General features: G+C 35.3%; 109 protein-coding genes, 4 tRNA genes and 5 pseudogenes (1 of these 118 cut by a window edge). 56 read left to right on the top strand and 62 right to left on the bottom strand.

The features are described 5' to 3' along the window. Positions 1 to 8: 8 nt before the first annotated feature. A complete protein-coding gene (locus ABL518_RS02430) occupies positions 9 to 383 on the bottom strand; it encodes a ferredoxin family protein (RefSeq protein WP_010082601.1) in 375 nt (124 codons plus the stop codon). Between the two features lie 61 nt (positions 384 to 444). Between ABL518_RS02430 and dprA the strand changes: the two are divergent. Continuing rightward, positions 445 to 1532 (top strand): annotated as a pseudogene (gene dprA / locus ABL518_RS02425) (DNA-processing protein DprA). Positions 1533 to 1606: 74 nt separating this feature from the next. Here the strand turns inward: dprA and ABL518_RS02420 are convergent. Continuing rightward, the gene (locus ABL518_RS02420; protein ID WP_015588848.1) at positions 1607 to 2335 is read right to left on the bottom strand and encodes a triosephosphate isomerase; all 729 of its coding nucleotides are present in this window, start codon (positions 2333 to 2335) and stop codon (positions 1607 to 1609) included. Positions 2336 to 2359: 24 nt separating this feature from the next. After that, positions 2360 to 2432, bottom strand: a tRNA-Thr gene (locus tag ABL518_RS02415). 78 nt (positions 2433 to 2510) lie between these two features. On the opposite strand from ABL518_RS02415, the gene rsmA reads away from it, so the two are divergent. The 6 genes from rsmA to ABL518_RS06535 all read left to right on the top strand — a co-directional run bounded on the left by rsmA (position 2511) and on the right by ABL518_RS06535 (position 5894). Further along, the gene (rsmA, locus tag ABL518_RS02410; protein WP_038228092.1) at positions 2511 to 3323 is read left to right on the top strand and encodes a 16S rRNA (adenine(1518)-N(6)/adenine(1519)-N(6))-dimethyltransferase RsmA; all 813 of its coding nucleotides are present in this window, start codon (positions 2511 to 2513) and stop codon (positions 3321 to 3323) included. A 116-nt stretch (positions 3324 to 3439) separates the two neighbouring features. Further along, entirely contained in the window at positions 3440 to 4933 is a 1494-nt protein-coding gene (guaB, locus tag ABL518_RS02405; RefSeq protein ID WP_095742629.1) for an IMP dehydrogenase, read from the top strand. A 63-nt stretch (positions 4934 to 4996) separates the two neighbouring features. Then, the gene (locus tag ABL518_RS02400; RefSeq protein WP_007548354.1) at positions 4997 to 5131 is read left to right on the top strand and encodes an IS3 family transposase; all 135 of its coding nucleotides are present in this window, start codon (positions 4997 to 4999) and stop codon (positions 5129 to 5131) included. Then, positions 5131 to 5262 (top strand): hypothetical protein, encoded by a 132-nt coding sequence (locus ABL518_RS02395; RefSeq protein ID WP_255322265.1) that lies wholly within the window; start codon positions 5131 to 5133, stop codon positions 5260 to 5262. Before ABL518_RS02400 ends, ABL518_RS02395 begins: the two co-directional genes overlap by 1 nt. Positions 5263 to 5321: 59 nt before the next feature. Further along, positions 5322 to 5468: an IS3 family transposase gene (locus ABL518_RS02390; RefSeq protein WP_080717648.1), complete on the top strand. Its 147-nt coding sequence runs from the start codon at positions 5322 to 5324 to the stop codon at positions 5466 to 5468. Positions 5469 to 5708: 240 nt separating this feature from the next. Beyond that, a complete protein-coding gene (locus ABL518_RS06535; RefSeq protein ID WP_338062968.1) occupies positions 5709 to 5894 on the top strand; it encodes a DDE-type integrase/transposase/recombinase in 186 nt (61 codons plus the stop codon). A 129-nt stretch (positions 5895 to 6023) separates the two neighbouring features. Here ABL518_RS06535 and ABL518_RS02385 read toward each other — a convergent pair whose 3' ends face one another. Next, a complete protein-coding gene (locus tag ABL518_RS02385) occupies positions 6024 to 6305 on the bottom strand; it encodes a hypothetical protein (protein ID WP_039964338.1) in 282 nt (93 codons plus the stop codon). Between ABL518_RS02385 and secD the strand changes: the two genes are divergently transcribed. Next, positions 6292 to 7647, top strand: a complete 1356-nt coding sequence (secD, locus tag ABL518_RS02380) for a protein translocase subunit SecD (protein WP_251371779.1) — start codon at positions 6292 to 6294, stop codon at positions 7645 to 7647. The genes ABL518_RS02385 and secD overlap by 14 nt on opposite strands. 16 nt (positions 7648 to 7663) lie before the next feature. Here secD and ABL518_RS02375 read toward each other — a convergent pair whose 3' ends face one another. Further along, positions 7664 to 8449, bottom strand: coding sequence for an enoyl-ACP reductase (locus ABL518_RS02375; protein ID WP_006280349.1), 786 nt, complete (start codon positions 8447 to 8449; stop codon positions 7664 to 7666). Positions 8450 to 8682: 233 nt separating this feature from the next. Between ABL518_RS02375 and ABL518_RS02370 the strand changes: the two genes are divergently transcribed. From ABL518_RS02370 to ABL518_RS02345, 6 genes are all read left to right on the top strand, one after another. Continuing rightward, positions 8683 to 9498, top strand: coding sequence for a PAS domain-containing protein (locus ABL518_RS02370; protein WP_010962355.1), 816 nt, complete (start codon positions 8683 to 8685; stop codon positions 9496 to 9498). A 62-nt stretch (positions 9499 to 9560) separates the two neighbouring features. Continuing rightward, positions 9561 to 10733, top strand: coding sequence for a porin (locus tag ABL518_RS02365; protein WP_010082576.1), 1173 nt, complete (start codon positions 9561 to 9563; stop codon positions 10731 to 10733). Positions 10734 to 10895: 162 nt separating this feature from the next. Further along, positions 10896 to 11189 (top strand): transposase, encoded by a 294-nt coding sequence (locus ABL518_RS02360; RefSeq protein WP_010082069.1) that lies wholly within the window; start codon positions 10896 to 10898, stop codon positions 11187 to 11189. Beyond that, the gene (locus ABL518_RS02355) at positions 11174 to 11608 is read left to right on the top strand and encodes an IS3 family transposase (protein WP_099606206.1); all 435 of its coding nucleotides are present in this window, start codon (positions 11174 to 11176) and stop codon (positions 11606 to 11608) included. Before ABL518_RS02360 ends, ABL518_RS02355 begins: the two co-directional genes overlap by 16 nt. 3 nt (positions 11609 to 11611) lie before the next feature. Beyond that, positions 11612 to 11773 (top strand): DDE-type integrase/transposase/recombinase, encoded by a 162-nt coding sequence (locus ABL518_RS02350; protein ID WP_010082071.1) that lies wholly within the window; start codon positions 11612 to 11614, stop codon positions 11771 to 11773. Continuing rightward, complete coding sequence (locus tag ABL518_RS02345) at positions 11766 to 11930, top strand: IS3 family transposase (RefSeq protein ID WP_010082072.1); 165 nt, start codon at positions 11766 to 11768, stop codon at positions 11928 to 11930. The genes ABL518_RS02350 and ABL518_RS02345 overlap by 8 nt, the downstream gene beginning before the upstream one ends. Before the next feature lie 506 nt (positions 11931 to 12436). On the opposite strand, the gene ABL518_RS02340 is transcribed toward ABL518_RS02345, so the two are convergent. The 9 genes from ABL518_RS02340 to ABL518_RS02300 form a co-directional block, all read right to left on the bottom strand. Then, positions 12437 to 13222, bottom strand: a complete 786-nt coding sequence (locus ABL518_RS02340) for a hypothetical protein (RefSeq protein ID WP_070356729.1) — start codon at positions 13220 to 13222, stop codon at positions 12437 to 12439. Between the two features lie 65 nt (positions 13223 to 13287). Then, complete coding sequence (locus ABL518_RS02335; protein WP_010962351.1) at positions 13288 to 13677, bottom strand: phage tail tube protein; 390 nt, start codon at positions 13675 to 13677, stop codon at positions 13288 to 13290. Then, positions 13652 to 14062 (bottom strand): hypothetical protein, encoded by a 411-nt coding sequence (locus tag ABL518_RS02330; protein ID WP_010962350.1) that lies wholly within the window; start codon positions 14060 to 14062, stop codon positions 13652 to 13654. The genes ABL518_RS02335 and ABL518_RS02330 overlap by 26 nt, the downstream gene beginning before the upstream one ends. A 306-nt stretch (positions 14063 to 14368) precedes the next feature. After that, positions 14369 to 14917, bottom strand: a complete 549-nt coding sequence (locus ABL518_RS02325; protein ID WP_095742630.1) for a head-tail connector protein — start codon at positions 14915 to 14917, stop codon at positions 14369 to 14371. Between the two features lie 136 nt (positions 14918 to 15053). After that, entirely contained in the window at positions 15054 to 15365 is a 312-nt protein-coding gene (locus tag ABL518_RS02320; RefSeq protein ID WP_015588824.1) for a hypothetical protein, read from the bottom strand. Between the two features lie 148 nt (positions 15366 to 15513). Then, on the bottom strand, positions 15514 to 17916 hold the full coding sequence (locus ABL518_RS02315; protein ID WP_095742631.1) for an ankyrin repeat domain-containing protein: 2403 nt from the start codon (positions 17914 to 17916) through the stop codon (positions 15514 to 15516). Between the two features lie 1084 nt (positions 17917 to 19000). Beyond that, positions 19001 to 19579, bottom strand: a complete 579-nt coding sequence (locus ABL518_RS02310) for an RlmE family RNA methyltransferase (protein WP_010082599.1) — start codon at positions 19577 to 19579, stop codon at positions 19001 to 19003. 76 nt (positions 19580 to 19655) lie between these two features. Then, on the bottom strand, positions 19656 to 20231 hold the full coding sequence (locus ABL518_RS02305; RefSeq protein WP_010082598.1) for a PopZ family protein: 576 nt from the start codon (positions 20229 to 20231) through the stop codon (positions 19656 to 19658). Between the two features lie 19 nt (positions 20232 to 20250). Continuing rightward, a complete protein-coding gene (locus ABL518_RS02300) occupies positions 20251 to 21474 on the bottom strand; it encodes a TolC family protein (protein ID WP_010082597.1) in 1224 nt (407 codons plus the stop codon). A gap of 129 nt (positions 21475 to 21603) precedes the next feature. Here ABL518_RS02300 and rplM point away from each other — a divergent pair, with 129 nt between their 5' ends. The 3 genes from rplM to ABL518_RS02285 all read left to right on the top strand — a co-directional run bounded on the left by rplM (position 21604) and on the right by ABL518_RS02285 (position 22986). Continuing rightward, positions 21604 to 22062, top strand: coding sequence for a 50S ribosomal protein L13 (rplM, locus tag ABL518_RS02295; RefSeq protein ID WP_010082596.1), 459 nt, complete (start codon positions 21604 to 21606; stop codon positions 22060 to 22062). A gap of 10 nt (positions 22063 to 22072) precedes the next feature. Further along, positions 22073 to 22528: a 30S ribosomal protein S9 gene (gene rpsI, locus ABL518_RS02290; RefSeq protein ID WP_010082595.1), complete on the top strand. Its 456-nt coding sequence runs from the start codon at positions 22073 to 22075 to the stop codon at positions 22526 to 22528. Positions 22529 to 22674: 146 nt separating this feature from the next. Further along, complete coding sequence (locus ABL518_RS02285) at positions 22675 to 22986, top strand: HU family DNA-binding protein (RefSeq protein ID WP_010082594.1); 312 nt, start codon at positions 22675 to 22677, stop codon at positions 22984 to 22986. Here ABL518_RS02285 and ABL518_RS02280 read toward each other — a convergent pair. Beyond that, positions 22979 to 23686 (bottom strand): pyridoxine 5'-phosphate synthase, encoded by a 708-nt coding sequence (locus ABL518_RS02280; protein ID WP_006279877.1) that lies wholly within the window; start codon positions 23684 to 23686, stop codon positions 22979 to 22981. The two genes, ABL518_RS02285 and ABL518_RS02280, sit on opposite strands and share 8 nt — an antisense overlap. Before the next feature lie 136 nt (positions 23687 to 23822). On the opposite strand from ABL518_RS02280, the gene ABL518_RS02275 reads away from it, so the two are divergent. The 4 genes from ABL518_RS02275 to ABL518_RS02260 are packed head-to-tail and all read left to right on the top strand — an operon-like array spanning position 23823 to position 24857. Then, positions 23823 to 24116 carry a transposase gene (locus ABL518_RS02275; protein WP_010082069.1) on the top strand — a complete coding sequence of 98 codons (294 nt, stop codon included), beginning with the start codon at positions 23823 to 23825 and terminating at the stop codon, positions 24114 to 24116. Beyond that, positions 24101 to 24535 (top strand): IS3 family transposase, encoded by a 435-nt coding sequence (locus ABL518_RS02270; protein ID WP_099606206.1) that lies wholly within the window; start codon positions 24101 to 24103, stop codon positions 24533 to 24535. The genes ABL518_RS02275 and ABL518_RS02270 overlap by 16 nt, the downstream gene beginning before the upstream one ends. A gap of 3 nt (positions 24536 to 24538) precedes the next feature. Next, positions 24539 to 24700, top strand: a complete 162-nt coding sequence (locus tag ABL518_RS02265; protein WP_010082071.1) for a DDE-type integrase/transposase/recombinase — start codon at positions 24539 to 24541, stop codon at positions 24698 to 24700. Continuing rightward, positions 24693 to 24857, top strand: a complete 165-nt coding sequence (locus ABL518_RS02260) for an IS3 family transposase (protein ID WP_010082072.1) — start codon at positions 24693 to 24695, stop codon at positions 24855 to 24857. The genes ABL518_RS02265 and ABL518_RS02260 overlap by 8 nt, the downstream gene beginning before the upstream one ends. Positions 24858 to 25329: 472 nt before the next feature. On the opposite strand, the gene ABL518_RS02255 is transcribed toward ABL518_RS02260, so the two are convergent. From ABL518_RS02255 to ABL518_RS02220, 8 genes are all read right to left on the bottom strand, one after another. After that, on the bottom strand, positions 25330 to 25965 hold the full coding sequence (locus ABL518_RS02255; protein ID WP_010962341.1) for a membrane protein: 636 nt from the start codon (positions 25963 to 25965) through the stop codon (positions 25330 to 25332). A 128-nt stretch (positions 25966 to 26093) separates the two neighbouring features. Then, positions 26094 to 28610 carry a leucine--tRNA ligase gene (leuS, locus tag ABL518_RS02250; RefSeq protein WP_010962340.1) on the bottom strand — a complete coding sequence of 839 codons (2517 nt, stop codon included), beginning with the start codon at positions 28608 to 28610 and terminating at the stop codon, positions 26094 to 26096. 12 nt (positions 28611 to 28622) lie between these two features. Next, complete coding sequence (locus ABL518_RS02245; RefSeq protein ID WP_006279879.1) at positions 28623 to 29219, bottom strand: murein hydrolase activator EnvC family protein; 597 nt, start codon at positions 29217 to 29219, stop codon at positions 28623 to 28625. 45 nt (positions 29220 to 29264) lie between these two features. Beyond that, entirely contained in the window at positions 29265 to 29591 is a 327-nt protein-coding gene (locus tag ABL518_RS02240; protein WP_006279880.1) for a MerR family transcriptional regulator, read from the bottom strand. Further along, entirely contained in the window at positions 29591 to 29896 is a 306-nt protein-coding gene (locus tag ABL518_RS02235) for an integration host factor subunit alpha (RefSeq protein WP_010082582.1), read from the bottom strand. The genes ABL518_RS02240 and ABL518_RS02235 overlap by 1 nt, the downstream gene beginning before the upstream one ends. A 60-nt stretch (positions 29897 to 29956) precedes the next feature. Beyond that, complete coding sequence (locus tag ABL518_RS02230; RefSeq protein WP_138264764.1) at positions 29957 to 31144, bottom strand: MFS transporter; 1188 nt, start codon at positions 31142 to 31144, stop codon at positions 29957 to 29959. 694 nt (positions 31145 to 31838) lie between these two features. Further along, positions 31839 to 33341, bottom strand: coding sequence for a leucyl aminopeptidase (locus ABL518_RS02225; RefSeq protein ID WP_010962337.1), 1503 nt, complete (start codon positions 33339 to 33341; stop codon positions 31839 to 31841). 96 nt (positions 33342 to 33437) lie between these two features. Then, positions 33438 to 34070: a protocatechuate 3,4-dioxygenase gene (locus ABL518_RS02220; RefSeq protein WP_010082570.1), complete on the bottom strand. Its 633-nt coding sequence runs from the start codon at positions 34068 to 34070 to the stop codon at positions 33438 to 33440. A gap of 466 nt (positions 34071 to 34536) precedes the next feature. Between ABL518_RS02220 and ABL518_RS02215 the strand changes: the two are divergent. The 11 genes and pseudogenes from ABL518_RS02215 to ABL518_RS02165 all read left to right on the top strand — a co-directional run. Beyond that, positions 34537 to 35107, top strand: a pseudogene (locus ABL518_RS02215) (DUF6444 domain-containing protein); the annotation flags it as partial. A 54-nt stretch (positions 35108 to 35161) separates the two neighbouring features. After that, positions 35162 to 36541, top strand: a pseudogene (locus ABL518_RS02210) (IS4 family transposase). Positions 36542 to 36548: 7 nt separating this feature from the next. Then, positions 36549 to 36926, top strand: a pseudogene (locus ABL518_RS02205) (PD-(D/E)XK nuclease family transposase); the annotation flags it as partial. A 420-nt stretch (positions 36927 to 37346) separates the two neighbouring features. Then, a complete protein-coding gene (locus tag ABL518_RS02200) occupies positions 37347 to 38123 on the top strand; it encodes a reverse transcriptase N-terminal domain-containing protein (protein ID WP_213863355.1) in 777 nt (258 codons plus the stop codon). Continuing rightward, the gene (locus ABL518_RS02195; RefSeq protein WP_197907114.1) at positions 38069 to 39094 is read left to right on the top strand and encodes a group II intron maturase-specific domain-containing protein; all 1026 of its coding nucleotides are present in this window, start codon (positions 38069 to 38071) and stop codon (positions 39092 to 39094) included. The genes ABL518_RS02200 and ABL518_RS02195 overlap by 55 nt, the downstream gene beginning before the upstream one ends. Continuing rightward, positions 39091 to 39501 carry an Rpn family recombination-promoting nuclease/putative transposase gene (locus ABL518_RS02190; protein ID WP_095742612.1) on the top strand — a complete coding sequence of 137 codons (411 nt, stop codon included), beginning with the start codon at positions 39091 to 39093 and terminating at the stop codon, positions 39499 to 39501. The genes ABL518_RS02195 and ABL518_RS02190 overlap by 4 nt, the downstream gene beginning before the upstream one ends. 214 nt (positions 39502 to 39715) lie before the next feature. Continuing rightward, positions 39716 to 40663, top strand: coding sequence for a hypothetical protein (locus ABL518_RS02185; protein ID WP_070356716.1), 948 nt, complete (start codon positions 39716 to 39718; stop codon positions 40661 to 40663). 63 nt (positions 40664 to 40726) lie between these two features. After that, positions 40727 to 40804 (top strand) — tRNA-Arg (locus ABL518_RS02180). A gap of 82 nt (positions 40805 to 40886) precedes the next feature. Next, complete coding sequence (gene dnaJ / locus ABL518_RS02175; protein WP_012673045.1) at positions 40887 to 42005, top strand: molecular chaperone DnaJ; 1119 nt, start codon at positions 40887 to 40889, stop codon at positions 42003 to 42005. A 209-nt stretch (positions 42006 to 42214) separates the two neighbouring features. Further along, a complete protein-coding gene (locus ABL518_RS02170; RefSeq protein WP_038198529.1) occupies positions 42215 to 43849 on the top strand; it encodes a ribonuclease J in 1635 nt (544 codons plus the stop codon). A 5-nt stretch (positions 43850 to 43854) separates the two neighbouring features. Beyond that, positions 43855 to 45117 (top strand): Tol-Pal system protein TolB, encoded by a 1263-nt coding sequence (locus ABL518_RS02165; RefSeq protein WP_006279726.1) that lies wholly within the window; start codon positions 43855 to 43857, stop codon positions 45115 to 45117. A gap of 41 nt (positions 45118 to 45158) precedes the next feature. On the opposite strand, the gene gatC is transcribed toward ABL518_RS02165, so the two are convergent. The 3 genes from gatC to ABL518_RS02150 form a co-directional block, all read right to left on the bottom strand. Next, entirely contained in the window at positions 45159 to 45512 is a 354-nt protein-coding gene (gatC, locus tag ABL518_RS02160) for an Asp-tRNA(Asn)/Glu-tRNA(Gln) amidotransferase subunit GatC (RefSeq protein ID WP_010962323.1), read from the bottom strand. Continuing rightward, positions 45502 to 46428 (bottom strand): ribose-phosphate diphosphokinase, encoded by a 927-nt coding sequence (locus tag ABL518_RS02155; protein WP_010962322.1) that lies wholly within the window; start codon positions 46426 to 46428, stop codon positions 45502 to 45504. Before ABL518_RS02155 ends, gatC begins: the two co-directional genes overlap by 11 nt. A 303-nt stretch (positions 46429 to 46731) precedes the next feature. After that, on the bottom strand, positions 46732 to 47598 hold the full coding sequence (locus ABL518_RS02150) for an ankyrin repeat domain-containing protein (RefSeq protein WP_006280296.1): 867 nt from the start codon (positions 47596 to 47598) through the stop codon (positions 46732 to 46734). Between the two features lie 413 nt (positions 47599 to 48011). On the opposite strand from ABL518_RS02150, the gene ABL518_RS02145 reads away from it, so the two are divergent. Next, positions 48012 to 48797, top strand: coding sequence for a hypothetical protein (locus ABL518_RS02145; protein WP_251371778.1), 786 nt, complete (start codon positions 48012 to 48014; stop codon positions 48795 to 48797). 368 nt (positions 48798 to 49165) lie between these two features. Continuing rightward, a complete protein-coding gene (locus ABL518_RS02140) occupies positions 49166 to 49414 on the top strand; it encodes a hypothetical protein (protein ID WP_010082664.1) in 249 nt (82 codons plus the stop codon). A gap of 628 nt (positions 49415 to 50042) precedes the next feature. Here ABL518_RS02140 and purD read toward each other — a convergent pair. Continuing rightward, positions 50043 to 51314 carry a phosphoribosylamine--glycine ligase gene (gene purD, locus ABL518_RS02135; protein WP_095742610.1) on the bottom strand — a complete coding sequence of 424 codons (1272 nt, stop codon included), beginning with the start codon at positions 51312 to 51314 and terminating at the stop codon, positions 50043 to 50045. Positions 51315 to 51348: 34 nt separating this feature from the next. Further along, complete coding sequence (gene serS / locus ABL518_RS02130) at positions 51349 to 52626, bottom strand: serine--tRNA ligase (RefSeq protein WP_038198549.1); 1278 nt, start codon at positions 52624 to 52626, stop codon at positions 51349 to 51351. An 80-nt stretch (positions 52627 to 52706) separates the two neighbouring features. Between serS and ABL518_RS02125 the strand changes: the two genes are divergently transcribed. Further along, a complete protein-coding gene (locus ABL518_RS02125; protein WP_348994388.1) occupies positions 52707 to 53894 on the top strand; it encodes a Ulp1 family isopeptidase in 1188 nt (395 codons plus the stop codon). A 25-nt stretch (positions 53895 to 53919) separates the two neighbouring features. Further along, positions 53920 to 54882 (top strand): tRNA dihydrouridine synthase DusB, encoded by a 963-nt coding sequence (gene dusB, locus ABL518_RS02120; RefSeq protein ID WP_348994387.1) that lies wholly within the window; start codon positions 53920 to 53922, stop codon positions 54880 to 54882. Positions 54883 to 54888: 6 nt separating this feature from the next. Here dusB and ABL518_RS02115 read toward each other — a convergent pair whose 3' ends face one another. From ABL518_RS02115 to ABL518_RS02055, 13 genes are all read right to left on the bottom strand, one after another. Continuing rightward, a complete protein-coding gene (locus ABL518_RS02115) occupies positions 54889 to 63402 on the bottom strand; it encodes a DNA-directed RNA polymerase subunit beta/beta' (RefSeq protein WP_348994386.1) in 8514 nt (2837 codons plus the stop codon). Between the two features lie 58 nt (positions 63403 to 63460). After that, complete coding sequence (gene rplL, locus ABL518_RS02110) at positions 63461 to 63862, bottom strand: 50S ribosomal protein L7/L12 (RefSeq protein WP_007551887.1); 402 nt, start codon at positions 63860 to 63862, stop codon at positions 63461 to 63463. A gap of 26 nt (positions 63863 to 63888) precedes the next feature. Further along, positions 63889 to 64407, bottom strand: coding sequence for a 50S ribosomal protein L10 (rplJ, locus tag ABL518_RS02105; RefSeq protein ID WP_006279539.1), 519 nt, complete (start codon positions 64405 to 64407; stop codon positions 63889 to 63891). 12 nt (positions 64408 to 64419) lie between these two features. After that, positions 64420 to 65073, bottom strand: a complete 654-nt coding sequence (gene rplA, locus ABL518_RS02100; RefSeq protein WP_095742605.1) for a 50S ribosomal protein L1 — start codon at positions 65071 to 65073, stop codon at positions 64420 to 64422. A gap of 4 nt (positions 65074 to 65077) precedes the next feature. Next, positions 65078 to 65518, bottom strand: coding sequence for a 50S ribosomal protein L11 (locus ABL518_RS02095; RefSeq protein ID WP_006279541.1), 441 nt, complete (start codon positions 65516 to 65518; stop codon positions 65078 to 65080). Between the two features lie 2 nt (positions 65519 to 65520). After that, positions 65521 to 66357 carry a transcription termination/antitermination protein NusG gene (nusG, locus tag ABL518_RS02090; protein ID WP_070356705.1) on the bottom strand — a complete coding sequence of 279 codons (837 nt, stop codon included), beginning with the start codon at positions 66355 to 66357 and terminating at the stop codon, positions 65521 to 65523. After that, complete coding sequence (gene secE / locus ABL518_RS02085; RefSeq protein ID WP_022626186.1) at positions 66347 to 66547, bottom strand: preprotein translocase subunit SecE; 201 nt, start codon at positions 66545 to 66547, stop codon at positions 66347 to 66349. The genes nusG and secE overlap by 11 nt, the downstream gene beginning before the upstream one ends. A 19-nt stretch (positions 66548 to 66566) precedes the next feature. Further along, positions 66567 to 66639: transfer RNA gene (locus tag ABL518_RS02080), tRNA-Trp, on the bottom strand. Between the two features lie 13 nt (positions 66640 to 66652). After that, a complete protein-coding gene (gene tuf / locus ABL518_RS02075) occupies positions 66653 to 67825 on the bottom strand; it encodes an elongation factor Tu (RefSeq protein WP_095742604.1) in 1173 nt (390 codons plus the stop codon). 11 nt (positions 67826 to 67836) lie between these two features. Next, entirely contained in the window at positions 67837 to 69912 is a 2076-nt protein-coding gene (gene fusA, locus ABL518_RS02070) for an elongation factor G (RefSeq protein ID WP_010962308.1), read from the bottom strand. Positions 69913 to 69933: 21 nt separating this feature from the next. Then, positions 69934 to 70413 (bottom strand): 30S ribosomal protein S7, encoded by a 480-nt coding sequence (gene rpsG, locus ABL518_RS02065; RefSeq protein ID WP_007549313.1) that lies wholly within the window; start codon positions 70411 to 70413, stop codon positions 69934 to 69936. A 5-nt stretch (positions 70414 to 70418) separates the two neighbouring features. Beyond that, positions 70419 to 70793: a 30S ribosomal protein S12 gene (gene rpsL / locus ABL518_RS02060; protein WP_006279787.1), complete on the bottom strand. Its 375-nt coding sequence runs from the start codon at positions 70791 to 70793 to the stop codon at positions 70419 to 70421. 524 nt (positions 70794 to 71317) lie between these two features. Then, positions 71318 to 71470 (bottom strand): hypothetical protein, encoded by a 153-nt coding sequence (locus tag ABL518_RS02055; protein ID WP_007549315.1) that lies wholly within the window; start codon positions 71468 to 71470, stop codon positions 71318 to 71320. A 434-nt stretch (positions 71471 to 71904) separates the two neighbouring features. Between ABL518_RS02055 and prmC the strand changes: the two genes are divergently transcribed. Beyond that, complete coding sequence (gene prmC / locus ABL518_RS02050) at positions 71905 to 72744, top strand: peptide chain release factor N(5)-glutamine methyltransferase (protein ID WP_010962305.1); 840 nt, start codon at positions 71905 to 71907, stop codon at positions 72742 to 72744. Positions 72745 to 72908: 164 nt separating this feature from the next. Here prmC and ABL518_RS02045 read toward each other — a convergent pair whose 3' ends face one another. The 8 genes from ABL518_RS02045 to ABL518_RS02010 all read right to left on the bottom strand — a co-directional run bounded on the left by ABL518_RS02045 (position 72909) and on the right by ABL518_RS02010 (position 81123). Then, a complete protein-coding gene (locus ABL518_RS02045) occupies positions 72909 to 73757 on the bottom strand; it encodes a P44/Msp2 family outer membrane protein (RefSeq protein ID WP_010962304.1) in 849 nt (282 codons plus the stop codon). Positions 73758 to 73878: 121 nt separating this feature from the next. Further along, positions 73879 to 75882 carry a type IV secretory system conjugative DNA transfer family protein gene (locus ABL518_RS02040; RefSeq protein ID WP_095742602.1) on the bottom strand — a complete coding sequence of 668 codons (2004 nt, stop codon included), beginning with the start codon at positions 75880 to 75882 and terminating at the stop codon, positions 73879 to 73881. Between the two features lie 30 nt (positions 75883 to 75912). Beyond that, complete coding sequence (virB11, locus tag ABL518_RS02035) at positions 75913 to 76905, bottom strand: P-type DNA transfer ATPase VirB11 (RefSeq protein ID WP_182309112.1); 993 nt, start codon at positions 76903 to 76905, stop codon at positions 75913 to 75915. Position 76906: 1 nt separating this feature from the next. Then, positions 76907 to 78367, bottom strand: coding sequence for a TrbI/VirB10 family protein (locus tag ABL518_RS02030; RefSeq protein ID WP_010962301.1), 1461 nt, complete (start codon positions 78365 to 78367; stop codon positions 76907 to 76909). A gap of 16 nt (positions 78368 to 78383) precedes the next feature. Beyond that, entirely contained in the window at positions 78384 to 79184 is an 801-nt protein-coding gene (virB9, locus tag ABL518_RS02025) for a P-type conjugative transfer protein VirB9 (protein ID WP_174515708.1), read from the bottom strand. Continuing rightward, entirely contained in the window at positions 79171 to 79851 is a 681-nt protein-coding gene (locus tag ABL518_RS02020) for a virB8 family protein (protein ID WP_010082650.1), read from the bottom strand. The genes virB9 and ABL518_RS02020 overlap by 14 nt, the downstream gene beginning before the upstream one ends. Before the next feature lie 72 nt (positions 79852 to 79923). After that, entirely contained in the window at positions 79924 to 81006 is a 1083-nt protein-coding gene (locus ABL518_RS02015) for a GTP cyclohydrolase II (protein ID WP_010082649.1), read from the bottom strand. 29 nt (positions 81007 to 81035) lie between these two features. Beyond that, a tRNA-Leu gene (locus tag ABL518_RS02010) sits at positions 81036 to 81123 on the bottom strand. Positions 81124 to 81313: 190 nt separating this feature from the next. Here ABL518_RS02010 and ABL518_RS02005 point away from each other — a divergent pair. Then, positions 81314 to 82588, top strand: coding sequence for a metallophosphoesterase (locus ABL518_RS02005; protein ID WP_095742600.1), 1275 nt, complete (start codon positions 81314 to 81316; stop codon positions 82586 to 82588). A gap of 27 nt (positions 82589 to 82615) precedes the next feature. Here ABL518_RS02005 and dnaA read toward each other — a convergent pair whose 3' ends face one another. After that, on the bottom strand, positions 82616 to 83998 hold the full coding sequence (gene dnaA, locus ABL518_RS02000; protein WP_095742599.1) for a chromosomal replication initiator protein DnaA: 1383 nt from the start codon (positions 83996 to 83998) through the stop codon (positions 82616 to 82618). A gap of 326 nt (positions 83999 to 84324) precedes the next feature. Here dnaA and ABL518_RS01995 point away from each other — a divergent pair, with 326 nt between their 5' ends. Next, entirely contained in the window at positions 84325 to 85062 is a 738-nt protein-coding gene (locus ABL518_RS01995) for a glutamine synthetase (RefSeq protein WP_010963182.1), read from the top strand. Positions 85063 to 85065: 3 nt separating this feature from the next. Here the strand turns inward: ABL518_RS01995 and ABL518_RS01990 are convergent, their stop codons facing one another. Beyond that, a complete protein-coding gene (locus ABL518_RS01990) occupies positions 85066 to 85788 on the bottom strand; it encodes a hypothetical protein (protein WP_095742847.1) in 723 nt (240 codons plus the stop codon). A 175-nt stretch (positions 85789 to 85963) separates the two neighbouring features. Between ABL518_RS01990 and ABL518_RS01985 the strand changes: the two are divergent. The 5 genes and pseudogenes from ABL518_RS01985 to ubiA all read left to right on the top strand — a co-directional run bounded on the left by ABL518_RS01985 (position 85964) and on the right by ubiA (position 94291). Next, positions 85964 to 89037, top strand: a pseudogene (locus ABL518_RS01985) (efflux RND transporter permease subunit). Positions 89038 to 89125: 88 nt separating this feature from the next. After that, the gene (nusA, locus tag ABL518_RS01980) at positions 89126 to 90688 is read left to right on the top strand and encodes a transcription termination factor NusA (protein WP_070357032.1); all 1563 of its coding nucleotides are present in this window, start codon (positions 89126 to 89128) and stop codon (positions 90686 to 90688) included. A gap of 9 nt (positions 90689 to 90697) precedes the next feature. Next, positions 90698 to 93022 (top strand): translation initiation factor IF-2, encoded by a 2325-nt coding sequence (infB, locus tag ABL518_RS01975; protein ID WP_070357031.1) that lies wholly within the window; start codon positions 90698 to 90700, stop codon positions 93020 to 93022. Between the two features lie 9 nt (positions 93023 to 93031). After that, positions 93032 to 93430 (top strand): ribosome-binding factor A, encoded by a 399-nt coding sequence (locus tag ABL518_RS01970; RefSeq protein ID WP_006279769.1) that lies wholly within the window; start codon positions 93032 to 93034, stop codon positions 93428 to 93430. Positions 93431 to 93433: 3 nt separating this feature from the next. Further along, positions 93434 to 94291: a 4-hydroxybenzoate octaprenyltransferase gene (gene ubiA / locus ABL518_RS01965; protein ID WP_010963177.1), complete on the top strand. Its 858-nt coding sequence runs from the start codon at positions 93434 to 93436 to the stop codon at positions 94289 to 94291. A gap of 777 nt (positions 94292 to 95068) precedes the next feature. Here ubiA and ABL518_RS01960 read toward each other — a convergent pair. From ABL518_RS01960 to ABL518_RS01950, 3 genes are all read right to left on the bottom strand, one after another. Continuing rightward, positions 95069 to 96547 (bottom strand): UbiD family decarboxylase, encoded by a 1479-nt coding sequence (locus ABL518_RS01960; protein WP_038198474.1) that lies wholly within the window; start codon positions 96545 to 96547, stop codon positions 95069 to 95071. A gap of 87 nt (positions 96548 to 96634) precedes the next feature. After that, a complete protein-coding gene (locus ABL518_RS01955; RefSeq protein WP_251371776.1) occupies positions 96635 to 97708 on the bottom strand; it encodes a Fic family protein in 1074 nt (357 codons plus the stop codon). A gap of 16 nt (positions 97709 to 97724) precedes the next feature. Continuing rightward, positions 97725 to 97877 carry a hypothetical protein gene (locus ABL518_RS01950; RefSeq protein WP_010081826.1) on the bottom strand — a complete coding sequence of 51 codons (153 nt, stop codon included), beginning with the start codon at positions 97875 to 97877 and terminating at the stop codon, positions 97725 to 97727. Positions 97878 to 98133: 256 nt separating this feature from the next. Here ABL518_RS01950 and ABL518_RS01945 point away from each other — a divergent pair, with 256 nt between their 5' ends. Next, positions 98134 to 98892 (top strand): DsbA family protein, encoded by a 759-nt coding sequence (locus ABL518_RS01945; protein ID WP_010963174.1) that lies wholly within the window; start codon positions 98134 to 98136, stop codon positions 98890 to 98892. A gap of 190 nt (positions 98893 to 99082) precedes the next feature. After that, a complete protein-coding gene (locus tag ABL518_RS01940) occupies positions 99083 to 99679 on the top strand; it encodes a TIGR02217 family protein (protein WP_138265061.1) in 597 nt (198 codons plus the stop codon). A gap of 130 nt (positions 99680 to 99809) precedes the next feature. On the opposite strand, the gene ABL518_RS01935 is transcribed toward ABL518_RS01940, so the two are convergent. Next, positions 99810 to 100598 carry a hypothetical protein gene (locus ABL518_RS01935; RefSeq protein WP_095742844.1) on the bottom strand — a complete coding sequence of 263 codons (789 nt, stop codon included), beginning with the start codon at positions 100596 to 100598 and terminating at the stop codon, positions 99810 to 99812. A gap of 244 nt (positions 100599 to 100842) precedes the next feature. Next, positions 100843 to 103497 carry a 2-oxoglutarate dehydrogenase E1 component gene (locus ABL518_RS01930; protein ID WP_095742843.1) on the bottom strand — a complete coding sequence of 885 codons (2655 nt, stop codon included), beginning with the start codon at positions 103495 to 103497 and terminating at the stop codon, positions 100843 to 100845. Between the two features lie 127 nt (positions 103498 to 103624). Here ABL518_RS01930 and ABL518_RS01925 point away from each other — a divergent pair, with 127 nt between their 5' ends. After that, complete coding sequence (locus ABL518_RS01925; RefSeq protein WP_255322263.1) at positions 103625 to 103756, top strand: hypothetical protein; 132 nt, start codon at positions 103625 to 103627, stop codon at positions 103754 to 103756. Positions 103757 to 105162: 1406 nt separating this feature from the next. On the opposite strand, the gene mutL is transcribed toward ABL518_RS01925, so the two are convergent. Continuing rightward, positions 105163 to 106989: a DNA mismatch repair endonuclease MutL gene (mutL, locus tag ABL518_RS01920; RefSeq protein WP_348994385.1), complete on the bottom strand. Its 1827-nt coding sequence runs from the start codon at positions 106987 to 106989 to the stop codon at positions 105163 to 105165. Positions 106990 to 106996: 7 nt separating this feature from the next. Further along, complete coding sequence (gene purE, locus ABL518_RS01915) at positions 106997 to 107488, bottom strand: 5-(carboxyamino)imidazole ribonucleotide mutase (RefSeq protein ID WP_179943748.1); 492 nt, start codon at positions 107486 to 107488, stop codon at positions 106997 to 106999. Between the two features lie 436 nt (positions 107489 to 107924). On the opposite strand from purE, the gene ABL518_RS01910 reads away from it, so the two are divergent. The 9 genes from ABL518_RS01910 to ABL518_RS01870 all read left to right on the top strand — a co-directional run bounded on the left by ABL518_RS01910 (position 107925) and on the right by ABL518_RS01870 (position 113718). Further along, positions 107925 to 108221, top strand: coding sequence for a helix-turn-helix domain-containing protein (locus tag ABL518_RS01910; protein WP_010081926.1), 297 nt, complete (start codon positions 107925 to 107927; stop codon positions 108219 to 108221). 60 nt (positions 108222 to 108281) lie between these two features. Next, positions 108282 to 108689: a DNA-directed RNA polymerase subunit omega gene (gene rpoZ, locus ABL518_RS01905; RefSeq protein WP_007548528.1), complete on the top strand. Its 408-nt coding sequence runs from the start codon at positions 108282 to 108284 to the stop codon at positions 108687 to 108689. Between the two features lie 28 nt (positions 108690 to 108717). Beyond that, positions 108718 to 108963 (top strand): monovalent cation/H+ antiporter complex subunit F, encoded by a 246-nt coding sequence (locus tag ABL518_RS01900; RefSeq protein ID WP_007548527.1) that lies wholly within the window; start codon positions 108718 to 108720, stop codon positions 108961 to 108963. Positions 108964 to 108969: 6 nt separating this feature from the next. Beyond that, positions 108970 to 109257: a monovalent cation/H(+) antiporter subunit G gene (mnhG, locus tag ABL518_RS01895; protein ID WP_006279703.1), complete on the top strand. Its 288-nt coding sequence runs from the start codon at positions 108970 to 108972 to the stop codon at positions 109255 to 109257. A gap of 1 nt (position 109258) precedes the next feature. Beyond that, entirely contained in the window at positions 109259 to 109786 is a 528-nt protein-coding gene (locus ABL518_RS01890; protein ID WP_015589497.1) for a DUF4040 domain-containing protein, read from the top strand. After that, entirely contained in the window at positions 109779 to 110198 is a 420-nt protein-coding gene (locus ABL518_RS01885; RefSeq protein ID WP_006279705.1) for a Na(+)/H(+) antiporter subunit B, read from the top strand. Before ABL518_RS01890 ends, ABL518_RS01885 begins: the two co-directional genes overlap by 8 nt. Continuing rightward, positions 110195 to 110506 (top strand): cation:proton antiporter subunit C, encoded by a 312-nt coding sequence (locus ABL518_RS01880; RefSeq protein WP_006279706.1) that lies wholly within the window; start codon positions 110195 to 110197, stop codon positions 110504 to 110506. The genes ABL518_RS01885 and ABL518_RS01880 overlap by 4 nt, the downstream gene beginning before the upstream one ends. 138 nt (positions 110507 to 110644) lie before the next feature. Further along, positions 110645 to 112597, top strand: coding sequence for an RNA polymerase sigma factor RpoD (gene rpoD, locus ABL518_RS01875; RefSeq protein WP_095742841.1), 1953 nt, complete (start codon positions 110645 to 110647; stop codon positions 112595 to 112597). 140 nt (positions 112598 to 112737) lie between these two features. Continuing rightward, positions 112738 to 113718 carry an SGNH/GDSL hydrolase family protein gene (locus ABL518_RS01870; RefSeq protein ID WP_010082050.1) on the top strand — a complete coding sequence of 327 codons (981 nt, stop codon included), beginning with the start codon at positions 112738 to 112740 and terminating at the stop codon, positions 113716 to 113718. 174 nt (positions 113719 to 113892) lie between these two features. Here ABL518_RS01870 and ABL518_RS01865 read toward each other — a convergent pair whose 3' ends face one another. The 4 genes from ABL518_RS01865 to carB all read right to left on the bottom strand — a co-directional run. Next, positions 113893 to 114276, bottom strand: coding sequence for a hypothetical protein (locus ABL518_RS01865; RefSeq protein ID WP_227738615.1), 384 nt, complete (start codon positions 114274 to 114276; stop codon positions 113893 to 113895). Next, positions 114227 to 114487 carry an IS110 family transposase gene (locus ABL518_RS01860; RefSeq protein ID WP_010082049.1) on the bottom strand — a complete coding sequence of 87 codons (261 nt, stop codon included), beginning with the start codon at positions 114485 to 114487 and terminating at the stop codon, positions 114227 to 114229. The genes ABL518_RS01865 and ABL518_RS01860 overlap by 50 nt, the downstream gene beginning before the upstream one ends. Beyond that, entirely contained in the window at positions 114484 to 114699 is a 216-nt protein-coding gene (locus ABL518_RS01855) for a hypothetical protein (RefSeq protein WP_080717592.1), read from the bottom strand. Before ABL518_RS01855 ends, ABL518_RS01860 begins: the two co-directional genes overlap by 4 nt. Positions 114700 to 114863: 164 nt before the next feature. Then, a protein-coding gene (carB, locus tag ABL518_RS01850; RefSeq protein ID WP_095742840.1) for a carbamoyl-phosphate synthase large subunit crosses the window boundary here: on the bottom strand, positions 114864 to 115343 show its final stretch. Its footprint extends 2976 nt past the window's final position; the window shows 480 of its 3456 coding nt (coding positions 2977-3456); its start codon lies beyond the right edge, outside the window; it ends in the stop codon at positions 114864 to 114866.

Genomic DNA, 115343 nt, shown 5'->3' with positions numbered 1-115343 from the left:
CAGTAGCATTATTCTAAATTTTCATCAAAATAAGCTGTTTTATCCTTTTTTTCCTTATACTCTTCTGCAGTATAGAGGGGTTGCTTTTTAGCTGTGATATTTGGCCACTTTTGTGAGTATTCTACATTTATATCGTAAAATAACTTGAAAGTTTTTTGTTCGCTGCTCAGCAACTCTTCATCTAGTTCTAAAATATCTTTTATGGAATCATCAGTTACAATTGCATCTACTGGACACTCAGGTATGCACACTCCGCAATCAATACATTCATCTGGGTTAATCACGAGCATGTTTTTGCCTTCATAGAAGCAGTCAACGGGACATACTTCCACGCAGTCTGTATATTTACATTTTATGCATTTATCTGTAACAAAATGCGTCATAAAACACTGTATATTTGCATTATCTTGGGTACACTAAATTGATAAGAAATTCAAGCTTTTTATGAAGATAAATAAATTGAACAACAAAGAATTAGAAGTATGGTTAAGCCTGGCTAGAACCATAGGACCAATAAAGTTTTTTAGTATACTAAGAACACACGGATCGCTAGATGAGGTGCTAAAATATCTCAATAGGGTGGCTAATGATAAGGTGTATGGCATTCAAGATGCACGAGAAGAAATCAATAATGCAGAAAGAATTGGAGCTAAAATTATACCCGCATGTGACCCAGATTACCCTGATCTTTTAAGAAATATCCCTAGTTGTCCTCCTGTAATAACTGCGCTTGGTGATATATCATTATTAAGCCGTGAGATAATTGCAATAATCGGTGGGCGTAACTCTTCAATGAATGGAAGAATTTTGCCAATAAGTTGGCACTTGATTTAAGCGAAGCTGGTTTTATTATCGTTTCTGGACTTGCAAGAGGAATTGATACTGCAGCAAACAGTGTAATATACAAAAATCATCCCACTATTGCTGTTACAGCAAGCGGAATTGATGTGGTGTATCCAAAAGAGAATTTTGATCTATACAAAAAAATCACTGGGAACGGTGGGTTAGTAATTACTGAGCTTCCATTTGCTACTAAACCAAAGCCTCAGTATTTTCCTCAAAGGAATCGAATTATATCTGGCCTATCGCTAGGTGTTGCAGTGATTGAAGCATCGAAACGTTCTGGCTCTCTAATAACAGCAGATTTTGCTTTAAATCAAGGGAGAGAGGTGTTTGCAGTTTCTGGTTTCCCTTTAGATTCACGCTGTAGTGGTAGTAATTATTTAATTAAAAACGGTGCTAAGCTTATCGAATCCGCTGATGACATAATAGAGAGTATTAGGTTTAGTTTACCTCCGCAGCAAAAAAACCTATTTGATGTTGAGCACCATTTTGTTAACCAAAAACAAGAAAAATTACAACAGGCAAAATCTGTTATAGTTGATCATATTAACTCTGTACCTGTTGATATAGATGAACTTATATTAGCAAGCGGACTTTCTACCAACATAGCTCTAATGGCTCTTTTAGAACTAGAGTTGGAAAACAAAATAGAGCGTTCACCGGGGAATAAAATATCGTTAATTTTCTAGATTACTTTAGCTATACTAGATGCTCGTACAGACATATGCTTGACACTGAAATGATGCCATTTGTTATAGGATTCTTAGTTGCTGATTTTAGAATTGATAAGAGAAAACTTTTTTTCAACTTGTTGTATAATTTTATAAAAGTGATCGAAATCTAAGCTTGCACTGCCAATTAAAACTCCTGATAAATTTGAGATACTGAGCAAATTTTCTATATTTTCTGAACTGACTGAACCACCATATATAATGTGTTTTTTACTAGTACACAATTTTATTACCTCTATCACCTTAGCAATTGCATCATTATTTGGCACATGACCTGTGCCTATTGCCCATATTGGCTCATATGCTACGGTATATTCACCGTGTGTTGGCAAACGGTTTTTGCATTGATATTCTATTACTTCTTTTGTTTTTTCATTCTTATAATCTTCTGAATTTTCACCCACACAGATAATTGGGTGTAAGCCTGATTCTATTGCTATTTCCGACTTAAGTTTTATTTCACTATCTTTTTCATTAGCCCTTTCAGAATGCCCAAGTATTACGTAAGTACACCCTAGTTCTTTTAACATTTCTGCACTAATTTCACCTGTGTAAGAACCGAACTTTTTATGATGGCAATTCTGTGCTCCTATATTAATATTATTGTTCAACTCTATACTGCTTGGAAATGACGTAAAAGGAGGGCAAATCACTAGCTTAGAGGTAATTTCGTTGCTCTTGTTGTTAAGTTTGCCTATAAAGTCAACAAATGAAGAACGCATTCCATTCATTTTCCAATTTGCTACTATTAAAAAGGACATCAACTTTACTTATATGGGCGAGAGTGCCGGCTGTCGGACTTGAACTGACAACCTACTGATTACAAGTCAGTTGCTCTACCAATTGAGCTAAGCCGGCGTTAAACACATTAATAATATACAATTATCAATGAATTTTCGTCAACTAATTTTTAAAATACTGTATAATGAAAATAATATGAAAAAATTTTTACTGAAGCCAAAAAAGAGTCTAGGGCAAAATTTTATTTTATCGAGTGAGATAACAAAAAAAATCGTCGCTTTAGCTGGTAGTCTGGAAAATTTTAATGTCATTGAAATTGGTCCTGGATATGGTGCATTAACAAGAGAAATATTGGTGCATAATCCAAAGTCTCTACTTTCTATAGAAAAAGATAGAGATTTAGTAAAACACCATGACCAACTGCTAAATGAGCATCAAGGAAAGTATAGAATTATAGAAGCGGATGCACTGCATATTATAGAAGAAGAGCTGATAGAGCGCCCAGTTAAAGTTATTGCTAACTTGCCTTACAATATCTCGGTAGCGTTATTTTTAAAGTGGTTAGATAGTATAAAATTTTTTACGAGTTTGACATTAATGTTTCAAAAAGAGGTAGCAGATCGCATTACAGCAAGACCCAATTCTAAAGATTATGGTCCTCTATCAGTGCTAAGCCAGTTACTATGCGATATAAAAAAGGAATTTGATATTGAACCTAAAGAGTTTTTTCCAAGACCAAAAATACATTCTTCAGTAATTACAGTAAATCCTTTGCCTACCCCAAAGTTTGTAGTAAACTTGGAAACCTTAATAAAATTAATACGTGCTGTTTTTGCTCAAAGAAGAAAGATGCTGAGAAATAGCTTGCAAAATATAACGAACCACGCTGAAACTGTCCTTGAAAACGCTAAATTGAGTGGAAATGAACGTCCAGAAAACTTAACTATTGAGCAGTTCTGTTTGCTGGCAAATAATGTAGAATGCTTATTGTGCAATAAAATGTATTAGCAACTATATAGCTTTTCTATCTCCTAAAAACAGTTAGAGCTATACAATTAAAGGCTCCTAGCTAATTTTGCCTATTGCAATTTAATTAATTGGCGTATAAGCTTTAAATAAAGCCTATGAAAAAAATGGAAGCTTGTTATTCGTTTGACGATATACTTCTTTTGCCAGCCTATTCTAATATATTGCCTTGCGATGCAGATACAAAAACTTATTTAACAAATAGTATAGAACTAAATATCCCTCTCATATCCTCTGCAATGGATACTGTTACTGAATCGGGCTTTGCAATAGCTATTGCCCAACATGGAGGGATAGGTTGCATACATAAGAATTTATCAATAGATGAACAAGTTTTAGAAGTGAGAAGGGTGAAAAAATATGAAAGTTGGATCGTGTATAACCCAATTACGATTTCACCGGATAAAACAGTTGCGGAAGCAATTTCATTAATGAGAGAGCACAATTATTCTGGCATTCCTGTAGTCGATCAACGCAAGTTAGTTGGAATTTTAACTAACCGAGATGTGAGATTTATTGAAGACCAGAACATGAATGTAAAAGTTTCCGAAGTGATGACAAAAGATAAGTTAGTGACAGTGCGGGAGCAGGGAGTGAATAGTGCCTCAGCAATGAAATTGTTGCATGAAAATAGAATAGAAAAGCTTTTGGTCGTAGATGAAAATTCTTGTTGTATAGGTTTAATTACGGTTAAAGACATTGAAAAATACAATAGATACCCAAATTCATGTAAAGACAGTAAAGGGCGTCTCAGAGTTGCCGCTGCAATTGGCACTGGTAAAAAAGATGGTATAGACAGATGTGAAGCTTTGATCGGAGAAGAAGTTGATGTAGTTGTTGTGGATACTGCTCACGGTCATTCCGAAAACGTTATCAATACCATTAGGGAAATAAAAAAGATGTATCCTAATACGCAATTAATTGGCGGAAACATTGCAACAAAGGAGGCTGCTGAAGCGTTGATTGATGCGGGTGTTGATGCAGTGAAGGTTGGAATAGGACCAGGATCAATCTGTACAACCAGAATAGTTACAGGTGTTGGTGTGCCACAATTCTCTGCAATCAAGAATGTTGCAGAGGCGTGTAGAGCAAGAAACGTCAGACTAATTGCTGATGGTGGGGTAAAATACTCAGGAGATGTTGCAAAAGCTATTGCAGCTGGTGCTGACTCTGTGATGATTGGTTCGATTTTTGCTGGCACTGACGAAAGCCCAGGTGAGATTATTATGTATAAGGGCAGAGCATATAAAGGCTATCGAGGAATGGGATCTATTAGTGCAATGAAACGAGGTTCAGCTAGCCGTTATTTTCAAGATAAAGATTCAAAACTCAAATTAGTTCCACAAGGAGTGGAAGGAAGAGTTCCATTCAAAGGTCCAGCTTCAGGAGTAATCCATCAATTGATTGGCGGATTGCAAGCTGCAATGGGGTATACTGGTAATAGGAATATAGAAGAGATGAAAAAAAATTGTAAATTTGTTACTATTACTTCATCAGGATTAAGAGAGAGTCACGCTCATGATATAGTCATTACACAAGAAGCTCCAAATTATGCTTATCAAACGTCCAATTTGTCAACCGATTCGGAGTAGTCCAGAAAAAGTAGAGAGAAAGTTAAGACGTTTTTGGAGTAAAATAAAACGTTTTTTCAAAATATGACAAATAGAAGAGAATATACAGCAGAATTCAAATTAGAAGCTGTTAAGCTGGTTAAAGAAACAGGTCAAGCAAGTACAAAAATAGCAAAAGATCTAGGTATAGATGGCAGTATGTTAAGTAAGAAAATATAATGGAAAAATGTCTGGAGCATACGCATTTCCAGGCAAAGGCTCCTTATGACAAAGAAAGATTTGATCTAAAAAAAGAGCTAATAAGAGAAAGAGACATCTTAAAAAAAGCCCTGGGCAAAGAAAAAGAGTAAAGTATTCTTTTATATAGAAATTGCTATAAAACACAGGAACTATGTAGGGTTTTGTACTGGTGGTATGGGTTGCTAAGGAAAAAAGCAGTAAAGAATTAGCAAAAGAAGGGCTTCTAGCAGATATTCAAAAAATACATCAAGCTTCTAAATGCAGATATGGAGCCCCTAAAATTCACGCTGAATTAAAAGCTTTAGGCAAAAATTAAAACAGTACAAAGTGTTATGCAAGAAAATGGCATTAAAGCCAAGTTTAGACGAAGGTTCAAAAATAAAAAACAGCAAATAAGCAACCGAGTTGTGGCTCCGAACACATTGGATCAAAATTTTACTACTGATCAGCCAAATAAAGTTTGGGATTACCTACATAAAAACTAAAGAAGGTTGTTGGCGGCAATAATTGACCTATATTCACGCATGGTGGTTAATGAGTAACATGATAATTAGTTATAGATTCTTTATTGATGGCCGTTGATAAACGCAAACCCGATAAAAATCTGCTGTTACATAGCGATCAAGGGTCACAGTATACCTCTCAAAATTACCAATTTCTATTGAATACAAAAAACATCATTTCCAGCATGAGCCATAAGGGCTGTTGTTACGATAACTCTGTTGCAGAAAAGTTCACTTAAAAGGGAGCTGCTTATTGATACTTCTCGCTCAACAAACCAGAACTGCCATATTTGAATACATAGAAATCTTTTATAACAAATAACGTAGACATTCTACTATTGACTATTGCATTCCTGCACAATTTATTCTCATGATAAAAACGTCTTAACTTTCTCTCTACTTTTTCTGGGTAAGGTCAAATAGAGAATTTTACAAAAATCTATTTTTAACTTACAATCAATTATTACAATTTTAAACCTACAACTTATGTATAACAGACTTATAGTCAAATCTTTTTCAGTATTATGCATCTGTTTATTTGCTTTATACATAACACTGCCAAATTTCTTTGATAATAAGCTTTTTATTTCGAAAAAAAGAATAAACTTAGGCCTTGACCTGAAAGGAGGGGCATCTTTGCTTTTAAACATAGACTTAGACTTCTATTTTAAGGAAAAGCTAAGCATGCTAGCTAACGAAATAAAAGAGACATTGCTAACAAAAAATATTGAATCTAACGTACAAAATAGCGTTATAACTTTAAATAGTATTGATGATTATAAAAAAGCATCTGTGTTGATTAATGCGATAAGTCCAAATTTAGAGCTAAATAGAAAAGATTCTTCGATTCTCATTTCGTATAAACCACATTATAAAAATTCTTTGATCAGTGAAGTAGCTGCAGAATCAATAAACAATGTCCAGCGCCGTTTGGACAAACTTGGCACAAAGGAAGTCAGCGTTCAAAAACAAGGGCAGAATAAAATATTAGTGCAGGTGCCTGGAGTAGAAGATACCAAGCAGATAAAATCTCTGCTTGGCAAAACTGCTAAGCTAGCTTTTCATTTGGCAAACACTAACATAGCCAAGGTGCAGGATATAGACCATGAAACCACTGTCATGCTCAAGGATTCTTTAGGTAATTCTTATCCAATATTCCGCAAAACTGAAATAGGTGGTGATTCGCTGGTTAACGCATCAGTTAGATTCGGCAATTTAGGTAAACCGACAGTGCATTTTAAATTTGACAGTATAGCGAGTAAAAGATTCGCGAAAATCACTAAAGAAAATGTAGGAAAGCCTTTTGCAATTGTTCTGGATAACACAGTTTTAACAGTACCTACAATACGTGAGCCAATTTTAAATGGAGAGGGAGAAATTAGCGGTAATTTCACTGAAAAACAAGCAAGCGAACTTGCAATACTTTTAAAATCTGGAGCACTGCCAGCACCACTTAAAATAATTGAAGAAAAAAACATTGGCCCAAGTCTTGGAGAAGAATCAATAAAGGCAGGGGAAATGGCAGCAACAATCTCTATTATAGCCGTGGCTTTATTTATAATCATCACTTACGGCAAATTAGGTGTATTGGCCTCTGTTGCACTTTTTTCTAATGTAGTTCTTATATTATCAATTCTCACTCTGCTTGAAGCAACTCTAACTTTACCTGGAATTGCCGGTATTGCACTTACTGTTGGTATGGCGGTGGATGCAAATGTTTTAATATTTGAGCGAATTCGTGAGGAAATCAAATCTGGCAAGAGAGTGGAACGTGCTATTGAAGAAGGGTTTAAAAACGCTATAAAGACAATACTGGATTCAAATATCACTACATTAATTGCTGCAGGAATAATGTTCATTATTGGCAGTGGAGCAATAAGAGGCTTTTCTGTCACTCTATCAATAGGAATTTTATGTTCGATGTTTTCTGCAATCACAGTCACAAAACTCCTGATAGAGTTGTGTATGAACCCGAAGGAACTAGCGCTTTGAATTAAGGATTTAGATCTCAGTCAACCACCTTCATTCCCACAACGTTATATCCTGAATCAACGTGCAAAATTTCTCCAGTAGTGCCACTACTTAAGTCGCTTAATAAGTATAACGCTGCCTTGCCAACATCCTCTATTGTAACATTGCGTCTGAGCGGAGAGTTATTTCTATTCCATTCTGATATGGAGTGAAAATCGCTTATTCCAGAAGATGCTAAAGTTCTGATTGGACCAGCGGAAATTGCATTTACTCTGATATTTTGTGGCCCGAGATCACATGCTATATATTTTACACTTGCTTCAAGTGCCGCTTTACATAAACCCATAACGTTATAATTTGGCATAACTTTTTCAGCGCCATAATAAGATAAAGTAAGTAAACTACCACCATTTGACATCATTTTTTCAGCCCTTTGCGCTAAAGCAGTAAAAGAATAGCACGATATATGCATTGCATTGAGGAAGTTATCCAGTGAAGTATTGACATATTTACCATCTAACTCATTTTTATCGGAGAATGCTATTGCATGCACCAAAAAGTCAAGAGTACCCCATTTTTTCTCTATTATTTCGAAAGCGTTATCTATGATTTTTTCATTTGAAACGTCGCAGTGTAATATTAGCTCCACATTTAGTTCATCTGCTATTGGTGATAGTTTTTCTTTTATTATTTCATTCTGGTAGGTGATTGCAAGTTCTGCTCCGTGCTCTGAGAGAGTTTTTGCTATACCGTATGCTATTGATCTCTTATTTATTATTCCGGTTATTAATCCCTTTTTGCCTTGTAATAGACTTGTCGTCATAGAACTATCTGTTTTTTTATAATTTGGAATATTAACTAGGTAAAGTCAAGATATCACTATGTTTTAAAATATTTTTTGCAGTAACTTGAAGTCTATAAACAGTAATCTTGATTCTTCTACAACAAAGCCATTCCATATGACATTCTGCCTATACCCAATTAAGCATATTAATAAGTAAGTAAATCTTAATATAATCTTATTATACTTATAAATACGCTGTATAGAATGAAAGTATGGATGATTTCATAACTGCAAGAAGAAAAGATGATGCTGTGGTATCTGTTTGTCAGGATAATAAGAAAAAAAACGTGTTAATTTTAGGGCTCAATCAAGTTGCAAGGGATTTGTTAAAATATGAAGAGAAGAATTTGCTTAATAAGCCATTAATTAATATCTTAAGCACAAGAGCAGCTGACAACGTGAAGAATTATTTAGAGTATACCGAAAATGGACACGATTTACTTGATATACTACCTAAAGTGATAGATTTTTCCTTAATTGATGCTAAGGGAGAAGATATCAGGACAAAAGTAAAAGTTTTCCGCACTGCACAATTTGCCAGTAATAAAATAAATTATGAGCTATTAATACGTGATATCAGTTTGTCCCATAAACTAGGAATCTTTAGAGATAAATATCTAATGGGTAAAAAATATAAAAACCATGACTTATTCGATATACCGGGCAATGAGTCCACTATTCTAGAGTTATACGTTATATTAAATTTTGCCTTTCAACATCAAATTAATGCAGCTATAGGAGTGATTGGCTTAAATAGTAGCTGTAGTGAGACAAATAATGCACTGAAAGTTATCATAGAACATTTTTATAAAAATTGCCGTAGTGATGATTTTCTAGGGTATATTGATGAGAATAAAGTGCTTTTTGTTTTGATTAACTGCGATGTAAAAAGTATATCTAAAATAATTAATCGTATACATTCTGCCATTAATAAGCAGTTATTAAAGCGAAAATTACCAAGTGTATCAATAATTTATGGGAATATAGCTCAAAAACAGGCAGCAAAATCTACCAGCGGTGCCTTCTGAAAAGTTGTTTTTTATTTATATTGAGTTTAAACTTAAATTTTTATAAAGATTTAAGTTTATTTATGAAGTTAAAGTACTACCTGGTAGCACTGCTTTCATCATTGTTTTTGCAGAATAGTGCTAGCTCTAAAACAATTTTGGATAAGGAAATATTTTATGCAGAATTAGACGGAAAAATAGATTTGAGATTCGGCTACGCCTTCAACAGAGATTCTTTCAATGCTAAGCCTAAGGATAAAACTTCAAGTTATTCATACTTGCGCTTTCTTTATTTACAGCAAGTTTATCCAAATACTCAAATGGGGGTTAATGTTAAGGCAGGGGTTTCTGGTATTGCAAACCTAAAAGCGTTAGACATAGAAAAGTTAGACATGGAGGAATGGTATTTTATCATAAAAAACCAGGAACTTGGATCAATTGAATATGGTAAAAGAAGTTTAGTTGGTCAGAGCATGTTAATTAACACTTCAAAAATTTATGCAGCTGCTGGAGGAGTAAATGGTCATTGGACAAACTATGCAAATTTGCGCGGTGATCATAAAAAAGATGGTGACCCTGGATATAATCAAGACAAGGTGTTCTGGGTCAAGCCCAATATTTATAGCGATTATAATGAACTCGAACTAGGGTTAAAACAATCATCAATTAACTACATCTCCCCTGAAATCTATAACTTTCAACTCGGATTCAGTTATGTTCCAGGAAAAAATAACTTACAGTACAGCAATTTAATTGCTGCTGGCCTTTCCTATAAAAACAGCTTGTCAAATGATATAGGTTTTACTACTGCTTTGACTGGTGAATTTGCAAGAGAAAATTTAACTGGTTGCTCAGATGGAACTTCTAAAAATTATGAATGTCGCAATCAATTACTGCACTGGAATTTTGGTTTGAAGCTAAAATTGTTCGATCTTGATTGCATTTTTTCCTATGGTAATGGTGGTGAATCTGGTGAGAGGCGTAATCCTGAAATAAATAATACGTATTATATGAATGCAGGTATCGCTTACCATTCTGATTCTTACAAATCAAGCTTAACATATTTTAGTAGTGGTAGGGATATTGCAGGCGAAGGTACAAACGAGTTAACATCATATGCTTTAAGCCTTGAAAATTCTCTTTTTTTAGGTGCTTCATACTATTTCGATATTGTAAAATTTAGTACCAAAGAACCTAAAATAGAAAATAACAACTCTGGTTATGTGCTCTTGGCTGGACTGAAATTAAGTTTTTAATATTGCCTCCTTCCAACACTCTTTTCTGTCATCCAAGGTAACCGTTCACACTTAATTTTTCAATCTCACTCATGGAGAGGCCAGTAAACTGACCTTACCCAGAAAAAGTGGAGAGAAAGAAAAGAGTTTTTTTGGGTAAAATAAAATTTTGGAGGATTAGAAATGGTAAGAGAATATACGGCAGAATTCAAATTGGAAGCTGTTAAGCTGGCAAATGAACAAAGAAAGGCAGGTCAAACAATTACAAAAATAGCAAGAGATTTAGGAATAAAGGGTGGTTTATTAGGAAAATGGATAAAGAAACACAACGAAAAAAAGTCGGCGGCAAATGCATTTCCAGATGTAGCACCTTATGACAAAGAGAGGTTTGATTTACAAAGCAAGAGTAACAAGGGAAAGAGACATTTAAAAAAAAGCCCTGGCCAGTCAAAAAGAGTAAAATATTTTTTTATATAGTAACTGCTATAAAGTACAGGAATTATGTAGGATTTTCTGCTAGTGGCTACTATAAGTGGACCACAAGAAAAATAAGCAGTAGAGAATCAGCAAATAAAGAGCTACTCGCAGCTATTCAAAAAATATATCAAGTTTCTAAATGTAGATATGGAGCTCCTAAAATTCATGCTGAATTGAAGGCTTTGGGTAAAAGTTGCAATTTGAAAACGGTGCAAAGTATTATGCAGAAAAATGACATCAGGGCTATACTGAGAAGAAAGTTTAAAATTAAAAAACAACAAACAGATAATAGAGCTGTAGCTCCCAATATACTAGATCAAAACTTTATTGTTGATCAACCAAATAAAGTATGGGATTACTTACATCAAAACCAAGGAGGGATGGCTATATTTGGCAGCAATAATTCTCACGTATGGTAGTTAATGAGTAGTGCAATAAATAAACAATTGGTTATGAACTCTTTATTAATGGCCATTAATAGGCGTAAACCTGTTAAAAATCTACTGCTGCACAGTGACCAAGGTTCACAATATACTGCGCAAGGGTATCAATATCTCTTAGCTGTAAAGAATATAGATGAGTAATAAAGGCTGTTGTTACGACAATTCTGTTGCAGAAAGCTTCTTTAGCTCATTGAAAAGAGAAATACTTATTGATACTTCACAACACTCTGCTCAACAAACTAGAACTGCAATATTTGAATACATAGAAATTTTTTATAACAAACAACGTCACTATTAACTATTGCATTCCAGAACAATTTGATGCATCATTCTTTTTGTAAAAAACATTCCACACTTTCTCTCCACTTTTTCTGGGTAAGGTCATTTTTCATTGCACCCTATATTGTCCATTCCATTAGCTTTACTACGCTCGTTACCTCACGCAGCATAATGGTCTGTTCTAGGCTGTTGGCTAGACTTTGCCTAAGTTGGATTTTCACCAACTGTATTCTAAACGCTTACTTGGCGCACCCATAACAAAAATGCCTGAAAAACGTTAATAATTATATACTATTATTAATAATTATTCAACCATATTTTAAGCTTACAATTTTGAGCTTAACTGACGCTTATGGATAGGGGCAACTCTATCACCCTGTGTTATGTTTATTTTCTAACGGACGCTGATTTTTGTATCGTAATTTCTTGCTATAAATTGGTTATATAAGAGCTGGCTTCTAAAATTTTATAACCCTAATTTGAATTAACAGACAGTAGAATCGAAAGATTATTACAAGGAGCAATCTACACAGATCGACCCTTTTGTGAATCTGCGTTTCTGCTTTCTTCAACTTGTTTTGCAAAAGATGTTTCCGGTTTCTGAAGTGGCTTAGCAATTTCACGCACAACGGCAATAACTGCTGTTAAAAACGTTTTTAACAATGCACCTAAAGCTCCACCAACTGCTTCCCTGCCATATATATGAGCTTGCTTTTCGTTACCGTCAGCAGTTTCCCCTGCCCTCCTTCTTGGATCCATCCTATGAGCAATCACCGAAAACAACACTCCCCTGATTGAAGACTTCACTTTTTCCTTTGCTTCGTGGACATCCCCATCTTTTGCTGTTTCATGTCCATGACTTAAGTGTTTAGCGTTCATTAGCTCCTTTTGTTGCTGGGCAAACATGCTACTTAATACTTCTTCTATCACTTGCTTTCTTCTCTTCTCTCTAACTCTTTTCATAGATTCTGATTTATCGCGAGTGTGTTTGGTAGTTTCAAATTCTGCATCAATATCTTCGGACGCAGCCTGACTATATAAAGTCTCTATGAGCCTGTCTATGCTTCGCTTTATTTGCATAGTCCTTTCGTAACTATCCGAATTATCAATTCCTTCGTCGATCTGATTTAGAATATCCTCAAAAACTTTCAAATAGTCTTGAATATACTGTATTATGTATTGCTTATCTTCCTCTTTGTGTTGTTCTTCTTGATTTTGCTGATTTTCATTTTCTAAACTTCTCTCTCTTTTATCATCGTTATTTTCTTCAATATTATCACCGTCTTCCTCGAAAAGGTTTTCGTCATTCATGATTTTTTTTAATTTAGTTAAAATTCTCACCAGTTATTATTGTATATGAAAAAATTAAATTAACATTAATGAAAAGCGTTTACAACTTCAGCACTATTTAAAACTACAGTAAAGCTGTCAAAAGTAACAGGATCATAATACCTCTCATACAATTCAACTGAACACCTAAGCCTTATCTTTTCCTTAGCATTAAAACTAATTTCATAATCATTATTAGAGTTTAGCATAGCAGAATTACGTAATAATTCATCAGCTAATACAGAGTCTAAAATTCCATTAATTTTTATCGTAATGTGTCTGCTTCCAGCACAATCGAGCACTTTCCTCCAGCCAAAAGAAGAAATATCTTTCACCTCTTCTCTGTTATTACGCAAAGTAAACCTTAGGTTTCTTATATTATTTAACACAATAAAATTATTGTCATGATCTTTAATTTTTAGCTGTAATTTGCTCATTATCACCTCCTTTTATTAAAATATCAAAATTAATTGTTGAATGTAAAATTTCATCGTGCTGATCCATAGCACAATTACTTTCTAAAATGGCCTCATTATTAAAACCTTCAATGCTCTTAAGTATCAAGTTAATATGCCTTATAATGGCAAACATACTGTCTATATGATAAGTATATATGTCGCATGAAAATCTTGCCTTTGTAGCAAAATTGGACAGCATATGCAGGTTATTATAATTCACTACACACAATCTCAGGTAAGGAATGGTGACCTGTTTAGGTAAGTAGTCATAAATGTTAGTAACATATTTCCTTAAATCAGAGTTTGCTTTTAGTGCTTCATAAATGCTACTGTACAACTCGTTTATAGCTTGAATTTTTTTCATAATTAACCCTCGAAAGATATATAGAAACTCGTCATCCCGCTGCTTGTTAGCGGGATCTATGTTAAGAGATACCGCGAATGAATCGCGGTATGACGATAAGGTTTATACCTCGTCATCCCGCTACTTGTTAGCGGGATCTATCCGTGACGGTATGACGTAGGACTGCTGTCATTCCGCTACGTGTTAGCGGCTGAGATACCGCGGCGGTATGACGATAAGGTTTATACCTCGTCATCCCGCTGCTTGTTAGCGAGATCTATCCGTAACGGTATGACGTAGTAGCCCAGTTTGAATGACCAGAAAGAGCTACAAAACAACCTTTGGTTCGCGAAATGGAGAATATACCTTCTTCACTTCAGATAAATGGCTACTTACCTCCGATTCACGATTTTTGTAAAGAGCAGAAACATGCCGCATAATACCTAGTTTTATCTGCTCAGGAACATTGTCATAACCAGCTTCGTATACAACATCAACTCTTATTGCATTCAAACAATTGAAAAACTCAACATAGCCCCCTACATCACTAAAATAATACTTAAGTGTACTCTTCTCTTGATTTTTAGACATCATTGCAGTAGCCAATACTATCTTACTCACAGGGCCATAGCTTAAATAGATCCTACGAGGTACATAATCTTCATATGAAACTTGCCATGTTTGTTTCACCAATGACTTTTCCATATGCCATTCAGCGTAATCAGTTGCCATAAAAATTAGATCTGAAATCAACTTATCATCCTGGTCGTTCTCAATGCGTAAAAAAGATTTAACCTCTTCTAAAGTAACTGGAAAAGATTCAGGCTTAGATTTACGTTGCACAGATATTCTTGGTGAAGTAGATCTTATTGACATAATAACCCTCCTTTTTGATATAGCTAGAATAAGTAAGGTTTACCTCGTGACAGCGTGGGGCAAATCTTACTTACTTTAGCTATGCAGCTTGCATGCAACATTAAGTTAAATTGGCGCAGCAACAACTCTGAGTGCTTTATCGTATGAATATATTAAGAAGAGAACGTATTAAAGCTGTTTCTCCTTTTTTGTTGATAAAATTTGAACTTATAGCATATTCAACTAGGCTGGATTTTAGTAGATTGACATTTTGAGAATGAATATTATTGAAGGTGGAGTTTAACTCTTTAGCAAGCAGACTGCGAAATTTTTGCACACTGTCATATGCGATATTTTCAAGTTCATGTGCAAATTTATCTTGAGCTATAGTTGTTATATCTTCAATTTCCTTATTAAACTCCTCTAGCTTTTTTTCGTTATTTTTAAAATTTTTCGTAAAAGTTTTCATATCAATTAAACTCAACTATTATTATGACTATAATGACAATGAAAAACTACCGAAGTAAAAAATTCACACTACTGTGTAACTTACAAATACTTTTTACTACATTCCAGCGTCACGCGCTGGAATCTATAGCAAGTGTACAAATTAAATTTTACAAACACCGTTGTGCTGAATCTTGAATATTCACTTCTTTCAATTCAGTGGTAGGTTTTGGTTCAGCGATGGGTTTTGATATTGTGTATGTAATGCCACCAGCTATCAGTGCAGATACCACAGAAGCTGCAACTATTAATAGAGCAGACAATCCGGAAGCAATACTAAGAGCAGCACCTACTGCTAACATAGCTGCAAGGCTCGCATAGGCAACTTTTGGGGAAAATTGTCTTTTTCCTACTTTTTCTAGTGACACTTCATTTGTTTTAGTTTTGCCCAGTTCACCATCAAGTGGTGTGTTTTCATTCTCCAGACTTCTTATTTTTTGTGTTAGTGATTCATTCTCTTTATTGAATTCTTTCAACTTAGTCTCATGTCCAACTATGCAACTTTTTGATTCTGCTAGTTCCTTTTGCGCTTTTTCTAACAACACTTTTGTTTTAGAATGCTTATTTTCGTTTTCTTCTAATTCGCTATTAAGTGTTGTATTTTTACTTTCTAGATCTTGTATTTTTTGTTCTAGTGATTCATTCTCTTCATTGAGTTTCTCCAGTACTTCCAATTTAGTCTCATGTTCAGTGACACAATTTCTCAATTCTGTTAGTTCCTTTTGCGCTTTTTCTAATGGTACTTCGTTTTTTTTAGTTTTTGTTTTTTCTAATTCACCCTTAAGTGTTGTGTTTTCATTTTTTAGATTTTTTATTTCTTGTCTTAGTGATTCATTCTCTTCATTGAGTTTCTCCAGTGTGTCCAGCCTAGCTCCATGTCCAGTGATATAACTTTTCAATTCTGTTAGTTCCTTTTGCGCTTTTTCTAATGGTACTTCGTCTGTTTTAGTTTTTGTTTTTTCTAATTCACTATTAAGCGTTGTGTTTTTACTTTCTAGATCTTGTATTTTTTGTTTTAGCAATTCATTCTTTTTCTGCTCATCCTTTAGCTGAGTACGTAATTCTTTTAACTTAGCTTTACGTTTTTCAACCTTTTCTGCTTTTTCTGGAGTTTCCGTTGCGTTGTGTGTTTTGGAATGAGAAAAGGTACTAGGTACAACCTCAGATGGCTGATCACACATACTGTTTAGTCTATCTATTAGGTCTTCATCCTTTATCAATGAGCGATCTGCTCCATGCTTTATCAAAAGCTTTGCTAATTTTTTATTGTCATTTGCAAGAGCATAATATAAGGGAGTATGCTCAACTTTATCTTGTGCATTAACGTTTGCTCCACCTTCTACTAGATATTCTGCAATCTCTACACAACCATATGCAGCAGCATAATGTAAAGGGGTCAGTCCACCTTTATCCTGTACATCAACTTTTGCTCCACATTTTACCAAAAGTTCCACTGATTCTTTATTGTTATCTGCAATAGCCCAATGTAAATGGGTCACGCCATCTTTATCTTGTGCATTAATATCTTCTCCATTTTCTAATATAGATTGGCCTAAAGCTTCAGATTCATCTGCATCAAAATATATTCCACTATCGCCACTATTACTTTTATTTAAAAAGGTCTGTTCCCCATTATATGTAGTATACTGCTCTGGATGTTGACTGTGCAAGTCATTATGTTCTATGCGCTTCTGATTATTGGCAAGTCTTTGTTCTGCCTCTTGCAACTTTTGCGCCATAGCATCTCTTTCTCTTATAGCCTGTTCTTTTTCTAATGTATCATCTACTTTGTCTGTATTGTTTTCATTAACGATTGAGTTTGAAGAAGTCTGTTCATCCTCATCTTGTACATAGACTTTTTTGTTGTTTGGTGTAATTCTACTATTCTCTTCCTGATGTTTTGCACCCCATGCTTGTACTGCAGCAGTTACGTTATTTCCGTTCAAAGCTAAATTTCCTGGAGTTTTATTATTAGGCTGCAGTAAAGTGCCTTGTCTATAAGGTTGTCTTCTCGTAGCTCTTGTCTCAGCATAACGTTGTTCTCCTTCCTCTAACATTTTTATTATAGCCTTTTTACCTTCTACATCGCCGACAATATCCCTTGGAGTTCGGCCTTGACTATCTTTTAGTAAAGGATTTGCGTCATTATTCAATAAAAGCTGAACTATCTCTTGATGACCATGCAAAGCAGCAATGTGCAAAGCAGTTAGCTTAGACTTAGCTTCATCAAGTTCATATATTGGTTCATTAACTTTTGCTTCCTTTGCTAGTAGGAGTTTTACTATTGGTACACTGTTACATTCCACAGCAAGATGTACCAACATATAATTTACAATTTTGTCTGAATCTAATATACTGAACATCTTATCTATCTTCAAATTGTTATAAGTGCTATATACTATTGAGTCTGCATCTTTTAGCTTATTCCCTATTCTTTCAAGTAAATTATTCTCATTTAAACCTTCACTCTTGCTTACCTCATTTATTATTTCAAAAAACTTTTTCTTTTCCATTGCCGTAACCTTTCCTCTCAATTTATTTATTATTGCTGAACCATCTCACAAAAAAGTTAAGTTTGTCGAAATTCCATGTTTGATCTAAAAATTAGTCATAAACATTTTCTATGCAAGTAGCTGACACTGGTTCATTCTATAATGGTGTCACAGCAGTCCTACATCATGCCACCGCGAACCGTCATACCACGATTCATTCGCGGTATCTCATCCGCTAACTGTTCTCCCTCATCATACCGTCACGGTATCTCCAGATCCCGCTAACAAGTAGCGGGATGACGATTGTCAGGGTGTCATCCCAGCGCCCCTATGATGTCATCCGAGTAGCCGACACTGGTTCCTTTATGATGGCAGTGCCCCTATGGTGTCATTCCAGTGCTTGACACTGGAATCCAGCCTTTCCATAATCATCAAAACATTGTATTTTAACGTAAAACAGCTATTTTTATGCTCACCAACTTAATAAAATTCCTGGATCCCAGTGTCAAGCACTGGGATGACAAGATATAAACCTTATCGTCATGCCGTCGCGAACCGTCATACCGCCGCGGTATCTCCAGATCCCGCTGGGATGACGATTGTCGTTTAGCTATAAATATTTAAGAAATTTACCAAATGAAAAAAAAGGCAAAAGAAGCCCTGGGGTTATTATCTGCTTTAAAATATTGGCGTTTTTTATGTTTTAAACGCTTGACAAGCAAGATTTAGCTGCTTTTAATTGCAACTCACCTATGCTGCAAATGTTTAAGAAATTTACCAAGCAGAAAAAAAGACAAAGAATCCCCGAGTTAGCTAGTCTTTTACTATCTCTGTCAAGTATTGGCATTTTTTGATGTCTTGTAACGCTTTATAAGCGCGTTCAGCTTATTTAGATAAAAATCTAGATGTAGATGAAGTTTTGTAAAGACATACAGTATCTATATACTGCAAAAAATTAAACATAAGACGCCGATACATTAAGTAATCCTTACCTTTTAATCTGCAGATTGGCGAAAGCAAATACAATAGCTTCAGTTTCATGATAAGGGGGCTGGCGAGGTTTGTCAAGCAAGTTTTTTGTTTCTGCGGACTACCTAGATTAATATTATATAGAAGTTTTGCTGCCAATAAAGCCTAAACTTACCAAATACATTTCTGTAGATTCAGATCTACTTGACTTTGGTTTAAAGTATTTTACTGTTTTAAACATTTTTTTTAGCTCGTTACAAAAATCTTTGTCAGATTCTCCTTGGAAAATTTTTACTACAAACGTGCCACCATGACTCAAGAAATGCTTTGCAAAATTGAGCGCTGCTTCGCATAAAAGCATAATTCTGATATGATCCAACGATTTTAAACCACAAGATTCGGGCGCCATGTCAGATAAAATTACATCAAATTTTTGATCCTTGAATTTTTCTCTTAAAATTTCAAACTCATTGATAATATCACATTGTATAAACTCTACTCCATTAATTGCGTTCATTGGTTTTATGTCAAGAGCAACCACATTTGCACCTTTCTGAGATGCAACTTGTGACCATCCACCAGGAGAAGCACCAAGATCAATAATTTTTTGCCCTTCTTGGAATAATTTAAATTTGTTATCCATTTCTACCAGCTTATATGCTGAGCGTGACCTATAACCATCCTTGCTAGTTTTTTGCACATACTGATCATTCAAATGACGATGTAGCCACCTTGTTGAAGATAGTTTTCTGCCTCTAGCCGTCTTTACTCTAGTTTTTATTGCTAATACCCTACTTATTATTGATTATATCTTTAAGCTCTTTTTCAACTACTTCTTTTACCAGTGCATGTAGATATTTATTCAGCCATTCTGAGAGCTGAGGTTTTAAAAGAGATGTAACTAATTCTTCAACAGTAAGGTTCGCTTTTTTTTGTTGTTTATGCTGTAATTCGTTTTGCATTTTTCCAAGCAACGCTTTGATCTCTTCCATATTCTCTTTTAAAATTAGATGATCGTTATTTTGCGCTTGTAAGCCGCTATTACTCGCTTTGTTATTACTCATTTGGATATTATCGTACAAATAAATATCTTTTTTTTCTTCTGAATTGTAGCTATGGCCATTAAATTGGTTATTGTTGCAAGCCATTTCCTCACTTTGGTCATCATTATCAATGTCCTCTTTTTCATTATTTTCTTTTTTGCCATCTTCTTCTATTTCTTCTGGATACTCTTCCTCAAGGTATAGCACATCATCATTTTCATCCTTTATTTCTGCTTTATCGTTACTCGCGTTTTTACCCGATATAGCTTTTTTTATATCTTCTAGGATATCTTTTACAGATTGATTACCTTGTTCATCATGCATAGTGCTAATACCATTAAATTTAGAGGTTTATACTATTTATCATAAAAAGCAAGTTGTAAACACTAATCACATAATTGCTTTTTGCTTCAACTAAGTCTGAACGTGCTTTAAATAATGCATCTTCAGTGTCCAAAAGGTCAGATGTACTCTTTAAATTTAAGTTTACTTCTTGCTCAACTCCTTCCAATGCTAGAGCTGCTGCTTTTTCCGCTTCTTGACTTGCTTTGATAATGGCCTTTGCTGTCAACACATTATTCCAAGCATTTACAACTGCTTGTTCTATATTTTTTACCGTTTCATAATAATCGTAGGTAGATTTTTTTGCATCCATTTTAGCTTTACTGACACCAAAAGCATTAACTCCTCTCTTAAAGATTGGAACATCAAGAGTAAAAACTACATGAACATTTTCTAATAGTTTGTCTACCTTCATACCATCCTCCCCAAAATTTTTGCTTGCACTTAGATTTAAAGAAGGAAGCCACTTGGAGCTTTCAGCAATCACTTCCATTCCGGCTGCTCTTTTTTGATAAACTGCTGCTTTTAGAGATAAATTATTGGTTTTTGCTAACTGTAAACATTCATTTAGCTCTGGAACAGAAGGTAGTTTATCATTAGCTTCAGAAAGGTCATCAGCATCTTCGCCAATCAAATGATAATAAGCAATATTTACCAACTTTAATTTACCTTCAGCATCAACTCTTTCGGATATAGAAGACGAAAATTTTGCTTTTGCTAACAAAACTTCAGCATTGGTTACCTCTCCAAGGGAAAAGCGTTTTTTCATAGCTGACAAATGTTCCAAAGAAACGCGTTCTTTATGTTCTCTGAGCTTTAATATTTCTGTCTTTTGTAAAACATTAACATATGCTTTCACAGCATTAAGTGCAAGCTCTTGTTTTAATTGCTGAAATCGCATCTTTTCTGCTTTGAGAAGATGGCTTGATCGACTGAATGTGGCAAAGGTACCACCGCCATCGATTAATTTCTGGCGCAATGTAAGTTTTTTTTCAGATGTATCAAGATTAAAGTTACTATCGAAATTGTATTGCAAATTAATGTCAGGTAAAAATCCAGCTAACCCAGAAGATTTATAGTGTTTTTCTGCGCTTTTATATTGGTAAAATTGAGACTTTATTTTTGAGCTATTTTTGATGGCTTTGCTTATCACTTCTCCCACATCGGTTGCATAGCAACTTATAGTATTAAAAATGATCGCAAGTGTGATAATCAATCGAAACATTCTAATTCCTATGCATATTGGTTGCGCAGCTCAATTACTAACATAAATTACTTTAATAATCAATAACTAATATTGTTGACACTATTGAGAAATTAAGTATATCATAGCTTACTATTGTTGGATCAAATAATGAAGACTTTTTTCTTAAAGGAGAAACAAATCAATAAAAAGTGGTTTGTCATAGATGCAGAAGGATTAGTGGTAGGGAGGCTTGCAGCATTTGTAGCGACACTATTACGTGGAAAGCATAAACCTGAGTATACACCTCATATGGATTGTGGCGATAATGTAATTATTATCAACGCAGAAAAGGTGCATTTCACCGGAAAGAAGCTTAAAGATAAAATTTACTATAAGCATACAGGTTATTCTGGTGGTTTGAAGAAAACTACTCCAGATAATATTTTAAATGGCAAATTTCCTGAGCGTGTAATAGAAATGGCAGTGAAAAGGATGCTTGATGATGGGCCTATGGCACGTAGACGCTTTGAAAATTTGTATGTTTATTCTGGTTCAGAGCATAAGCATCAAGGACAGCAACCTGAAAAGATAGATTTTGCCTCTTTGAATCGTAAAAATAAAAAGTAATGGAGTAAAAATGAAGAGTTCTACAATAAATAACAATGATTGGTCAGAAAAGACAATTAAATCAGCAGTTGATTCGCTTGGTCGTTTATATGCTACAGGCCGAAGAAAAGAATCTGTAGCAAGAGTATGGATAAAGCCGGGGAGTGGAAAATTTAGTGTTAACAAAAAAGGCGATCTAATTTCTTATTTTAAAAGAGAGTCAGTGTGCCAAATAGTAAAAATGCCATTTGTTGCAACTTCCACATTGGATAAATACGATGTATTTGCAACTGTAAAAGGTGGAGGGCTATCTGGTCAAGCAGGTGCTCTAGCTCATGGAATAAGCAGAGCTTTAAGTAGTGTAAGCCAAGATTTGCATTCTATACTACGTAATAGTGAGTTCTTAACTAGAGATTCACGTGTTGTTGAACGTAAGAAATATGGTCAACATAAAGCTCGGAAAAAGTGTCAATTTTCTAAGAGATAGTTATTTTATAGGGGTGTTTTTTTGTAAGTATTATACAAATATTTGCAAAAATGTATGATATCCTCTATTTTTGTGATGAATTTAGTTGACTATCGGTGTCAACATAATATGCTATTTATGTGATTTTTTCAATATTAAGGTAATTTATGAGTAAAGAAGATATAATAAAACAATTAAAGGAAGATTGTTCTAGTCAGAATATAGATATAACAAAATCTGATTTGAGCAAGATTCATGATGCGTTTATTAAAATAATAAAGAATGAGCTGCATGGGAAAGGTGAAATACGTTTGCATGGAATAGGAACATTTTCTACTGCTATCAGTCAGGAAAAACAATGTCGTAACCCCCAAAGTGGTCAGATCATGACTGTTCCTAAAAAGACAAGGGTAAAATTTAAAGCAAGCCAAACTCTTTTAAGTATTTTAAATGAGAAGGAAAAAGCAGCAGTTAGTTAGACATTGTCATTTTCATTGTTTTTACTACGCTGTGTAAGCCGTAAAATACAGCTTCGCTAATTAAATAGTGGCCTATGTTAAGAGCTGAGATGTGAGGTATTCTTGTCATCTTCTTAGCGTGTTTATAAGTTATGCCATGTCCTGCGTGGCATTCTATTCCTAATTTATTGACGTACTCTGCAGCATTAGTAATTAACTGTAACTTTTTTTCTGATGGATTATCACAGTAATCCCCTGTGTGAATTTCTATTATGTCAGGTTTTGTCCCTAGCTTTTCAAGATATTTTAGTTGATCAATATTTGGATCGATAAACAGTGAGACTTTTATGCTAGAGCTATGCATTTCCTCTATTATACTAGAAAGTTTACTGTGCATATTCACGATATCCAGGCCACCTTCGGTTGTTAATTCTTCTCTTTTTTCTGGTACTATACTAATCGAATAGGGTTTTACCTTTTTTGCTATTTCAAGCATTTCTTCCGTGGCTGCAATTTCAAGATTTAGCTCAGTGCTAATGCTTTTTTTTAGGTTAAATACGTCTTCATCTCTAATATGCCTTCTATCTTCTCGTAAGTGTACAGTAATAAAGTCTGCTCCAGCGTCAATGGCTATTTCTGCTGCTTTCAATGGATCTGGATAAGAAGTTCCACGTGCGTTGCGGAGGGTTGCAACGTGATCGATATTAACACCTAGTTTCACAATCTACCTCAGAAATTATTTATAGATTATACATGTTATTAGGTTTTTTGCATAGTCATTGTTTGACCTTACCCAGAAAAAGTGGAGAGAAAGAAAAGAGTTTTTTTGGGTAAAATAAAATTTTGGAGGATTAGAAATGGTAAGAGAATATACGGCAGAATTCAAATTGGAAGCTGTTAAGCTGGCAAATGAACAAAGAAAGGCAGGTCAAACAATTACAAAAATAGCAAGAGATTTAGGAATAAAGGGTGGTTTATTAGGAAAATGGATAAAGAAACACAACGAAAAAAAGTCGGCGGCAAATGCATTTCCAGATGTAGCACCTTATGACAAAGAGAGGTTTGATTTACAAAGCAAGAGTAACAAGGGAAAGAGACATTTAAAAAAAAGCCCTGGCCAGTCAAAAAGAGTAAAATATTTTTTTATATAGTAACTGCTATAAAGTACAGGAATTATGTAGGATTTTCTGCTAGTGGCTACTATAAGTGGACCACAAGAAAAATAAGCAGTAGAGAATCAGCAAATAAAGAGCTACTCGCAGCTATTCAAAAAATATATCAAGTTTCTAAATGTAGATATGGAGCTCCTAAAATTCATGCTGAATTGAAGGCTTTGGGTAAAAGTTGCAATTTGAAAACGGTGCAAAGTATTATGCAGAAAAATGACATCAGGGCTATACTGAGAAGAAAGTTTAAAATTAAAAAACAACAAACAGATAATAGAGCTGTAGCTCCCAATATACTAGATCAAAACTTTATTGTTGATCAACCAAATAAAGTATGGGATTACTTACATCAAAACCAAGGAGGGATGGCTATATTTGGCAGCAATAATTCTCACGTATGGTAGTTAATGAGTAGTGCAATAAATAAACAATTGGTTATGAACTCTTTATTAATGGCCATTAATAGGCGTAAACCTGTTAAAAATCTACTGCTGCACAGTGACCAAGGTTCACAATATACTGCGCAAGGGTATCAATATCTCTTAGCTGTAAAGAATATAGATGAGTAATAAAGGCTGTTGTTACGACAATTCTGTTGCAGAAAGCTTCTTTAGCTCATTGAAAAGAGAAATACTTATTGATACTTCACAACACTCTGCTCAACAAACTAGAACTGCAATATTTGAATACATAGAAATTTTTTATAACAAACAACGTCACTATTAACTATTGCATTCCAGAACAATTTGATGCATCATTCTTTTTGTAAAAAACATTCCACACTTTCTCTCCACTTTTTCTGGGTAAGGTCATTTTTGCCCTGACCAAGAAAAAATTCAGCTATTGCCTTACTTTCTCTTGCAACAACTTCTTCCTTAACAATTTTTCCTTTCTCATCAACGATACTTATAAAAGTTTCTTTTAGTGAGATCGCTATAATATTCCATGAGACTGCTCCTACTAATAAAAGTTTAAATTATTTTTGAAGAACTTATTCTACTGAATTCGTTACTTCGTGCTAAAATAATGGACTCCATCATTCAACAGCAATTACAGTATGTTTACCCTTTTTCTTGTTATTTTTCTAATCTATAGCTAGCGTTCAAAACCATATTCGAAAATACGTTTTCGGATTTTTTTTAATGCTGTTTATTTCATCCTCAACATCGTCTCTACCTTTATGAACTAAGTAGCAGCATTAAAAATTATAACGTACCCCTATCTCTAGAGTTGCATCTGGTATTTGTTTTGCTTTTATACCACTTAGTTGCCCACCCATGGTCATACCAACTGCACCAATTATCTGCGGAGTAATTTCATAATCAACACCTAACTTTAGTTTATAGGAAATAGAACTCAGTATTTTATCTACTACAGATGAACCAGCAGCTTCACCACCTGATTCTGGAGCACCTTGTGTTTCTTCTTCCTTTTCTTTTTCTTCTTGTGAACTATTGCCATCACCATCAACTGTATCACTAACACCAAAGCCAAAAGGTGTTATTTGGAGATATCCTCCTAAACCTCCGCTGACATATAGTTTAACGGGATCAATATCAAGGTCAGGATAGAAGCGGTAGTTTGCCAATAAGCTAGCTCCTATGCTCTTTAATGACTTAATATTACTGAGAACCTCAAGTTCAAATTTAGAGTTTTGGTCATAATGGTAACCAAGAACAACACCAGGTTTCATTTTAAAGCCACCACCCCAACCAGCACCAAAGTTTAAACCTGCATAGTACTTATCTTCTGACTTACTTGCACTATTACTAGCTGCACCTGCTAGAGATGAAGTAAGCAACACAGCCAAAACGCACAATCTCTTTATTTTCATATAACTCCTCATACAAAAAAATATATAATGCATAAGTATATATCCTTTATATTAAAAAAGATATAACTGCATGTCAAAAAAAGTATAGCCATAAAATCAGATTATATAAAACGTACTACTCAGGTCTTTTATATAACTATATTTACTATCTTATTTGGTACAGCATATACAGTGCGAACTTTGCTTTGATCGATCTTACTGGACACAGAGTCTATCGCTATTTTCTTCAATTCTTCTTGAGGTAAGTTAATTGCCACCTTGATTGTTGTACGTAATTTTCCATTGATTTGCACTGCTATAGTTACCGTATCGTCAACTAATAATGATTCATCAGCTTTTGGCCAAGGTTGACCTCCTATTTCTTGCCATAGGCTTTCAGCTAGATGTGGTATGAATGGTTCGATTACTCTGATTAATATACATATACCTTCATCAATAAGAGATTTTCCAGTTTTTACGTCTATTTCAGCTATTAAATTCGTCATCTCACGAAATTTTGCCACTACACAGTTTAATCTGCAGTTTTCCAAGTCATCTGTAAGTCCGTGTAAGAGTTTATGAATTTTTTTTCTGTACTCTAGAAGTCCACCCGTAACATTTTCATTATCATAGTGTATATTTACAGGTCTTAGCTGCATGACCATACGCCACAATTTATTTACATAACGAGAACAACCTTCCACGCCATCATCGGACCATTCCATATCTTTCTCCGGAGGAGTGTCGGACAACACAAACAAGCGAGCAGTATCAGCACCATACTTTTCTATGATAAAGTTTGGGTCAACTGTATTCTTTTTCGATTTGCTCATTTTTTCAACTTTGCCCACTTGAACTTTTGCACCTCGCGCTATTAATTCTTTTGCTTCTGCGGGAAATAGCCACTTACCATTTTCGTCTTTATAAGTTGCATGGCAGACCATTCCTTGAGTGATTAAAGTAGAGAAAGGCTCTTTAATATCAAAATAGCCACATTTGGTTAAAGCACGGCAGAAAAATCTTGAATAAAGCAAATGCAGAATTGCATGTTCTATCCCACCTATATAATAATCAACAGGCATAAAACGATTACATGCATCTTTGTCTATTGATTTATCTTCACTACAGAATGCAGCAAAATACCAGGAAGATTCAAAAAAGGTGTCGAATGTATCAGTTTCACGCTCTGCTTGCTTTCCGCACTTTGGACAATCAACAAATTTCCAAGTTGGGTGCTTATCCAGCGGATTGCCACCACTTGTAAATTCTACATCTATTGGTAGAACTACAGGAAGGTCTTTTTCTGGCACTGGAACAGTTCCGCAATCTTTGCAATATATGATAGGTATAGGGCATCCCCAATAACGCTGCCTTGAAACTCCCCAATCGTGCAAACGATAGTTTATTGTTTTTTTGCCTATTTTTTTTTCTTCAAATTTTTTAACTATGGCTTCCTTTGCTTCACTAACCATTAATCCGTTTAAGAATTCGGAGTTAAACATTGTCCCGTCTCCAGTATACGCCTCCTTTGTCATCTGAGTAGCTTGACACTGGGATCCATTGTAAGAATTCTGGTCACGCGCTGGAATGACACCTAAGTGGGCTGAAGAAATAACGGGAATTATCGGCAAATTATATTTCTGTGCAAATTCAAAGTCACGCTGATCATGTGCAGGGCAACCAAAAATCGCGCCTTCCCCATATTCCATCAACACAAAATTCGCTATGTAAAGCGGCAATTCCTTATCAAGAAATGGATGTTTGACGTTTAATCCGGTGTAAACTCCTATTTTTTCATCGTTCTCTCTTTTTGATTTTATTTCCTGGATCCCAGTGTCAAGCACTGGGATGACAACAGAAGAACCATTCTTTAAATCCTGCACAATAGGATGCTCTGCTGCCACTGCACAAAAAGAAGCCCCAAACAAAGTATGAGGATAAGTTGTAAAAACTTTTAATTTCTTATTCAGGCCAACTACTTCAAACTCTATAGTTGCTCCTTCAGATTTTCCTATCCAACGCTCCTGCATTGTTTTGACTTTTTCTGGCCAATTTTTCAAACTTTGCAGGCACTTGAGTAAATCTTCAGCGAAATCAGTAATCTTTAAAAACCATTGGGACAACTTACGTTTTTCAACAACTGCACCTGATCGCCATCCTTTTCCATCAACCACCTGTTCATTTGCAAGCACTGTTTGGTCCACTGGATCCCAGTTAACCCATGACTCTTTTCGATAGGCAAGCCCATGCTTTAAAAAATCCAGGAAAAATTTTTGTTCGTGTTTATAATAGTCAGGTTCACATGTGGAGAGTTCACGCTCCCAATTATAAGAAAGACCTATAGATTTCAACTGTGTACGCATATTATCTATATTCTCTTTTGTCCATGTTTCGGGGCTAATATTGTTATCCCTTGCTGCATTCTCAGCTGGTAATCCAAACGCATCCCAGCCAATTGGATGCAAAACCTCAAATCCATTAGCTCTCTTGTAACGCGCTATCACATCCCCTATTGCATAGTTACGTAAGTGTCCCATATGAATTTTACCAGATGGATATGGAAACATTTCCAACACGTAACACTTTTCTTGTTTACCACTCTTGCTTACAGAAAAATCCCATTTATCTTGATAAAATTTTTCAACACTTTTAAAATCATATTTCATATAAATCCAAATTCAATTACAGTTCATATGCATCAAAGGATCAACCGCTTGGCCATTATGTCGTATTGTGAAACACATCTGTGGATCTTTATCTTGTGTGCTTGATTTACCTGCAGATCCAATTACTTGACCTTGCTTTACTTTATCGCCAATTTCAACATGTATGTTTTTTAAATAGGAGTACACAGTCATGTAATTATCTTTGTGTTCCACTATAATTAAATTCCCATACCATCTCAGCCCTTTGCCTACATATATCACTTTGCCTGGTGCAGAGGAAACTACGTTCGTTCCATTTTGAGCAGCAATTTTTATGCCATCCTTACACATTTCATCAGAAGAGGTAGCTGAACCTTTAACTGGCATTACAAATTTACAATTTACCCCCACATTTTGTGTATTATTGTTATCTTTGTATATCCTATTTATGATGGCTTTTCTACTTTCTTTTTGCACTGAAGGCTCCCTAATTAAATGGTACTCTCTTGTATATTCCAGATCTCTTTTTCCGTAAAATTCTTCGCCTTTAAGCAGCACAGGTGCAGGTTTTTGCAGGCCACAGCCTATTAATATTGCTAATAACATAAGAAATGAGGCTATATGCCACATTTTAAACTCTCACAAAACTCCAAAATTTTAGCGAGACGTAGTGTTTCACGCCTGCTTGTTACTCTCCTCGTTATTTATTTTACTAGTTAAATAGTCCCTCAAATCGGTGAGTTCTTGCAACAAATTCTTTGTGACTTTTATATCATTACCAAATTCTTTTTGCACTCCTTTTATTGTATATCCTTTATCATATAGCATGTATTTTACTTTCTTTATGGCCTCTATACACTTGCGATCATATAGCCTTCTTCCTTTACGCTTTGTAGGCTTAATTTGATGAAATTGACCTTCCCAAAATCTCAAAACATGCTGTTCCAAATGTAGCTCTTCAGCTACTTCCCCAATCGTATAAAATAATTTTTCCTTGTTCATTAATTATTGATTGATTTTTTTATAATTTTTGAAGGCCTAAAAGAAACTGAATTTCTTGCCTGAATCATCACTTTCTCCGATGTATTTGGTATATTTCCTGGTCTTTCCTTCTTTTTCTTAACCAAGAATGTTCCAAATGACGATATTTTTACTATTCCATCCTTTACCAAGCTTGTCTTTATTTCGTCCAATATATCATCTATTATCGAAACATAGTCTTCCTTTGATAATCCTATTTCTTGGTTTATATCTCCAGCTATCGTTGCCTTAGTTACTGTTGTGTCTTTTGTTGTAACGTGATCCATTATTGATAAATATTACAATACGTAAATATAATATAGCAATCGACTCGAGATTCAGCTACTTTATTTTTTAGAGTATGTCTCTTTTGTTGCATAATTTAAAATACCGGCAACTATCAATATCGCAAATATTGCAAAAAGTTCCATTTTATGATCTGTAAAAAGTGCTAACATTGACACTATAACTCCACTGCCAATAAACATAAATCCATTGATAATGGATGATGATGTGCTGATGTATTTTCGTTTCACAATCTCGCTGCCGACAGTAAAATTAAGCATATGTCCTCCCGCAAAAAACCCGAACATTAACATACAAAAGTACACAACGTGGACTGTTAAATGGCTGTATAGTAAAATAATAATTGAGACGCCTTGCAATAAAGCAAAAGCAGAAATTACATGTTTCCTATTTTTAAATAAGTTTGAGATTCGATCTGCAATTGGAGCACCAACTGCAAGACCAAGCCATAGTATTGCAGTTGCTATACCTGACTCCATTGCATTGAGTTCTGAGTTGCCCAGTAACCTTGGAGCCCACAAGGTATTAAGTGCTAAAAATGTTCCAAAAGTAATAGCACCCACCACTGAAGTTATCCAGATATCTCTTAATTTTAGCACTGTTAATATAGAGCACATTACTGTCTTCATAGAGCTTTTTATTGTGCGCTTTTCTGAGCTGCTTTCTGGAAGTGTGTTTGGACAAAAAAGCGTAAGTACAAATATCAACACACCAAATAGTATTATGCATACAATCAGATTTTTCCAATATGCATCTTCGGCAAGCAAGTTAGAGAACAGTATTTGAATTACCAAAGCAGAAAGGCTTGAAATTGTCTGCACTAGTGAAAACATTAGTCCAAATTGGGCAGCGGAAAAACATATGCTACTTGTGTGAGCAGCACCAATAAAACCAAATGATGCTCCAGTTGCAATCAACACTTGAGACAAAATCAAATGGGAGAAATTGTCACTATTAATAAGGACAAAAAACCCCAAGATCATAGTTGATAACGAGAAAAAATAAATTTTTTTACTGGAAAAAACATTAAACGTTGCTCCACTAAAAAATTGTAAGATGGCGAAAGTCCAAGTATATGCTGAATTAGCCAGTGCAACTTGCGCGATTGTAAGTCCAAGTTCCTTTTCGAGATTTACACTTATAAAGGTATAAATTATCTGCATGTTGCTGAATATAACAACCAAGTTACTAATCAGCCAAATGAACCAAGCCTTAGCTCTGCTTTCCATAAGATTTATTTTTATAAGTAATCTATTAGAAATTTAACACTAAGTCTCTTTTTAAGCTATTGTTTCCTGACTACTGTTATAGCTAACCCAAAAAACGGTTTCCCTACGTCATGCCGCCGCGGTATCTCTTAGCCGCTAACAAGCAGCGGGATGACGATTGTCAGGGTGTCATCCCAGCGCCCCTATGATGTCATCCGAGTAGCCAACACTGGTTTCCATCCAAAACGGTGTCATTCCAGTGCTTGACACTGGAATCCAGACTTTAATTGTTATACTTGTAAATAATCTGGTGAAAATAAACGTTCATCTCAAAATGCAGTATTTTTGTTGAAATAGCTCAACTGGATCCCAGTGTCTGGGCACTGGGATGACACCATAGGAGGCTACTTGGATGACAAAAAAAGGAGCACTGGGATGACAGCAGTCCTACGTCATACCGCCGCGGTATCTCTAGATCCCGCTAACAAGCAGCGGGATGACGAGCTTATCGTCACGCCGCCACGAACCGTCATACCGCGATTCATTCGCGGTATCTCAGCCGCTAACAAGTAGCGGGATGACGGTTGTCAGGGTGTCATGAAAGTAGCTGACACTGGAATCCAGAAAAAAAGAAATATGTATCAGCTACTTTCATTTGCTGCGCCTCGAAAATAAACGTTCATGTAGCTAAGCCATAAATCCAGTATAAAGACCTTTAATCATTGGCTTCGTAGTACTTCTCAACCAACTTATTAAGTAACCTTACACCAAAACCTACTGCTCCTCTTGGACAAATGTCAGTACCTTTCTCGTGCCAAGCAGTGCCTGCGATATCTAAATGTGCCCAGCAAGTTTCATTCACAAAACGCTGTAAAAACTGTGCAGCCATTATGCTATCTCCACCAGAGCCTGCAGGAGCGATGTTTTGAACATCAGCAATCGGTGAATCAATAATTTTGTCATAAGTTTCATTCATAGGAAAACGCCATAACTTCTCATTTACTTCATTTCCTGCATCAATCAGACGGTTTGCTAATTCATCATTATTTGAAAAAAGACCAGCATATTCGTTATTTCCAAGTGCAACCACTATAGCACCAGTTAAAGTTGCAAGATCAATCATAAATTTTGGTGAGAATCTATCTTGCGTATACCATAAAGCATCTGCAAGTATGAGCCTTCCTTCTGCATCGGTGTTCAACACTTCTATTGTTTGTCCAGACATTGAAGTTACTACATCACTTGGTCTTTGAGCATTACCACCCACTGCATTTTCTGCAAGTGCGACCACACCGATCGCATTTACTTTTGCTTTTCGTCCTGCTAAAGCATGCATCACCCCAACCACAGTAGCAGAGCCTGCCATGTCATATTTCATTGACTCCATACCACGTGAAGGTTTGAGTGATACTCCACCAGTGTCAAACGTTATACCTTTACCAACAAAAGCTATAGGCTTTTGTTCTTTAGAAGCTCCATTCCATTTTATCACTACTAATTTTGGTTCTTTACTACTTCCTTGTGCAACTCCAAGCAAGGCTCCCATTTTTTTCTCTTCCATCTGCTTTTTATCAAGCACCTCGATTTCAAGGCCAAGCTTAGTAAGTTCTTTTTTTATATGATCAGCATAGGATTCTGGATATAGAATGTTAGGAGGCTCTGTTATAAAAGAGCGCGCAAGGAATATACTCTCACCTTCTTGCCTTAAGTGCTCAAATGATCTTTCAGCATTACTTAATTGTTCATCTTTTACTAATACGGTAATCTCCTCTACCTCTGTAATTTTCTCATCCTTTTTAGTTTTATACTTATCAAACTTAAAACTACGCAGAAACGCACCATATGCAACATTTGCTGCACTACCTTCGATTAAAACCGCTGCTTTTTTAATTTTTAATCTGCTTAGCTCACAATATATTTTACCACCAATATTTAATTCTTTATTTTCATTCCATTCATCCTTCTTACCCAGTCCAACAACTATAACATTTTTTTCTTCTGGCAAAGCAGTAGAGAAAAATTCACCAAAACTTCCATTGAAATCGCTAAATTGCTTTATATTATCTATGACCTGTTTTCCTTGCAAAACTCCGCCATCATTTACGGTTTCGTTGTCTTCAAATAAACCCATTACTATTGTTTTAAAATCGGGCGAAATTTTAGAAATTGTTATTTTCATTGCTGGTATCTCCGTTGCAAATAATTGTAAACTGTACATAAAACATAGCAAAAACATCAGTAAGATATTTTTCATATACATCCTAAGTACAATAACACTTAAGTTTACTATGGACTCCCTTACATGCAAGGTTTTTTATCTTTTATTAGAGAACTTATTATATCCGCCCAAGGTAATGTTAAACGTATAGGTTTTTATGACCTGATCACTGTAAGTAAATGGTGTTATGAGAAGGCTTGCAAGCCCATTACTAACAGAATCTTCAAGAACAGGATCAGCGCAATTATGGTCAGCAAAAAACATTTGCGTTGTGAATTCTGGAAAATCCGGATGTTGAACTAGAAAGTTGATATGTGGAGCTCTATCACCAATTTTACCAGGTGCTATCGTAATAAAATTATAATAGCCAAGATTATTCACTACAAACCTTCCTGATCCAGCAAAATTCAGATCATCCTCTATATTCTTATCGTAATGGTTCACGCCGCGTGAATTCGCGTGCCATATAGAAACTACAGCATTTTGTATTGGTAAGCAGTTTATATCAGTAATTCTACCCACTATGTGTATTAATTCCCCTATTGCACTATTTGGAGAACCAGGTTTCCTTCTTAAATTGTTTGAAGAGCTAAAATTTTTTGGCCTTGCATCAAGGTCATATATTTCCGGAGTTTTAATGCAGTTGAGCAAAACAGGATCAGCTGCAAATAGCGGCAAACTGAATATCATTTGTACTAAAAGTGCTAACAAGATATTTTTCACATTCATTTCATTTATAATAGACTTCTTGCATAACCATATAACAAACTTTTATTGGAAATAGAAACGAAAAAACTTGCTTGACACCCTTCGCCAGCCCCCTTATCATGAAACTGAAGGTATTCAGTTATCTTCATCTGTGCAGATTAAACAGCAAGAAAACAACGTAGTTGGCGTCTTATTTTTAATTTTTTGCACTATGTGCACCTTATGTCTTCACAATATTTCTAGGTTTTTACCTACACAAGCTGAAACGCGTTATTTAAAACATTAAAAAACGCCAACTTAAAAAATGGATAGTGAATAACTAGCTACCCTAGGGTTTCTTTTGCCTTTTTTTCTGTTTAGTAAATTGTATCCGTTCAGCGGAGTGGTAGAATAAGGTAGACAAAGCAAGATAATAAAGATAATCATAGAGCAAAAGTGAGGTAATGTGGTAAACCTTTGAGAACTTTGCAAAAATTTACAGCAAAAAATAGAAAAACTGAAAGCAGAGATAGAAAACTTAAAAGCAGAAAATAAAGCTTTAAAGATAGAGAACGCTGAATTAAAGGAAAGGCTTGGTTTAAATTCAAAAAACTCATCCCTGCCCAGCTCAAAAGAGCTATACAAAATAAAAAAGGACAAGCCAAAAAGCGAAAGGAATGTTGGCGATCAGGTTGGGCATAAAGGAAATTTTCATGCCACAATGGAAGCGGATAAAGTAGTAAAAATAGAGTTGCCTAATATTTGCGAATGCGGAGGAGAGCTTGTAATATGCGAAAAACCTTATGTTCACCAAAAAGTTGATCTTCCGGAAATTAGGCCTTATGTAGTAATTGGAACATGGTCGTTGTTGGAGATGCAGAAAAAGAAAAAGTAGCAAGTTACCAGAAGGTGTTACGCCAGATACATTTGGTCCAAGGGTTAAGTCTATAATTGCAGCACTCAGCGAATTTTACAAAAACTCAAAGCGTGAAGTGGCTAGTATCATAAATGACATTTTTAATTTGAACATAAGTGTTGGCAGCATATCAAATCTTACTATTACCCACAAATATAAATGTACTTATAAATAAAGTATTACAATATTAAAGTTTGCAAATATTGAGGGTATAAAAATGGCAAACGAGAGTAATGAATGGGCTAAAAATGAATTTGGAGATGCTGTACTTGGAGATAAAAGATTAACTGACCGATTAGTAAAGATTGCTGATAGTTTGATAAGTTTACCTGAAAGCTCAATTAATGAGGCATGCGGAAGTTGGTCAGAAGCAAAAGCAGCATAACGTTTTTTTCAAAATGAGAACGTAAAAGAAGTCGATATTCTAGCTTCACACATTGATAAAACAGTTGAAAGAACAAAAGCTCATAAAAGAATTCTTGTGATTCAAGATACAACTTATATTTCATACTCAAGCCATAAGCGGATTGGGAACTATTGCTGGAAAAGGAGCAGTAATGCATACAGCCCTTGCTGTTAGTACGGAAGCTGGGAATACTGGATCAAAAGATTTACTCGAGGCAACTCATTTCTGAAGAAGAAAAAAGACTAAAGAGCCATCGTAACAACGTTCATATTGAGGATAAAGAAAGTATGAAATGGCTAGAAAGTTTAAAGAAAACAAATAATATTATAGATCTGGCCCAAACCGAAGCTATAACTGTATGTGACAGAGAAGCAGATATGCATGATTTTTTTGAACTTGCACATAATCTTAACTCAGCAATTTTAGTAAGAGCTCGCCACAACAGAAATGTAAATAAAAAATTCATGCATACCAGGAACAAGCAAAAATTATGGTCATTTATCCAAGGCCTCCCTTGCGCTGGAAAAGTAGAAGTTGAAATCCCTGCTAGAGATAACAAGCAAAAAAGGACAGCGTTTTTAGAAATTAGATTCGGAAAATTTATCACATGAAGGCCATATAAAATGTAAAGAAGGTCACATAAAATATAAACCGACAGAGTCTACAACTTCACGCAATTCATGTTGTTGAAAAAAACTCTCCTCCCGAAGCAAGTCCTCTAGAGTGGATACTTTTTTCCGGTCAGTACTTTTGAAGAAGCTGTTGAAAAAGTTAGTTGGTATTGTTTGAGATGGAAAATAGAGATATTGCATAAGATTTTAAAATCTGGTCTCAAAGTTGAGGAATGTAGACTTGGAACAGCAGAAAGATTAATGAGGTATTTAACAGTCATGAGCATTATTGCTTGGAGAATTTTCTTTATTACATCAATTGCAAGAACTAACCCAACATTACTATGTACTGCCTTATTAGCTGAGGAAGAATGGAAAGTTTTATATGTTAAAATACACAGGAAACCATGTCCAAATATAGCCCCTACTATAAAAGAAGCCGTTTCGTGAACTTGGAGGTCATTTAGCAAGAAAAAGCGACCCAAAACCAGGACCAATTACTCTTTGGAAAGGGTGGAGACGTCTCTTTGATCTAGCAGAAGGATGGAGACTTGCTCATGAACCTCATATTTGTGGGTAATAGTAAGGTTTCTAAGGGAGGGAGTAGTAGTAATACTGCTTCCTTACCTGACCAGTTTGCTCGTGATAAAGGTTTTGAGAAACGAGCTCAACTATATGCTGCTAAGGCTTACTCAAGGCAAGCTGATAAATCTGGTAAGTACATTGATTTAAAGAAGGTTTTCTTTATTGCTATCTCTAATTGTAATTTATTTCCTGATAAGCTTGATTATATATCCAGCCACACTATAAGAGATGAGAAAACCTATGAGCATGACTTAAAAGATTTTCAATTTGTATTTATTGAACTACCTAAATTTCCTAAGAATAAGGAAGAACAGCTAGAAAGCATAGTGGATCGTTGGTTATTTTTCTTCAGTGCGACCCGGAAAGCCGTGGTTTTGTGATGGTTAAATTCCATCTTCCCTAGACATCGGGGATAATGTATGTCTCACATTTCAAAGGATGGCAACCTTTGGGATGCAAGCATGAGATAAAAGCAGGTAACACTAAACCTCATGGTGAATCCCTGCAAACAGAGTTAGATATGATTACGAGAGGAACCTATGTTTGAATTGTCGTCAAAGCATAGTATGCGAAAAGAGGTTGAACTACGCATAGACCAAAATGGTACGAAGCAAAAGGGGAACTAAAGATTGAAGACTTTAGTTATTGATGTTCCCAGCTTCCGGCAAATAGTAGGAATCTAAGTTTAACGTGAAACGAAGCTATGGAACGGAGTAACCACATAAAAGCTCTTATATTCATTAAATATAAGTAGGTAGCCAACCACAAGCCGCTATGTGGAAGGATTGTTTAAGAAGCTAATGCCCAAAGTAATATCTGGGATATGCAGACGTAAACACTTTAATTTGGAAGGTAAAGTGGTGAATAGTAGTGAATATGTTATGGACCAGCAAAAAGCTAGGTATGAATGGAATGGAATTCCTTGGCGAAAGCTGAAGAAATCTTCATTTAAGCTACAAAAACGAATTTACCAAGCCTCTAAATGTAATGATATCAAAAAGATGCACAACCTTCAGAGATTATTACTCAAATCAACAAGTGCAAGAACGATCGCAGTTAGAAGGGTAACTCAGGACAACAGAGGGAAAAAAACTGCAGGTATTGATGGAAAAGCTAACCTTAGTCAAAAAGAAAGATTGCAATTGGCAAACTCCTTAGATATAAGAGAGAAAGCAAAGCCATCAAGACGTGTCTGGATCCCAAAACCTGGTAAGCCATCGGAATATCGCCCGCTTGGTATACCAACTATATCGTGTCGAGCAAAACAAACACTTGTAAAAATGGTGTTGGAACCAGAATGGGAGGCAAAACTTGAGCCAAACACTTATGGTTTTAGACCTGGTAGATCATGTCATGATGCAATTGAAGCCATATTTAATGTGCTAAAACAGAAAACAGCATATGTATTAGATGCTGATATTTCTGGATGCTTTGACAATATTAACCATAATAAACTGCTTGAAAACCACACCAGCGTTAAAGAAAATCATAAGAGGATGGTTAGAAGCGGGTGTTATGGAAGATGGAAAGCTTCAATCCACAAAACGTGGTACAATTCAAGGAGGCACCGTTGCTAGCTTGTGTTGCATTACACGGATTAGAGCAACATGTCAAAAAAGCATTAACAAACGAACTCTTTCAATGCATGAAAAGAAAATATGGTAGGATATCGCATAAAAACGCGCAAAAGTCTATTAGTGTAATTTTCTACTGTGATGATTTTGTCATCATACATGAAAACGAAGAGATTATTCTTAAAGCAAAAATTTTAGTTGAAGAATGGTTAGAAACCATTGGACTAAAATTAAAGCCCTCTAAAACAAGAATTTCTCATACATTAAGAACCATTGACGAAACAAAACCAGGATTTGATTTTCTTGGATTTTCAATAAGACAATATCCAACAAAAGAAAGTAAAAAAGGTTACACATTATTAATAAAACCAAGTCGTAATTCTATAAAGCAGCATACATTTGCTATTAAACATAAACTTAGAGAAATGCGTGGGGCGCCACAGGAAGTAATAATAAGGAATCTCAATCCAATAAACAGAGGATGGAGTCAATATTACTCTTCGGTAGTTTCATGTAAAATCTTTAGCTCATTGGATAATACTATACATAGAAAGCTCTGGAAGTGGGCAGTCTTTAGGCACCCAAACAAAGGGAAATGCTGGATAAAAAGAAAATACTTTAAAAAGTATAATAACGATAACTGGCGTTTTATGACAAGTAACAAGATACATCTTATTATACACAGCGATCATGTTATTAAACGACATATCAAAGTGCAAAAAACCAGATCTCCATATGATGGTGATTGGGTATATTGGGGTAATCGTCTTAGAGAAATACCAGATAAGCCATCGAGAGTAATAAAACTATTGAAGTTACAACAAAGTAAATGCGGTAATTGTAGACTATGGTTTGAAAGTGATGATATAATAGAAATACATCATAAAGACCGGAATAGACGAAACAATATGATCAAAAATTTATCTTTGTTACATGGGCATTGTCACGATGAATTACACAGGAGGTGTGCATGACAAGCACCAAATTAGAGAGAAGCCGTATGAGGCGCAAAGTCTCACGTACGGTTTTGAAGTCGAGTGAGGAGGGGCGACCTTCTTCACTTAGACAACAGTATGCAGATGAAACTACAGATGAAGACCTAAGGAATATAGCAGAAAAATCACCAATAATAAAGTTAGCCTACGATGAATTAGACAGGTTTAGCTGGAATGAAAAAGATTTAGTAGCATATGAAGAAAGAATAATGGATCTGCGGAAAGAAGAAGCCATTCTTGAATACAAACTTGAGGAAGGTATAGAGAAAGGAAAAATCGAAGTTGCAAAAAATTTACTTAAAGCTGGTGTATCTGTTAATTTAATAGCTGAATCCACTGGCCTTTCTCAAGCTGAAATTGTACAGCTTAAGCAAGAAGTGGCCTAAGTATCACGTTTTTCAGGGCTTTTTTAGCTCGGCAGTGGTCTGAAAAGTCCATTTTTCACTTTATAAAATGTTTATATTTTACCACCTACTTTATTTGAATAAGTTCTTCTGCCACACTCTGAACGGATACTTGAATCAGGCTCAAGTTGACAAGTAGATGTTATCTTGTTATAATAAATATTTATTAATTTAATCTTAACTTAAGAGGGTATTTATGGTAGCAAGTGATAGTGTTTTAAAAAGGTATGCGTTAGCCTATATAAAGAAATTAGGTAATAATAATAATATTGAAGGGTTTCTACAGTATTGTAATAATACACCGAATTTAACTTGGAGCAAGGAGAATTTTAAAAATGTGTATGAAGAATTTACACATCCAAATTCAAGCAATAGGCACGATACAGGAAGCAGAAATGATCAATATAACGCAGGGAATAACGCACAACCTACAGGCTCTCAGATTACACATATACATGTACACAATAGAGGTTTAGACTTTTGGGATTATTTGCTATTACAATGCTGGATGGATTCTTTATTCGGTGGACGTGGTCACACTACGGTTAATAATATAACGAATATTAACAATGGTAATACCACTCATCAAGGGAGAAAAGAGAATAAAAAAGAATCAGAAGACAGTAGAAAGCTATTAGCTTTGGGTATAGTAGCTGCAGTTGTGTGTGTTGCTTTCCATGCTGGTATGTGTTTTTGGTATAACAGCAGCAGAAAAGTGGCTAGAAAAGAAGAAAAAATAGATTACCTGGATAGTAAATTTAAAACGTTCAGAAATATAGAATTTGCGGTTGGCGTTGTTTCTTTGGCAGCTTTGGTAGCTTGTGCTGTTTACCCAGTCTTACCAGTGTGGGGTTTAGCTATCCTTGGCGTTAATTCTCTCGTATGTTTTGCTGGTGGTTTAGCTTTTCATATGAAGCATGAGGAAGAATTAGAAAATATCGAGAAAGCTAAAGGAGCGGTAGATAGCTGTCTTAGACAAGGGCATGGTTATGGAGATTCTTCTCGTTATGATGCACCACCTCCTTACTTTTCTCAAGATCCTAATACTACTCCAACTGCTCCTCCTTGTAGTGAATTTGATAATTCTAATGCGAAACGGCAGTTTGAGAATTGTGAGGGGTTCACGTATGATAGAAATCAATAGTTTTATTTTTAGCCAAATTAATTGAATCAAGCTACAAAACCTGCTAAAGTTAACTTTGTGAAAGCACCCTTAGCTCAGTTGGATTAGAGCATTTGACTACGGATCAAAAGGTCGGGCGTTCAAGTCGCTCAGGGTGCACCACATTTTATAGGAAACAGAAGTCACACTTGAAATTAATATATGTAATACCTATCTTTAAAGGTTAAGCACTAAACTATTGTATATGAGCAAAAAAGACTACTATGATCTGCTGGAAGTAGGCAGAAATGCCAGTATTGATGAGATAAAAAAAGCGTATAAAAAATTAGCATTAAAATATCATCCTGATAGAAATCCTGGCAATCAAGAAGCAGAGGAAAAATTTAAAGAAGTAACAGCTGCATATGAAGTTCTGTCTGACTCTGAGAAAAGGGCAGGCTATGACCGTTATGGCCACGAAGGTGCTTCTGGTGGATTTCAAGGCTTTAGCTCTGCAGGAGATTTTAGCGACATATTCAATGACTTCTTTGGTGGAGGATTCGGTGGTGGTGCAAGTAGATCGAGAGCAAAAAGAAGTACAACAGGAGTATCTGGAGCAGACCTACGTTATGATCTTGAAATTACCTTAGAAGATGCATTTAAAGGAATACAAGCGCCTATACATTATGTGACAAATGTAAAATGTGATACATGCCAAGGCACAGGTGGCGAAGGAGCAATTAAACCAGTTCAGTGCCACACATGCCAGGGAAGCGGTAGGATTAGAACTCAACAAGGCTTTTTTACCATCGAAAGAACATGTACTACATGCTATGGGGAAGGAGAAATAATACAAAACAAATGTAAGAAATGTGGTGGAAGTGGACGTAGAAGAGATGAAGTAAATATATCCGTTTCAATTCCAAAAGGCATAGAAGAAGGAGCTAAGGTAAGGATAAGTGGTAAAGGAGAAGCTGGAACAAAAGGTGGAAAAAGTGGAGATTTATACGTATACGTGAAAATAATTTTCCATAAAATCTTTGCTAGAAATAAAGCAGATTTACACTGTAAAGTGCCTATAAGAATGACACTAGCAGTGCTTGGTGGTGAAATCGATATTCAATCAATTGATGGAGCTAAAATAAAAGTAAAGGTCCCTGAAGGCACTCAAACTGGTACCAAACTACGTTGTAGGGAAAAGGGTATGCCATATATGAACTCACATGCTCGTGGTGATTTATACGTACAGGTAATAGTTGAGACTTTAAATCCAAAAAATTTAACTAAAAAGCAAATTGAACTATTAAAAGCGCTTGAAGAAGAGGAAAATGCAAGTGTACAACAGCAATCTGAAGGGTTTTTTAGTAAAGTAAAAAAAAAATAAGAAATCTGCTAAATGACATTAAAGGAGTAACTGTTTACGGGTTTTCATTTAATCCTGCAATTCTTTGACCTTATTAATGGAAAACTTAACAATAGTGTTATTATTAGCCAACAGAAACTTCTTAGTTCCTTAAAACTATGTAAAAGCAATAAATTTCTTTATTTAAGGTCGAAGTTTTGCTATTCTCAGGTTTTAATAATTTAAATTTAATGAATATAAACAAAAATGAGTTTTTATTTCTTCCGCTTGGGGGAGTAGGAAGAATCGGGATGAATGTTAGCCTATATCATTACCAAGGTAAGTGGATTATGATCGACCTTGGTGTTGGTTTTGCAGATGAAACTATGCCAGGTGTTGAGCTGCTCATTGCTGATATAGATTTTATTGCTCAAAGAAAAAAAGATTTACTTGGAATAATAATTACACATGCACATGAGGACCACTGCGGTGCAGTGCCCCACTTGTGGGAAGAGTTGCAGTGCTCCATATATACAACAAAGTTTACGGTTAATTTTCTTAAAGAGAAACTAAAAGAATTTCGATTGGAAGGTATAGTGCCTGTGAAAGAGGTAGACATAAATGGCAGCATAAATTTGGGTCCTTTTACCGTCGAGTTTATAAATGTAACTCATTCAATTCCTGAGGCAAATTCAATATTAATTAGCACTGAAATGGGTAGTGCACTCCATACCGGAGACTGGAAATTTGATCCAAAACCTGTTGTTGGATTAACTTCTAATATGGAGCGTCTAAAAGAAATTGGCGATAAAGGTGACCTGCTTGCAGCAATTTGCGATTCAACCAATATATTAAGCAAGCATCACCCTGAGTCAGAAGGTGAAATTTATAATAATATTTATAACATAATAAAGCGGTCTAAAAAATTAGTTGCTGTTTCGCTATTCGCTTCAAATGTGGCACGAATTGAAACGATAAGCCAAGCTGCAAAAGCACTAAATAGAAAAGTAGTTTTACTTGGTAGATCTTTATGGAGAATAGTGAAAGTTGCGCAAGATAGTGGTTATTTAACTGATTCTCCTCAGTTTCTTGAAGCAAAGGAAGCAGTAAATTTTCCAAGGGAAGAACTGGTGCTACTTTGCACAGGTTGTCAAGGTGAGCCACTGGCAGCTACCGCAAGACTTGCTGCTAAGAGTCATCAAGCATTTAAAATGCAGCAAGGTGATACCATGATCTTTTCGTCAAAAATCATTCCTGGAAATGAAACTCGTGCGCACAACATGCTCAATGCCTTTATTGAGATGGGGGTAGAAGTTATTACTGAAAAAACAGAGCATGTTCATGCTTCTGGGCATCCAACAAGAGAAGAGCTAAAGGAAATGTATTCTTTAATAAAACCGAAGATGTCTATTCCAGTTCACGGCGAATATATTCACACGCATGCACATGTAAAATTTGCTAAAGAGTGCGGTGTGGCAAAAGCAATAATGATTGCACCAGGTGATATTGTTAATTTGGAGAACGGAGGAAAGGTTGATTCAATTGATGTTGACTACTTTGGTATTGATGGTATGTTGCTACGTCATCCGGAGAGCAGTGTTATAAAAATGCGTAAAAGAATGAGAGATGCCGGAGTTATTGTGGTAACAGCAGTTGTAAACAAGAAAAATAAATTGCTTGCTAAACCAAAAGTATTTGTACCTGGTGTTTTTGAAGTGCTAGAAGATGCAGCTACCATACAGAAAATTGTCAAGAAAGTTGAGTCGTTGTTTAGTTTGCAGCCAACAAAAAAAATTAAAAATAAGATTGAAAGTTCAATATTGAGTATCTTAAAGGAATATTTACTAAAAAGGCCTATAATTGAGGTTCAGATAGAACAGGTATGAAATGAATGAAGCTATTCGTTCATCTGGTGTTATTTATTTCGTTATTTATTCCTTATTTTACAAAAGCTGCTTTATATGTTGATATAAAAAAAAGCAGTGTTGGTAACATTGGTCTTGTTGTATCTAAATGTACATGTAAAACAGCGTTGGAAAGCGAATTAAGCGAAAATATTGCAAAGGTAATAGGAACAAATTTATCTAATTGTGGCTTATTTAATGTAAAACGTGGCGCGGAAGCTGAATCTAAATCTTGGAAAAGCGATACTGTAGTCACAGTAAGTTTAAGCGAAATATCTGGTAGTGCATTAGAGCTATCATTTCGTTTATTTGACGCTTTTACAAAAAGAGAATTACTTACTCAGTCAGTTGTTTTTCCAGCAAAAGACTGGAGAAAAATTGGTCACCTCGTTTCGGATGTGATACATGATAGATTAATTGGTGAGAAAGGGCACTTCAACACAAAAATCACGTATATCGCTGAAGAAAAAGATAGCAACTACAAATCTGTGCGTAAAATTGCTGTGATGAATCAAGATGGAAGTAATATAAAATACTTAACAAATGGCGATAGATTTGTGTCAACACCGAGATTCTCACCAAATGGAAAGGGTATTGTTTATATCTCGTACGCAAATGGTAAAAGTTATATAATATTAAAAAATTTAAAAGATAACACTGAATCAATAATCAGCGCATTTGAAGGAGTTGTTTCTGCACCAAGATTTTCTCCCGATGGTAAATCTCTTTTAATTTCCCACTCATTGGGTGGTGAAACGAATATATTATCTTTGGATTTAAGTAGTAAACGAACAAAAAAAATTACTAAAGGTTCAGCTATAAGCACTTCTCCCTCTTTTTCTCCAGATCAAAAGTATATGGCTTTTAGTTCTGATATAAGTGGGAGTCAGCAACTGTACGTTATCGATTTTACTAACAAAAGTAAAAAACCTAAAAGAATTAGTTTTGGAAGTGGAAGATATGCTACGCCTGTTTGGTCGCCAAAAGGAGATCTGATAGCTTTTACAAAGATTCAGTCAGGAAAATTTTACATAGGAGTTATGAAGCCAGATGGCAAAGAAGAACGTCTGCTTTCAGAGGGGCATAAAATTGAATCCCCGGCATGGTTACCAAATGGTAGAGAAATCATTTTTACAAGAACAGAATCACCAAGCAACTCTAAACTATATTTAGTAGACTTAGTAAAGAAAAATCAAAAAATGGTTTCCACTCCCACAAATGCTTCTTTACCGGATTGGTCTTATTTTTGAAAGTAGATCTATTATAGATTTGATATGAGCCTTATTTTACTTTAATTGCTTATAACCTTTGGCACTACGAAATACCCATGCTCAGGTTTTGTATTGGACAATATCTCTTTTTTAATGTTTTGAGAATTTATAACATCATCGCGTACATGAATGTCCTTGTCTATGCTGCCATAACGCATAGGAGAAACACCTTCAGTATTAACTTGCAATAAAGTATCATGTATCCAATCCAGCATTGTCAGTTCTTTGGAGTAGTGATCAATCTCGTCATTTGATAACTTAATCCTTACAAGCTGTGCAATTTTAAGCATTTCTTCTTTGGTAATTGTTATTTTTCTCTTATTTGCAAATTCTATTAGTGAAGTAATAACGTCTTCTGTTGACTTAGCTGGCATCTTTACCTCCTTGGATAAAGTGAGTTAAAATATCTACGACCGAAACAACTTCTATTTTACCAGTTTTTTCAAATTTGTGAAGTATGGTATCCGTAATCACTAATTTATCTAAAGAAGAGGAAGAAATTTTCTCAACTGCACTTCCTGAAAGCACGCCATGTGTGATGCATGAAATTACGGACTTTGCTCCGTGGCCTTTTAAAGCAAGAGCTGCATTACACAATGTTCCACCAGAGTCAACTATATCATCAACAATGACACAATTTTTATTTGCAACTTCTCCTATTATGTTCATTACTTGAGATGTGCCTGCTTTCTCCCTATATTTATCTACTACAATAATCTTATCATTTAACCCTATCTTGTACTTTTCCTCTAAAGTCTTTGCAAAAGCACGTGCTCTGCCAATTGCTCCAACATCAGGTGCAACAATTGCCAAATTTTCTGTGTGTATAGAGTCAACAAATGCTTCAAAGCAGTTCAAATTAGTTATCGGTACATCAAAGAATCCTTCAATTTGACTTGAGTGCAAATCAATAACTGCAACGCTACTTGCACCTGCAGTTTGAATAAGATTTGCAACTAATTTGGCACTTAAAGCAGACTGCACATTATTGTTCTTGATAATTCTATCTTGCCTGCTATATCCATAATAAGGGATAATTACTACTATCCTTTTGGCTCCTAATCTATTTACTGCATCAATTATAAGCAGAAGCTCCATAAGATTATCATTCACAGGGGGAGAAAGAGATTGTATTATATATACTTCTTGATTATATAGATCATTTGCTACTTCTACATTTACCTCACCATCGGTAAACTTTGATATCCAAGCAGAGGATGGTTGAACATCTAGCCGGTTAACTACTGATTCCCCTAATTCCTTACTAGCATTACCTATTATTATCTTCATAACGCACTAATTGAGTTTTTAAGATTATACAGAAATTGTGAAATAATTGAAATGTAAGTGTCTTTATCTAGCATTCTTGTCGGTGAATTAGATACCTCTTGTACAATGACCTGTCATTTTCACGCGTTGTTTCAATATATAGACCCAAATTGAAACAACTATACAAAATCCTGCTTATGTTTCAAGATAAATGACTTTAATGAAATATAATTTATCTAGTCATTTGTATCTGCTAACATACTACACTTCCCATTGTAGAGCCTCTGCAACTTACTGAAATTTATAATCGCTTTATAAAAAGCTTTATACTCTTTGCTTAATTGGAGGCGCTACCTCTGCACTTTCTGCTCTGTCTAGGGTGCTACTTGGTTTTTCTGCAGTAATTTTTTGAATGCTACCATCTACCTTATTCTTGATATCTGCTCCATATGATCTTAATACTTCAATAGCTTTCTCGTTTCCACTATTCAGCGCAATATCCAAAGCATCCATTCCATCATTATTTTTGTGGTTGATAAAATTCTCTAACTCAAAGATTTTTATATATTGCTCAATGATGAATTCTACCACTTTTCCAGGGCAATTATTAGCGGCAGGAAAGAGTACTGCATTGTTATTATTGTCTTTCTTTGTTACATCTGCTTTGAGCTTGTCTATCAAATACTTGATAATTTCTATTCTGCTATCATCTTCTGCTTCAGTGCACTGCCTAGCAGCTAAAAACAGAGCTGTTCGCCCATTATTGTCCACATCTTCAATATCTTGTCCCTTATCAATTAAGGCTTGTATTATATTTTTGTTCCCATATAAAGCAGCAAAGTGAAGAGGAGTATACCCTTCGGTACTTTCTCTTTCATTAATCAATGCACCATGGCTAGCTAGTAATTCTATAAATTCTGGCGTATTTGCAAAAACTGCAAAGTGCATTGGTGTTAGATCATCTTTACCATGATTTTGAGTTTTTGCATTAACGTTTGCTCCATTTTTTATCAGCAATTTTGCTATTTCTAATTGTTTGCGTCCGATGGCAATATGCAGTGGCGTACGATTGCGTTCATAATGATCATTGACGTTTGTGCCACATTTTATTAGTAGTTCTGCAGCTTCAATATTACCTTCCTGAATTGCAACGTATAAGGAAGCATATCCATCTTTTGTTTCCTCTGTCATACGAAATTGCAAACATGTTAGTTCATATATTATTAAGGATTATTATTAAGTTTTTATTAATACAATATTAATGTAGCGGGATGACGAGCTTATCGTCATCCCGCCGCGAACCGTCATACCACTGCGAACCGTCATACCGCCGCGGTATCTCTAGATCCCGCTAACAAGCAGCGGGATGACGGTTTTTCAAATTATCGTAAGTCAGTTTAGCTATAGCTACAAGTTTCATTCTTCCCTTACAAATAACTTTACTGCGTCCTTTTTTCGGATTCAGAATTAGCAAGAAACGTTCTTGTAAGGTGGTCTACTAAAATTTTGCTTTATAAAACAATGTCTGAACTATGCAATTAATACATTATCAACACAACTGATTCATAAAAGCAAATATTATAACCACGAAGAGAGAAAATGTTATGCTTAGTTTAATAAGAAAGACCTTGAGAAAAAAAATGACTCATCAGGTAAACGATTCGAAATTGAAAGAGAAAGATGAAAAAAGTATTTTAAAATTAGCATCAAAAATAGAAGGCAAAAAAAGTAGCATTGCTGAAGAACTAGAAAAAATATCTGAAAAGGAAAAACAAAGGATTCTTACTACGGAAGTAAGTAAACATCGGGGTAAAGAATCAACTATTATATCACTTGCTTATGCTATACTACGTAAAGATAGTATAGCTGTTGAGAAAATGTTAAGAGTAGCTAAAGAAAACGGTATTCTGAAAGACATTCTTGACGCAACAACAACTATAAAATATCCAGGTGGTCAGGAAGAAACTTGCACACCACTTACTTATGCCATATTATGTAAAAATAGCAAAACTATTGAAGAAACTTTAAAAGTCTCTAAAGAAAACGGTATTCTGAAAGATATTCTTAACGCAACAACAACTATAAAATATCCAGATGGTCGGAGAGCAACTGTTACACCACTTGCTTATGCTATACTATATGAAGATAGTATAGCTATTGAAGAAATTTTAAAAGTCTCTAAGGAGAACGGTATTCTGAAAGATATTCTTAACACAACAGCAACTATAAGATATCCAGATGGTCAGGAAGAAACTTGCACACCACTTGCTTATGCTATACTACGTAAAGATAGTATAGCTGTTGAGAAAATGTTAAGAGTAGCTAAAGAAAACGGTATTCTGAAAGACATTCTTAACACAACAATAACCATAAAAATAATCAAAAAGTAACTGATAAGTTACTTGCCGCATTACATGATCGCAAAGTTATTCAAAAAATTTTAGACATAGCTAGAGAAAATGATATTCTGAAAGACATTCTTAATGCAACAATAACTATAAAATATCCAGATAGTGAAGAAAAAATCTACACACCACTTACTTATACAATATCATGTAAAAGCAACGAAGCTTTTAATACAACAAGAGCTATAAATCAAGATGGTCAGGAAAAAACTCACATCCCATTTCCTACCCTTGATAAAAGAGAAACTGAATTAAAATTAAAAGAAAAAAGACAAAGTAGAAGAGATGAGGGATTAAATTTTAACAATGGTAGTAGTGACAAAAATGTTGAAATAAAAGTTAATGGGGATATCTTGTTGCAGCATAGTAGTGGAATTGAAAATGAAATAAATCATACTGCTGTACGTAATGATGTAAGGGGGGTAAAGCCTCTAATAGAAAGTAGAGTAAATGTTAAAGTACAGAATATAAATGCAGTGATTGCAACTTCTGTGACACTTGAGTTGGTAGCTAGTAAAATAACATGTGTACTGTCAAAACCCACCACTAAATTGGAAGAAGTAGCTATAACATATTTTCAAGGTTTAGCACTATATTTGTGAAACTTAATTTATATGTGCTAAACAAGATGCTGATTAGTTTTATAGCTAACCCAAGAAAGGTTTCCCTACGTCATACCGCCGCGGTATCTCTAGATCCCGCTGCGGGATGACGATTGTCGTTTAGCCATAAATATTTAAGAAATTTACCAAATGAAAAAAAAGGCAAAAGAAGCCCTGGGGTTATTATCTGCTTTAAAATATTGGCGTTTTTTATGTTTTAAACGCTTGACAAGCAAGATTTAGCTGCTTTTAATTGCAACTCACCTATGCTGCAAATGTTTAAGAAATTTACCAAGCAGAAAAAAAGACAAAGAATCCCCGAGTTAGCTAGTCTTTTACTATCTCTGTCAAGTATTGGCATTTTTTGATGTCTTGTAACGCTTTATAAGCGCGTTCAGCTTATTTAGATAAAAATCTAGATGTAGATGAAGTTTTGTAAAGACATACAGTATCTATATACTGCAAAAAATTAAACATAAGACGCCGATACATTAAGTAATCCTTACCTTTTAATCTGCAGATTGGCGAAAGCAAATACAATAGCTTCAGTTTCATGATAAGGGGGCTGGCGGAGTTTGTCAAGGAAGTTTTTCGTTTCTATGAACCACCTGCTAACCGACAGCTAACATTAACTACCGATATCGTATCTGAAGAAGCCCCCTGGCCATTCTAAAAAATTTAATGCTGAGTACACCTTACTTTTGGCTTCCTCTATAGTGCTCCCTTCTGCTACTATATTTAGCACTCTTCCGCCATCGGAAACTAAGTTACCACTTTCATCGAATTTAGTACCAGCATGAAACACCAACACACCAGGAATGCTTTCAATCTTATCTAATCCTTTAATTACTTCTCCCTTTTGATAATCACCCGGATAGCCTTTACTTGCAACAACTACACAAACTGTAGATTTGTTGTTAAGTTCCACCATTTTGACATTTAACTTTCCTTCTGCAACTGACAACATCAATTTTAACAAATCGCAATTTGAATCAAATCTAGGTAATATAGATTGCGTTTCTGGATCACCGAATCTAACGTTATACTCGAGAAGTTTTGGGCTATCTTTGCAAATCATTAAACCAGCAAAGAGTACTCCTTTATAAGACGTACCCATGTTAACCAATGCTTGAGCTGTAGGGTATATTATTTTTTGGATAATTTTTTGCTCCATGTCCTTACTTATAATTGAAGGTGATGAGTACGACCCCATACCTCCAGTATTTTGGCTTTCATTACTTTCATCAACTCTCTTATAATCTTTTGCACACCCAAGAGTTACTACTTTCAACCCATCAATAAGAGCAAAAAAACTTACTTCTTCTCCAACTAAAAACTCTTCTATGATTATTTCTTCACCTGATTCACCAAATTTTTTCTCCACTAGCATTGAATTTATTGCTGAAAAAGCTTCGCTTTCTGTATTACATATAACCACCCCTTTTCCTGCTGCAATTCCATTTGCTTTCACTACAAGTGGAAACTTTATTTTATTGCTACGTACAAAATCTTTAGCTAACCCTTCATCAACAAAACACTCGTACTTGGCAGTTGGTATACCATATCGCTTACACAGTCCCTTGGTGAAAGACTTCGATCCCTCAAGTTTTGCAGTTGCTTGACTTGGAGCAAAAACATTTATTCCCTCTGCAACTAAATCATCAGCAAGCCCATCAATTATTGGTTGTTCTGGACTAATAACAACCAACTCTATATTTTCTCTCTTGCAAAATTGTGTAACATCCACTGAATTTTGAATATTTACATCCACAAGAGCCCCAAGATCTTTCATAGCTTGGCGACCAGGAGTTACATATAACTCAGTCAAGATAGGAGATTTTTTTAGAGCCCAAAGTAGAGCGTGCTCACGCCCACCAGAACCTATAACCAGAACCTTCATCTTTATTTCCTCGCTTTTCTATATGTCAAAATTATTATTTGCTTATAACAGTATCATTACTCATGTATTTTTGCAACACGTTTGGTATTGCAATCGACCCGTCAGAATTTTGATAATTCTCCATTATGGCAATAATCGTTCTTCCTATAGCTAAAGCTGAGCCGTTTAAAGTGTGAATATATTTTTTCATCTTTTTATCAGTTTCTGAAGAGTATTTAGCGTTCATCCTTCTTGCTTGAAATGCACCACAATTTGAGCAGCTTGATATTTCTCTATATTTATTTTGCCCAGGTAACCATACCTCTATGTCATAAGTCCTTTGTGCAGCAAAACCCATATCGCCACTGCAAAGCAGCATTACTCTGTATGGCAATTCTAATTTTTTTAATATCTCTTCAGCAACACTCGTCATACGCTCAAGCTCATCATTTGATTGGTCTTCAGTTGTGATGCTTACCAACTCCACTTTACCAAATTGGTGTTGCCTTATCATGCCCCTGGTATCGCGACCTGCACTACCTGCTTCTTTACGAAAGCACTCCGAATATGCAGTAAAGCGAATAGGCAGTTCTTTTTCTTCCATTATTTTGTCAGCAACTAAATTTGTTAAAAACACTTCACTTGTGGGAATCAACCTCAATTCGTCGGTAGTTAAATACGAATCGTCAGAAAATTTCGGTAGCTGACCAACATTATACATAGCTTCGTTTTTCACCAAAGCCGGGTGGTACACCTCAGTATAGCCAAATTCATTAACATGCATTTCAAGCATACAATTTATTAGCGCTCGTCCAAGCTTAGCTAACTGTCCTTTTAATATCGTAAATCTTGATCCGGAAATTCTCGCCGCTTGTTCGAAGTCCATTAAACCTAATTTTTCTCCGAGTTCATAATGAGATTCTGGTACAAAATCAAACTGTCTTTTTCCTCCATATCTTCTCACCTCTAAATTAGAGTTCTCATCTGCGCCTATTGGCACATCTTGCGCAGGAATATTCGGCAAGTTAGATAAAACATTCACTAACTTATCCTTTTCTGCTTGTTCTTTTAAGCTGATTGCCTCTATCTCATTTGTGATGCTTTTTGACAACTCTATTTGCTCTTCACAGGGGCTCTTGCTCATTTTAAGCTTTTTTATTTCCTCTGTGATTTCATTGCGCTGCCTATTCAAATCCTGCAGTTTAGTGGTTAATGATCTTTTCTCGTGATCGATTTCTAATATCTCTTCCGCAGTAGATTCTCTAATTCCCCTGCTTTTCATTGCCTTTTCAAATCCTTCAGGGTTTTTGCGTATATATTCTATATCGTGCATATATTGTGCTATTACTAACATTGTTACTGTACTCCAAAAGCTCTTAATATTCAATATATTCTCATACTACTAAAATTATTATGGTTGATTTTTTTGTTAGAATTTGTTTAAATTTAATTAACTTAGCGTTCATAGGGTGTAGTATGTTGGGCATTACAAAAAATAATCAGAAAGAGAGCACTTACTTTGCTGGTGAGGAATTCGTTATCTACGCTACTTGTGTATGCCTAGCAGCCACATTCGCTGCTGGCTGTTTAGGGGCGGTAATAGGATCCCCTCTATTGACCTTTCCACTTGCTATGCTCATCTCTAACCCCGTAGTTTGGGTTTTAATGGGAACAATTCTTACAGTAGCATACAAAATGGTTGTTGAACCTTTATTTTACTTAGCGAAGGGTTATATTAATGGAAAAAGAGCAAGTCAAGGTGAGCAAAAAACTCCAGATGAGGATAGTGGTATTTTGCCTGGACCAGATAATGAAGATGGGTCAACTGTTTCAGAGCACAGTAGTCGCAGAAGTTCTATTGCTTCAAAAGATAGTGGTTTGGGTGGTAAAGAGTTTCATGAAAATTTGGACACTCTTGTGCATCAGACAAACAGAGGAAATTATGCTTACTGGTTATGTGATGATGACATTACACATATTGCAAGAGTTGTGTATGGGTACTCACAAAGTGAACATAGTAATAATAATGTCTATTTTCTTGCTCCTAGCTATTCTAATGGTTGGGACGAACTCACAAAAGAATTTCTTCAGAATTATAGAGGTGAATTAAAACAAAATTCTAAATTGATATTTACTTCGGTTCTTCATATTAACAACAATCATTGGGTAACTTTGGTTATTAAACCTGATGCAGGTGATAAAAAATTTAGAGCTTATTACTGTGACTCATTTGGTAATCAATTGCCAGATAATGTGCTAAATATTGTTAAAAGAGAACTGCAAAAAGAGGAATGGGTATTAGACATAAGAATTTCCCCAACTAAGCAGCAAAGTGACGGGTATAACTGTGGAATATTTGCGTTAGAAAATGCTCATAAAATTACACAAATGCTTAACGAAGACAAATCATTTGACGAAATTGACAAAAAGTTATCAGAATATAAATTTGATTTGAATGAGAAAAGAGAAGAATTTACAAGAGCGCTTATGGAAGATGAGAAATGTAAGGAAGATCTAAGAAATCGTAAGCGTCCGCCAAGGACGAAAACATCTCAGTCTTCTATTTCAAGGGAGAATGCAAGTTTGTGTTGCATTATGTAATCAATGAAAAATTACCATTGACCTTATGCCCCTCCAAATAGGAAATGTGACAATTGATTCTCCAGTTATTTTAGCTCCAATGTCTGGAGTGACTGATTATCCGTTTAGAAGTATTGTGAAGAAACTTGGTGCAAGTTTGTTAGTTTCAGAGATGATCGCAAGCAGAGCTATGATTATGCAAACTCGCCAGAGTTTGCAAAAAGCAAAAGTCGATGCATTAACTGCTGTGCAGCTTGCTGGGTGTGAGCCAGATGTTATGGCGGAGGCTGCAAAATTAAACGAGGACATGGGAGCAAAAATTATAGACATAAACTTTGGTTGCCCTGTTAAAAAAGTTGTAAACGGTTATGCAGGATCAGCGCTAATGCGTGATGAGAAAAAAGCCGCTGAGATAATTGAAGCTGTGGTCAAAGCAGTGAATATGCCAGTTACGGTGAAAATGCGCACTGGATGGAACGATGAAAATCGCAATGCCCCGAGACTTGCGAAAATTGCCGAAGACTTAGGAGCAAAAATGATCACTGTGCATGGAAGAACAAGAGCGCAGCTTTATAATGGTCAAGCAGATTGGAAATTCGTTAGAAATGTTAAAGAGCAAGTGAAAATTCCAGTTATAGTAAATGGCGATATTAAAAATTTAAATGATATTCAGAATGCTCTCAAAGAATCTGGAGCAGACGGAGTGATGATAGGTCGTGGTGCCTACGGTAAACCTTGGCTGATTAATCAAGCAATGAACTTTCTCAGTGGAAGTGAAACTTCTGAGCCAACAGCTTCAGAGAGATTAAGCATCATACTCGAGCATTACGACAATATTCTTGAGTACTATGGAAATGACACAGGAATAAAGATGGCCCGCAAACACATAGGTTGGTACAGTAGCGGGCTTCAAGGCTCATCTGAATTTCGTGTGAGAGTAAATAACATGACAGATAGCACAGAAGTGAAAGAAAATATTATTGGCTTTTTTGGTCAAGAGACACACTAGCTGTACTCAATTCGACTGATCGTATGCCACTACGCTCTCTTCCTCACCAGAGTGTAAATGACAACCATTATCCATCAACCATTCCTCGTCATAAGTTTCAATATCAAAATATTTTTCATATTTATCCACATTATCACAAAGTGAAAGTGCTCTGATCTTATTCATAATCAAACCTGTACCAGCAGGAATTAATCTTCCTACTATAACATTTTCTTTTAATCCACTTAAAGGATCACTCTTCCCGCAGAATGCTGCTTCTGTAAGTACTTTTGTTGTCTCTTGGAAAGAGGCAGCAGAAATAAAGGAGCTAGTTTCAAGACTTGCCCTAGTAATCCCCTGCAGAATAGGAAGATAATGAGTAGGCCGTTTGCCAGAGTTACTCATAGCATCATTTTCCCTATCAACTTCCAGCTTGTCAATGCTTTCGCCAACCAAGTACATAGTATCACCAGGATCAGTAATTTCCACTTTTTGTAGCATTTGTTTTAAGATCACCTCTAAATGCTTATTGTCTATACGAACACCCTGCAATCTATAAACTTGCTGTATTTCAGAAATCATATAGTGCGCTAAAGCTTCTAACCCAAGCACACGTAAAATATCATGGAGATCAGGGTCACCATCCATCAATAGATCACCTTTACGTACAAAATCACCTTCATTGACTATTACATGCTTACTTCTTGATACCAAATATTCAACTGGAGAAATTTGTTCATCTACAGGTTTAATTAATATACTGCGTTTTCCTCTACGGTCTTTTTCAGAAAACGCTACATAGCCATCTATCTCACTAACAATAGCATGCTCTTTAGGACGACGTGCTTCAAATAACTCTATAACCCTCGGTAAACCACCAGTAATATCACGAGTTTTAACTGACTCTCTTGGTGTTCTTGTAATAACATCACCTGCATGAACCTTCTGGCCATCTTGTACATTGAGCACTGCACCGATTGGTATAAAATAACATGCTTCAACGCCACTTGCGAGTGTCATTACTTTACCATTATCGTCAAGCAGCACAATACGAGGACGTAAATTAGCTCCACCAGAATGCAATTTCCAGTCTTTTACTACTTTGCTTGATATTCCTGTAGATTCATCCATCACTTCAGTGATCGAAATTCCATCTTTTAAGTCCTGATAAGACACTGTACCAGTCTTCTCCGTGATAATAGGCAATGTATAAGGATCCCATTCCGCAACTTTATCGCCAATTTTTACTGACCCACTCTCATCTACATAAAGCTTAGCGCCGTAAGGTACACTGTGCTTCAACTTCTCACTACCAAGGCTATCAATCAACACGACTTCACAGGAACGGCTTATCACAATTTTATTTCCGTTTCTATCTATAATTATATTACTATTGTTTAACTTTATTTTAGCATTAATAGAAGCTATAATATTCGAGGATTCAACGCCTCTAGTCATTACTCCACCTATATGAAAAGTACGCATCGTTAACTGAGTACCTGGCTCTCCAACAGATTGAGCAGCTATAACACCAACTGCTTCACCTATTGAAACAATTTTACCAGTTGCAAGGTCTCTTCCATAACATAAAGAACATACACCAGGACTTATTTCACAAGTTAAAGGCGATCTAATTTTTACAACATCAAGACCTGCAATGCTGATTTGCTTTACTTTATCCTCATCAATTAATTCCCCTGCTTTTACTAATAATTCTTTTGTCACTGGGTTATATATATCATTTGCAGCTGTTCTACCCAGCACAACACTCTCTAGAGATGCAACTATAGTACTTCCTTCAACTGTAGCTCTCACAACAAGACCATTTTTTGTTTTACAGTCATGCTTTGTAACTATGCAATTTTGAGATACATCAACTAAACGACGAGTTAAGTATCCAGAGTTTGCAGTTTTAAGTGCAGTGTCAGCTAAACCTTTACGCGCACCGTGAGTAGAATTAAAGTATTCAAATACGTTCAATCCTTCACGGAAATTAGAAATTATAGGTGTTTCTATAATCTCACCAGAAGGTTTGGTCATGAGCCCTCGCATTCCTGCTAGCTGTTTCATCTGTGAAGTAGAACCCCTTGCACCAGAGTTAACCATCATATACACTGAGTTGTACTTACTATTTCCATCATATATAGATATTGCTTTTAACATATCATTAGCTATCATATCCGTACACTTAGACCATTCATCTATAACCTTGTTATACCTCTCACTTCTAGTTATTAGCCCATCTTGATATTGCATAGAGAATTTCTTAATTTCACCCCTCGCGTGATCAACATGTGTAGCTTTAGTTTCAGGTATAACCATATCACAACGACCAAAAGAGACACCAGAAAATGTGGCATACTCAAAGCCAAGTACCATTAATTTATCAGAAAATGCCACTGTAGCACTTTGACCACAGTTACGATATACCAAATCAACTATACCAGTTATTTCCTTGACTGTTAATATCTGATTTATTAGATCGAAGCCTAGATTCTCATGCTTAGGAAAAATTTGCCATAATATTAAACGGCCAGGAGTTGTACAAACAGTTTTATAGTGAGTTTCACCGCTGCTATTAATATACTCCATCCTATACTTTATACTAGAATGAATATGTAAAGTACCATCACTCAAGGAATGCTCAACTTCACAAAAAGCACCAAAAGATGGTAAATTATCTTCCTTAGGTTCTTGTAAAGTCAGATAATATATACCAAGTACTATATCTTTACTAGGAACTATAATCGGTCTGCCATTAGAAGGACTTAAAACGTTATTAGTGGACATCATCAACACCCTAGCTTCAAGCTGAGCTTCCAATGAAATTGGCACATGCACTGCCATTTGATCACCATCAAAATCAGCATTAAACGCCGTACAGACAAGCGGATGAAGCTGTATTGCTTTGCCTTCAATAAGGATTGGCTCAAAAGCCTGAATACCAAGTCTATGTAGCGTAGGCGCTCTATTCAACAAAACAGGATGCTCTTTTATTACCTCTTCAAGCATATCCCAAACTTCTGGTTTTTCTGCTCTTATCAACTTACTAGCAAACTTAATAGTTGGAGCCATACCATACATCTTAAGCTTTGAGTAAACAAAAGGTTTGAATAGTTCAAGAGCCATTCTTTTGGGTAATCCACACTGATTTAGTTTCAAAGTTGGACCAACAACTATTACAGAACGTCCAGAGTAGTCTACCCTTTTTCCTAAGAGGTTCTGGCGAAAACGACCCTGTTTTCCTTTTAACATATCACTAATGGACTTTTTATATCCAACAGCACCAGCTTTATTTACCAAAGTATTACGACGACTATTATCAAAAAGAGAATCAACTGCTTCTTGTAACATCCTTTTTTCATTACGAATCATAATCTCAGGAGGATTTAAGCTCAACAATTTTCTCAACCTGTTATTTCTATTAATAATAGTCCTATAATGATGATTCAGATCAGAAACTGCAGGACGACCACTCTCAAGCGATACCAAAGGACGCAAATCAGGTGGTAAAATAGGTATAGTTGTAAGTATCATCCACTCAGGCCTATTTCCAGATTTAATGAAGTTTTCAACAATACGCAATCTCTTTATAATTTTCTTTCTTCTTATCTCAGAAGCAACAGATTCTAATTCTAGTCTTAAATCCTTCCTAATTTCATGTAAATCAAGGCGCGTTAGCAACTCTCTTATAGCTTCAACACCTTGCATAGCTACAAAACTATCGATCCCATAGCTATCTTTAGCTTCATTATAAGCTTTTTCACTAATAATCTCACCTTTTTCAAAAGGCGAAACAAGAGGATCTATTACGATATAATTATCGCTATATAAAATATTCTCAATATCTCTGAGAGACATATCCAATAATGCTCCAATTCTTGAAGGAAGCGATTTCAAAAACCATATATGAGCAACAGGAGATGCAAGCTCTATATGACCCATCCTTTCTCTTCTTACTTTAGAAGATGTAACTTCTACTCCGCATTTTTCGCATATGCGACCTCTGTGTCTTCTTTTTTTGTATTTTCCACATAAACATTCATCGTCATTGACAGGGCCAAAAACCTTAGGGCAAAATAATCCACCTTTCTCAACTTTGAACGTACGATAATTTGCAGTTGAAACATCTTCTATCTCACCACAAGATATACGCTTAATACTTTCAGGGCTAGCAATCGATATGCTAACCTCATTAAAAGGTTGTGCAATGTTAGTGTGAGATATATCTTCAATCACTACATCATTTTGCTTTAAATCTACATTTAAACATAAAGAACGTAGTTCTTTTATCATCACATTAAAGGATTCAGGAATTCCACATTCAAAATTACTGTCACCTTTTATTATCGATTCATAAATCTTAACTCTACCATTAATATCATCAGACTTCACAGTTAACATTTCCTGCAAAGTATAAGCAGCACCATAGGCTTGTAATGCCCAACATTCCATTTCACCAAAACGCTGACCACCAAAATGAGATTTTCCTCCAAGAGGTTGTTGAGTAACCAAACTATAAGGCCCTACTGAACGCGCATGAATTTTACCATCAACCAAGTGGTGCAACTTAAGCATGTACATGTAACCAACTGTAACCTTGCGGTCGAATTTTTCACCACTGCAACCGTCATATAATACAGCTTGTCCAGAGTTATCTAAACCAGCAAGTTCAAATAATTTTGCTATTTGTTCATCTTTTGGACCCTCAAATACAGGTGCAGCAACAGGAACGCCATCACGTAATTTGCGTGCAAATTCAATGAGATTATTATCACTAATATTACGAATATCATTACAGATAGATACGTTACTGCCATAGCTATAAACCTCAATCAGGAAGTTACGTAAATTGCTGTATGAACTTTTACAAGAGTTCAAATAGTTCTCTACTAACTCATTCAACTCGTCATTTAGTGCATTCTTATTAGGTGTATTTAAAACAGAAGCCGTTATTTCATCATCATCAATATTTTCAATTTTTTTATTATCAAGGTATGCTACTGCAAATTGTGTAAAATTATCATCGTTAAGGGACCTAATTCCCTTGCAAAAAGCACTTTTGATCTTATTGATCTCATCGAGAATATTACTTACCTTTTCCCCTAATTTTCTACAAGCCCAACCTACATGCGTTTCCAGTATTTGCCCTACATTCATTCGTGAAGGAACACCAAGAGGGTTAAGAATAATATCAACAGGAGTACCATCTTCCAAATAAGGCATATCTTCCACTGGCACAACTCGAGAAATCACACCTTTATTTCCATGTCTACCAGCCATTTTATCCCCTGGTTGCAGACTATGTTTCACAGCAATGAAAACTTTTACTGACATCGACACACCTTGAGGCAGGTCATAACCTTCATGTAATTTTTCTACTTTTCGCTTAAACTGTGCTATTGCATGTGATACTTTTTCATCAAAATCTTTTTTTAAGCTCTTAACTTGCTCAGAAATGGATTGGTTTTTTAATCCTATACCCCACCATTGCTCACGTTCAATAGAGTCAAATTTTTCTCGATCTTGAGAACCAGAATTAATAAGAAGTTTCTTCAGTTCATCATAGAAATATTCACTAGTAACATTGATTATATAATCTCGCTCTTCCTCAAAGTCATTTATCTCTTTTTGTTTGATGAGTAATGCCCTTTCATTTTCTTCAACCCCCCTGCGTGTAAAGACTTGTACATCAATTACTGTCCCTTCAACATCTGGAGATGTATATAAAGAGGAATCCGCACAATCGAATGACTTTTCACCAAAAATTGTCATTAATAACTTCGTTTCAGGAGGCAATGAAAGAGAAGGTTTAGGTGTAACTTTACCTACCAGAATATAGCCTGGACCAACTCTTGTACCAATTTTCACTATACCACTATCATCCAAGTGATATAGATTTTCTTCATTAACACCAGGTATAGCACGAGTTATTTTTTCTGATCCTAAAGGGGTATCATGTACAACACAGTCAAATTCTTCTATATGAATAGAAGTAAAGAGATCTTTTTTAACAACTTCACTAGAAATAATAATAGAGTCTTCAAAATTATAACCTTGCCAAGACATAAAAGCGACTAGCAAATTTTTACCAAGCGCCAACTCACCACTGTTAATTGCAGGACCATCAGCTATTACATCACCCTTTTTAACATAATCACCTACGCACACTAGCGGTCTTTGATTAATACAAGTATTATGGTTAGAACGCTGAAATTTCCTTAGATGATAAATATCTACGTCCAAGTAGTTAACCCTTTCTTTATCAAAAGCACGTATAACTATAGAGTTACTATCAGAACTATCAACTATGCCATCGCGTTTTGCTAAAACTACAGCACCAGAGCCAGAAGCTACAAAAGACTCCATACCAGTAGCAACCAGAGGAGCGGTAGGCTTCAATAAAGGTACGGCCTGACGTTGCATATTTGAGCCCATTAATGCTCTATTAGCATCATCATTTTCTAAAAATGGAATCAAGGAAGCTGCAACTGATATTACCTGCTTAGGAGATACGTCCATGTAACTAACTTGGTCGCTACTTACCATGACGAAGCTACCAGCATATCTACAGTATAGCATGTCATCAACAAAGCAATTATTTTCATCAAGCTTTACGCTAGTGTCAGCTATATGATGTGAGCCTTCGTCTATAGCAGAAAGATACTCAATTTGATCAGTAACAACCCTATTGACTACTTTTCTATAAGGGCTTTCAATGAAACCATATTTATTAATACGCGCGTATATAGCTAAGCTGTTGATTAACCCTATATTTTGCCCTTCAGGAGTCTCAATAGGGCAAATTCTTCCATAATGAGTTGGATGAACATCACGCACCTCAAATCCTGCCCGTTCTCTTGTTAAACCGCCAGGACCTAACGCGGATAACCTTCTTTTATGTGTTATTTCAGATAACGGATTAGTCTGATCCATAAATTGAGATAATTGAGAAGAATTGAAGAAATCTCTTAAGACATTAGTTAACACTTTTGGATTAATAAAATCAGATGGAGAAACTTTATCTAAACTAGAAGTGGACATAGAATCAACTATTGCGCGTTCCAATTTCAACAACCCAGTTCTAAATTGATTTTCTATAAACTCTCCAACTGATCTTACTCTTCTGTTTCCTAAATGATCAATATCATCTACAGATCCTTGACCGTCACGTAACAATACTATTTTTTTCACAATTTCAATAATATCTTCATGCGTTAAAACAGTTAAATCCTCATCATAATTTAATCCAAGGTAAGAGTTAAGCTTCAACCTACCAATGTTAGACAAATCATAATATTCCGGACTGAAGAAAAGATTACGGAAAAACTCTTCTACTATCTCTAAAACAGGAACTTCACCAGGACGCAAAACTCTATATATTTCATATAGTGCATCCTGATAAGACATGTTTTCATCTAAGAAAAGCGTATTTAATATATAAGGTCCAACAAACAAATTATCTATGTTCAACACTGATATTTCATCTACAGATAATAACTCAAGCTTCTTTATGTCTTCCAGCTTTATAGATTCACCAGCAGATAAAATTTTCGTAGAGCTAGCACTACCCATTAAATCTTCTGCGAGGAATAAACCACATATAGAATTAAACGGAACCAGATACTCTTTCAATTCATTATCATATAGCTTTTTAGCTAGTCTTGAGGTAATACGAACGTTAGCTTTAAGCAGCACATTACCTTCAATATCCATTAAGTCGAAAGGCAGCCTCACTCCTTTAAATTTATCAGGAACAAAAGGCACTTTCCAACCATCTTTATGTTTTACATACTTTATTTTCTCATAAAATCTATCGAGTATATCATTATTTGATAGACCCAACGCCTTTAATAAAACTGAAATTGGCAATTTTCTTTTTCTATCAACACGAAAATACAAATGGTCTTTAACATCAAATTCAATATCAAGCCAAGAACCCCTATAAGGAATAATTCTAGCAGAATAGATCAATTTACCAGAATTGTAAGTTTTTCCCTTATCGCTATCAAAAAATACACCAGGAGACCTATGCATTTGTGAGACGATAACTTTTTCCACACCATTAATGATGAAAGTGCCCTTATCAGTCATCATAGGCAACCCACAAAAGTGGACTTTCTGCTCTTCTATAGATTTTACAACGGTTGCAAGTTTAGAATGATCTCCACTCTCTTTAATCGATTTATATTCATCAAGAGAAATACCATCCTGCATAACAACAAGACGTATAGAAGCAATAACCTGAGCAGAAAAAGTTACACCACGCTTTATACACTCAGATTCATCATACTTAGGATCATCTACCCTACAACTTATAAACTCAATAGTAGCCCTACGCAAAGGATCATTTATTGGAAAGATTGTATGAAAGATAACTTCAAGTCTTTCATTACCCTTATTCTTAGGAGTAAAAGAATCATATGATTCTTTTTGAACCTTAACCAAATCCAATAAAGAATCTTTTAAATCAATCGACCTAGAATAAGAAACTCTAGGAACAAAAGCACCAGAAGCGTACATATAAGAAGAATCAACCATTAAAATACCCCAAACTAATTAAAAGAGCTATATCAATATAAAATTAATACATTAAATATTATTCAAGCTCCACTTTAGTTGCTCCTGCTTCAATAAGTTTTTGCTTGATTTTTTCTGCTTCGTCTTTAGGAACATTAGCAGTCAAATCTTTAGGTAAAGATTCAACCAACTCTTTTGCTTCTTTTAAACCCAATGTAGAATTAACCTCTCTCACAGCTTTAATAACTCCTATTTTTTTACTCGCATCAATTTCTTTAATCACAACTTTATACTCAGCTTTTTCTTGAGCAGCAGGAGCAGCAGCATTATCACCAATAGGCGCCCCAGCACCAACAGCTCCACCAAGAAAAGAACCAGCAGGCAACCCTATTTTCTCTTCTAAAACTTTTACAAGTTCAGAAGCCTCTAATAGGTTTAAAGATAATATTTTATCAACCAAATCACTTGTTACATTACTCATAATTACCACCTTACTTAACAACAAATTTATTTTTTAGAACTATAATAATCCAAAACTCTCATAAGCCTCATAGAAGATGAATTAATAGACAACGCTAACCGAGCAGGAATATCATAAGATATTAAACGCATAATTTTAACACGCAATTCATCCAGAGAAGGCAACTTAGCCAGTTTATTAACATCTTCCACTGTTAACAATTCATTTAAATGAGCTGCGCAAATCACAGACATTTTTTCTTTGTTAGCATTAGTAAAATCAACTATTAATTTTGCAGCTTCTACTATGCCACTAGAGTATATAATAGCAACAGGACCGGAAAATTTGCCTGATAAATAAGAGAATTTACCAGTCCTTTCCAAAGCCAAGCGCGCTAGAGTGTTTTTAACTACTAATACCCCACCTGCTATAGACTTCAGACTATTCCTCAGAGTTAATGAATCATTAGCATTTATAGATTTAAAATTTACTAATATCAAGAAATCATTATTTACAAATACGTTTATTGTGCTCTGTATAAATTCATCCTTATCTTTACGCTTCACGGTATCACTCCCTTAAATTATATCTTCCACTTTGCCTATCTTATAAGCTTTACCCATAGTTGAATTTAAAAAAACACCCTTAAAGTAAATTCCTTTCGCAGAAATAGGTTTATTATCTTTAATTACTTTAAGAAAGGCTTTTAAATTTTCTAGCAAGTCATCAATATCAAATTTAATATTTCCTAATTTACCATGAATAACACCATTTTTATCTGTTCTAAATTTTACCTGACCAGACTTAATGGTTTTAATAGCTTCTGCAATGTTAGAAGTCACAGTACCAAATTTAGGGTTAGGCATCAGCCCTTTAGCACCCAATACTTTTGCAATAGGAGTGATTTTTGCCATAAAATCAGGAGTAGTAATGCACCAATCAACATCTAACTTTCTACCTTTTTTTATTTCTTCAACTAAATCCTCTCCTCCTGCAATATCAGCACCAGCTTTTTCAGCTTCTAATAAATGTTTATCTTGAGCGAAAACAGCTACTTTAATATTCTTCCCGATACCTTTAGGCAAAACTACTGTACCACGCACCTGCTCTTCAGATTTACGTGAATCTACGCCTAAATTGACCGCAATATCAACTGATTCATTAAATTTTGCTGAAGCAGACTCAACAATCTTCTTCAAATACTGCTTAGGATTATCATTATATGTATTCATTTACCTAACCTTCCACAACTTCTATACCCATAGATTTTGCAGTGCCTACAACCATTTTCACTGCTGAATCTTCATTATCCACTTTCATATCAACCATCTTGCACTTTGCTACTTTAATTATAGCAGACATAGGTAATTTAGCCACTAATTCTTTACCAGGATTACCAGAACTTTTACTTAATTTAGCCTCCTGCTTAAGTAAATAAGCCACAGGCGGACCGCTGACAGTAAAATCATGAGAGCGATCATCCTTTATGGAAATTCGCACTGTTACTAAATCGCCTACTTTATAATTAGCGTTAGCAGCACTAGTAACTTTATTAAAAGCTTCACAAAACTTAGGAACAGGTATACCACGTGGACCAAGTACTGAAGCAATTTTCGGTCCTGGAACTGCTTTCCCAGCTTCCATAAGTAAGTTAATCTTAGCAACTATAACACTCATAATTAATCCTCTATTTTCTCTACTTGAGCCAGATCAAGCTCTATTATTGTCGGCTTACCTAAAATCGATACTTCCACATTAATAATTTTTTTCTCATCGTTTACCATATTTACCTTACCAGTAAAATTTTGAAAAAGACCATCATTAATTTTCACTTTTTCACCTTTTTCATAACCATAACCTAACTTCTTTGTCTCTTGAGCATTATAAAGTGCATTACACATTGAGTGAATCTCATCATCCAAAATCACCTTTGGAATATTACCGTTTTTCAAAAATCCATAAACCTTAAGAGATTTTGGTATATTATTGATAAAATTCAATACTTCATCGCATAAATTCACGTATAAAAAGACATAACCAGGAAAGCATTTCCTTCGTGTAGCAATTTTCTTAGATTTCAACTCTACTTCACTTAGCTCTTCATATGGAATAAAAACTTCCTTAAAGTAATCATTAACACCCAATCTCATAGAATTTTCCAATATATGTTGGCGCACTTTCTCTTCACAATTGGAAGCAACTCTCAAGATATACCATTTATATCTATTAAATTCTTTACACTTTAAACTTATCTCATCATCTGAAATCATCTCAAAATCACCAGATTCGCCACTGCAGAATCCAGGCGTTTGATTCAAAATATTTTTGCTTTCATCACACAGATGCATATATACATACACTTCACATAATTCTTTTATATCAGACTTTGAATTACATACCGTTTGATAAGGAATAAACACTTCCTTAAAATAAACAGCATTACTTACCAATTCGCGTATGTTTTGCTCATATCCATAATCAACTTTAATGATATACCATTTATATTCACATTCCATAAATAATTCCAAATAAAGCCTTAATTACGTAAAGAGACATAAAATCCACAAAACAGAAGAAAATCGAAAAGCATAATATAACAATCATTACAACAAATAGAGATGACAACACCTCCTGTTTCTTTACCCAAGCAATTCTTCGTATTTCTTGCTTTATATCACAGAAAAAACCACACAAACTTTTTAACATTTCCACCACAACATTAATGCAGGAGCGATAGGAATTGAACCTACAACCTCTGGTTTTGGAGACCAGCGCTCTACCAATTGAGCTACACTCCTATAACTCAAACTCTCACTCCAAAATTTCAGAAACAACACCAGAACCAACAGTTCTACCGCCTTCTCTTATCGCAAAACGCAATCCCTTATCCATTGCTATCGGTACTTGCAATTCTACTTCTACACTCACATTATCTCCTGGCATTACCATCTCCTTCCCATCTAACAATTTTATGCTCCCAGTTACATCCGTTGTCCTTAAATAAAACTGTGGCTGGTAATTCGCAAAAAATGGTGTATGCCTTCCTCCTTCCTCTTTCTTTAATATATAAACCTCCGCCTTAAACTTTCTATGCGGTGTTATCGTCCCCGGTTTCGCTAATACTTGCCCTCTCTCCACTTCTTCTCTTTTTGTTCCTCTTAACAATATTCCTACATTGAGTCCTGCACTTCCCTTATCCAGCAACTTCTTAAACATCTCAACACCTGTGCATATCGTCTTTTGCGTCGCTTTCAGACCTATTATCTCTATCTCTTCTCCCGTCTTTATCTCTCCCTTCTCTATTCTTCCTGTTACCACTGTTCCTCGCCCCGATATCGAAAATACATCTTCGATTGGCAATAAAAATGGTAAATCCACAGGCCTTGGTGGAACCGCTACATATTCATCTAACTTTTCCATCAATTTATCTATTGATTTCTTTCCATATTCGCTGCTGTCATCCTCCAGCGCCTTGAGCGCTGAACCAACCACCACAGGCACTTCATCCCCTGGAAATCCGTATTTACTCAGTAATTCCCTCACTTCCATTTCTACTAAATCTATCATATCAGCATCAGCAACATCAGCTTTATTTATATACACCACGACATATCCAACACCTACCTGCTTCGCCAGCAATATATGCTCTCTCGTTTGTGGCATTGGCCCATCAACCCCCGACACTACCAATATCGCCGCATCCATCTGTGCTGCACCTACTATCATGTTCTTTACATAGTCAGCGTGTCCAGGACAATCAACGTGTGCATAATGCCTTTTCTCTGTCTGATACTCAACATGCGCTGTTGCTATCGTTATCCCCCTCTTCCTTTCTTCTGGCGCTTTGTCTATCTGATCGTACGCTACAAAATTTCCATAATGCTTCGTTATCGCCGCTGTTAACGTCGTCTTCCCATGATCCACATGTCCTATTGTTCCCACATTTACATGCGGCTTTCCAAATGCTTCCACTACTGCTGTCATAATTATTACCCTTAATTATACTCTAACTTTAACTCATCAACCACATATTGTGGTACTTGCTCATAACAAGAAAAATGCATACTATACTGCGCCCTTCCCTGAGACATAGAACGCAAAACGTTGATATAACCAAACATATTTGCAAGAGGTACCGAAGCAGTAATTATTTTACTATTATTACCTAAATCGAGCATATCAGCAACATTTCCTCTTCTACTATTTATATCACCCATAACATCACCCATATATTCTTCAGGAGTAATGATTTCAACTTTCATTATAGGCTCCAGCATTTTTGGACCAGCTTTATTTGCCATCTCTTTAAAAGCACCTTTAGCAGCAAGTTCAAAAGCTAAAGGACTAGAATCAACCTCATGAAAAGCACCATCAAGAAGGGTAGCCTTAAAATCAATCAACGGAAATCCCGAAATTATACCACCTTCTTTTATCAACTCCAAGCCATTTTCTACCCCAGGAATATACTCTTTTGGAATAGCACCACCTACAATTTTACTTTCAAATTGAAACCCAGAACCAGGCTCAAGAGGTTCAAATTTTATTTTAACCTTAGCAAACTGACCAGCTCCACCAGATTGTTTTTTATGAGTGTAATCAATTTCAACAGATTTAGTGATAGTTTCACGATATGCAACCTGAGGAGCACCGACGTTAGCCTCAACGTTAAATTCGCGCTTCATTCTATCAACAATAATCTCAAGATGGAGCTCACCCATGCCTTTCAATATAGTCTGGCCACTTTCCGCATTTACTGACATTCTCAAAGAAGGATCTTCTGCAACCAACCTATTTAGAGCAATACCTAATTTTTCCTGATCTGAAGTGGTTTTAGGTTCTACAGCAATTTCAATAACAGGCTCAGGAAATTCCATACGCTCCAATAATATAGGAAAATCAACAGAACATAAAGTATCTCCGGTGGTTGTTTTCTTTAGCCCAACTAAAGCAACTATATCTCCAGCCCTAGCCTCAGTTATATCTTCTCGGTTATTTGCATGCATAAGTAACATTCTGCCAATCCCTTCAGTTTCGTTTTTTAACGCATTTGAAACGGTAGATTTAGACTTTAATTTACCAGAATAAATACGGATAAACGTCAAGCTGCCTACAAATTTATCCGTCATCACTTTAAATGCAAGAGCAACAAATTTCTCTTTTTCTGAAGGTTTGACCTCAATTTTCTTTTCTGAATCTTTAGGATCAATTCCAACAATTACATCAACATCAATAGGAGAAGGTAAAAAGTCAACCACACCATCTAAAAGTGGTTGTACGCCTTTATTTTTAAAAGCTGATCCACATAACACAGGAACAAATTTTCCTTTAATGGTCCCATTTCTCACGCATTTTTTCAGTAAATCCACTGGCAGATCATTAGACTCAAAGTAAGTATTCATCGCTTCATCATCCATCTCAGCTGCAGCATCTAATAAAAGATTTCGATATTCTTGAGCCTTATCAAGCAAATCAGAAGGAATATCTTCATAAGAAAATTTAGCGCCCAACGTTTCTTCTTGCCATATAATGGCTTTCATAGAAATAAGGTCAATTATACCTTTGAAATCTTTCTCACTCCCTATTGGTAAATGAATAACTAAAGGTGCTGCACCAAGCTTCGTCTTTATCATATCAACACATCGATAAAAATTTGCCCCTATTCTATCCATCTTATTAACAAAGCAGATACGAGGAACGCTATATTTATCAGCTTGACGCCACACTGTCTCAGATTGAGGTTCAACTCCAGCAACTCCATCAAATACAGCAACTGCACCATCCAAAACCCTTAAAGATCTCTCAACTTCAATAGTGAAATCAACGTGACCAGGAGTGTCTATTATATTGACCCTATGATCATTCCAAAAACATGTTGTTGCAGCAGATGTGATTGTAATACCACGCTCTTTTTCCTGCTCCATCCAATCCATAGAAGCTGCACCATCGTGCACTTCACCAATTCTATTTTGCTTACCAGTATAAAATAAAATACGCTCTGTTGTGGTAGTCTTACCAGCATCTATGTGAGCCATTATCCCTATATTTCTGTATTTAGATATTCCAATTTCCATATCACAATTAATTAGCTAACATTAAAAACGAAGATGAGAAAATGCCTTATTAGCTTCAGCCATTTTATATTTTTCTTCGCACATCTTAAACGCACCACCGCGTTTATTATAAGCATCCAGTATTTCAGATTGCAAACAATCAACAGTGGTTTTTCCACTCTTTTTTCGAGCAGCAGAAGTTGCTTTAGCAATCCACCTTAACGCTAAAGAAACCGCTCTATCTTGTCGAACTTCAACAGGTACTTGATAAGTTGCACCACCAATGCGTCGAGAACGCACTTCTATAGAAGGAGTAACATTTCCTACTGCTGTCTCAAAAATTGATAACCCACCTTCGCCTATTTTCTTTTCAGCTAAAGACAAAGCGTCATAGATAATCTTTTCTGCAGTAGATTTTTTACCACATTTCATGATTGTATTAATGAAACGCATTAGCAAAACACTGCCGTAACGCGAATCAGGACTTATTTCTCTTTTTTTTGCTTTATTCCGACGAGCCATAAACTTTAACCAGATTTCTTTACACCATATTTTGAACGAGCTTTCTTTCGATTTTGCACACCACGCAGATCAAGGGCACCTCTTATTATGTGATAACGCACACCTGGCAAATCTTTAACCCGCCCACCACGTATCAAAACAACAGAGTGTTCTTGTAAATTATGACCTTCACCAGGTATATAAGCCGTCACTTCACCATACCCACTAATTTTTACTCTGGCTACTTTACGGAGTGCTGAGTTAGGCTTTCTAGGAGTTGTAGTATACACCTTAGTGCAAACACCTCTCCTTTGAGGGTTGCTTTCTCCCAAAGCTGGTACCTTTTTCTTATGGGTCAATCCTAATCTACCCTTACGTATTAATTGATTTATCGTAGGCATATGTTATAAACTCAAGCTCATTAAAATAACTAAGTTTTTAGTTATAAAATAATAAACCTCAATAGTCAATATAAAAATAAACATTACTACTCTAATAATTAAGCTCAACTGCCTTGAAAGCCATCAGTAGACTTCTTGCACTACCTCCCAAGCCACAACTGTCATTCAGTAGAAACGAAAAAACTTACTTGACACCCTTCGCCAGCCCCATTATCATGGTACTGAAGGTATTCATTTATCTTCAATCTGTGCAGATTAAATGACAACAGTATTACGTAATTGGCGTCTTATTTTTAATTTTTTGCACTATGCACACTTTACTTCTTCACAACATTTCTGGGTTTTTACCTATATAAGCTGAAACGCGCTTATAAAGCGTTTAAGACAGTATAGTACGCCAATTTGCAGGATTAGAGAGTGACAACTAGCTAATACGGGATATCTTTTGCCTTTTTTTGCTTAGTAAATTTCTTAAACATTTAAACTAAGGTGAGTTGCATTTAAAAGCAGCTAAATTGCAGTGTTTAAGACTTAAAAAACGCCAATACTGAAAATAGACAATGACTAGGGCTTCTTTTGCCTTTTTTTTGCTTGGTAAATTTCTTAATATTTATGGCAACATGAACTGGGCAGGAAGGTGTCATTCCAGTGCTTGACACTGGAATCCAGTTTTCCATATAATCTCATCGAAAATGTTGTAACCACTTTCTGTGCTAGTTTGCTTGCTTACAAGCAAACTTTTCTGGATCTCAGTGTCTGGGCACTGGGATGACAGGGGAGGGAGGCTACTTGGATGACACCATTCTTTTTCCTGGATCCAAGTAGTCAGGGCACTGGGATGACAGGAGAAGGTACTAGGATGACACCCTGACCTCGTCGTCCCGCTACGTGTTAGCGGAATCTAGAGATACCGTGACGGTATGACGTAAAGCTCGCATTAGCTATACTTTTATGCTCACCAACTTAGCTGGATCCAAGTAGTCAAGCTACTTGGATCTGCAAATTGCAATGTTCGTACAGCTGCGTGCTTGACACTGGGATTTAGTGCAGCTACCCTAAACTGGAAGCTCATCTTGCTATTTTTGGCTGAAAGAAACATATTTTTAGAATAATGAAAACAATCAGCACTTTAATTCAAGAAGGATCGGAGTTATTATCGTCACATAAAGTTGAATCACCACATTTAGATTGTGAAATCATCATGCAGCACGTACTTGGAGTGGAAAGATCATTTATAATTGTGAACCATGCTGATCAAGTGCCGATGGAGAAAGAACTTTTATTTTGGAAATTAACAAAAAAAAGAGCGGAAAGATATCCAATATCGCAAATAATAGGTAATCGTGAATTCTGGAGTAAAAATTTTATAGTTAACCAGCATGTTTTAGATCCAAGGCCAGATAGTGAAACAATAATCCTAGCAGTGTTAAAATATTACCCAAACAAAAAACAGAAACTAAAAATTGCAGATTTTGGTACAGGCACAGGTTGTTTATTGATATCCGTACTTAGTGAGTATGAATATGCTGTTGGCGTCGGTTTTGAAAAAAGCTTGGAAGCATATAAAGTTGCCTATCAGAACACAAAAAAACATGATCTTCTCAGCAGAGCCAAAATATTTCCAAGTTCGTGGACAGAGTGCAGAGGTTCATTCGATCTTATAATCAGTAATCCTCCATATATTAAAAGAAGCAAATTGAAAGACTTGCAAGCTGAAGTGCAAAAGGAACCAAGAATTGCCCTTGATGGTGGTATTGATGGTTTGAGCTGTTACTTGAGCATTTTTCCAATATTGAGAAAGTGCCTTAAAAAAAATGGGTTTGCGATATTGGAGATAGGTGAAGATCAAAGCAATATTGACAAAATAATCCCCTCATACGAATTAGCTTTTCAGGAATATGTATATGACTTAGCGGGAATGAAGAGATGCATTGTTGTGAAAAGAACATAGCTAATGTTTTTTTGCCTTCATCCCATATTATCCTATATCATCCCAGTACCCTCTACCTAGTCATCCAAGTAGCGTGACTACTTGGATCTATATTTAACTAGATCCTATGGTCAAGCCATAGGACGACAGGAACGGTTTTATGCATTTTTTAAAGGGCAACATGTTTAAGCTTTGCTGGCAAAATGGAAAGTAAGACCAGCCTCTATACCGTGTGTGTGAAATAGTTGATTACCTATATTTATTTCCTCAGTTACTTTGCTACCTGAGCTAGGATTAAGCTTCTTTTTTTTATCATTATTAGGGTCGTCTACCACTTGTCCTAACCTTTTTGCTGTAAGCTTAATATCGCTACCAATAGCACCAAAACCTCTATATCCGATATGCATATTTACATCTTCGTTTATGCGATAGTCAAAGCCAGCTTTTAATTGACCTGCGGGTCTTATTGACGGTTTTTCAAACATCGTCATTCTTGTTGCACCGATCCCAATACCAACGTAAGGAGAAAAAGAGAAACGGTCACTTTTCCAATGATGATAAACATTTGCCATTACAGATATGTTCTCAATTTGGTCATGACTAACTGCAGCACTATAGAGATAAGTTTCTTTATCAGGATCCTCACCAGTCTCCTTTAGGTATGAAACAGTTATTTGGCTACTTGTTAAACCAATATTATCCACTTTTACAGAAGAATACATCCCTTCCAATTCAGCCCTATAGCTGTTGTTACCCAATTCCCCTGTGTAACCAAATGCCACATTTGCAGCAAAAGGTGGATTATAATCTCCCTTATACTCACTTAGTGACTGACCTTCTGTGTTCTGAGCACCCCTGTCATTTATAGACAAATTTTTGATACCTGTAGTGCTTGTTTTTAGTACGCTTGTGTTATTTAAATATTGACCGTAATACCCACTACCAAAGTAAAACCCTTCTGTTTCACTTGCAAAAGATTGTTGTGACAACAATAAAGCAAATGCTGTAACCGCTAATGTTTTTTTACTAATCATTACTACTCCCCTAGTTAAAATAGCTAATCTAATACTAATTAATTAAAAATGGCTTAATATGAAAAACCTAATTATTTGCATAACTTGCACTTTTCTGAGCTAAAAATAGGCAAAGTTAACCTTACTTCTCGTCATTTTTTAATTTATCCTCATCTTCAAATTCATCCTCCTCTTCTTCGTCATCAAACCCATCATCGCTCCTATCCTCATCTTCCTCGTCATCATCTTCAAACTTATCGTCGATATCTTCATCATCAATATCTTCGTCTGCAAATTCATCTGATTCATCATATACTGCATCTTCGGTTTTAGTTTCAGCAGGATAATCAACTGAATTAGGTCCCTCAAGAACATTATTCCCCTCGTTATTAACCTTATCTTTGCTCGCAGCGGCAGAAAGAACTTTGTTTGGGTCATATGGTTCTTGTGTAGGCACACGAGTTTGTTTGAGCAGCCTTCTTGTGAAGGTGGTATCACTGTAGTACAAAATTTTCTTTGATTTAATTGGGTAAGTCGACTCTATTAAAATTATCTGATCGTCACGTGGCAACATAATAACTTCTTGAGGCAATAGCAATGCTCTCTGTATTTCAGAGATATGTAATGACCTTGAAGCAGGATTTAAATCTAAAAATTTAGGCTTATTCAACGATTCTTGTTGTACAGTTTTGTTTCCTATAAGTTGCGATATTAAATTAGCTGTTTCAATATTATTGGCTGCAAAAGTTATTCTGTAAGTCGAGTTTGACAAAAAGGAGTTCATCCCTGCTTCTTCGTATATTCCTTTGAGCTGCTCAGTATCTTGAACAATTAAGAATAACCTAACTCGATAACCACGAAAATATGCAATACCTGTTTGAAATTGCTCCATTTTTCCAAGTGTAGGAAACTCATCCATTAAAAACAATACGCCATAAGGCTCGTCATCCGATGGCAATTTTCTACATAAAAACTCAGTTGCCTGTTGGTAAAAAACCTGCATTAAAGGCCTGAGCCTAGTCAAGTTGTCAGGAGTTAAACCAACATAAACTGTAATTTTCTTCTTTTTAAAATCTAGAATATTAAAATCACTTGACGCAGTTGCAGTATCAATCAATGGGTTTACCCACAATTCAAGTGATGAGTTCATGGTTGATACAACACCTGACCTTTCTTTATCAGCTTTTTGTAAAAAAGCTGCAATATTCATATATGCTACAGGGTGTAGTATTTTACCCATTGTATCAAGAGCAACAGCAAGATTATAAACCACGTCATCACTACGCATCGTACGCACAACTTCACCAAAAGATTTAACTTTCTCTGGTGCAGCAAGTAAGTATAATACCACTCCAACAAATAAGCTTCTTGCTTCATTCTGCCAAAAGTCTTGTTCAGGCATGATTAGGTTAGCTATTTTCTGCACATCGTCAACCATCTGCCCAGGTTTTTCACTAATCCATTGTAATGGATTGTAACAGTGACTTATTCCATCTGGCTGCGCTGGATTCCATACGTATACTTTTTGTCCTTGTCGTTCTCGCCAACCACTTGTTATTTCATAGTTTTCTAATTTTATGTCGTGTACAATTACCGAGTCAGTCCAAAATAATAAATTAGGAATTACAAAGCCAACACCCTTACCAGAACCTGTAGGTGCAAATAACAATGCATGCTGAAACCTATCAGAAATGAAGTATCCTCTTTTATCTTTACCAAGCAATAATCCCTTTTTGCTTCTTAATCCTGCTTTTCGTATGTCTTTCTCTGATGCCCACTGCGAATCTCCATGAAGTGATTCCTTCTTTTTAAATGGTCGCCACTCAATTATCCTTTCTCTTAAATTCCATAAGATAATCATTAAAACAATGATAGGCAGTGCAGAAGATATAATTAATGTGATTTTGAGCTCAAGGCTATATAACTCTGGATGATGCCAACAATATTGTATATGATCAAAAATCGTTGGCCAAAGAGCTTGAGGGAAAGGCGTCAAACTAGGATTAATTGCCTTAAAATCCACAGCATCCGGACCATCAGCAAACAGAACAAACAATATACCAGATAGATAGAAGCAAAACTCAAGTACGCTAAAAGCTACTACACCTCCTATGAGAATATTACGTAGGTGATTTCTATTACTCATAAACTACTCTTCCTTAACTTATGTATAAATTTAAGCATTTTCGCTCGCAGATCTAGTAAATAATATCTCAGAAATGCTTCTTTTGCCCCCACCGGTTCTTTTTAGCTGAATAACAATATCAATCACATTTCTAATGTATGGTATAATTTGGTCTGGAGGAATGCCAAGGTTTGCTTGCATAACCATCAGTTTTATTTGCTCAAGGGCCATTGTTGGACTATCCGCATGAAGGGTTGATATTGATCCAGGGTGACCAGTATTTATCGCCCTAAGAAAACTAAAAGCTTCCGCTCCACGGAGCTCACCAACTATTATTCTGTCTGGCCTTAAACGTAAGCACGCTTCTATCAAATCTTGAGTGGTTACTTTTGCTCTGCCCTGCCCTCCTTTAGAGGCAATTAGATGGACTTTATTGGGATGATCGTTCAAAACGATTTCCCTTGCATCCTCAACAGTAATAATTCTTTCCTCATCTGGAATAGCACGCAAAGTAGCATTAGTAAAAGTAGTCTTACCAGTGGAAGTTCCACCACTAATTATAATATTTTTCTTACTTATTACAGCGTATTCTAAAAACTCTTTTATTTTTTTTTGCCTTAACAATAAATCCAAATGACGGTCAACTGGATTATCAGTTGCTTCTGTAACAGTTTCAGAAAAAGCCCCCATTTTTTCGTAATCATCGAGTGCTAACTGCATGCTAGAAGGCTTACGAATCGACATGACTACTTTATCAGGTTCACATGCTGGCGGAAATACTACCTGTATACGATAACCATTTGGTAATGTTGCCGAAAGTAACGGCGCTTCTTCGCTAAGTTTTTGTTCTGTAGCTTGAGCAATCAGTCTGCCAAGAGATTTCAAATGGTTAAGATCGAATACTTCTAATTTTTCACACCTTATTTCACCGCGATTTTCAATCCATACTTCCTTTGGCTTATTTATTGATATTTCATTTACGCCTTCTTCTTGAAATATGCCTTGTAATGGCTCCAAATATGTATCAAGTGCAGCATAGTTCATTTCATTGATTTAATATTGCCTGTGGAGGAAATACTATATCTTGGTTAACAAATACTTTCAATGCAGTGCCTTGATCAACATAAATAGTTGGTTTTTTATCTGTATATCTGCCCACTACATCCCGCATATCTTTAGAAAAATCCTCGATTGATTTCCCGATTGCTTCATCATAAACAGACTTGCTTTTTCTTTGAATTTGTTCTAACAGTTGATTTACAATTTCCAGGCTTATATTTACCTCGTCTTCTTCAATTCCTAGTGCTTTTGCTATTTCCTCTTTCATTATTTTTAGTAAATCTTGTCTGCTTTTGGCACTCCGAATTCTTCCGATAGCCCCAAGGCCTAATTTCCATTTGTCACTAGATATCTTCTTTTCTGGGTCAATAATGAGTTGGAGAGAAGAAAAATCTATTTCGGTTGCAGTGATAGACTTTACTGCATCTCTGACAGTTAGCGTATCAACAAGATTAGAAGCCTTTTGCCCTATAACAGCAGAACCAATCGAAACACCAGCAAGTGTCACCGAAGAGAATAACGCACTTACTATTTTGTTATCAACTATTCCTGCTATTCCTGCTCTACCAAGCTCGTCAGTACTAAGTGATGAGATTGCAATATCTATTCCATGTGGCAGAATCACTCTATTCCAGTTTATATTTACACGAGATTTAGCAACATTCGAGTCAAATGAATAACTGCCTATCAATCTTGAGCCTTTAGGTATTAAAACTGTATCACCAGTTTCTGCATAAACATCTCTACTCACCATAGCACGCAGCATTCCTTGCAGATCAGAGTTTATTGCAGTTTCAAGAACAGCATCAATAATTTTACCTTGAGTAATCATTAAACCAAGCTTTCCTACTCTGGTAGCTTTGCTCGATTGTGCTGAAGTGTCGGATAAAATAGCATCAGCAGCCTTGTTCTCTCCACTACCACCTGAAATTGTCAACATCTGTGCACTACGTCTGTCTCTAGGATAACCGCCACCCCCTATTGTAGGAAACGAGGTAGGTAAATTGCCCATAACATTACTAGAAGGAAAATTTTGCTTTGGCAAAATAGGTATATTTGACACAGGAGTTTCTTTTGGTTTCTCTTCTTCTTTTTTCATCACTTCTTCTTTTCTAATTTGTTTTATTTCTGGTATGATTAGTGGTGTAGGAAGAGGAGGTAAGGGTGGTAAGGGATCAGTTATTATTCTTTCAGGAACCATTACATTATCTGGAACTTGTTCCAACTTTCCTTTCAATTCTTGAACGTTTTGCTTTGTTTCCTCTTTTTTAATAACTTCTGAACCCTCTTTAGGAGAAGGACTAAAATAGAGATAATACACTCCACCAGCCAGAAGCACTAAAATAATGACCATCAATGCCCTATGACCTTGATTAGAGCCAACTGTTACTACCTTATTCTCTATTTCTGATTCATCTTCTGAATTGTTACGCCTTTCTTTATTCATATTGCATGTACCACAGCTAAAGTGACCTATTTATAATTTCAACTTCACCATCTTCATAACGCATAAATAGCTTTTTATGTACTCCTTTTATTATAACATAATCATCAAATAACAGCCTTTTACAAGGTTTATCCTCCCCTTCTACAAAAACCTGAGGTATTTTATTATTATTTCTAAATTTTAAATAGGTTAAATAACCATCATCAAATAACTCGATCGGAACTATATCCGCATTACCACCTTCATCAATATATGTATAATTGTACTTCGTATCATTTTCTTGTATTATTTTTTCTAGCTTGTCTGTAGTATATTGCATTTGAGTAGGTAAAGAAACCTCATCTAAATCAACATCAAATTCACCTTCTTCTTGAGGATAATAAAAACGTACTACGTAAGATATATCCTTTTCAGCAGAATAATCGTGATCTACTTTCTTAGCATCAGTATCCGGGTATTTATCGTAGTTTGGCCTTGAGATTAAATCAAAAATGTAATTTCTTTTTTTAGTTGTCGTAATAATCATGTTAGTGCGACTACTAACTTCAAATGGCATGATAAGCAATTTATTATCATAAGGATTAATTTTCCAACTTGATGCATCACCAACAGCGATATTTTTAACTTTTTCTCCTTCCGCAAATTCAATATAAGAATAGTAACCCTGACTAAAAACCACCGTAAATACTTCATTAGGGCTATACACAAAAGTCTTTATTCTACTATCTATAGAAATAGGCTCATTATAATTAATGGATGCGTTTAAATTGCCACTTACAAGTAAAGCTAAAACTAATAATATCCTATACATATTCATCATCTACTCTATATGAAATAACTTGAAATCCTAATGGGTTAATATATCTTTGCTGATCATCCATTTCAAGCGATGCATATCTATATGACATAATAACTATCTTATTTTTTCTCGTAGAACTTCCATCTTTCCGTGTAAATTCCACAAAAAATCTCACCTGAAGAGCATCGTTACCCAACTTTTGAATTGAGCGAATTTTAAATTCACTTTTGGTATCTGAATATAAATTAAAAAGATCATCCATATTCTGCGATCCTACATAATTTCTAAATTCATTATACACATCAGGTGAGGAAAACAACCTCACCTTTGTATAATAGTTATAATTATAATGATATGGATCAAAAACCTCCCTTGCTTTTATATACTCTGAAATAAAATAATCGTTTAGCGCTTCATCTGCAGAATACTGTTTTACTGTGACAGGATCAACCAATTGCACTATTCCTGATTTCTTGTCAATTTCTATAACAAATGGCTCAATAGTGCTACTTGTGCTAATTTTAAATATGACTAATATGCTGATAGAGATCGTTGCTAATAATATTAATGCAAATAAAAGTAGAATATTCCTTTGAGCAATAACTGTGCTGTAGCGGTTTGAATTCCAATTTATATCCTTATCTAAGGATTCAGTATTTTTTTCTCGCTTAAAAAATCTTAGCATTTTAGTATTCCTAAAAATCTTAACTTATGTTAATAAACATAGCAAATTAACAAAGTAGTTACAGCAAAAAAGCTAAAAAACTCTTAATCTATGGCCTAATTTACCAAACTTTGTCTCCATATATGAATCGTTATATTTATTACGTTCCACAATAAGTGGTAGACACTTTGTAACTCCTATACCACTACTTTCCAATTCTGACAATTTCCTATCATTGTTTGTAAGTAATTGGATTTTGTTAATGTTCAATTTCTTAAGCATTTTAGCTGCAACAGCAAAACTCCTTTCATCATCTTCAAAACCCAATATTCTATTTGCATCAACAGTATCAAGATTATGTCCTCTTTGCATACTGTACGCTCTTAACTTATTAGTTAAACCAATGCCTCTTCCATCTTGCATCAAATACAATATAATACCACTTCCAGAGTCAGCTATCATTTGAATTGCTTGATGTAACTGACTTCTGCAATCGCATGACAAGCTATCTAACAAGTCACCCGTATAGCACGAAGAATGAATTCTCACTAATGGTTCGTCATCTTTATCTGGATTGCCAATGATAATTGCATGATGTTCTCTTCCACCACTTTCGGTTCTATAAGATATGATATTTACTTCTTGAGTCTGTTTTAAAAATAATGATGTTTTGCACACTTCATATACATCCTGATTTTCTTGAAAATTATTTATGAATGACGTGTCCAGTGCAATAACGTCATTTTTCTCGCACCAATTTCGCATTTCATGGTTATTCTCAAAAGTCATATCAGCCACTAACGCGTATGGCAATAATTCTGAGAACTTAAGCAAGGCAATAGCACATTCATCTATTGTCTTTGAGCATTGCAACTCTTTTATGCAATCTTCCTTTGAACAGTTTATTAAATAGAGCAGTTCATCAAAATTATTCACCAACAGACGTTTGCTGTTATGTTCTTTATTCTGAGATATGTATTTTACCTTACTTGAAGTTAAAGTAACATATACATTACTTGATGTAAGCTTGTATTGATTAAATAAATCTCTTTCTAAAGCCTCAGCAGCAGCAAACAATAGGTAATTACTTTCATCATATATTACAATTGGCCGACCGCGCCTGATTTCGCTGATAGCTCTTTCTACCTTATTGCTACTCTGATTTCCTATAAACATTTTTACCCATATTAAACAGCGATAAAAACTGGTGCGGCCGAGAAGACTTGAACTTCCAAGGCCTTATGAGCCACAGCGACCTCAACGCTGCGTGTCTACCAATTCCACCACGGCCGCACTATATTCTAGTTTTTATATAATTATTTTAAATTACTTAATCATTTTAGAATTTTTCATCTAGAGTGTCAATCTGATACTAGAATAATTTAGAAATTGTTTGTATAATTCGATTATGAATTTTGTGATTATAAATTTTAATCATTTAAGATAACCTTACTACTAATTTTTAACTTAGGTTTTTATACAAATGAATATAGCTAATATCTTTATTTTTTTAGCTCTCTCTCTTATAACTAGCTTTCATTTCGTCCATGCACAAATATTATACACATGGTCTCAAGTTATCCCAGAAAATAAACTAAGCATACGCGCAATTACGGACAATGACATGTGTCCCATTGTTTATGTTGATGGCGAGGAAACAGAAATGCTGAATCGCAGCTTAATTAACAATGGTGGTCATAACGAAACAGTTTGTGAACTGACAGTACAAACAAGTGCCAAAAACATTAGTATTGAGGATCTACGGGTTCCTATATTACCAAAAAAGGTTAATAAAATTGCTTTCATTGGTGACACGGGCTGTAGAATAAATATGTTATTTCAGCAGGAATGTAATTCGGTAGATAGCTGGCCTTTAAAAAAAAATTTAGATTCAATCGCCCTTCATAAACCAGATTTAATTATCCATGTTGGTGATTATCATTATAGACAAACAAAATGTAGAAATACAAAAAAGTGTGGCGATATTTATGGATATAATAAAGAAGTTTGGTACGCTGATTGGTTTGAGCCTGCAAAGGATATTTTATCACAATCCCCTTTCCTTTTTGTTCGTGGAAACCATGAGAGTTGTGATAGAGCTTATGAAGGATGGTTCAGGTATCTAGATTCATACCCCTTTTCGTCTGAAAAATGTGGAAACTTCGTTTCTAGTTGGTCCTTAGATGCTGGACCGATGAAATTTTTTATCTTCGACTCTTCATCCGGTGAGGATATTTTTACAACCCAAAGCACAATTGATGCTTTTGAGAGGCAATTTGATAAATTGATACAAAATAGTTCTGACAAGCCCATGTGGTTTTTAACTCATAAACCGCTTTGGAGATCTCCAAAAAAAGAATTTTTGACATTAAAAAGCCATGGTAATCTTACACAAATCGAAGCTTTTGGAGATAAATTTCCAAGCAATGTTACTACCATAGTTTCTGGCCACATTCATATAGCCCAGATTTTATTAATGGATAATGTTCCAGACCAAATTATAGTTGGAAACGGTGGTGCATCATTACACGCTCAAGATCAAGAATCTGTTTATCAAAATGTAGAATTTGACTATTCAAATGGTAAAAACTACTTAGCACACGAGGTTAGAAACTTTTTTGGCTTTGGCTTTGCAATACTAAATTTAGATGATCACGAATTTACCTTCTATAATCAACACAATAAGGAAATGTATTCTGCGAAGCTAACAGAAGATTTTAAACTTAAACGGATTAAAACTATAGTCGATTCATTTTAGGATTTGTTATTAGCTATTTTAAAAACGCTACTTAAACATTTTTTTTAATCGATTGATTTCATCAGCAAATTTTGAGTCGGTCTTTATAAAATTTTCTACTTGTTTTACTGCATGTATAACAGTAGCATGGTCTCTGCCACCAAAGTTTCTCCCAATATCTGGTAGGCTTTTTTGCGTAAATTTTTTGGCAAAATACATAGCTATTTGTCTTGGCCTTGCAAGACTGCGAAGCCTTCTATTGGATTGCATATCTGCAACCTTTATATTGAAAAATTCAGCTACTTTCTTTTGTATTTCTTCTATTGTGACTGACCTATGATTTGACCTAAGAAGATCGATTAGGGTTTCACTAGCTGATTCTACCGTCATACTTCTTCCAATTAATGAGGTATGGGTAACCTTATTTAATGCTCCTTCTAATTCTCTTATATTAGATTTTATGTTCCTTGCTAAAAACTCTAGGACATCTTTCGGAACATACATATTCATCTGCTCCACTTTTGCCTGCAATATACCAAGCCTTAATTCAAAAGTTGTTTCATTAATATCTGCCACCAACCCCCAACCGAGTCGTGATTTTATTCTTTCTTCCACTCCATCAAGATCACTAGGAGACCTATCAGCTGATATAACCAATTGTTTATTTTGGTCTATCAATGCATTGAAAGTGTGAAAAAATTCTTCTTGTGTACTATCTTTACCACTGATAAATTGCACATCATCTACCATCAATACATCTACTGATCTAAATTGCTCTTTAAATAACATAATATCTTTGCTTCGCAGCGCTGTAATATATTGGTACATGAATTTCTCTGCTGATAAATACACCACTTTTCTTTTTGCTGATGGGGAATTGACTATGTGCCAAGCTATAGCATGCATTAGATGTGTTTTACCAAGTCCCACTCCACCATATAGAAACAAAGGATTGCTGCCTAATATTGGATCTATAGATTCTGCCACACGCTTTGCCGCCGTAAATGCTAATTCATTTGGCTTTCCCACTACAAAATTATCAAAGGTGAACCTTGGATCCAGCGGCGAACCAAGATTATGATTACTTTCCTCTCTGTTTTTTAGTATAACATTAAAATTTGAATTCCTCTCCTTAATTACTTGAATATCAATAGAACGTATACTTTTATCTTCGCTTTGCCATAATGATAATATTTTTTTCATGTAATGAACTGTAATCCACTCTTTTATAAACCTTGTTGACACGGATAAAAGAACTTCCCCATTTCTGCTACTGACAAATTTTAGTGAACTCAGCCAGCTATTATATGTTGCTTCTCCATAAAGATTATAAAGACAATTTTGGATTTTTTCCCAAGTAACATTGTGATCCGTTACTGTAATAATCTGATCAAAAAACATAGTAGAAACCTTAGGGCTAGTTAAGTTCATATACCACACCAAGAAAAAAGCAATAATTAGAAAAATATAAGATAATCAATAGCTTACTGCAAAATGAAAAGCTAATACTACTTAATACATACTAAAAATTATGGTGATTTTTTGATGGGTTGTAAAGGGTATAAAAACATTAAAATTGATCATTTTTATTTCAAAAAAATGAAAAATTTGTAAATGTCGCTTGTATCGAGGATTAGAAGCATGCTATTAAAAACAGTAATACATTATGTATAAATAAGATGTTAAATTTACTGGCAAATAAGTAAAGTATTCATATAAATATAGCTAACCTAATATAGATTTACTGAAGCAAATTTATGATTATATTAAGTAATTTGAGTTGTTATGCTGTATTCGGTATTGAACTAGAGTTTTACATTGAAGGAATAGAAAAAGAATACTTATTTCTGAATAGCATCAAAAATAAAATAGCATCTCTTGAATTTTCTTGCGAGAAGGAGAATTCTACACATCAGTATGAGATAAAAAGTGGTTGTTATACGAACTCCTACAATTTAATTAAGCATTTTGAGTTAGCAAAACAATCACTTACTGAAACAGCACAAAAACTAGGTGGAAATGTTTCTTTTAAAGCAAAGCCTTATTTGGATAGAGCAGGCAGTGCATTAAATGTGCATGTTAATCTCGTGAATTCAAATAACGGTAACTTATTTTATATCAATGAGCAAAAGTACAGTGACTATCTGATTCATAGTATTGGTGGATTATGTGCAATGATGAAAAAACATATGTTGTTTTTTGCTCCAAATGATGATTCATATTTAAGATTTCAGTATCCGGATATTCACACTCCAACTACGATTAGTTGGGGAGTAAATAACAGAACTGCTGCGATAAGAATTCCCTATTTTGGCAACGATTCCAAAAGATGCCGCCTAGAGCACCGTGTTCCTGGAACAGATTGTAACCTTGAAAAAGTACTCACAGCAATAATTGAAGGTATAGTTTTTGGTATAGAGAACAAAATTGCTCCGCCAAATAGAGTGTATGGCATTGCATCTGATCCTCAATATAAGATGGAGAGTTTGATATAGCAACTACCTGTTAAACCCTAACCCATTAAACTCCTTTGAGGTAATTGGCCATTCTAGCACTTTCCTCACATCATTATTTACATTCCCATACTGTAATAGCAAGTCTGTAGCAGATAGTTTCTGCGTACTTTTAGATGATCCAAGCCCTATATTGGTAAGGTTGCTCGGTGGCTGCTCAGGAAGTGGATTACCAGATACATCCATGTGTTCAGGGAGAGATTTCATCTGATTCTTTATAGAGCTAGAGTTATTTTGTGCAGGATTTCTATCATCTGACATGTCAAGAATAATTTTCTCAGGTACTACCATAGTTTTTGTATAATCAGCAGAATGACTGCCTTCAGTGTTCTTAAATTCATCAAGAATTGGTTCGCCAAACGCATTTATAGGGCCACCAAGTGATCCTTTCTCCATGCGCTCTTCTGCTCTTTTCCTTATTATTTCTTCTGCTAGCTCAGTTTCAGTTCTTTTTGGTTCTTTTACGGTACCTTTTTCTTCACCTTCATCTCCTGAAACACCAGTAATTTCAGCAGGCTGTTCTTTTTTAGTTCTTATTTTATGAATCAGCGAAAGTAATAAGTAAGTAACTGCAGCAGCAGAAACGATAATGGCTATCTTTGCGGCAATGTGGATTGCTGTTAAAAATATTAAAGCTGATAAAGCTCCAGCTAATCCAGACACAATAACTTTATTTTTGCCTTTTGTTATATTTAGAATTGCCACCATAATAACCTCTCAAATACTGCTCTAGAATTATTATACAGAAATTTTCTTATACTTGCAATTTTGCAAAAATTTTAATTATTTGCGTAAAGTTTTAAAGCTACACAAGGATTAATTAATATGCAATGTATCTCGACTATAATATTGTACAAACGCACATATTCAGCTAACATTCAACATGCAGAGCTTACTCATAGAGCGAAACAGGGCGGTGGTATTATTACTTATAGTAATTTTTATCTTCGGTTCATACGTTTATGTAAAAATGCCAAGGGAAAGCAATCCTGGTATACAGATTCCTATAATCAGCGTGTTTGTTGGACTTCCTGGGATTTCTGCTCAAGATAGTGAAAAGCTATTAGTGCTTCCTATAGAAAATGAACTAAGATCCATCGAAGGTGTAAGAGAATTGAGAGCTTTTGCAACTAATGATGGTGCTCACATGATACTCGAATTTGGAACAGAGTATGATAATAAAGAAGTGCTCGATAATGTCCGTTCAAAGCTTTCAAACATAAAATCGAAGTTACCTGTTGAAGCGGAATCTCCGATAATCAATGAAATAAACTTGAGCTTATTTCCGATACTCAATGTCGGCTTAATTGGTAATTTGCCAGAAAGAGCCTTAACTGAAATAGCACGCAAGCTAAAGAAAGAAATAGAATCTCTGCCAAATGTTCTCAAAGTTGAAGTGGCAGGTATGCGTAAAGAAACAGTGGAAGTGATAGTTGAGCCCACAGTTCTAACAAAATATAACATTCAATCAAACGAAATATTCCAAGCTATATCAAGCAATAACAGACTAGTGGGAGCTGGGTCACTGGAAAATGATACCGGTAAATATTCGATTAAAATATCAGGGTTATTAAAAGATATAGAAGATATTATGAATATTCCTATTAGATCTCAAGGCGATGCAGTTTTGAGAATCAAAGATATAGCAAAAGTATACCCTAGGTTTGAGGATCACCAAGGATTTGCTCACATTAATGGATTACCTAGTGTCGTGCTAGGAATTTCAAAACGTAACGGAAAAAACATAATAGACACAGTAAATCAAGTAAAATACTTAATGGATAAGGCAAAAGATCAATTACCTGAAAATTTAAAAGTGGTGTACTTAAACGACCAGTCAAAAAACGTCCGCGATGTGCTTGATGACTTGGAAAACGGCATAATATTTGCTGTGTTGTTAATATTGATCATAATGATGCTTTCTATGGGAACAAGGATTGCTATTCTTGTGGCACTCTCGATACCCGGTTCCTTTCTCATTGGGATAATAGCTCTTTACTTTATGGGTATAACCTTAAATATCGTTGTGCTCTTCAGTTTAATTATGGCTGTTGGCATGCTGGTTGATGATGCAATTGTGATCAGCGAATATGCCGATAGAAAGATGATCTGCGGAATGGACAAAGTAGAAGCTTTTTACACTTCAGTTCGTGATATGTTTTATCCGGTTCTATCATCAACGTTAACTAAATTAGCAGTGTTTTTTCCTCTATTATTCTGGCCTGATACTGTTGGTAAATTCATGCAGTACATACCAATTACAATAATCCTAACTTTGACTGGATCGCTCATTATGGCTTTGGTTTTTATACCAACACTTGGTGCAATATTTGGTAAGCCTTCGATAACTTCAAAAAAAGAAATAAAAAAAATGAGTGCTATAGAAAGTGGTGAAATAAAAAATGCTGGGCCTATAATAAGAGCTTACGTACGCATGCTAGAGAAGGTTTTGGATCATCCTAAAAAATTCGTATGTGCTACTGTATTCATTTTGTTTTCATTTAGTGTGCTGTACTTTACTTTTGGTCCTGGAGTAAAGTTTTTTCCGAAAGTGGATTCAGATAATATTTTAATCAGTGTTAAAGCAAAAGAAAGCTTATCAGCCAAAGAACGAGATCTGATACTCAAAGAAGTGGAAGAACGCATTTTGAGCATTGAAAAAGAAATTCATGTTTCTTATGCTAGATCAGGAGCATTTTCAGACAACGTTATCGCCAGAATACAACTAGAACTTATGGATTGGCGCTTCAGGCGCAAAGCTAAGCACATACTAAATGATATAAGGAGCAGTGTGCAAGACATGAAAGGAATAATAATTAATGTTCAAGAGGAAAAGCCAGGACCGTCGGCTGACAAGCCAATACAAATTAACCTCAGCGGGAGTGTATCCAGTTTGAATTTAGCAGCAGAGAAAATTCTAGAAATTATGAACCAACCTTCATCCGGGTTTATAAATATTCAAGATAGCAGATCAGCACCTGAAATAGAGTGGAATATGAGTGTTGATAAGAGTAAGGCTACAAGCTCTGAAGTAAGTGTTGCAACCATTGGCGATTTTATAAAGATGGTTACAAATGGAGTATTGATTGGAAAATATAGACCAAATAACACGGATGAAGAAATCGATATTGTACTCCGTTTCCCCAGAAAGGACCGCAATATGAAGACTATAGACAATCTTTTTATCAATACAGTTAATGGCCCGTATCCTATGAGCAACATAGTAAAATATGCTCCCGAAAAAAGGTAAACAAACTAAACAGGATTGATGGATTACGCACAGTGACAATCTCTGCTGACGTTGATACTGGCTATCTTGTTGATGAAAGAGTAAAGTTCATTCAGAATTCTATTGCCCAGGATTGGGACAAGGGAGTAAAAATTGATTTTAAAGGCGACAAAGAAGATCAACAAAAATCAGGAGCATTTTTGTTAAAGGCTTTTATATTAGCGATTACACTAATGATATTGGTATTAGTGACACAGTTTAATAATGTATACCATACATTTATCGTAATGACAGCAGTGTTTTTATCCACAACATGTGTGTTTTTTGTTTTCTTTCTTATCCAACAAGTTTTCGTAGTTGTTATGTGTGGAGTGGGGATAATTGCTTTGGCAGGAATTATAGTGAATAATAACATACTATTGCTTGATGCCTTTCATCATCAAATTAAGGTACACAAAAATGACATCAAGCGATGTGTAATAAACGCTGCAATTTCTCGCGTTAGGCCAATATTGCTTACCGTTGCAACCACAGTTCTTGGTTTAATACCGATGATTACCAGGTTAAATATCAATTTTTTTACGCTACAAATCACATATGATGCTCCATCAAGCCAGTGGTGGGTTGACATTTCAACAACCATAGCAAGTGGAATATTGGCTGCAACGGTTTTAACTTTATTCTTTACTCCTGCGTTGCTTGTTATACAAAAACATGAAAAAACTTGACTTAAATTAGCAATCATTTAACATTTAAGATAGTGTTCTTTGCCCGTTGGAGCTATAATTATAACTAATTACATTGGATTTATTTATTATGATTGCTAATCGTAAAAGCAGTGTTAAGCAGAAAAGTAACAAGAATAACATAGTTGGAAGCCTTGATGTAATAAAAACAGCAGGAGAGCTTTCACTTCAAAAAGGTTTAGATTTTGATGTTGTAATAAAGGCACTAGAAAGTGCTATAGAAGCAGTGGCTCATCAAAAATATGGTAGCAAAAGTAAAATTGTAGTTGATATAGATAGAAACACAGGCAAAGTTACTTCATATAGAAAACTAAAAGTTATTGATGATGAATCAAATGAAAAAGAGAATACTGAGTGTGAATCAATTACGCTTACACAAGCTAAATTAATAAAAGGAGATGCAAAAGTTGGAGATACTGTTAGTGAATTGCTCTCTCTTAACACTGATCTTGCTTCAGCAAGAATTGCCCAGCAAAAGATTGCTCAAGTAATTAAAGATGAAGAGTCAAAAAAGCAATATGAGGAGTTTAAAGATAAAGTGGGAGAAATAAGGTATGGTATTGTTAAACAAGTAGAATATTCAGATCTTATTATAGACATAAATGGCACTAGGGCATATCTTCCATTGCGAAATTTAACTGGTGGTGAATCATTTCGTGAAGGTGATAAGGTTAAAGCTTACATACAGACTGTTAAGCGCTCTGATGATGGACGTCAAATTATTCTTTCTAGGACTCATGAAGGCTTTTTGGAGGCATTATTAAATCAAGAAATACCAGAAATTGCTGACGGATTAGTGACAATTAAAGGTATAGCTAGAGATGCTGGTTCAAGGTCTAAGGTTGCCGTTTTCTCTCCCGACAAGAACATTGATCCAGTAGGTGCTTGTGTTGGAGTTAAGGGAGATAGAATAAAAACTATTATACACGAATTAAATGGTGAAAAAATTGACGTTATAAATTACTCCTCAGATTTGGGTCAATTCGTTATTAAAGCCATTACTCCTGCAGAAGTATCGAAGGTTATTATTGATGAAAATGAAAATTGCATAGAGTTAATAGTTGCTGAAGATCAATTGAGTTTAGCGATAGGAAAAAAGGGCCAGAATGTAAGATTAGCTTCAGAGCTTGTTGGATGGAAAATTGAGATATTAAGCACTCAGCAAGAATCAGAAAGGCGAAGTAAAGAACTTAGTCAATGTTCAGCTTTATTTGCTGAAGCTTTAAACTTAGAAGAGATTATGGGTCAGCTATTGGTAACAGAAGGTTTTTCAAGTGTAGAAGACATATCTAGCGCTTCAATTAAAGAGCTTGCTTCAATAGAGGGCTTTAATGAAGATATTGCAAACGAACTTCACAATAGAGCAAATAAGTACCTGAAAGCAGAAAATGATAGAAAAATAGAAGAGCTAAAAAGTTTAGGTATGGAGGATGATGTAATCAATTTAACTTTATCAATAGACAATAAAATTGCTCTTAGTAAGCATGATATTAAGACTTTAGAGGACATAGCAGATTTATCAAGTTATGAGTTTTGCAGCATACTCTCTTCCTCATCCGATAGCAAAGAAGATCTAAAAGATACAGTAGATTCAATAATCATAGAAGCACGTAAAAAGCTTGGATTAATATAATAAAATAATATGAATAATGAAGATATCAGTGATAAAAAATTAACGCTCCAAGGTTTAAGCAAGCTTAAATTAGACCTCAATTTAAACTCTTCAGCTAGCCCAAGTACTGGAGCTACAGTAGTAAAAAAAAGAAGAAAAAAATCTCATGATGCAGAAGAACATAATTTATTTGACGAGAGTAAATTATGTTCTTTAACAGAGAAAGAACAAATTTTTCGCATTAATGCTGTGCAGAATGCTGCTTTGCTGAAAGAAAGAAATCAGAGAGAAGAAAAAGAGAAAACAGCAAAAGAAGACAGCAATAAAGAGATTGACGAGAAAAATGAAGCGGACGCTTTATCTAAGGAAATAAATAAGCAAGTTTTAAGTAATACCCACTTAGTTGAACCAAAAGAAGATAGTATTGACCATGAGGACAACGATAAAAAGTCTTTTAAAGTCAACAAAGATATATATTCTAAGCATTCTAAACTGGTAATTGCACAGGCAATAGATGAAAAAACTGAACAACCCCCTGTATTTAAGCAAAGGTTTGGTATAAGAGGTAGAAAGTCAAAGTTTACTAAGGGTAAAAATATATCAAGAGAAGTTATTATACCAGACAAAATAACTATCAGGGAGTTATCTATTCGCATGGCAGAAGATAGCAAGAGTGTGCTAAAAATGTTCAAAGAAGAAGTCGGTGAGAGTTATAGAGTAGATGATCTGGTGGATCCAGATATAGCATGTGAAATAGTGGAAAAATTTAATCATACGGCTAAACGAGTGAGCGATACCAACAGAGAAAAAGATTTATTTTTTATAGAAGGCAGAGAAAGCCTGCCTAAAAAACCTAAACCACCAATCGTCACTTTTATGGGACACGTCGATCATGGTAAAACCTCATTGCTCGATGCATTTCGTGAATCTAATGTTGCAGAAAGAGAGTCAGGTGGCATAACTCAACACATAGGTGCTTATCAAATAACGACAAAAGATAAGCAAAAAATTACCTTTATTGATACACCAGGACATGAAGCGTTCACTGCGATGCGTGCACGTGGTGCCAATATTACTAATATAGTTGTAATAGTAGTTGCAGCTGACGATGGAATCATGAAACAAACAGTTGAAGCAATAAATCATGCAAAAGCAGCAAATGTTTCCATTATAGTTGCTATTAATAAAATTGATAAATCTGAGCCTGGTGATGTAGAAAAAATAATTAATAGTTTGCCTCAATATGATCTCATCCCTGAAGGGCTTGGTGGTGATGTTATGATTATGCCAGTATCAGCAAAAAAGAAAACTAATTTAGATAAACTAGAAGAGGCGATTTTGTTAATCGCTGAATTAATGAAGCTAGAAGCAATAGAAGATTGTCGAGCACTTGGATGGGTAATAGAATCCAAAATAGATAAAGCGAAAGGAATATCAGCCACATTGATAGTTGAGGAAGGAACGTTAAAGGTTGGTGATATATTGGTAGTTGGTACAACATACAGCAAAGTACGTAGTATGGTTAATCACCTCGGTCAAAGAGAAAAAGCAGCACTACCCTCCGCTCCAATTGAAATTACTGGTCTAAATGGTGTACCAAATGCTGGAGATAAATTTGTTGTTGTAAATTCTGAAAAGCAGGCGCGTGAAATTGTTGAATACAGGCTAGAGTTAATCAAGAAAAAGAAAGAAGATTTGGGCGACAATAATTTAGATATATTCAGTCGTAATAACAGCGAAACAGAAGAACTATCTGTAGTTTTAAAGTGCGATGTAACTGGTTCTATTGAAGCAATATCAAGTTCAATTGATAAACTCGGTAAAGACCAAGTGAAATTAAATATCCTACACAAAGCAGTAGGAGGGATAACAGATTCAGATGTGCTGCTTGCAGAAGCATCAAGTGCAGTAATTTTAGCTTTTAATGTAAAAGTGGACTCAAAAATAAGGGACTTGGCAAAACAAAAAGGTATAGAAATACATACTTATAACATAATATACGAGCTCATTGACGACATGAGAATGTATTTAACTAAAATGTTAAAGCCTGTTACACGAGAGGTTCGTGTTGGCTTTGCATCTGTGAGGCAAATATTTAACGTATCTAAAGCTGGTAATATCATTGGATGTTACGTAAGTGATGGAGTCATAAGAAAAGATTCTTTAATTAAGGTAATGCGTGGTGGCAAATTGGTGCATGAAGGAAAGTTAAAAGCACTACGTAGATTTAAAGATGATGTTAAAGAAGTAGGTGTAAACTTTGAATGCGGAGTATCACTAGAGGGTAATGTCGATATTAAAGTTGGAGATATTTTGGAAGCTTATCAATTAGTGCAAGAAGAAAGGGTGTTATAGTAGCTGGATATGAAAAAGGAAATTAGAAACCTAAAGATAGCATCGGTATTGCATAGAGCAATATCAAGAGTTCTAATGGAAGGTAAGGTGTTCAATAAAAATGTAGCGGTATCTGACGTAAAATTAAGTAAAGATTTGAAAAAAGCAGATGTATATATTGTGTTATCTTCATTGAATATTCAAGTAGCTGACTACTTAGATCCAGAAAAAAGACGCACTGGAGATCCTTCTGAGAATAATTGTGATATTAACACTGTTGTTAATGAAATGAACCAGTCTGCATGGTCAATACGTAAATCTATATTGTGTTATGTTGATTTGCGATTTATACCTGAGTTAGTTTTCAAGCCTGATTTAGCGTTCGATAATTTTGTTAATGTAAGCAAAATATTACATAATCACACTTAATTAATGTATTTCAACCATTACTTTTCATTAATGAGGTTGCACAGTTTAACAGGTTTGTGGCTTGTGCTATTTCCCAGTTTGAGCGGTATTCTTTTAGCCTCAACTTCTCTATCGTATCAGGTTCTTTTTCTCCTTGTTTTGTTTACTATAGGTGCATTTTTAATGAGACCCGCAGGGTGCATAATCAATGATATCTTCGATAGAAAAATAGATGCGCACGTTGAACGAACAAAATATAGGCCACTTGCAAGTGGTGCATTAAACATAAAGCAGGCTTTAGCTTTACTTTCACTGTTACTGTCTATTGCCCTGGTAATCTTATTATTAACTAATAAAACTACACTCATACTTGGAATAATCTCAATGTGTATGATAGCTACTTACCCTTTATTAAAGCGGTATGTTTGGTGGCCACAATTGTTCTTAGGGTTTACCTTCAATATGGGATCGCTCATGGGCTCAGCAGCAATAACAAACCAGATCAGTATAGAATCCTTGCTGTTTTATATAGGATGCGTCTTTTGGACACTTAGCTATGACACCATATACGCCCATCAAGATAAAAAAGATGATGAAAAACTCGGGATGAAATCTACCGCATTATATTTTGGTGATACAACAAAATCTTGGTTGAAAAGATTTTATTTAATATCTCTTATGACGTGGCTATATGCTGGTATCTTATCATCATTAAATAACATTTTTTATATTGCTCTACTTGCTGTAGGGTTCATATTTCACCGCCAATACAAAAATTTCAATCCTGACGATCCCAGTCAATGCATGTCCATATTTAAAAATAATTCCTACGTAGGGTTGCTTCTCTTTTTTGGCATCCTTTTAGATAGAATTATCACCTAGGTCTCAAGAGTTTTGGCTCTAATGAAGTCAATAAACTCAGGTACTCGCAGAAACGAAAATTGCTTGACAAACTCCGCCAGCCCTCTTATCATGAAACTGAAGCTATTGTATTTGCTTTCGCCAATCTGCAGATTAAAAGGTAAGGATTACTTAATGTATCGGCGTCTTATGTTCAATTTTTTGCAGTATATAGATACTGTATGTCTTTACAAAACTTCATCTACATCTAGATTTTTATCTAAATAAGCTGAACGCGCTTATAAAGCGTTACAAGACATCAAAAAATGCCAATACTCGACAGAGATAGTAAAAGACTAGCTAACTCGGGGATTCTTTGTCTTTTTTTCTGCTTAGTAAATTTCTTAAACATTTGCAGCGTAGGTTAGTTGCAATTAAAAGCGGCTGAATCTCGCTTGTCAAGCGTTTAAAACATAAAAAACGCCAATATTTTAAAGCGGATAATAACCCCAGGGCTTCTTTTGCCTTTTTTTCATTTGGTAAATTTCTTAATATTTACAGCTAAACAACAACGGTCATCCCTAAGTATCCCGCTGCTTGTTAGCGGCTGAGATACCGCGAATGAATCGCGGTATGACGGTTCGCGGCAGGATGACGATAAGCTCGTCATCCCACTACTTGTTAGCGGCTAAGAGATACCGCGGCGGTATAGCTATAGGATGACAAAAAAAGGGCACTGTGACGAACTTAAATCACAATTATCAGTTAATGCGGCATTATAAAAAACGCCAAACTTTTTTCTGCTTTTATGCAAGAAGTCTAGTCCATATATTCCTCCCACTTCTCCGCGACTTTCCTTACTATTTCCTCACTCATCTCAATTTTCTTTCCCCACTCTCGTTTGGTTTCAGGCGGGATTTTATTTGTCGCATCAAATCCCATCTTACCTCCAAGTCCACTTTCAGGGGAAGCAAAGTCTAAATAATCAATAGGTGCATTTTCTATCATGATTGTATCACGCACAGGGTCCATCCTTGTTGACATTGCCCACATCACTTCCTTCCAATCACGTACATTTATATCATCATCAACAACGATAATAAACTTCGTGTATAAAAATTGCTTTAGAAAGGAAAGTATGCCCATAACAATTCTTTTTGCCTGCCCTGGATAGGATTTTTTTATCGACACTACCGCTATTCTATATGAGCAACCTTCCGGTGGCAGATAAAAGTCCACTATCTCTGGAAATTGATTGATAAGAATGGGCACAAAAATTTCGTTGAGTGCTTCACCAAGAATCGATGGTTCATCAGGTGGCTTGCCAGTGAAAGTGCTGAGATAAATTGGATTTTTGCGCATAGTAATTGCAGTAATATTAAATTCAGGAAATTGCTCAACAGAATTATAGTAGCCAGTGTGGTCTCCGTATGGCCCTTCGTCTTGATAGCTATCCAAACTCACATAGCCTTCCAGAACGATTTCTGCGTGAGCTGGCACTTGAAGTGGAATAGTCTTACAATTTACAAGCTCAAGCGGCTTCTTTCGCAGTAGTCCAGCAAATTGGTATTCTGACAATGTTTCTGGCACTGGAGTTACCGCAGCAATAATCGTTGCAGGATCACTACCGATCACAGCAGCAGCAGGAAATTTCATATCTCTGCCTTCTTCCTTCCAACGCTTATGGTGAGTTGCGCCACCTCTTTGTGCAAGCCAACGCATTAGTGTTGTTTTTTTATCTATAACCTGCATACGATATATTCCAAGATTAAAATTATCTTGCTTTTCTTTCGTGGGTCCTTTTGTTACCACAATCGGCCAGGTGATAAGTGGTGCAGGTTCATTTGGCCAGCATGTTTGAATGGGCAGTAGACTTAGGTCCACTTCATCTCCGGTTAGCACTACCTCTTGACATGGAGCCTTGCTCACGACTTTACTTCGCATCGATAACACGACTTTCAACAAAGGAAACATTTTTATAGCATCCTTAAAGTTTTTTGGCGGCTCAGGTGATTGCAAAAATGCTAAAAGTTTACCAAGATCTCTTAGTTCATCAGGATTTATGTTCAACCCCAATGCAATCCTCTTAATAGTACCAAATAAATTCACCAAAACTGGAATCGAATTTTTGCCATTTTCTGTGATAACATTTTCAAAAATGATCGCTGGCCCTTTGCTTGACAAAACTCTGCGATGAATTTCTGTCATTTCAAGAACTGTTGAAACTTCCTCCTTAATCCTAATCAGATCTTTTTTTTCTTCTAAGGCTTTGATGAAGTCGCGTAAGTTGTTGTACATATTCCAGTTTTTAAAATTTTAAGTTTATATCTAGTTTTCAAGCACTTTATTGAAATTTGACCTATGCACTGTCTAGCGAGCTTTCAGTTAATTTGAGATCAAATCTTCATATTGCTTACTAAGTTTGTATTTCCTTCCTCTATTGGAAAAATCTACAATCTTGATAAACCCCATTTCCACCCACTTTTTACAAAGTTGCGCACTGGTACGAGGCTTAAAATTAAATAGTTCGCCAACCTGACTAGCTGTAATAGCGGAAAACTCCTGGAAGAGCTCAAGAGCTTTGCGTTGTTTAGGATCAAGCTTACGTATAAGATCATTCTGATCAGTGTGGTATTCTTCTTCATTTATACGTTGTAAAACGTTCTCAAATGAATTTGCCATACCTTCTACGAAATACTCCACCCACTTAGTGATATCTGCTTCAGCTCGTCCCATATAATAATTGTGCGATGGACCTACACTGATTGCCTCATAATAAGCTCCTAGATTCTTAGCATAATATTCTTCCAATGAATAAAGTCCTTTTAGGTCATACCCACCAAGGTGTAAAATTAATGTAGTCAACAATCTTGCAGTACGACCATTACCGTCATAGTAAGGGTGAATTGTTACAAATTGATAATGCGCAATACCTGCAATAATTGGGCAAGGCACTTGCTCACTGTTACGAATCCAATCAATCATACTGCTCATGAGCTTTGGTACATCCTTTGCTTCAGGTGGCATATAAATTATTGCACGTGTAAGACTATCGCGGATAACATTTTGACCATCACGATAAGGTGTTGATTTTATTTTAGATTTTCCACTTGCTATTACTAGAGCATGTAGTGTTTGAACAGCTTTCTCAGTAATGGGTATTCTCCTTGCTGCCCATTGTTCAACTTGAGTTAAAGCTGCATAATATCCTTTAACCTCATTTTCATCTCTCCTATATTTTGGAAAGTGGCTTTTACCACTTAAAACCTCTTCAATCTGTTTAGGTTCAAGTCGATTTCCTTCAATCATAGTGGAATAGTGTGTGGTATAAAGCCGTGCAGTTTCACGAAGAGACAAAAGCATTGATACAGTGAGCGGCAAATGTAACACTTTTTCTTTTGCTGCTTCAATCCTTATAAGACAACTAGCAATTTTAGAAGTAATCGTATAATTTGGCATCGGCATAATATCTGCATTACATTACTTCTATATTATGCTGATAAAATGCAGATAATACAACATTTACACGACGCCGACCATAAACAGCAATAAATTCGGCTGATTGAGAAAGAAGTTTGTCTTGTAGAATAGCTATTTCTTTTTCTCTACCAATTATTGGCTCGTTCATATGTTTATTCCGCGGAAAATTATACACAGCGGAAACAACTTAAATCTACGCTCCGCGCGCCTCTGCTACTAAGTCTTCTGATGAACTTTGTGGTAATGTGCTTGAGTTTTATTGTGTAAAGTTTGCATTTGAGGCAAAACTGGTTATAAAATACACTTGATATAAATGTTTTTATATATTAACATTAGATGCTTCTTTTAATATATAGATAAATGTGTACTAAAAGTTTTATATTGTAGGTTTTTAAATAAATTGTATGTCTAGAATATCGTTTTTATTAATTTTAATAATAGCAATAGCAAGCTTGCCGATAATAAACAATTGGCTTTCAAATCGCAGCCAAATGCTAAACGATGATTATATAGGTGAGAAATTAGATAATTATATAAGCAGAAATTTTGATAAGATCGTAAAAACTCTCAAAGAGGAGTCGATTAAAAGTAGTTACGCTGCTCGAGATAATGTAACCAAAAGTAAAATTTCACAATACAAGGATCAAATATTTGACCTTACTTATCCTTACTCCGGAAATGAAAATAGTAGTGTTATAGCTGTAGGCTTCCTTGACTATTCTTGTGGACATTGCAAAGCTATAAAGAATGATATAAAGCAGTTAATTAACGACGGCAAAATTAAGTATATCTTTAGGGATGCTCCAATACTTGGTAACGCTTCTTTAAAGGCAGCAAAAAGTGCTTTAGCTGTCTATTTTCTCGATAAAGAAAAATATTTCGATTTTCACCATGCTGCTTTAAGTCACAAAGGAGAATTTTCAGACGAAAGCATATTGGATATAGTGAAAAACATAGGGATTGATGAGGACGATTTTAATGATTCCATAAAAGATAACGCGGACAAAATTGAGCAAATGATAAATAACAGTAGGCTTCTAGTAAGAGATTTGGGAGTAGGTGGTACACCTTTTTTAATAATTGGAGATAGCCTGTTTGTAGGAGCAACTGATTTGAATGTATTACGCAAAAAAGTAGATGAATTAAGTCACAAGCAAGGCTAGTTACAGTTTGCCATAAAATTTTATTTTTTTGCTTGACAACTCAAATGAACCTGAGTATAGTAATTGTGGGTGTGACAGTAGTTTAACTCAGTAGTCTCATCCACTTTCCATAGCGTCATTTACTATGTGAAACGCTTTCAAATTACAACATTTTCTTCAACCAAACTATTTTACTTTCACAGGAGGACATATGTCATTCACAGAAATTAGATTTCCAGAAAATATATCTTATGGTTCCACTGGAGGACCGGAATTTTCCACTGACGTTGTAACAACTCACAATGGTTGTGAACAGCGCAACATCAATTGGTCTCATGCACGCACTAGATACAACATAGCTTACGGGGTCAGATCAAACGAGCAGCTACTAGAACTAATAACATTTTTTCATGCACGAAAAGGTAAAGCAATAGGGTTTCGTTTTAAGGATTGGTCGGATTTTATAGCCATCAACCAAGAGATTGGTATAGGAGATAACAAAAAAACGACTTTTCAGCTAATCAAAACTTATGTAAGTGGGGAAGATAAGCATATACGTATGATCAAAAAGCCAGTGCATGGGACAGTAAAGATTTATTTAAATGGTAAAGAAGAGAGTGAATATTCAGTAAATTATTCAACGGGAGAAATAACATTCATGAAACCGCCAGTAAAAGATGCAATAATCACTGCGAGCTTCGAATTTGATGTGCCCGTGCGCTTTGATACAGATTACTTAAACGCTTCTATTGATGACTATGGAAGCAATAGCTGGAATAATATCCCCTTGGTGGAAGTGAAATTTTAGTTATAAGCGAGCATAGATCCACATCATAGTAGGGCTACTAGTCTACCATAAATTGAAAAATTAAGCACCACTGAGGCTCTATACCTAAATGAGCCTCAGTATATGCAATTATTTTAAACTTTATCACCAGCTATATACTACAATGTTGCTGAGCTTTGCTAACATTTACACTTGAAGCTTGGGGAGATTCTAACTCAGTGCTTTTTTCTTCCTGCAAAATAGAAAGCTTCAACAACTCCTTTAGAGTTGATTTTGCAAGTGTTGTATCATCTTTGTTTAAGATGTAGTCTAGCATGCCGTTTTTCTGTAAGAGATTAACAAAATATCTATCTTCCTCATTAAGAACCTCTATCTTGTTAATACAAGATAATACTAAATCCGAATTCTTTGTTGCTAAAATTCCATTCAAAAAGATATCTAATTTTGTTTTATCTTCAGTTAAGTCTTCAGCTAACCTATTTCTGATATTCTCATTGTCAAACACAATGTACTCGAGGTACGAGGAAGGCTCAATAAGTATAAAGTCCTCTAAAGGCACTAGTTCTGGATAGGTGCCAGCGTAATCAAGTATGCCACACTCAGTAATACACCCTCCTTTTCTTATAACACAGCAATTGAGACGACCATGATACATTGATAACAAAGAAAAAAGACGTATTATACTTGTACCTCTATCTTTCATTTCCTCGAAAAGCTTCCTATCATTTATTAATTTGTGCAAAATGTAATCCATAGCAGGACCTGATTTGCGGAAACGAAACATATTATTCTCTTCAAAAATGGCCTCAGCTAATTCGATAGATTCTTTATCCTCATCTACAAAAGCTTTTTCATTTCTATTTAACTGTATGATCTCAGCTTTGCTATCTCTGCGTAGACCAGTTCTCCTTATTAACATCTCAAATATTTTTATATTCATATATATCCTATATTAATTAAAGTAAATATTAATAATGTTTACTTTTTAAATAAAAATAAATGAAAATTTTAATAAAAATTAAATTTTTTTTAATAGAATAAAAATCTTTTATATTTGCTTGAGTACCAAAAGGGCTTTATTGGTGTAATGCGTTTTCTATTGCGCCTGGCTGCAGTGCCCAGCGTCAAGATCTGATGAACAATGTTCGCTTGCCAGCTTTCGCTTCAATATTTGCACAATTGTGCTAGATCCCCTGCATAACCTGCTTTAAAATCTCCTCCTGCTGCTGAGTGTGAACACTAACATAACCACATGCAGGAGATGCAGCAGCAGGTCTTGCGATACACTTAGGTCTTTTTGCTTGGATATCGAGATTAGATAACACTTCTTCTATCAATGGGTTGACAAAAAACCATCCTCCCATATTTTTTGGTTCTTCTTGACACCATATAATTTCAGCGTTTTTGTACTTTTCAAGTTCATTACTTAGTTTATCTGCAGGAAAAGGATAGAATTGCTCCAAACGTATTACTGCTATATCGTTTATTTTTTGTGCTTCACATATGTCGTAATAAACTTTACCACTGCATATTACAACTTTACGTATTTTATCATTCGAAACTAAACCTGTTCTACATTCTGGAATTACTGTGAGGAATTTTCCTTCAAAATCAGATAGGTTAGATACTGCTCTTTTGTGGCGCAGTAGCGATTTAGGTGTAAACACTACCAGAGGCTTACGAAAGTCTCTATGCATTTGTCTGCGTAAGACATGGAAGTAATTCGCCGGAGTGGAACAATTAACTACCTGCATATTATCCTCTGCGCAGAGTTGCAAAAATCTCTCTATACGTGCGGAGCTATGCTCAGGTCCCTGTCCTTCATAACCATGAGGCAGCAATAAAACTAGACCGCTTGATCGCAACCACTTTGTTTCTGCAGATGCGATAAACTGGTCGATCATAATTTGCGCACCGTTTGCAAAATCACCAAATTGTCCTTCCCAGAGCACCAGTGAATACGGAGAATCAAGACTATATCCATATTCAAAGCCCATTACAGCATACTCAGATAGTGCGCTATCTATGACCTCAAAGTGAGCTTGCTTTTCATTTATATTGTTTAGCGGAATAAATGCTTCTTCTGTTACCTGATCAACAAGCCTTGAATGACGGTGCGAGAAAGTTCCACGACCAGAGTCTTGTCCTGATAAACGCACTCCTATTCTTTCTGTGAGCAGTGATGCAAACGCAAGACTTTCGGCAGTTGCCCAGTCTATATTACTACCAAAATTTATGCTGTCTATTCTGCCATCGAGTATTTTTCTAACCTTATTGTTAATGTTAAAGTTACTTGGGATATTGCTATTTATACGCACACCTAATTTTTTCAGCTCATCTGGCGGAACACCAGAATCCGTGTAGTATTCGCTCAAATCGTTCAGCTTTGCTCTTCTTAATTTTGACCACACTCCACCGAACCAGTCAGCTTTTTTTGGAGTGTAAGCCGCTGATTCAGCAAGACTTTTATCTAATTTTGCCCTGAATTCACTGCGCAATTTATTTACTTCATCGCCATCTAATACTTTCTCTGCAGTCAATTTTTCTTCATACAATGTTCCAGGAGTTTTATGCTTTGATATCGCCTTATACATAAGTGGCTGAGTGAAATTCGGTTCATCACCTTCATTATGGCCATATTTGCGGTAGCACATTATGTCAATTACTACGTCCTTTTTAAATTTCTGCCTATATTCCATCGCCAGACTTGTAGCAAAACTCACAGCTTCCGGGTTATCTCCATTGACGTGAAACACTGGAGCTTCTATTGATTTTGCTATATCAGTGCAATAAAAAGAGGATCGTGCGCAACATGGGTTAGCAGTAAAACCAACTTGGTTATTAATGACAATGTGCACAATGCCATCCACTTTATAGCCTTCAATATTGCTTAAGGTTAAAGTTTCAGCAACCACTCCTTGACCGATGAAAGCCGCATCACCATGAATTGATATGCCAAGCACAGATCTTATATTCTGTTTTGCTCTTATTCTTCCAGCCAAAACCGGATTTACCGCTTCAAGGTGAGATGGATTAGGGCATAAACTTAAATGTATTTTTTTGCCACCTGAAAGTGCTCGATCAGAAGAGTAACCAAGGTGATATTTAACATCACCGGACACCTCAAGACCACTTGGGTATGCAAGATTGCCTTGAAATTCAGACAGCATTGCCGCATATTCTTTCCCCATCACTTTGGTTAGAACATTGAGTCGTCCGCGGTGAGCCATGCCAAGGACTATTTCTTCAATACCAAAAACCGTAGAATCACTAATGATTTTTTCAATTGCAACGATAGCTGATTCTCCACCTTCAATAGAAAAGCGTTTATATCCAGGAAATTTCATATGGAGAAATTGCTCGAACATCTCAGATTCGATCAAGTGCCTCAGTATTTCCTTTTTATCTTGTGAACTCAGCGTATAGGTTTGATTTTCGATCTTTTCCTGCAGCCACATCCTCTCCTCATAAGAGGAGATATGCATAAATTCAAAACCGATGTTCTTGCAGTAAATATCTCTATAGATTCCAGCGTCACTTGCCGGATATAGATTCGAATATTTCTGATAATCTACTTCCTTATTCACATTGGGTAATAACGGATTAAGATCCGCAAAAAAATGACCGTAAGATCTGAAAAAATTTGCTAAACTAGAAACTGAATCATCCACCTTAGTTACATGTTGTGCACCGCAGGTCTCCGCTTTATTAACTTCTAAATTGCTTGAAAAAATTCTATACCAATCCTCCCCGATTGATTTATCACCCTGCAAATAACGGCTATACATTTCTTCCACAAATTCTGCATTATCACCATAAAGGCAGCTTAAACTCGACATAATCACTATAAAAAGTATCAAATACTTATAAGTATAACTTAAGTTTTTTAAAAAAGAACTTTTTTAGTTTCTATACGTCATACCGCCGCGGTATCTCTTAACATAGATCCCGCTAACACGTAGCGGGATGACGATTGTCAGGGTGTCATCCCAGTGCGTGACACTGGTTCACTCTATAATGGCAGCGCCCCTATGGTGTCATCCCAGTGCCCAGACTACTTGGATCCAGAAAAAAGAATGGTGTCATCCGAGTAGCTGACACTGGGATCCAGAAGACTTAATTTCAACCAAGTGGCTGCATAATAAAGGCTAGATCCCAGTGTCACGCACTGGGATGACAAGGTATAAACCTTATCGTCACGCCGCCACGAACCGTCATACCGCGATTCATTCGCGGTATCTCAGCCGCTAACAAGAGATCCCGCTAACACGTAGCGGGATGACGATTGTCAGGCCAGCGCCCCTATAATGTCATCCGAGTAGCCGACACTGGGATCCAGATTGGATACTGAGTTGGTGAGTATAAAAGTATAGCTTCTACGTCATACCGCCGCGAACCGTCATACCGTGATTTATTCACGGTATCTCACATAGATCCCGCTAACAAGCAGCGGGATGACAGCAATCCTACGTCATGCCGCGGTATCTCTTAGCCGCTAACACGTAGCGGGATGACGATTGTCAGGGTGTCATTCCAGCGCGTGAAGGTGGAATCTAGTTTCACTTTATTATGGTGTCATCCGAGTAGCCGACACTGGGATCCAGATTGGATACTGAGTTGGTGAGTATAAAAGTATAGCTTCTACGTCATACCGCCGCGAACCGTCATACCGTGATTTATTCACGGTATCTCACATAGATCCCGCTAACAAGCAGCGGGATGACAACAATCCTACGTCATGCCGCGGTATCTCTTAGCCGCTAACAAGCAGCGGGATGACGAATTACTTAACCATCATCTACACCGTCATACCGCGATTCATTCGCGGTATCTCTTAACATAGATCCCCTACTATACCTTAACATAGATCCCGCTAACAAGCAGCGGGATGACGAATTACTTAACCATCATCTACACCGTCATACCGCGATTCATTCGCGGTATCTCTTAACATAGATCCCCTACTATACCTTAACATAGATCCCGCTAACAAGCAGCGGGATGACGAGCTTATCGTCACGCCGCCGCGAACCGTCATACCGCGATTCATTCGCGGTATCTCAAAGCATAGATCCCGCTAACACGTAGCGGGATGACGATTGTCGGTGAACTTAAGTTACTTTAGCCATAAATATTTAAGAAATTTACCAAACGAAAAAAAGGCAAAAGAAGCCCCGAGTAGCGAGTAGCGAGTTTTGACTCTATATTACTGTAAGTGGCGCTGTAATAATGTGCTGACGCTTAGTTTAAGCGCGGTTTGGCTGAATGTAGAAAAAATTTAAAAGACATGCAGCCGCTATAATTTTATGTAATCCGCCAAAAAATACCCTGAGTTTTTTACTGAATTTTGTCATTGAGCCTGCAGGTCAAAAACAAGTTTTGAGTCATAAATACCCTTAATACTATAATAAGGGCGCTGGAGGAGTTTGTCAAGGAAGTTTTTTCGTTTCTATGAGCTACTTGGATGACGAGAAAGGAGCACTTACATATTTATGGCAACCTCATTACCTACGCTCAAAAAGTTTTTCAATATCACTGAGTTTCATTTCTATATAAGTTGGTCTTCCGTGGTTGCATTGCCCGGAATATGGGGTTTTTTCCATTTGTCTAAGCAGCACATTCATTTCTTCTAATCTCATTTTTCTACCCGCTCTAATTGATCCATAACAAGCGATAGTGGCCAATATTTTGTTCACTTTATCTTCTACTGGCAATGTATCTTCTATTTCCGTTAATCTATCGACTATATTAATTAGCATCTCTTTCACATCTATTGCTCCCAAAATTGCAGGGATTTCTTTTACTATCACTTTATTTTCTGGTTTGATCTCAATATCAAAACCCATTTCAAATAACTTATCTTTATAGATTTCAATCATCTCCATTCCGGCTTGATTTTTGATTTCAACCGTTTCAGGAAGAAGTAGTTTTTGTCTTTTTACACTTGATTTTTGTTTTAAGCATTCATATACTAGCCTTTCGTGGGCTGCATGCTGGTCGACTATAATCAATTTGTCTCTTACCTCGGCAATAATGTAAGTATTATAGACCTGACAGCGTGCAAACCCGAGCGGGTGGCTCTCTATCAAATCAACTTGCTCTAACACCTTTTTTTCTAGAACCATAGTCTCCGCTTGTGATGGAAATTTCTGTATGCCGGTATAATCAAACGATTTTGACTGTTCTGATAAGCCTTTTGCTTTTTCATTTAGAGAAGCAAATTCTTTTATTAGTTGATTTTTAAAAGGACTTGGTCTTTTTTCATAAAATTCTTTTTGAACATTAGGTTTATCAAAAGGATCCGGCAATGTTGAATCCATTTTCTGGTCATGCGCTGGAAAAGTGCCTATCCTTCTTGACAATGCTTTAATTAATCCTCTTGTCATTATCTCATATATGAGCTTCTTATTCTGAAACCTTACTTCTGACTTATTTGGATGCACATTTACATCTACTTGATCATAAGGTATCTCTAAATGTAACGCTGCAAAAGGATACCTATCGCTTGGAATAAAATCATGATATGCATACCTAACTGCGCCAATAAGTAAATTATCTTTAATTGGCCTTCCATTAACAAACGTATAGATCTGAGTGGACTTACCACGATTGACGGTCGGCTTACAGATGTGTCCCGTAAGTTTAATGCCGTCTTCTTCTTCATTGATCTCCAAAGAATTGCCCTGAAATTCTTCTTCTACTTCACACAATCTATGAAATAACGAAGTCTGCTTAGCGTATTTTAAGAGCTTTTTATTACCTGAAGTGAGAGTAAACCCTATATGATAGTTAATCATTGCTAGGTTGTTTACAATATCAACAATGCTTTGAGTTTCTGCTCTTTCAGTTTTTAGAAATTTTAGTCTATTTGGAGTGGCAAAAAATAAATCTCGTACTTCAATATGTGTGCCTTGTGATAAAGAGTAAGGAGTTTGCTCCCCTATTTTCTCTCCACCCTCATAACTTATAGACCATGCTTCATTTGCTTCTCTTGCCTTAGACGATAATTTTATCCTACTTACTGCTGCTATTGAAGGCAGAGCTTCTCCTCTAAAGCCAAGATGCTTGATTTCTATCAACTCATTGTCGCTCAATTTTGAAGTAGCATGGCGCATAAACGCAAGTTCTAAATCGTTTTTTTCTACTCCGTTACCATCATCTGTCACAATAATAAGGTTACGCCCACCTCTTTCTATTTTAATCTCTATTTCTAAACTTCCAGCATCTATTGCATTTTCCACTAATTCCTTTACTACACTTGCTGGCCTTTCTATCACCTCCCCCGCTGCTATACGGTTTATGGTTTTTGTGTCTAAAAGAATTATTGCCATAGATTTATTATGAAACTGGTTTTTCTTTTACTTCTTTGGTCTGCTTCTCTCTCCACTTTTTTAACCTACCTGCAATTTCACTGTTAGAAATTGACAATATAGATACGGCGGTAATGGCAGCATTATGTGCTCCATTTTCCCCTATAGACATGGTTGCAACTGGAACACCCTTTGGCATTTGAACTATAGAGAGTAGGCTGTCCAGCCCATTTAATTGTTTACTATGCACAGGAACGCCGATAACTGGTAAACAAGTTAGTGACGCAACCATACCAGGTAAATGAGCTGCACCTCCTGCACCAGCTATAATAACCTTAAAACCTTCTTCTTGTGCAGATTTAGCAAAATTGAAGAGCCTTTCTGGTGTTCTATGTGCAGATATTATGAATATATCATGTGAAACTTCTAATGCTTTTAACATATCAACAGTATGGACCATAGTGGTGTAATCTGACTCACTTCCCATAATAACAGCAACATCTTTTTTTATTTTTGTCATATTCAACACAATTTTACTTACTAACTAAATAATGTTCCAGCTAAAAAGCAACAAATATTTAAATTATATTATAAATATAATATATAGAATTCTCGTTAAAATAGAAATTTTAAAAATTTAAATAAATATTTATATTAAGATATAGAGATATAAACTTCTTATGTAAGATAAATTTATAAAATAATTATTTTTGTATTTCAAGCTTTGTAATCTTAGCTTGTTCTTTCTATAAATGGTTTTTTCAGATAGACTGATGGTAAAATGGTAATTTAAAATTACTAGAAATTTGATAAAAATATTAATATATAATCAACTTAAAGTTTTAAATATTGATATCATATAATTATTGACAAGTTACATGATATTAATATCTTGGTATATTAAATATTATGTTATAATATTTAATAAAGTTAATTGATATGTGAGTGTAAGAATTATGGAAATAATATCGTTAAATAACTTAGACAGTGCAGGAATAAAAACAAAGTTGCTTTATATAATAAATAAAATTATAGAAAAAAATGCTTGGACTCAGGCTTTTGCAGCTGAGAAACTTGGTATTGATCAGCCAAAGGTATCGCAAATTAAAAATGGTAAAATAGATGGTTTTTCTTTAGAGCGATTGTTAGGATTTCTAAAAAAACTTGATCATGAGATAACAATCACGATGACAGAAAGCCAAGAAATAAAATCTGAGGCAGAAAAAGTAAAACATGAAGTTGAATCGCAATAGATACAAAGTTGACAACTTGTTTTTTGTGATATAGTATAAAACTTATTAAGGTAGTATCTTATGGCTGAGTCTATTGTAGAAAAGTGTATAGAACGGGTAAGTAACCGTTTCAAATTGGTTCTGTTGGCAAGTCAAAGAACACATGATTTAAATACAGGGGCAAGTAATCCAATTCAAGCAGCTAAGTTTAAAGGTCATAAAAATACCATAGTTTCCTTACATGAAATAGCAGGAAAACAGGTGGATACTCATGAGCTGTTTAGCCTTTTGGTAGGTAGATGCAAGGAATACATGAAAGGAAATATGAATAATGTTTACAGCAGTAATACAAGTAAGCTAGCGAATTTATTAAATTTTTCTGATAACACAGATCTTGATGCAAGTCAAGAAAGCCAAGATTATGAAGTGGATGGTGAAATAGATGATGAAATAAATGATCAAGATGGCGATGAAGAAGTATCCGTTTAGAAATCTACTGAAGTCACATAGTCTTTAAATGATTTGCATTGCTATCTATACACTGTTGTTCTGTATGAGTGTAATGTTGTGTTGCATAGTGTCTAAGTCAAATGATGTGTACAATAAGGTTTTAGCGTTCAATAATTTCTCAACGCAAGTAGTTGTACTTATAACAGCAATATCAATCATTCTGAATAATTTTTTTTTAATTGATATAGCATTGTTGTATGCTAGCGTTAGCTTTATATCAACTATAGCACTAATGAGATTAATGTTGTTTTGATAATTTATGATAGGATCCATTTTCATATTTTTAGGTATTTGTTTGATAATTATTTCAAATATAGGGGTGATCAGATTTCCTGATTTCTATACTAGGTTACATGCAGCAGGTATTACAGATTCTAGCGGTGCAACGTTATTGTTAATTGGTTTTGCTTTGCAGAATGGATTTTCAATCAATACTGTTAAAATAGTATTATTAATTTTTATAATATGGGTAGCTAACTCAACTAATAGCTATATTTTAGCGCGCACTCATTATAAAGTTAAGAAAAAAACTGTTAAAGAAGGCTAAGGTGTTAGAAATATTAAATGTAGTGTTACTTTTGTTGTTACTAACAGTTACGGTTTTTATAGTTTTCTCGCGACATTTAGTCGTAAGTGCTGTTCTAATGTGTGTATTTAGTTCACTGATTGCGCTTATATACTTAATTATGAATGCACCTGATGTTGCAATTACTGAAGCTTCTGTTGGTGCGGGGCTCAGTACAGTTTTTACGTTTGCAGCACTCTCCTTGATAAAGAATCATAAAGTAAATCTATCTCATAACCCTATAACGCTTTTTTTTATGTTATTTCTGGCTGTATGTTTGTCATATTTTATGATTCAATTGCCAGATTTTGGCAGCCACAATGCTCCGATCCACTTGCATGTTGCTCCTTATTATGTGGAAAATACCGAAAAAGCTACCGGTATTCCTAATATAGTGACAGCTATTTTGGCAAGCTTTCGTGGTTATGACACGTTTGGAGAAACTATAGTAGTTTTTACTGCTGCGCTTTGTATAACGTTGATATTAAAAGAAGAAAAAGAAAATGATTAAAGATCCGATATTAAATGCAGTAACATTTTTGATGATACCTTTTATCATTTTATTTGGTTTATACATACAATTTCACGGTGATTACACTCCGGGTGGAGGTTTTCAAGCAGGAATAATTATTGCCTCCGGGATAATATTATATTCAATGCTATTTGGTGTATCTACAACTCTAAAAGCAATACCTTATTCTGTGATTAGATTGACTAACGTGTTAGGTATTTTAATTTATGGAGGAACGGGCGTTGCAACAACTTTACTTGGCCAAAATTTTTTATCTTATGATATCTTGTTAACCAATAATAGAACCGGTCAAAAATTAGGTATTTTTTTGGTGGAATTAGGTGTAGCATTTACTGTCTGCTCCTCTATGTTAATTATATATATAAATTTTGCTCGTAGGAAAAAACAATGACTTTATATAATTATACGATTATTATTGTATTAATGGTGCTAGGTTTATATATTATTATAAACGATAAAAATTTAATCAAGAAAATGATAGGGGTAAGCGTCTTCCAAGCATCTGTTTTGTTATTTTACATATCTCTAGGATATATAAAAAGTTCCTTGCCTCCTATATTGGTTTCAAATTTTTATTCATATAGCAATCCTATACCCCATGTTTTAATGCTTACTGCTATAGTGGTTGGAATTGCAACATTTTCAGTTGGATTATCCATAGCAGTAAAAATGGAAGAAAAGTATGGAACAATTGATTAAGACAAGTGTACATAAATTAACAGTATCTTAAACTATATGAAGTAACAAATAGCCACAAGTTAAAAGTAAAATTATAGACTTGCTCGTTGTAAGTTTGTTTGTTAATAAGAAATAAAATTATAAACTATAAAGGTAATGATGTCAACTATTAATGATGCAGAAGATAAGAAAAAAGTTATCAAAGATCTGGTAACTAAGAGTATAAAAAAGGGTGGTTTTATCACCTTTGATGATATAAATGATAAATTATCAGATGAAAATTTTTCGTCTGACTTTATAGATGATGCTATATCTTTATTGCAGGATTCCGGAATTAATGTGCTTGAAAGTAGCGAAGATGAAGAAGATATTCCTTCCAACAGTGATGATAGTAAACTTGATGATGATGACACATCGCCAAATGTTACTGCAACTTTAGTACAAAATGATGATCCAGTGAGGATTTATTTACAAGACATGAGCTCCGTAAAGCTTTTATCAAGGGCAGATGAAATCGAGATAGCAAAAAAAATTGAATCTGAAAAGCATAACATGTTACGTGCAATAATTGAAACATCAGTAACATTAAAGGTGATAAAAGTATGGCGTGATGATTTAAGTAATGGAGCTCTCTTACTGAGAGAAATTATAGATCTGGATGCAATTTATAACTCTGATTTTAATGTGGTACCCAAAGAAGAAAGTGAAGAGAGTGAAGAAAGTGCTGAAGATGTTGAGGATTCTGAGGATGTTTCTGAAGATGCTGAGTACTGTAGTGATGATAAGAAAGATAGTAAAAAAAGTGATGATGAGAAAGACGGTAATAATGAAGATATAAGTTCAGTCAATTTAAATGTTTCTATTCTTGAAATGGAAAGTGACTTATTGCCAAAGGTCATAGTTGCATTGGATGAGATAATTACTTTAACAAATGAAGCGTTGATATTAAGAAAAAATTCTAAAAATTTCTCTAATGAGCTAGAAAATTTGTATAATCAAATATGGTCTATAGCATTACAAATTAAGTTAAGTGATGCTGCTGTTGCCAGAATTACACAAGAACTTTATAAGATAAATAGATCCATTACGCTTGAAGAGGCTAATCTTATTGCTGAGGCTAGAAAATACGATATCGATAGAGAAAGTTTCTATAAAGTTTATGATGACGTGCTTTTAAAGCACGAATTGAAAAAGATAAGTCTTTTAAAGATCAATGAAAATCAGTCCTCTTTTACAGGTGAATTAAAAAACAAATTTTTAAGGTTTATAGACGATAACTCTGAACATATAGCTAGTACCTTGAACGGTATTAAGCAGCATATACAGGAAGATAACGTACAAGAATTTAAGGAGCTAATCAAGAGAATACAAAAACACGAACGAGAAGTCTCTGAAGCAAAGCAAGAAATGATTAAGGCTAACTTAAGGCTAGTAGTTTCCATTGCTAAGAAGTATTCAAAAAGAGGCCTTGATCTGCTTGATTTGATACAAGAAGGCAATATTGGTCTTATGAAGGCCGTGGATAAGTTTGATTACAAACGTGGATATAAATTTTCAACTTATGGCACTTGGTGGGTAAGACAATCAATCACTAGAGCAATACCTGAGCAGTCTAAAGTAGTTAGAATACCAGTTCATATGGTGGAAATTATCAGTAAAATCAACAGAGCATTAAGAAAGATGACTCATGAGATGGGAAGAGAGCCGACGTTAGAGGAATTGAGTGTAGAACTGACAATGCCACTGGAAAGAATACGCAAAGTTATGAAAATAGCAAGGGATCCAGTAAGTCTTGAAGCTCCAACAGGAAAAGATGATAGTAGTACCTTTGGTGATTGTATAGAAGACAAGCGAGTCTCCAGGCCAGAGGATGCTGCAATACTTGCTGACTTGCGTGGCATTACAACCAATGTTCTTGCAACTTTAACACCAAAGGAAGAAAGAATTTTAAGAATGCGTTTTGGCCTTGGTAAAGATGGGAAGGAACATACCTTAGAAGAAGTAGGAAAAATTTTTAATGTAACACGTGAGAGAATTAGGCAAATAGAGGCAAAAGCACTGCGCAAGTTGAAACATCCAAGCCGTGCTAGAAAACTTAGAGGGTTCTTTTAAGTATACGTGTCAAGTTAAGAAGAAGCTGATTTTGCCCGGAAAAAGTGGAGAGCAAGTTAGGCCAAAGTTGTATAATTTCACCGCTATTTTTCTTTTTCTATGAATCTAATGAAACAACATGCTAATCTACGGTAAATATTATGACAAACAAAAATGACAATTCTAATTCAAAGTATAGAAATTTTTATGTTCTGGGTGATAGCTTATCCGATAATGGCGCAATCATTGGAATTTTAAATAATTTATCCTTTGCAAAAAGCGTAAAATTTGATGATCCTTTTTATCAAGGAAGATCTTTTAGCAATGGCCCTACTGCTGTTGAATATATAGCAAAATATTTAGATTTAGATGAATTTAAACCTGGGTGGAGTTATTCATTTTTTGGGAGATGCCACGAACAGCAAGGTCAGAATTACGCAGTTTCATATGCAACAGCATCTGAAATTTTTGACCCTATTTTTTCTTATTTCTTCAATAAATTTCGTTTAGCTAACCAGCTAGATGCGGTAATTAAACATCATCCAGATATAGGTAAAGAAGATTTATTTTGCATCATAATCGGCGGAAATGATGTTATGGTTGCCACTGCTTATGACGATACTAAAGCGGAAGAAGTGTTGGAACAAGCAGTGAGTGAAATATGTAATGCACTTAAGGTTCTAAATGAACATGGTGTTAAGCATGTAGTTGTTGCAAATGCACCTGAAGTTGGCTCAATACCAGCTTTTAATAGAGATGAAGAAGCAAGGGAATTAGCTACAAAGCTCACGGAGAGTTTCAATGCAAAACTGGCTAAAGGCTTAGATTATATGAAGAAAAGTACAAATCTTGAAATAAAAGCATTTGATCTTAACTCTAAAATGAGAAGTATGTTTAGCGAATACAAGAGCAAAGGTTTAAATTGTCAAGATGCATGCACATCGAACATTGCAGACCAAGTTGGGAGATTTAAAGAAAATATAAAAATACTCTTAAAGTTGATATTTAAAGGGGAACTTGACGTTCACTATAACCCTGGGTGTAGCAAAGAAACACTAAAGGATTATTTCTTTTTTGATTATTTCCATCCAACTGCGGAACTTCATCATGAAGTTGGTAATGAAGTGTATGAGTTGATTTGACACAGTTTTTTGAACATATCCTTTTAAATAGTAACCAGACTGCATTCTGTGATTTTTAGCAAAACACGATCTTTCATTTGAGCTTTCTTCAATTTAAAATAAATACAGAAAATTGCTGCCTATAGCTAAACTGACTTAGATTTACCGATAATTTGAAAAACCGTCATCCCGCTACTATATAGTTATTGATATATATTTTCTTTTAAGCTCTTGGTTTTGATCGATAAATGTAATCATTTCATCTTCTAAAGTTTTAATTTGATTACGTAAAATTGCAAGAAGTTCCTCTATTTGTTTGATTATAGATGTATCAGTTACCTGTTGGATTTGGGTTTTTTGTATTTTTGCTATTTCTACAAGTTGGTTTCTACGAGATAATTTTTGTTTCAAGCAATCAATATTACCATTACTAACTGTTAAAGGAGTAACACGCATATCTGTATTATTAATATAACGTGAGATGATACTGCAGTCTATTTTATCAGTTTTTGTAGTAATACCAAGGCTTTTAGCATAGTCTCTCCCACCTTGGTTGAATGACGTACACCTCAAAACCATTGCTTAGTAAAGTATAGGCACATAATTTTTCGTATCCACCAGTTGCCTCAAGACCAATTTTGGTTACATTATGCAAACGTAAAAAGTCCAGCATTTCATCAATGGATTGTACATTGTTTTCAAATATTTTATAATGCTCAAGTGGGTGAATGTGGAGATCTAATTTACTTTTGCTAACATCAATGCCAGCAATAATGTTTGATGAATTCATAATTCCTCCGTAATAATAACATATACTGCATTTTCCAGCCTTATATACGAGCCTAAAAGCTCAATCAGTTGTTCGGAACTTTCAGTATAATAAACCAGAGAAGAGAACCTTGCTGAACAACGATTCTTATAATCAAGGGGCGTGACGATTCCTCTTCTCTGTGTGTCTTTAATCTCACTACTTTGATATTTATAAAGACTTGTTCTTAACATATAAGGGAAGTGTCCTCTAGGTGAGATTGTGGAGCATTCGTTGCAGCATTTGGCTGTTCAATTACGCTAGTTGATTCTTTAGGTATACTATTTCCTTCAAAATTTCCATCTTTTTATTATGTTCTCTTTAGCATTTTGAGAGTGAATTATTCTAGTTTTGATATTTAAACGTTTTGTATCTGCTGTAATGATTTCACTTCCAGTTTGCTATTCTTTACATATTGAATTGCAAGCACTAACGCTTTACTTCCGGAAGCTGTGGTGCTGTAAGCTATATTTTGCAAAATAGCAGTTCTCCTGATATCTTTGCTGTCTGAGACTGACTTTACACCTTTTGAAGTATTAATCACTAGATTTATTTTTCCATCTTTGAGCATATCAACTATGTGGGGTCTGCCTTCTCTTACTTTATTTACAGCTTGTGCAGCAATGCCGTTATTGTTCAGATACGAAGCTGTGCCTTTGGTGGCATATATTTCAAAACTCAGTTCTTTCAACATTCGTGCAACTGGCAATATATACTTTTTATCATCATCTTTTACTGAAACCAGAGCTGTTCCTTCTGTTGGTAACTTGTATCCTGCAGCCATGTGCGTTTTTGCAAGTGCAGCTTCAAATGATGAGTCAATTCCCATCACTTCTCC

Source organism: Wolbachia endosymbiont of Drosophila willistoni, assembly GCF_040084705.1.
GTDB lineage: Bacteria > Pseudomonadota > Alphaproteobacteria > Rickettsiales > Anaplasmataceae > Wolbachia > Wolbachia pipientis.
The sequence above is the reverse complement of the archived record's forward strand: the minus strand, read 5'-3'. Positions and strand labels throughout refer to the sequence as shown.

Excerpts from the sequence above, each read along its gene's own strand:
- ABL518_RS02325 (WP_095742630.1), bottom strand. The coding sequence starts at position 14,917 with ATGTCAATAAGATCTACTTCACCAAGAATATCTGTGCAACGTAAATCT.
- ABL518_RS02170 (WP_038198529.1), top strand. The coding sequence starts at position 42,215 with ATGAATATAAACAAAAATGAGTTTTTATTTCTTCCGCTTGGGGGAGTA.
- tuf (WP_095742604.1), bottom strand. The coding sequence starts at position 67,825 with ATGACAGCAGTAGTGGAAGCATTTGGAAAGCCGCATGTAAATGTGGGA.
- ABL518_RS02400 (WP_007548354.1), top strand. The coding sequence starts at position 4,997 with ATGACAAATAGAAGAGAATATACAGCAGAATTCAAATTAGAAGCTGTT.
- ABL518_RS01855 (WP_080717592.1), bottom strand. The coding sequence starts at position 114,699 with ATGTTAAGAACAAGTCTTTATAAATATCAAAGTAGTGAGATTAAAGAC.
- rplM (WP_010082596.1), top strand. The coding sequence starts at position 21,604 with ATGAAGACTTTTTTCTTAAAGGAGAAACAAATCAATAAAAAGTGGTTT.
- ABL518_RS02225 (WP_010962337.1), bottom strand. The coding sequence starts at position 33,341 with ATGTACAGTTTACAATTATTTGCAACGGAGATACCAGCAATGAAAATA.
- dusB (WP_348994387.1), top strand. The coding sequence starts at position 53,920 with ATGCCCCTCCAAATAGGAAATGTGACAATTGATTCTCCAGTTATTTTA.
- ABL518_RS02230 (WP_138264764.1), bottom strand. The coding sequence starts at position 31,144 with ATGGAAAGCAGAGCTAAGGCTTGGTTCATTTGGCTGATTAGTAACTTG.
- ABL518_RS02245 (WP_006279879.1), bottom strand. The coding sequence starts at position 29,219 with ATGTGGCATATAGCCTCATTTCTTATGTTATTAGCAATATTAATAGGC.
- ABL518_RS01865 (WP_227738615.1), bottom strand. The coding sequence starts at position 114,276 with ATGGTTTTGAGGTGTACGTCATTCAACCAAGGTGGGAGAGACTATGCT.
- nusG (WP_070356705.1), bottom strand. The coding sequence starts at position 66,357 with ATGGAATGTGAATATAAATGGTATATCATTAAAGTTGATTATGGATAT.
- infB (WP_070357031.1), top strand. The coding sequence starts at position 90,698 with ATGAATAATGAAGATATCAGTGATAAAAAATTAACGCTCCAAGGTTTA.
- ABL518_RS01885 (WP_006279705.1), top strand. The coding sequence starts at position 109,779 with ATGATTAAAGATCCGATATTAAATGCAGTAACATTTTTGATGATACCT.
- ABL518_RS02255 (WP_010962341.1), bottom strand. The coding sequence starts at position 25,965 with ATGAAAATAAAGAGATTGTGCGTTTTGGCTGTGTTGCTTACTTCATCT.
- ABL518_RS01955 (WP_251371776.1), bottom strand. The coding sequence starts at position 97,708 with ATGCCAAATTATACGATTACTTCTAAAATTGCTAGTTGTCTTATAAGG.
- rpoZ (WP_007548528.1), top strand. The coding sequence starts at position 108,282 with ATGGCTGAGTCTATTGTAGAAAAGTGTATAGAACGGGTAAGTAACCGT.
- ABL518_RS01960 (WP_038198474.1), bottom strand. The coding sequence starts at position 96,547 with ATGTACAACAACTTACGCGACTTCATCAAAGCCTTAGAAGAAAAAAAA.
- mnhG (WP_006279703.1), top strand. The coding sequence starts at position 108,970 with ATGATAGGATCCATTTTCATATTTTTAGGTATTTGTTTGATAATTATT.
- ABL518_RS02125 (WP_348994388.1), top strand. The coding sequence starts at position 52,707 with ATGGTTGATTTTTTTGTTAGAATTTGTTTAAATTTAATTAACTTAGCG.
- ABL518_RS02150 (WP_006280296.1), bottom strand. The coding sequence starts at position 47,598 with ATGACAGAGGAAACAAAAGATGGATATGCTTCCTTATACGTTGCAATT.
- ABL518_RS01860 (WP_010082049.1), bottom strand. The coding sequence starts at position 114,487 with ATGAATTCATCAAACATTATTGCTGGCATTGATGTTAGCAAAAGTAAA.
- ABL518_RS01900 (WP_007548527.1), top strand. The coding sequence starts at position 108,718 with ATGATTTGCATTGCTATCTATACACTGTTGTTCTGTATGAGTGTAATG.
- ABL518_RS02045 (WP_010962304.1), bottom strand. The coding sequence starts at position 73,757 with ATGATTAGTAAAAAAACATTAGCGGTTACAGCATTTGCTTTATTGTTG.
- ABL518_RS02195 (WP_197907114.1), top strand. The coding sequence starts at position 38,069 with ATGGAAAGCTTCAATCCACAAAACGTGGTACAATTCAAGGAGGCACCG.
- ABL518_RS01910 (WP_010081926.1), top strand. The coding sequence starts at position 107,925 with ATGGAAATAATATCGTTAAATAACTTAGACAGTGCAGGAATAAAAACA.
- ABL518_RS02145 (WP_251371778.1), top strand. The coding sequence starts at position 48,012 with ATGCTTAGTTTAATAAGAAAGACCTTGAGAAAAAAAATGACTCATCAG.
- purD (WP_095742610.1), bottom strand. The coding sequence starts at position 51,314 with ATGAAGGTTCTGGTTATAGGTTCTGGTGGGCGTGAGCACGCTCTACTT.
- ABL518_RS01925 (WP_255322263.1), top strand. The coding sequence starts at position 103,625 with ATGACGATTGTCAGGGTGTCATCCCAGTGCGTGACACTGGTTCACTCT.
- dnaA (WP_095742599.1), bottom strand. The coding sequence starts at position 83,998 with ATGAACTTAACTAGCCCTAAGGTTTCTACTATGTTTTTTGATCAGATT.
- ABL518_RS01940 (WP_138265061.1), top strand. The coding sequence starts at position 99,083 with ATGTCATTCACAGAAATTAGATTTCCAGAAAATATATCTTATGGTTCC.
- rsmA (WP_038228092.1), top strand. The coding sequence starts at position 2,511 with ATGAAAAAATTTTTACTGAAGCCAAAAAAGAGTCTAGGGCAAAATTTT.
- ABL518_RS02030 (WP_010962301.1), bottom strand. The coding sequence starts at position 78,367 with ATGAATAAAGAAAGGCGTAACAATTCAGAAGATGAATCAGAAATAGAG.
- ABL518_RS02240 (WP_006279880.1), bottom strand. The coding sequence starts at position 29,591 with ATGAACAAGGAAAAATTATTTTATACGATTGGGGAAGTAGCTGAAGAG.
- virB11 (WP_182309112.1), bottom strand. The coding sequence starts at position 76,905 with ATGAACTATGCTGCACTTGATACATATTTGGAGCCATTACAAGGCATA.
- ABL518_RS02190 (WP_095742612.1), top strand. The coding sequence starts at position 39,091 with ATGACAAGCACCAAATTAGAGAGAAGCCGTATGAGGCGCAAAGTCTCA.
- ABL518_RS02430 (WP_010082601.1), bottom strand. The coding sequence starts at position 383 with ATGACGCATTTTGTTACAGATAAATGCATAAAATGTAAATATACAGAC.
- ABL518_RS01945 (WP_010963174.1), top strand. The coding sequence starts at position 98,134 with ATGTCTAGAATATCGTTTTTATTAATTTTAATAATAGCAATAGCAAGC.
- ABL518_RS01995 (WP_010963182.1), top strand. The coding sequence starts at position 84,325 with ATGATTATATTAAGTAATTTGAGTTGTTATGCTGTATTCGGTATTGAA.
- ABL518_RS02015 (WP_010082649.1), bottom strand. The coding sequence starts at position 81,006 with ATGTTTATAGGAAATCAGAGTAGCAATAAGGTAGAAAGAGCTATCAGC.
- purE (WP_179943748.1), bottom strand. The coding sequence starts at position 107,488 with ATGACAAAAATAAAAAAAGATGTTGCTGTTATTATGGGAAGTGAGTCA.
- mutL (WP_348994385.1), bottom strand. The coding sequence starts at position 106,989 with ATGGCAATAATTCTTTTAGACACAAAAACCATAAACCGTATAGCAGCG.
- ABL518_RS02185 (WP_070356716.1), top strand. The coding sequence starts at position 39,716 with ATGGTAGCAAGTGATAGTGTTTTAAAAAGGTATGCGTTAGCCTATATA.
- ABL518_RS02095 (WP_006279541.1), bottom strand. The coding sequence starts at position 65,518 with ATGAGTGTTATAGTTGCTAAGATTAACTTACTTATGGAAGCTGGGAAA.
- ABL518_RS01930 (WP_095742843.1), bottom strand. The coding sequence starts at position 103,497 with ATGTCGAGTTTAAGCTGCCTTTATGGTGATAATGCAGAATTTGTGGAA.
- ABL518_RS02335 (WP_010962351.1), bottom strand. The coding sequence starts at position 13,677 with ATGAGCAAATTACAGCTAAAAATTAAAGATCATGACAATAATTTTATT.
- ABL518_RS02345 (WP_010082072.1), top strand. The coding sequence starts at position 11,766 with ATGAGTAATAAAGGCTGTTGTTACGACAATTCTGTTGCAGAAAGCTTC.
- ABL518_RS02395 (WP_255322265.1), top strand. The coding sequence starts at position 5,131 with ATGGAAAAATGTCTGGAGCATACGCATTTCCAGGCAAAGGCTCCTTAT.
- ABL518_RS02165 (WP_006279726.1), top strand. The coding sequence starts at position 43,855 with ATGAAGCTATTCGTTCATCTGGTGTTATTTATTTCGTTATTTATTCCT.
- ABL518_RS02055 (WP_007549315.1), bottom strand. The coding sequence starts at position 71,470 with ATGGAAAACTGGATTCCAGTGTCAAGCACTGGAATGACACCTTCCTGC.
- gatC (WP_010962323.1), bottom strand. The coding sequence starts at position 45,512 with ATGCCAGCTAAGTCAACAGAAGACGTTATTACTTCACTAATAGAATTT.
- ABL518_RS01935 (WP_095742844.1), bottom strand. The coding sequence starts at position 100,598 with ATGAATATAAAAATATTTGAGATGTTAATAAGGAGAACTGGTCTACGC.
- virB9 (WP_174515708.1), bottom strand. The coding sequence starts at position 79,184 with ATGAATATGTATAGGATATTATTAGTTTTAGCTTTACTTGTAAGTGGC.
- rpoD (WP_095742841.1), top strand. The coding sequence starts at position 110,645 with ATGTCAACTATTAATGATGCAGAAGATAAGAAAAAAGTTATCAAAGAT.
- ABL518_RS02275 (WP_010082069.1), top strand. The coding sequence starts at position 23,823 with ATGGTAAGAGAATATACGGCAGAATTCAAATTGGAAGCTGTTAAGCTG.
- ABL518_RS02370 (WP_010962355.1), top strand. The coding sequence starts at position 8,683 with ATGGATGATTTCATAACTGCAAGAAGAAAAGATGATGCTGTGGTATCT.
- ABL518_RS02360 (WP_010082069.1), top strand. The coding sequence starts at position 10,896 with ATGGTAAGAGAATATACGGCAGAATTCAAATTGGAAGCTGTTAAGCTG.
- ABL518_RS02420 (WP_015588848.1), bottom strand. The coding sequence starts at position 2,335 with ATGTCCTTTTTAATAGTAGCAAATTGGAAAATGAATGGAATGCGTTCT.
- ABL518_RS02385 (WP_039964338.1), bottom strand. The coding sequence starts at position 6,305 with ATGTTTAAAAGCAAAGATGCCCCTCCTTTCAGGTCAAGGCCTAAGTTT.
- rplL (WP_007551887.1), bottom strand. The coding sequence starts at position 63,862 with ATGAGTAATGTAACAAGTGATTTGGTTGATAAAATATTATCTTTAAAC.
- ABL518_RS02305 (WP_010082598.1), bottom strand. The coding sequence starts at position 20,231 with ATGCATGATGAACAAGGTAATCAATCTGTAAAAGATATCCTAGAAGAT.
- ABL518_RS01970 (WP_006279769.1), top strand. The coding sequence starts at position 93,032 with ATGAAAAAGGAAATTAGAAACCTAAAGATAGCATCGGTATTGCATAGA.
- ABL518_RS02315 (WP_095742631.1), bottom strand. The coding sequence starts at position 17,916 with ATGGAAAAGAAAAAGTTTTTTGAAATAATAAATGAGGTAAGCAAGAGT.
- rpsI (WP_010082595.1), top strand. The coding sequence starts at position 22,073 with ATGAAGAGTTCTACAATAAATAACAATGATTGGTCAGAAAAGACAATT.
- ABL518_RS02235 (WP_010082582.1), bottom strand. The coding sequence starts at position 29,896 with ATGGATCACGTTACAACAAAAGACACAACAGTAACTAAGGCAACGATA.
- ABL518_RS02220 (WP_010082570.1), bottom strand. The coding sequence starts at position 34,070 with ATGAATGTGAAAAATATCTTGTTAGCACTTTTAGTACAAATGATATTC.
- ABL518_RS02155 (WP_010962322.1), bottom strand. The coding sequence starts at position 46,428 with ATGAAGATAATAATAGGTAATGCTAGTAAGGAATTAGGGGAATCAGTA.
- ubiA (WP_010963177.1), top strand. The coding sequence starts at position 93,434 with ATGTATTTCAACCATTACTTTTCATTAATGAGGTTGCACAGTTTAACA.
- rpsL (WP_006279787.1), bottom strand. The coding sequence starts at position 70,793 with ATGCCTACGATAAATCAATTAATACGTAAGGGTAGATTAGGATTGACC.
- ABL518_RS01880 (WP_006279706.1), top strand. The coding sequence starts at position 110,195 with ATGACTTTATATAATTATACGATTATTATTGTATTAATGGTGCTAGGT.
- prmC (WP_010962305.1), top strand. The coding sequence starts at position 71,905 with ATGAAAACAATCAGCACTTTAATTCAAGAAGGATCGGAGTTATTATCG.
- ABL518_RS02115 (WP_348994386.1), bottom strand. The coding sequence starts at position 63,402 with ATGGTTGATTCTTCTTATATGTACGCTTCTGGTGCTTTTGTTCCTAGA.
- ABL518_RS02375 (WP_006280349.1), bottom strand. The coding sequence starts at position 8,449 with ATGACGACAAGTCTATTACAAGGCAAAAAGGGATTAATAACCGGAATA.
- ABL518_RS02285 (WP_010082594.1), top strand. The coding sequence starts at position 22,675 with ATGAGTAAAGAAGATATAATAAAACAATTAAAGGAAGATTGTTCTAGT.
- ABL518_RS02330 (WP_010962350.1), bottom strand. The coding sequence starts at position 14,062 with ATGAAAAAAATTCAAGCTATAAACGAGTTGTACAGTAGCATTTATGAA.
- ABL518_RS02300 (WP_010082597.1), bottom strand. The coding sequence starts at position 21,474 with ATGTTTCGATTGATTATCACACTTGCGATCATTTTTAATACTATAAGT.
- rpsG (WP_007549313.1), bottom strand. The coding sequence starts at position 70,413 with ATGGCTCGTCGGAATAAAGCAAAAAAAAGAGAAATAAGTCCTGATTCG.
- ABL518_RS02040 (WP_095742602.1), bottom strand. The coding sequence starts at position 75,882 with ATGAGTAATAGAAATCACCTACGTAATATTCTCATAGGAGGTGTAGTA.
- nusA (WP_070357032.1), top strand. The coding sequence starts at position 89,126 with ATGATTGCTAATCGTAAAAGCAGTGTTAAGCAGAAAAGTAACAAGAAT.
- ABL518_RS01870 (WP_010082050.1), top strand. The coding sequence starts at position 112,738 with ATGACAAACAAAAATGACAATTCTAATTCAAAGTATAGAAATTTTTAT.
- ABL518_RS02020 (WP_010082650.1), bottom strand. The coding sequence starts at position 79,851 with ATGCTAAGATTTTTTAAGCGAGAAAAAAATACTGAATCCTTAGATAAG.
- ABL518_RS02005 (WP_095742600.1), top strand. The coding sequence starts at position 81,314 with ATGAATATAGCTAATATCTTTATTTTTTTAGCTCTCTCTCTTATAACT.
- dnaJ (WP_012673045.1), top strand. The coding sequence starts at position 40,887 with ATGAGCAAAAAAGACTACTATGATCTGCTGGAAGTAGGCAGAAATGCC.
- serS (WP_038198549.1), bottom strand. The coding sequence starts at position 52,626 with ATGCACGATATAGAATATATACGCAAAAACCCTGAAGGATTTGAAAAG.
- leuS (WP_010962340.1), bottom strand. The coding sequence starts at position 28,610 with ATGAAATATGATTTTAAAAGTGTTGAAAAATTTTATCAAGATAAATGG.
- ABL518_RS02340 (WP_070356729.1), bottom strand. The coding sequence starts at position 13,222 with ATGAATGACGAAAACCTTTTCGAGGAAGACGGTGATAATATTGAAGAA.
- ABL518_RS01990 (WP_095742847.1), bottom strand. The coding sequence starts at position 85,788 with ATGGTGGCAATTCTAAATATAACAAAAGGCAAAAATAAAGTTATTGTG.
- ABL518_RS01950 (WP_010081826.1), bottom strand. The coding sequence starts at position 97,877 with ATGAACGAGCCAATAATTGGTAGAGAAAAAGAAATAGCTATTCTACAA.
- ABL518_RS02260 (WP_010082072.1), top strand. The coding sequence starts at position 24,693 with ATGAGTAATAAAGGCTGTTGTTACGACAATTCTGTTGCAGAAAGCTTC.
- ABL518_RS02350 (WP_010082071.1), top strand. The coding sequence starts at position 11,612 with ATGAGTAGTGCAATAAATAAACAATTGGTTATGAACTCTTTATTAATG.
- secE (WP_022626186.1), bottom strand. The coding sequence starts at position 66,547 with ATGTTAAAAAGTTTGTGTGGTTTTTTCTGTGATATAAAGCAAGAAATA.
- ABL518_RS02265 (WP_010082071.1), top strand. The coding sequence starts at position 24,539 with ATGAGTAGTGCAATAAATAAACAATTGGTTATGAACTCTTTATTAATG.
- ABL518_RS02365 (WP_010082576.1), top strand. The coding sequence starts at position 9,561 with ATGAAGTTAAAGTACTACCTGGTAGCACTGCTTTCATCATTGTTTTTG.
- guaB (WP_095742629.1), top strand. The coding sequence starts at position 3,440 with ATGAAAAAAATGGAAGCTTGTTATTCGTTTGACGATATACTTCTTTTG.
- rplA (WP_095742605.1), bottom strand. The coding sequence starts at position 65,073 with ATGAATACATATAATGATAATCCTAAGCAGTATTTGAAGAAGATTGTT.
- fusA (WP_010962308.1), bottom strand. The coding sequence starts at position 69,912 with ATGGAAATTGGAATATCTAAATACAGAAATATAGGGATAATGGCTCAC.
- ABL518_RS02320 (WP_015588824.1), bottom strand. The coding sequence starts at position 15,365 with ATGAAAACTTTTACGAAAAATTTTAAAAATAACGAAAAAAAGCTAGAG.
- ABL518_RS02200 (WP_213863355.1), top strand. The coding sequence starts at position 37,347 with ATGCCCAAAGTAATATCTGGGATATGCAGACGTAAACACTTTAATTTG.